Below are 115343 nucleotides of genomic sequence, written 5' to 3'. Positions count from 1 at the left end.
CGGATTTTATTCGCCCGCGGAATTACCCACCCTACCATGTAAAACGTAAACAAAGCCAACATCGCCGAACCAATAAAATAAGGAACCAACATCCGAAGAAAACTCACGCCACTACTAAAAATGGCAATGATTTCGGTGCGAGCCGCCATCCGAGCCGTAAAGAAAACGGTGGCAATAAATACCAACAACGGACTGAGGTAGTTGGCATAATAGGGAATCAGGTTGGCGTAATAGTCAAACAGAATCTCGCTCGCGGGTGGGTTGAACTTACGGAAGTTGTCGATTTTTTCGGTGAAGTCAATCACGCAGATAATAAGCAACGTGATGAGAACCGTAAAAACGTAAGTAATCAGAAAGTTTTTAAGAATATAGCGATCTAATAGTTTCATGCAATCGAAGCTTACGAAGTTGGGCGATGAATAAATAGGCATCAACACCAAATTCTCATCAATTTAAGGCTTACTTAGGCAAAGGTCTCGCTTTTTTAGGATTTTTAACAAAAAACAACTTCCTAAGTGCTACTTGGGAAGTTGTTTTGAGGGTACAAATACTTATTTTGAAGCTTAACGCTTAAACTTCGAAAGTCCAGAATCGAGAAATTGCACAAATTCTTCGGTGCTTGCGTAGCCAATAGGCTTGGTGAGTAGCTCGCCGTCGGGGCTAATGACGCAGTAAAAAGGCTGAGCGTTGTTGTTAAACTTCGTGATTTGCAAATCTGCGTTCTTGTCGCCGATAGTTGTTTTTTCGCGTTTATCGTAAGTTGATACAAACTGTTGTTCTTTAGGAAGTTCGGTTTTGTCATCCACGTAAAGCGAAGCAATCACAAATTCTTTCTTGAGGCGATCTAGCACTTCGGGTTGTGGCCAAACGTTGGCTTCCATTTTGCGGCAGTTGGCGCAGTTGAAACCTGTAAAATCAACAAATACAGGTTTGCCTGCGGCTTTGGCTTGGGCTAAGGCTTGTTCGTAATCAAAAAAGCCTTCAAGGCCATGTGGCAAGTGAGGTTTGCTGCGGTCGAGTTTGGCCGTACTTCCCGTACCTGTTCCACCAACGGCGTTGGTCAAGAAAAAGTCCTGGGTTTGCTCTGGAGGCAACCAGCCCGACAATGCCCGAAGAGGCGCTCCAAACATCCCTGGAAGCATATAAACCACAAAAGCGAAAGTCGAAGATGAAATCAGCAAGCGCGGAATCGTTACTCCTTTCACGGGAGAGTCTTTGTCCATGCGAAGTTTACCAAGTATATAAAAACCAATGATGGTAAATAGCACAATCCAAATCGCGAGGAAAATTTCGCGGTCAAGCACATTCCAGCGGTAAGCTAAGTCGATGTTGCTCAAAAACTTGAGTGCCAATGCAAACTCCAACAGTCCAAATACAACCTTAAATTCGTTGAGCCATCCACCTGATTTAGGAAGGCTTTTCAAGAATTTCGGGAACATGGCTAAGCCCGTAAACACCACGGCGAAAGGCATTGAGAAAGCAATCATCCCAAGCACGGGACGCATCACTTCGTTGCCTTTGGAGGCCAAAATAAGGAGCGAACCTGCAATGGGTGCCGTACACGAAAACGAAACCACCACAAGCGTAAGGGCCATGAAGAAAATTCCGATAAGGCCGCCTTTATCGGCTTGTTTATCGACATTATTCACAAATGAACTTGGCAAAACGATTTCGAACAACCCCAAAAACGACAACCCAAATAAGATAAATACCACAAAGAAAATGGCGTTGGGTACCCAGTGGGTACTGATAAAGTTGGCAGCTTGTGCTCCTCCAATGCGTGATACTAAGAAACCTAGCAAGGTAAAAATAGAAACGATGGAAAGGCCATACAACAAAGCCTTGCTAGTGCCGTGCTCTTGTTTGGTAAAATAACTCACCGTCATGGGCATGATGGGATAAATACACGGCATAAAAATAGACGCCAAACCGCCTAAGAAACAAGCCAATAAGAAGCTCCACAACGACTCCTCTTCGGCGGGCTCTGGGGTAGCGATGGTTTCTGAAGATTCAGCAACCGCCTCCGACGTTGCTTCAGCAGCGGTAGTTGGTGTTGCGGCAACAGTATTGCTGTCTTTGGTTGGGGTTGCTGTAATTTGCTCGGTTGGCTGGCCCGCCGTAGGCTGAATCGTCGCAGCTGCGTCGGCCGCTACTTTAATATCGGTAATCTTAAAATCAGCACTTCCCATGGTGCAGAGCCCATCGTTTTGGCAGGTTTGATAATCAACTGCTACTTCGATTTGCGGGTTGGCCTTGAGAATCTTTACTTTTTGTACAAAAGAACCTGTGCCTTCTGCCACGCTCGTATTTCCTCCCCAAACCTCTTCGTAAAAGTTGTGAAATCCAACAGGCTTGATTTTACCCACCAATTGATACGTATCGTTGGGCTTGAATTTAAACTCGGTTGGATTGGGGCCATCTTTTACCTCAAATTCGGTCGAGTACAAATGCCAAGTGGGGTCGATAGCCGCAATGAACTTAATCTCGACAATGTCTCCTACTTTCACCTCTTTTTTGGGGGAATCGACATTCCATTTTGCGTGATTTTGCACTTGCCCAAAGGTGGTGAGGGTCAAGAGTACTAAAAGAGCACTGATTACACTTTTCATAAAGTACGTTATAGATAACGGTTAGTTTTACTTGATTTTTTGCAACGACTTGGCATTTACTTTTCGTATGACTTCGCTTCGTTTAAACTTTACGCGCCAAACGGCCAAATGTGTGGCATCTTCCCCAAAACATTTGTGACAAATGCTACTTTGCAGCGAAACGGGTGCATTATACACCAGTGCAGAGTCGCCTAATTTTTGGATATTAGGGATTTGAGAGAGTTTATTTTCGGCATTATATACGTAAGCATCGAGGATTTCTTGCTCTTTGGCCGACAATGTGGGGTTTTTGAGGTCTTTTGTGCCTAAGAGGTTGATTTCTGCGGTATATAACTTTTCCAACGAATCTATTTGTGGCAACTTTTGCAATTGGCAAAAAGCCGCAGCATCTGAAGGCGACTTCGCTAGGGCGTTTTCGAGGTTTGCTTGTGCTTGTTTTACAATTCTCTGGCCCCAGTCATCCACAATAGTCACGACTTGTTGGGTCGTAACGCGTTTGATTTGCATACTTTTTACCTTCTCAACGGCTTCTTTGGAGCCATTGACACGCCTTTCCATATTGCAGCCAACAAATAATAGACCAATGAACGCTACGAGCGTAAACGACGAAAAATAATTCACAAACAGATGGATTTAGAATACAAAATTATCTTTATTCTGATGTAAAGCCAAAACGCCTCAGCAGCTGGTTTGGTTCAGAAAAAAGCGTTGCGAAAGCCGTATTTGTTGATGATATATGTATAAAGTACAATTTTTTTTGACCATTACTCCTGCACTACAAACAAGTGTTTGGTAGCTGCTTGATAGTTAAAATTACAACTATTTCTTCAAAACCTACTATTTTGGTAACGTTCCCGATAACGATTGCATAAAAAAATACGTAAAAAGCAGTCAAAAATTTAATAATAACTTCCTACATTTCAATTACCAAGTCAACTACCCAAAAAATACGTCTGTTGGTATTTCTCAAAAAAAGACAATTGTAAATAGGAAATAAGATGAACAGTGCTCTAATTTCAATTAATCCCTTTGATAAAGTGCCGAAGTACAAGCAAATTGTTCAATCGGTAATGCGGGATATTGAAAGAGGAGTTTTGAAAAAAGGAGATCAGTTGCCTTCGATTAGCGAACTGAGCATTGAGTATTTGCTGGCTCGCGACACGGTAGAAAAAGCGTACCGCGAGCTGCGGGCGAAAGGGCACATTGTATCGGTACAAGGGAAAGGGTATTATGTGCAGTCGGATAGTGATAAGAAGATTAAAATATTGCTGATTTTCAATAAATTAAGTTCTTACAAAAAGATAATCTATTACTCGTTCTTAAAAGCACTTGGCGATACTGCGATTGTGGATTTGCAGGTACACCATTACAGTGCAAGTCGTTTTCAAGAAATTATCGAGCAAAATCTGGGGGCTTACAACTATTATGTGGTCATGCCGCATTTTACCCAAGACCTCGATAAAGCCGATTATCTGGATACGTTGAAAAGCATTCCAAAGAATGAGTTGGTGTTGTTAGACCGTGACATTCCTGAACTGACTTCTAACCCACTGAGCATTTATCAGCGTTTTGATAAGGATATTTTTGAAGCATTGGAAAGTGCCAATGATTTACTTTTGAAATACTCAAAAATAGCTCTGGTTTTTCCATCGGATGGAAATTATCCCGTAGAAATTGTGCAGGGCGTGCGAAATTTCTGCATCAATTACCATAAAAAGTTTGAAATAAAGGATTCCATTAACGACGAAATACTGGAGACAAAAACGGCCTACATCGTCGTAGAAGAAAACGACTTGGCGGAATTGGCCAAAAAAGTAAAACAGGCAGGATATACGCTCGGCAAAGAAATTGGCTTGATTTCGTTTAATGAAACAACACTCAAGGAATTGCTAGGAATCACAGTCGTTAGTACCGATTTTGAGACCATGGGACGTACGGCGGCTTCGCTTTTGTTGAACAAACAACGAATAAAAGTAAAGAACCCATTTTACATGATTCGGAGAGGATCTTTGTAACGTGGAGAGGCTTGCTCACAACCCGATGATTTCTTAGAGTGTCGAGTGCAGAAGTTAGAATGTCGAATATTGTGGAGAGGGTTGCTCACAACCCGCCTGATAAGAGAATAAGAATTTTTACTGAGAGGAACAGATGGTTTTTAAACAGCCCGTAAAATTTTACGGGCTGTTTTTTTATCTCCAATGGTAGCGTACCCAAAACAACGTCTGTTGATGAAGTAGTTGGTTTTTAGCTGGTTGATGGCTGCGCTACAATAATGTTATAAAGCTTTTGAAAACAGCTGCAAGACGTACAGCATCGAAAATGCGCTGCTCAGATGCTCCGTGAGCTTTCACAGAGGTTTCGTGCGAGGTAACGCACATTTCACAGCCATTGACGGCCGAAATGACGAGGCTCAGTAGTTCAAAAAACTCTTTTCCCAACACAGGATTCATCATGATTGACATCCGAATACCTGCTTGCATGTTGTTATAGCTTTCCTTGTTCATAAAATGACGGAAACGATAAAACACGTTGTTGGCATTCATCAACGATACGCAGGCTGCTACTTCGTTAAGCTCTTTTTCGGTGGCACCGCGCTGTTGTGCAAGCGCCTCAAGGGCGTTAATCAAGTCGGTGGCTTTTTCGTTGATAGCCACACCTAAAGCCAACAAAACCGCGTCTTTTTCGCCCAAAGATGGTGCTTTAAGCGCATTGGCGACGTTGATTTTCAGGTCTTTGATGTAACGATGGTCGGCATCGTTTAGGCGGTCGAGAAAAAGACTATCGTACTCGGCTGGTAGGTTTACCTCTGCCAGCAAGCTTTTTTTAGTTTCACTAATTGTTCCAAACATCGTAGAGATAGGTTTTACCAATCATTATGCAGTAAGGGTAGCCTCGCCTTGTTTCCAGTTGCATGGGCAAAGTTCGTCGGTTTGGAGGGCATCCAACACGCGCAAAACCTCGTCCACATTACGTCCTACCGACAAGTCGTTTGCACATACCCAGCGAACAATTCCTTGTGGGTCAACGATGTACGTAACACGGTAAGCTACTTTCTCGTTGGCTTCCAAAATTCCAAGCTCTTCCGCCAATGATTTCGACGTATCGGCCAACATGGGGAATTTAAGTCCTGTCAAATCTTCGTGATTTTTGCGCCATGCCAAGTGAACAAACTCAGAGTCAGTAGAAGCACCGATAAGGATTGTGTCACGGTCAGCGAAGTCTTCTACGCGTTGGTTGAAAGCGGCGATTTCGGTAGGGCAAACAAACGTAAAATCTTTTGGCCACCAGAACATCACCATCCATTTATCCGCGTTTTTGTGGTCTTCTGAAGTGATGTCATAAAACTCGTTGCCTTTTTCTAAAGACACGACAGATGTTTTTTTGAACGAAGGGAATTGTGCTCCCAAACCTAACATTTTGCTGGACATAGTCGTAAGGTATTTTAAAATTAAAAATTGTTATAATACAATTTATTGTTCTTAATTTTTGAAATTAAAAGCTTTTGTACTTGAAAAGTATAATTTTAATCTCAGCGCAAAACTCCGCCAAATGTATATACGTATCAAATTGATATTTTCTATATATGTATAGATTTTATCAATAACTTGGCCTAATGTATTGAGGGTAAAGGCGTTATTTTAGAAGAAATAAGGCATAAAAAATCCCAATTCCTGACGAGAATCAGCAATTGGGAAAACGGTTTTAAGCGGAAGGTAGGTATTATAATTTCACAACTTCGGTGCCTGCCAAGAGAAAGCAGCCGAGGCCAAAGTCTTCATAGTCGGGTTGTTTGTCGTAGCTGAGGGGTTGGCCATCTTTGGGCTCTTTTCCCGTGCCTTGCACCCAGCCTAAAAAGCCGTTGGGGTGTACACATTCTTTCAGCATGGCATTCATGGCCTTGGCAACGATGGGCTGGTACGTTTTCTTATCCAAAAGACCATTACGCATTCCCCAAGCCATTCCATACACAAAAAGCGCCGTACCAGTAAGTTCTTTTCCTCCAAAATCCGTTTCGTCGGTTAGGCTTACGTTCCAGTAGCCATCGGGGCGCTGGAGGGCAGGCAGGGCTTTCATCATTTCGAGGTACGTCTTTTGGTATTCTTCGCGGTGAGGGGCGTTTTTGGGCATAATGTCGAGTACCCGTACCAAAGCTGCTACTACCCAGCCATTCCCCCGCGACCAATAGCAGTTTTTACCTGCGGGGGTTTTGTACGGTGGGTCAAAGTCCTTATCGCGCCACCAAAGCCCTTCGGCAGGATTGTAAAGCCCTTTATCGCCGTGTTGGTTTTTGGTGAACAAATACATGTCGTACATTTTTTCGTAGTAGCGATTGTCGTCATAAATTACCCCCAACTTGGCAAAAACGGGCATCGCCATTTGCAGGGCATCCACCCACGACCAGTCATCTTTCTTTTCGCTGTTGACTAGGTTGTCCATGCAGGCTTTGATGTCGCGGATACGTTCCTCTTTTTTATCCATGAGGTAAAGGTCAATGTACGTTTGCCCGCAGCACTGGTCGTCGCCGTTGCGGGTGGTAATGCCATTGCGAAGTCCCCATTTATGGGCTTCTCCCCACGAAATAGCATAGTCGAGGTATTGTTTTTGAGGGTCAATTTGGTAAAGCGCCATTAGTCCTTCGTAGTAAACGCCACGGGTCCAGATATTACTGGGGCGTGTGCGGTCTTTTCCCACAATAGGTTTTCCCACATCCGACCATTTGTTCATAAAATACGCATTGGCCGAGGTCATGGCTTTTAAGACGTCTTTCTTTTTGGGTAATTTTTGGGAAAAAACAGCGGTTGTTACCCATAAACTACAGCAAATGATAGTTATATATTTCACGTTAATGGTTTGATTTTCATTGTATTGGAAAAAGACTGCTACTTCTTCTGTAACAACTGTACTGAGCTGTCGTTAATCTCAAACTGTTTGTTTTTCAGTAGATTGATAACCTCTGCTCCAGCCAAAATCACGGGGCCATAGCCATGTGCCGCAAATGGACTGATGGGGCGGTGATAATAAAATGCGGGATCAAAGCCCATGCCCGTTCCTACACAAGTACCTTCTACTTGACCCTTTTCGTTGACTTTGGTCGCAACGGCGTTCCAGCCTAGTAAGGCCATGGGAGCATACGCAAGGCCGTCAATCCAGCCTTTGTTGATGGCGTGCGCGATGGCATACGTGTAAATAGCGGTCGCTGAAGTTTCTAAGTAAGAATCTTCACGGTCGAGCAATTGATGCCAAAACCCAGAACCTGATTGGTACGATGCCAAGCCTTTGACGTGCGCTTTTAACAAAGCGATGATTTCTGAGCGAGCAGGATGGTTTTCAGGAAGAACGTCGAGCACTTCTACTTTGGTCAGCAGCCCCCAGCCGTTGGCACGGGCCCAGTGGAATTGTGGATGCTCGGTCATGCCTTCGACCCAACCGTGCATATACACGCCTTTTTCTTTGTTGAACATCCGTTTCGCAAACTGCAAAATCTGCTTGGCGGCTTCGTCGTAGTATTTTTTATCGCCCGTGAGTTTTCCCATTTGAGCCAAGGCAGGAACTCCCATAAACAAATCGTCGAGCCAAAGCGTGTTAGGTTGAGGGCGATTCCGAGCGAGCGTGCCGTCGCTGAGGCGGTGTTCTTTGGTTAAAATATAATTGATGTGATTGTCGATAAGTGGGCGTAGGTTAGACGTATTTCCACCGCGCGTGGCTTTAATCATGGCCGCACACATGGCGCCGCAATCGTCGAGGGCATGTGGCGTTAATAAACCGCGCAACGGCCCTTTGGTGCCCCAATCGGCGTGTTCTTCGGTCGTTTTTTTGAAGTAAGGAGCGGCATTGGCGATAAACTCTAGGCGTTTGTCCACGTACTCTTTGTAGCGGCCATCACCCGTGATTTGACTAGCCAAAAGCATGGCACCGTAAGTGACCCCCCACTCGTAGCTGACCAAACGAAAATCTCCTTTTTGGAGGGCGGTATTTTCATCAATTTTTGACAAATCACTGACGGTTTCGCCCGTTTTGGAGTTGACAAATGCAGTAGGGGTGACGTTATTCAAATATCCATGAATACGGTCTAACGTCCCCTTGATGTCGTTGGCTTTTGAGATTCCGTAGGGGACAGGGTAGTCGGGTTGGAGCAAATGCAAAGGCGTGTTGGAGTCGTTGGCGTTGGTTACGTTTCGTTGGGCCGATGCAGTTATCGAAAAACAAGCCGCAACGAGCGTAGAAGCGGCAAGCGAGCGGAAGATAGCAGGTTTCATAAGTAATAGGTTTGGTACAAAATTGATAAGGTTTGGGTTTACAACATTCCCGTACCCACCTGTGAAAGAAAAAGATACAAGAAATAGCACGCCCAATGTGTAGCTGTACTTGGTGAAAACTTTATTTTTGCAAATCTACTGTAACTCTTGGTATGCTCACTGCCCTACTCATAGACGATGAACAAAACAGCACTGATGTGTTGGTATATGACTTACAGCACTATTGTCCTGAGGTTTCGGTAGTAGGTACGTTTGAAAACCCTGCGGACGCTATCGGGTTTTTGAAAGAACATTCCGTAGATGTAGTGTTTTTGGATATTTCGATGCCCGAAATGAGTGGTTTCGACTTTCTGGAGGCGCTTCCATCGGTCGATTTTGAGATTGTGTTTGTGACGGCTTACGAAGAGTTTGCCCTGGCGGCCTTTGATTTTTATGCCCTCGATTATTTGGTAAAACCCGTGGCTCCCGAAAAACTAACTCGGGCGGTGGAGCGGTTGTTGACAAAGAAAAAAGAGAATCAAAAAGTCGATTATGTTAATATTCAGGCGCTTTTGGGTAATTTGACCCTAATGCAGCAAGACTCGACCTCGATGGCCATTCCAACTCAAGAAGGCTACGAAATCCTCAAAACGGGCGATGTGGTTTTGTTGGAAGCCGACGGAAGTTATACCAACGTTGTGCTCAAAACGGGAGATGCGGTGTTGGTTTCTCGAAATTTGAAGGATTTTGAGCGAATGTTACCCCTTCGAAAATTCGCCCGTATTCACCATTCGTACATTATTAACATCGACTACATCAAAAAATACCAAAAAGGCGACGGTGGGGTTGTGACCATGACCAACGGAAAGGCACTGTCGGTGTCGCGCGCCAACAAAGCTAAGTTGTTGACGCTCATTCGGGGTGATTTCTAACCGACCGCTCGTGAACAATTGTAGTTTTTGGTAGGATTTTACTGCATTATTCTAAAACTTCGTGGCCTACAGTTTGTAACCTATGGGGCATTGGCGAAATTGGTGGATGGCCGTTTGGGCCTTTTGGCTACCGTTGTACGCAGCGGGGCAAAACACCGTGCGCCTTGATTCCTCACTTGCGTTGCCCTTTGATCTTACTTCGGCAGTTTGGGTTTGGATTGATTCAACGGGGGAGGTCGCCGACGAACAGGCCATGACTCAGGGGAAGTTTACCCCGCTGAGTACCACAACGATTCCTCGGCTGTTGCAAAAAGAAGTCCATTACAGTTATTGGGTGCGGTTGACTCTCCAAAATGCAACGTCGGTACCGCAAGAGTTGCTTTTGACGTTGGGCAATTTTTACGAAACTACGCTCTACGAACGCAGTCCAACTGCACAAACCCTCTATCAACGATATACCTCTCAGCGCTTACTCCCCTCAGAACGATTGTACCGATACGACCATCGGTATTTTCCCCTTTATTTTGCTCCTTATCAGTCGCGCTATCTATACGCCAAAATTCGTGCTTTGACGGGAAAGCCGTTTGAGATAAGGCCGTTTTTGTACAGCTACGACGCCGAGGCCAAAGAACGCGTGAAGGGCCTGTACGACGATTATTTTCCGATGGCAGTCAATCATGAATTGATGGCAGTTTTGGCGTTTTTAACCGTTTTTTTTCTGTTCCAATGGGTCTTAAATCGCCAAAGGTATTTGCTGTTTTACTCCTTTTACCTCATGTCGATGTGGGGGTTTGCGGCCTACGGAGCTTCTTATTCGTCGTACGTGGTGGACTATATCAGCTATGTACCTTTTCTGCGTTTTACGTTACAACAAAACTTCTACATCCTGCTGACGCTGTTTACACACACCTTCTTTTTGTTTGAAATTTTGGGGATGAAAAACTGGCCGTCGAGTTGGACCAAGCGCTATTTTGAACGTTTGTTTTACGTAGTAGGAGGTCTGCTGGCGATTGAGCTAGTGCTTACGGTGGTGTATCGCCGCCTCGACCTTGAGACCAATTTTCATCAATTGTGCCAATTTGTATTACCTGTCCTTAATGTGACGAGCCTGGTGTTGCTTTGGGCCACCAAAGAGCGCGTGTCTTGGTTCATCAAGTTGGGGGCGTTGGTCATGGTGATCGGAACCACCATTGGCTTTGCATCGGTCGCGTTGGGATGGGCGCCCATGAGTTCGATGCTGCTCACGCACTACCCCAACGTCTATTTCAATTACGGCGTACTGATTGATATTTTGTTTTTCTCGTTGGCAACGGGGGAAAAAATGGTGCAAGTTCAGCGCGAACGAAATCGGTTGCTGCAAAATTATGCCCTCTCGGAACTGACGACGTTGCGCACGCAAATCAACCCGCATTTTTTGTTCAATAGCCTCAATTCCATCAAAAGTTACATCATTAAAAATAAAACGCAGGAAGCCGCTGCTTACCTTACCGATTTTTCGGTGTTGATGCGCGAGATTTTGGACAAAAGCCGTGAACAGTTTTTGCCATTGGGACAAGAATTGGAAATCATTCGACAATACTTGTTGTTGGAGCAACGTCGTTTTAGTCAGCCTTTTCAAATCGACCTACAAATCGACGACGCCATCGACCTCGACGCTGTTCAAGTACCTGCCTTTTTGTTACAACCTTTTGTAGAAAATGCCATCAAACACGGTTTTAAGCGGCTGGAACGAGAGGGCTGTGTTTGGGTGAAAGTCAGTAGTTTAGAAGATGGCATCGCAATAGTCATCGAAGACAACGGCATTGGTCGAGACAAAGCAGCAAAACTTCGTTTGGCATCGGTCAAGCACCGTTCAATGGGTCTCTCGTTGGTTGAAAACCGTTTGCGATTGTTGCGCGAAATCTACCATTGGAACATCGACCTAACAATAGAAGACGTTGCGCCTTCAACGGGTACGCGCGTAACCTTACGTATTCCCTTTTTTGATTAAAGCGTAAGCTGGGAGTTACAAACCCAAAGCTGCGAGCTATGGTCGTAACTACGTCAGTGGTGAACTAGGGGTTGAAATGAGTTTTGTTTTTCTGTCTTTTTAGAAAAACAAAACAGCTTTTACTTCTCCCTTTATGAAAACATCGTTTACACTTCTTGTGATGGCATGGGTTATTGTGGTAAGTAACGGGTTGGCCTACGCCCAAAGTACCGAACTCCGCCCTGGGGTGATTTTGCCACAGATGACCACCGCCCAACGCACTGTGTTATCGGCCACCAACGGAATGTTAGTTTTTGACACCAACACCCAAAGTTATTGGTTGCGAAGCAATAACACTTGGACAGAACTACCCAAAACAGCCTCCAGTACCAGCTACTGGGAGCAATCAGGGGCAGCAGGCAATGAAATAAGAAATACCAACTCAGGAGGGTTCTGGTCGGCAAATCCGACAGCAGTAACCACATCAAATCCACCTAATGCTCCCGTCAGTGGGGCAGGAACACGCCTGATGTGGATACCTTCACGGTCGGCTTTTCGGGTAGGTACAGTAGATGGAGCACAGTGGGATGCAAATAATATAGGTATGCATTCTATTGCTATGGGCTCTAATACAACTGCCAGCGGAGCCAATTCAACGTCCACGGGATTCAATACTACTGCCAGTGGGCTCTTTTCAACGTCTATGGGGTCTAACACTGCTGCCAGTGGCGACGCTTCAACGTCCATGGGATTCAATACTACTGCCAGTGGTGGTAGCTCAACTGCTATGGGAGTTAGCACAAGAGCCAGTGGAAATTCTTCAACGGCTATGGGAATAAATACGATAGCCAGTAGTAGTAGTTCTACTGCTATGGGATTTGCAAACGTAGATGACCCTAATGGCATATTGATGGTAGGGAATGGGATTAATAATGTTCAAAGAAAAACAATTTTGGTTGTCAGAAATGACAATAGCATGGGATTGGGAGATTTTGGGGCCGCTACCAATACGTTGGCTACTTTACACGTCAATACGTATAAAAATGTCACTACGGGTCGTGTTACGGTGTTGTATCCTACCATTGCTACGCCCTCCAACTTTCCCACCTCGACGGCAGAGCTTTCTATTTATGCCGCTCAGGGGATTTTTTCGGCAACCTACATTGGTTCAGCCCAAAATGTGGTGCTGTCGGATGCCCGCATCAAAGAAGTAGAAGGTACCTCAGACAATGCCCAGGATTTGGCGACCTTGCGTCGGTTGCGCATCACGGATTACCGCATGAAAGACCGCTACGTATGGGGCGACCGTGCGTTTAAAAAAGTGATTGCGCAGCAAGTAGAGGAAGTATATCCGCAGGCGGTACGTCGTCAGACTTCGTTTATTCCTGATATTTATCAAGCAGCACCGTTGGAAAATGGTTTTGTGAAACTTGCAGGTCACACGCTCAAAGCAGGCGAACGGGTGAAGTTGATGGTGGATAACCGCGAAGAAATAACGGAAGTACTGGAAACCAACGAAACAGGATTTAGGGTTGGGGGTTCGGTACCATCCACGACGGTGTTTGTCTATGGCCGTGAGGTGTCCGATTTTCGCACGGTGGACTACGAAGCCCTCTCGATGCTGGGAATCAGCGCGATACAGCAATTAGCCAAAGAAAACGAAATACTCAAAAGCCGCCTCAGCCGCTTAGAAGCGCTTGTTGAAAACTTGGCTACTGCCGATGCCACTACTAAAACGGGTAAATAATCCACCACTCACATGAAAAACTATTCTTCCATTTTTACGCTCGCTTTCTGGGGTTGGTGCGTGGCACTTACTTCGGCCGTTGGACAAGTAACCACTTTGCCAAATTCTATCGGAATTGGCCCAAGTACCAACCCCGCCATTCCGCTGCACATCAACAAATCGGGCGAAGCTATGCGCATTGACGGGGCTTCTAATCCTTTTGCGGCCTATTACAACAATGGCCTTTTGAAAGGGTACGTACAAACCACCCCGACCACGCTTACCATAGGGACGTCTAATACTACCTCCGACTTGGAATTTCGCACCAATACCCTTTCGCGGATGCTTATCAGCGGCAGTACTGGCGACATTACGATGAGTAGCAGGCTCAATGCAGGTTCGGGACTTCGCCTCACGGGGCCGTTGGTGGTGTCGGGGTCGTCGGGAGCGGTAGGCCAAGTGTTGATGACGTTAGGAAATACCTCGCCGATGTGGGTTGATGTTGTTCAAAACCCTCAAGTGGGCTTTGAAGCTACCTATGCGTCGTCGATTACCCTTGCTCATAATACAGAAAACGTACTTTCAGGTTTTACCGAAAACTGGGACGATGGGTCTATGTTGAATCCTTTGGCGGGAGAAATAACCATACCGTCCTCGGGATTGTATCGTTTTGAATGCAAACTGTCATTAGGTCGGGTGGGAAACAACCCTGCCATCGAACAAGGCAAACTCCGTTTTGCTCTCTATCAAAACGGGACGCTCATTCGCCAAATGCACTTTGATTACAAAATCAACGGACTGGGATTGGCTGTGGCACATCAGAATTTTGTAGAGTCGGTAAAGTTGAGTCAAGGGGATAGAATAGTTTTTAGCATTGTACAAAGCAACGAAAGTAACACGCCAATCCTTTTGTACGTAAACGGTACGGGCGGAGATACTCAATTTAGGGGCTATAAAATATATTAAACCATGTCTCTTTTTCCACTCACCGACCGCACCCAATTGTTGTTGGAAGACATCCTGTACTTTGAGGGTGAAGGCAATTATACCTTTGTCTATTACCGAAATCGGCCTGCTGTGTTGCTTTCTAAAAGCATTGGTTTCTTAATGGAGCGACTACCCGAAGGGATGTTTATACGCATCAGCCGCAAATACGCTATTCACAAAAATGCCGCCAATAGCTTGCAATTCGAGCAAGGAGAACGAGAAGTAACGTTTTTTGAGAGTATCACTTTGACGGTTTCTCGGCGACGGTGGCGTGAGTTTAAAAAAACGGTGGGTACCAAACCCATTCGTCTCAGAAAATAGCCGTAAAAATGAAAAAGCCATTCTCTCCGTAGTGGAAAGAATGGCTTTGTATAAAATAGAACTTCTTACGCTTCTACCATGCAAGCCCCTACGGTTACGTTAGAGGTTTCGTCAATCAAAATGGCCGCACCGTTGGCGCGGTTGGTTTGATAGGCGTCGTAAGCGATAGGCTTGGCTGTGCGGAGAACAATCTTAGCGACATCGTTAAGCTTGAGGCTTTCGATGTCTTCCAATTGGTCGTAATTGCTAATATCCACGCGGTATTCGATGCCTTTTACCGAACAACGAACCCGAGTCGTACCGTGTTGAAGGGTGTATTTATTGCCAACTTTTAGCTCTTTGCGGTCGTCCATCCAACAAATCGTTGCTTCTACGTCTTGACTAAGGACGGGGGAGTTACCTGTGCCACTGATTAAGTCTCCGCGGCTAATGTCAACGTCGGTTTCGAGTAATATTGTCGCTGATTGAGGCGCCGAAACTTCCTCAGCTTCTTGCCCATACACTTCAATTTTAGCGATTTTCGACGTTTGTTCAGACGGGAAAACGGTAATGGTATCGCCTTTGCGGAATACGCCACTCTGTACACGTCCTGCATAGCCACGGTAATCGTGTAGCTCCTCGGTTTGAGGGCGAATTACGTACTGTACCGAGAAACGAGCGTCGTTGAGGTTCAAATCGTGCTGCACATCTACATTTTCCAAGAAATGAAGCATGGTTTCGCCCGTGTACCAAGGCATCGCCTCCGACTTATCCACAATGTTATCCCCTGCCAAGGCACTTACAGGAATGATTTTGAGGTCTTTGATGGCCAATTTGTCGGCGAGTTTTTGGTATTCTTGCGCAATTTGCAAGAACGTATCTTCCGAATACCCCACCAAGTCCATTTTATTGACGGCCACCACGATGTGCGGAATACCCAACATCGACGCAATCAGCGAGTGGCGGCGCGTTTGTTCAACGACTCCTTGGCGGGCATCAATCAAGATAATGGCCAAGTCAGCATTGGAAGCACCCGTCACCATGTTGCGCGTGTACTGAATATGCCCTGGGGCATCAATGCTGATAAACTTACGGTTAGGCGTTTGGAAGTACTTGTAGGCCACGTCGATGGTAATGCCTTGCTCGCGTTCCGAGCGCAAGCCGTCGGTCAACAGCGCAAGATCGATTTCGCCATCTCCGCGTGTTTTGCTGGCTTTTTCGACGGCTTCCAGTTGGTCAGCCAAAATACTTTTTGTATCGTAAAGCAAGCGTCCGATGAGGGTACTTTTCCCGTCATCAACACTACCTGCGGTTATAAATCTTAGAATGTCCATTAGTTCAAATTTTTAATGTCGAGCATAAAGTGTCGAGTTCAGAGTGCAGAATGTCGAATATGGTTTTTCATTCGTCATTCTGCACTCAAAAATTCGACATTCTAAAAATATCCTCCCTTTTTGCGGTCTTCCATGGCCGCTTCGGTTTGCTGGTCGTCGATACGCGTTTCGCCGCGTTCGCTGATGCGTGTCGCCTTGATTTCGGCCACTACTTGTTCAATGGTACTGGCTTCTGATTCAACGGCAGCCGTACAAGTCATGTCACCTACGGTACGGAAACGGACGGTTTTGGTAACAATCACGTCGGAATCATCTTTGTAGATAAAATCGGCGTTGGCAAGCAAGTTTCCGTCGCGCAAAATCATTTCGCGTTGGTGCGAGAAATAAATGCTTGGTAACGGAATTTTTTCGCGCTCAATGTACGCCCACACGTCCAATTCGGTCCAGTTAGAGATAGGGAAACAACGTACGTTTTCGCCTTTGCTAATTTTTCCGTTGAACAAATTCCAAAGTTCAGGACGTTGGCGTTTAGGATCCCACTGACCAAACTCATCACGGAAGGAGAAAATACGCTCTTTGGCGCGGGCTTTCTCTTCGTCGCGGCGAGCACCACCGATACAAGCGTCGAATTCAAATTCTTCGATGGTATCGAGCAACGTAAAGGTTTGAAGCCAGTTGCGGCTGGCGTTTTTACCCGTTGGTTCTTTTAAGCCTTTGGCTTTGATGGTATCTTCTACTTGGCGTACAATCAACTTCGCTCCCACTTCATTGGCCATCCAATCGCGGTATTGAGTTGCTTCGGGGAAGTTGTGGCCTGTATCGATATGAACCAAGGGGAAAGGAATTCTGCCTGGTGCAAATGCCTTTTGGGCAAGGCGTACCAGTGTAATAGAATCTTTACCGCCCGAAAACAACAATGCTGGACGCTCAAATTGACCCGCTACTTCGCGCATGATGTAGATGGCTTCCGATTCGAGTTGGTCGAGGTAATCCTGACGTTGGGCTTCGGAGGATAAACTTTGAATATTTGACATGATGTATCGTGTCTGAATTGGATAATTTACGTTTAAATCGAAGAGCGTTTGGTTATCTGGCGTGCAACCCACACTCTTTTTTACTTTCGTCTTCCCACCACCAACGGCCAGCACGGAAGTCTTCTCCTTCGAGAATAGCACGGGTACAAGGAGCACAGCCGATGCTCACAAACCCTTTGTCGTGCAGCGGGTTATAGGGGACATTGTGGGCTTTTACGTATTGCTTTACTTCGTCAAAACTCCAAGCAAGCAAAGGGTTGTATTTGAATAACTCATGCCCTCCATCCCACTCGATGGCTTGCATTCCTGTGCGGTTGTTTGACTGCTCGGCACGGATACCCGTTACCCACACTTTTACGCCTTTGAGCGCACGGTTAAGGGGTTCAACTTTACGAATAAAACAACACTCTTTGCGGTTTTCGACGGATTCGTAGAAGCTAAGTGGCCCTTTTTCAGTGAGTAATTTCTCAACACCTGCGCTCTGAGGAAAAAATACCTCTAGTTTGGTGTCGTAGCGATTGTTGGTTTTTTGCAGGGTCGTGTAGCTTTCTGGAAACATCCGCCCCGTATCAAGGGTAAAAATGCGAATGTCGATGCCGTTGGCCAAAATCATGTCGGTGATGACTTGGTCTTCGTAGCCCAAGCTACTCGAAAACGCCACTTGTCCAGGAAAAAGCTCAGACAAAAGGCGAAGAATTTCGACTTCCGTTTTGCCTTCAATTTGGTCTAGCAACGATTCGGTACTATGTGTTTCGGTGGATGTCATGAGACTTAATACAATAAATAGTTCATTTAGTGTAATTTATCAAAATGAGTTTTTATGTTCTTCAATCCAATCAGAGATAGTATTTAAAACAAAGCTCATATTTTGTTTAATGTCTTTATCGTCAAATCGTAGGAACCGAATCCCTAAATTTTCAATTTGGCGTTGCCTAATTTCGTCATTCACTGCTACGTCTTCCCAAGTATGACTAATGCCGTCAATTTCAATCGCAAGCATTAGCTCATGGCAAAAAAAGTCAACAATGTAATTATCAATTGGCTTTTGGCGATGAAAATCGAACCCGCTCATCTTTTTCCCTTTTAACTCTAACCATAACAAAACTTCTGATAAAGTACTGTTATTTCGAAGTTGCCTGGCCAGTTCTTTGAGTTTTGGGTTATACGGAATAATCGGACGACGTTTCATAATTGCTGATTTCACACACCCCGCCCTTCGGGCACCCCTCTCAAGAGGGGATTAGTGCAAATTCCCCTCTTGAGAGGGGTGCGGCTTTAGCCGCGGGGTGTGTTTATTAGTTGTTTTACACATTTGTAACAATCACTTCTGCACTTACTACCGCCGCCTGCGTGAAATCTTCAATTAAATCTTCTATCGACTCCAACCCCACAGAAATACGAATCAACCCTTCGGTAATTCCCAAGGCTGCTTTTTCGTCGGGTTTCAATTTAGAGTGAGTGGTCGTAAATGGATTGGTAATGATGGTACGGGTGTCTCCTAGGTTTGACGACAAGGTCGGAATTTGGAGGGCTTTCATAAAAGCACTTACTCGTTCAAAACCACCTTCCAATTCTATCGTGACAATGGCGCCGCCTGCGTTCATTTGCGCTTTGGCAAGCTCATATTGGGCATGACTTGGCAAAAACGGATAGTTGACCTTTTTCACTTCTGGTAATGCTTCTAGTGCTTGGGCCAATTGCAACGCATTTTGGCTGTGTTTCTCCATGCGCAATTCCAACGTTTCGAGGCTTTTGCTCAATGTCCACGCATTAAACGGCGACATCGACGGCCCCGTGTGGCGGCAGAAGAAACGAATAGGAGCGATGTATTCGGCTTTACCAACCACTACCCCACCCAATACACGACCTTGTCCGTCCATGAATTTGGTAGCAGAGTGAACCACCAAATCGGCGCCAAAATCAATCGGTGTTTGGATGATAGGAGTCGCAAAACAGTTGTCAACGTTGAATATCAACTTGTGTTTTTTGCACAAACGGCCAATCATTGCTAAATCCACCAATTCCAACCCAGGGTTGGAAGGGGTTTCTAGGTAAACCATGCGGCTGTTGGGTTGTACGGCGGCTTCCCACTGTTCTTCGGTAGCATCGGCGTCCAAATAGGTATAGGTAATGCCCCATTTGGCAAAAATTTGGGTAATAATTTGGTGTGCTGACCCAAATAAGGCCCGACAAGCAATGATGTGATCGCCAGACTTCAGAATGCCCGCCATACTTGCGAAAACGGCTGCCATACCCGTAGCAGTGGCAAGGCCGTCTTCCGCTCCTTCGAGCATACACACTTTGTCCACAAATTCTTGCACGCTAGGATTAGAGAAGCGGCTGTAGATATTGCCTTCTTCTGTTTCGTCAAACAATGCCTTACCTTGCTCTGCCGACTCAAATGAGAAACTTGAGGTAAGAAAAAGGGGCGTTGAATGTTCGCGGTACTGCGTTTTTTTCGTTTGCGTACGAATCGCTTTCGTCTGACGTTTCATGATTTTCTTTAAAATTAGGTCGCAAAATTACACATTATACTACAATATCGCTTTTAAAACTACGCGTAAGCCCAAGAAAATAACCAAACAACCTACAATGACCATCAACGGTTTACGATTGACTTTGTTGACCAAATAGGCCCCAAAAGGCGCAGCTAAAACCCCTCCTAACACTAAACCTAACACTACTTGCCAGCTGTTGATTCCTTCAAAAAGTAAGAAAGTAATGCCACTTGCGAAGGCAACGGCAAATTCGGCCGCATTGACCGACCCAATGGTGTAGCGAGGGTCACGTCCGCGACCGATAAGTGTAGAGGTAACGATAGGCCCCCAACCCCCACCGCCAACAGCGTCCATAAATCCACCAAAAAGTGCCAATACTCCCAAACGCTTGGTTGGTTTTTTAACGGTGGTTTTTTTCAACCCTTTGCTGACGATGATACAGCCAAGCACGACCATGTAGGCGGAGATATACGGCTTAATGACGTTTCCGTCGATGACGTCTGATAATAAATAAGCACCTGTTATTGAGCCAATTACGCCAGGAATCAAAAGCGTACGAAAGAGCTTTTTATTGATGTTTTTAAACTTAAAATGTGAAATGGCTGACGCACCCGTGGTAAACATTTCTGACAAGTGAACACTGGTACTGCTCACGGCAGGAGGTACGCCCAAAGTAAGCAAGAAGGAAGTAGCGCTCGCGCCGTAACCCATGCCTAGTGCTCCATCCACGAGCTGGGCGAAAATCCCTACGAGAAGAAAAAAAGCAAAGTCAGAATTAAATCCCTCCTTAAAATTCTCGATGGAAAAGTCAGACCCGTGTTTGATGAGAAGATACCCAAAGGTGAGGGTCAGCAAGGTCACAGGAATTCCAATCCACATCCACTTTTCGGTGTCGAATTGGGGCTTTTTGGCTGAAATAGGGGCCGTTTTTGTGGCTGGGTTCATTAGGATTTTATGTTAATTCGGTGGTATATCGTAAGTCTTGTAATATTTCGATCAAAGAACTGATACCCACTACTGCGCTGCTGGTACCAGTGTAAATAGCCTAGTTCGACGGCTAGCTTTTTTCCAAGGTTTTGTTCAAGTCCGAGGTAAATTCGGTTTTGGTCAAATGGGTTGAGGGTAATGTTCTTTCCTGCATTGACCATCAATTCGTTGGCTATTTTAAGATAGGTAGTATGCTCGGTACTTTGCTTCGACAATAACACAATGGCTTGCGCCCGTAGTCGTATCCTAAAATTGAAATCGTAGCCTTCTAACAATTGCTTTCCGTTATTTCTATGAATAAACCGCTCGTCAACTCTTAGTCGCTGGGCCAATACCAGCCGTTTTCCAAAGGGCATTGTTAGGTTTATTTCCTGAAAAGGCCGAAGCTCAGGGACAACCAAATGCACTGTTGCGTCAGGACTTTGGGGACTTTGCCGCGAATACGTAAAACCTGCTGCAATGTCAACGTTAGGTAAAACTTTATAATGAAGATGACTGTGTATAATCAAGTGATGTTGGGTGTTGGCCTGTAAAAACCGACGATTGTCGATTTCGTTGTGCCAAGTCCATCTTGGATGAAAATTCAACTGATTATAGTAGCGCGTCCAGTACAAAGTTTGACGAGTTACTTCTTTTTGTTGTGCTATCGTTTTATAAACCACAGCTTGAAGGATTATAAAAACAATAATCCTAATTTCAGATATGGTATATAATCTATATAGACTTTTTTGCATAAATTAAATGCCGCCCTTTCGGAACGGCATGACAAAAGTAGGTGCTCTATTTGAATAGTCCAAAAATGGGCGTGAAAATCTGATTAAATTCTTACAAAAATCCGATTTTTATACATCCAGTACAAAATTGACCACTCTACAAAAAGAATAAGCCCGCCACGTACAAGCGATTCGTAGGTCGTCCCAAAGGCTTGGTCGTAGGTTTTTGAGATATGAATTTGAATAGAGTGATGAATAAACTCTACGATGGTGTGGGAGATTACGTAGGCCGCAATGGAGTTCATGCCAATCACAATCAACCAAAAGAAAGCCTTTCGATACCCCTGAATATCGACCAGCCAAAAGAAAGCGGCCAATAAAATAAAGCACCAGCCACCACTGAACAACACCCAGGTGGGTGTCCAGATGCGTTTTACATTGGGGCAAATGCCTAACCAGTTGAAAGTTAAGGCAATGATTAATAAACTGACGCCCATGGCCACAAATTTCATGGCTTTTTCTTTAGGGGCGGTATCGTCTTTGAGCCATTGTCCTGCCAAGAGCCCTAGCATCATCGTACCGAGGGTGGGGATAAAACTTAGCGTAGAATACCCTCCACCGTTACGAATAAAGGGTTTTTCACGCGGGAAAAGGTTCATAAACCATTGGTCAAATGCCCATGCAGCATTGGTATTTTTGTTCCAATGAGCCGCCAATCCTTTCAAATTGTGTTCCCAATCGGGCGTAACACCTACGGCCGCGTAGTCAAAATTGGCGTCGGGTAGTGGATACAGGAAAAAAAAGAGCCAATAGCCTACTAAAATAGTAGCCAATGCAGTCAGCTGGGTACGAACCGACTTGAAGCCAAACCAAAACAAAAATGGGTAGCCCATCCCGATTTGAGAAAGGGTATCTTCAAAGGTAAAGTTGGTTTGCTCGCGGTGCATGGAGCGCAAAAACACACCTAAGAAAATGAGAATAAGCGACCGCTGAAGGGTATGGCCAAACATATCGCGGAAGACTTGCCCTTTGGCCACCCGACTTGCGACGGAGTAGGGCAACGCCACGCCCACCAAAAATGAAAACGAGGGCTGGATCAGGTCGTGCAACGAACAGCCTACCCACTCGACGTGGTCTTGGTTAAAGGCTAAAAAAGCCCAAAAGGAGCTTTCGGGAAGGGCTTTGGAAATGTGGCCAAATTCGAGGACTTCGGCCATCATCAGAAACATCACAAAGCCACGGTACGCGTCAACAGAAGAAATGCGGTTAGGTATAGTTTGTGTCATGAGAGAGAAAAGGGTTTGGTGCAAAAAGGTAATGCAAAGAGTTTTATAACCTTGGCGAACTATGAACTTATCAAGGGTGTTTCTGATACTACTAATTCTTTGTGCTTTGATACCTTTTCTTCGGTCAAAAAAAATGCTAGTTACCTTGGTGGTTGTAGCTTCCTTGGGGAGCGTATTTTATTTTTTTATGTACGAAAAATTTGACTGGAAGGTCGAAAGCTTTCGTTCAAATCCAAACTTGAAAACCGTTCGAGCTGATTGGAAAGGGAACCCTGTCAATCCGCAAGGGCGCTTTTTGAATGATCCCGTTACGCCTCTACCCGCTTTTGGCGAATTGTGGCGTTGGCAAACGGAAACAAACCCACAAAAGCAAGAAAAGAAAACCGAGACATTTCGCCTGACTGTTACCAAAAATTCGGACTTTCTACACTCAAACGAAGATTGTGTGGTATGGCTAGGGCACGCTACGTTTTTTATCCGACTCAACGGGGTCACTTTTTTGACCGACCCCGTGCTCGATAGTCCTTCGTTTTTGATGAAACGTTTTAGTGAACTTCCCGTGGCTATTTCAGACCTCAAAAGTTTGGATTACATCATTGTCTCGCACGACCACCGCGACCACTGCGACGAACAAAGCCTAAAAGCGCTGGCTCCTCAAAACCCCAATGCGGTTTATTTGACGGGTTTGGGAGTAGATACGGTCTTTGGAGATTGGGTAAAAAGTACAAAAATTCAGTCGGCGGGTTGGTTTCAGGCGTATCAGACCAATACCACAAAAATTGAAGTCATTTATTTGCCTGCTCGTCACTGGGGGCGGCGCTATCTCAACGATACCAACAAAAACCTGTGGGGTTCATACTTGATTCGGGCCAATGGAAAAAGTGTGTATTTTGGGTCAGATTCGGGCTATGGGGCGCATTACCAGGAGTTAGGTCAACTATTGGGCGGGGTGGACGTGGCGTTGCTGGGCGTAGGTGCGTACAAACCCGAATGGTTTATGTCAGCCAGCCACATGGGGCCGAAAGATGCCGTCAAGTCAGCCCATGAACTCAACGCAAAACGCTTTATTCCGATGCACTACGGAACGTTTGATTTGTCGGATGAACCACTGGGTGATCCTTATCGGGCATTGCAAGAATTACAGAAAAAGCCCGAAAATCAGGGGTTTATTCAATTAGCAGGCGTAGGAGAAGTGGTGAGGCTTTGATAAAAAATTACGAATGACGAATTAGGGAATGACGAATTATCTAATAACAACAGCGGCGAAGGATTCCCTTCGCCGCTGTTGCTTTTAAGTGCCCAGGTCGTGGTGGTCACGGTTAACAATTAACTGTGCTCTAGCTAACTCTTGTTTTGTGCGCTCTTTTGGCGGCCAAGTCGTGGGCGGTGTCGTAGTACGAACGGAGGTTGTTCCAATCGAATACTTCGGCAATGTTTTCCACTTTATTCCGCTGTTGAATACGCTCGCGGAGGTTCATTTTCACAAATTTGAACAAAATGTTGGCGAGCTGATCTGCGGCTTGGTCAAAATCCTGTGTATTGCGGTTGATGACATAAATACCACGGTTTTCAAAATCGCGCATGATTTGCATGATAAAGTCCCCAAAACCAGACAAATCGCTCGTTACGGTCGGAATCCCGCGCACTACGCACTCAAGCGGCGTATAGCCCCACGGTTCGTAGTAACTTGGGAAAATACCTAAGTGGCATCCCCGCACAAATTGCCCATAATCTAAACCAAAGAGAGGATTGGTAGAGGCAATAAAGTCGGGGTGATAGACAATCTTCACGCGGTCTTGTTCGTGGTTTTTGAGCCCCGAACGCTCGCAGAATTCGGTGATCGAATCAGGCGTTTTTAAGTCGTGCGTCACGTACGGCGGAAGGCGTTTTGTTTTCCACGTCTGAATTGTACGACGCAAACGCAAGCGCCAGTATTCGTCCACAAACTGGTTTAAATCAGGTAAATTGTGGTCGCTCGATGCGGCCGAAGCCATGTACAATTTCTCGCCTAATTGTTTTTCGATGGCGCTACACGTATCCTGAATTTCCCCTAGAACGGCTCGTGATTGGAGTACATCAGGATTAATAGAATGATATGGCTGTTTGGTTACGATAAACATCACCACCGTCATGTCCATTTTGGCTTGCACCATTTTCCAGTTGAGTCGGGCAAGGGCTTCGAGGGTAATGTCGTAGCCTTTGTTGACAAACTCATACCGCCCCGACGTGAAGAAATAGAGCGTTTTATCAAGATTGAAGGAATAGCTCTGGAAGAAATGCCCCATCACGAAATCGTGGATATTCTCCTTGTATTTCATGTGAAGGTTTTGGAACTCGTGGACAGCCGCAAATCGCTGAATATTAAGGCCGTTGGGGAGGACAAGGTCAGGCGTTTTTCCCAGAAATACCTCGCACTCACGGGCTGTTACGTCGCTGACCGTCGTGCTGACGTGGGCATTCAAGTACGCCAATCGCTCAACCGTCGCTTGCGCTTCAATACCGTAATGCCGAGCTTCGTGTTTCCAGTCGAAATAAGGGAGTTTGTGGTAAAAATCACGCTCATTGGAAGCGATATAACGCCCTAGCATGGTGGCGTGGGTAGTAAACACCGTCGCGACCCGCACGTCGTCGCGGCGCAAATCAGGCAAGCCCGAGCTCGCCATCCACTCGTGGAAGTGGGCGGTAATATCAAATTTTCGAGCGTAATCTTGGGCGTAGTACGTTAAGAACTTTCGCACCATTTCGCCAAAGCAAAGGGTTTGGTTGACGAGGTCTTCAACATTGACCGTCGAGATTTGATGGCGCTCCCACAAGCCGTATTTAATGGCATCTAAGCGCGGCATCATGCTACGAATATCAAACAAAACCACACGAGGTTTGCCTGTAATGAGCCAATATCCATACTCTACCGCCAAGCCTTCTTCGCGCATTTTTTGAACAACTTGGTAAAGGCCCGAGCCGTCGTCCGAAGTGATGGGTTCGTATTCGGTGAGTGCGCGCTGGGGAAAATAAGGGCCAAGGCACACATATTCGTCGCCCCATTGGTCAACCATGGCAGGGACCTTGCTTCTAATCACTGTATAAATCCCTCCCACTTGGTTGCAAACTTCCCAAGCGATTTCAAAAAGGAGGTTTTTTTTTGGTTTTTTTTCCACGGTTAAGTACGGGTTAATGTACAATTCAAAGTAAAAAATGAACTATTTCAAGATAGTGTTTTGCAATAATAATGGATATTTAGCCTTCCACCAAAAAATGAATCTCCTAAGTAGCTTTACGAAAATTAAACACTATTTGGCAGAAATAGACCTGCCTCAGCGCGTCTAACTATTGTCCTACAAATACCCTGATTTTTGGGTGTAATGGCTTGAAATAACCCAAAAACAGGTTTTTTGAAAAAGAGTATTTAGAGTTTCACTAACAATTGTGGCGAGTTTGCTACTTCCCAAAAAGTAGTTTCTCCTCCAACAATACTAAAGAAAAAAAGAATAAAAAACTACGAAGGCATTGAAGGATGGTAATAATTTGTTGACAAATCGTGTGGTTAAGCTTTGAAAAGATAACCAACTCCTTTGAGGGTAATGATTTCGAGGGTGGCGTCGTCGCGGAAGTAGTCACGGAGGCGGGTGATATAGACGTCGAGGTTGCGCGAATTAAAGAAGGAATCGTCGCCCCAAACGCGCAAAAGAATGTCGCGACGCTGTACGGTGAAGTTGAGATTTTCGGTCAAAATAGAAAGCAGCTCGGTTTCGCGGTGGGAGAGCTTCCGAACGTTTCCTGCTTGGTGGAGTTCGTAGCGGTGGGGTAAAAATTGGTACTGACCGAGCGCGATGGCTTGGTTGGGGGAAATGGCGGCGGTTGTCGCGGTTTTTTGTTGGGTAAGGTGCAGCAAATTCTGAATCCGAACAATGAGTTCCTCCATGCTAAAGGGTTTTCGGATAAAATCATTGCCGCCTACTTGAAAGCCTTTCAAAACGTCTTCGGTTTGGGTTTTGGCCGTCAAAAAAATGATGGGCATGTCGGGTTGTAACTGTCGGATGTCTTGGGCCAATGCGTATCCGTCGCGATACGGAAGCATGATGTCAAGCACACAAACGACGGGCTGAAAGGACTTAAATTGGGCAATAACCTCTCTTCCATCGGCAACCATACAGACCTCAAACCCGCGACTTTCGAGGCTTTCTTTGACAATTTTTCCTAAAAATGGTTCGTCTTCGACGTAGAGAATTTTGGTTGACATGGTTTACGCTTTGGGTATTGTAATGGTAAATGTACTGCCTTTTCCCGCTTCGCTTTCCACGGAAATCGTTCCCTGATGCTGCTGTACCACCGAAGCGACGTAGTTGAGTCCCAAGCCGTAGCCTTTGACGTTGTGGGTGTCGCCCGTGGGTACGCGGAAAAATTTATCGAAAACGCGCGTTTGGTATTCGGCAGGAATGCCAATGCCCTGATCGCGGACGGTGAGGGTAAGCTGGGTCGGTGTTTCGGATAATTTCAAGGCAATCTCTGGCGTACTTTCGCTGTATTTCAGGGCGTTGTCTAACAAATTATAAATAACGTTGGTCAAATGAACGCGGTCGGCTGTAAGTAAAAAATCGCTGCCTTGGGTCGTAAACTGCACGTTGGCCCGAAACTTCTCAAATTGAATCTTCATGGATTGCAGCACTTGCTCGACCAGTTGTGCGGTATCCAATTCCTCTTGGTTTAGCTGCAAACCTTGTTGCTCAAAGGTGGCCATTTTTAGTACTTTATCCACCAAAAGCGTCAACCGACTAAGCTCATTTTTAGAAATTTCGAGGTATTCTTGGGTCAGTTTTGGGTTTTGAGCGGCTCCAAAATTTTGCAATGCTTCGATGGCGACACTCACCGTAGCAATGGGAGTTTTTAGCTCGTGGGTCATGTTGCTGATAAAATCATTTTTCAGCTCGGTCAATCGGCGTTGCTGCTGTAAGTTTCGGTAAATAGCCCCAAAAGCCAAGCCCGTGATGGCTAGTAGAAGGAACGAAAATAGACTTTGTGGGATGATTTTTTTTAACAAATATCCCTGATAATCAGCAAAAACGGCGCGATAGGTGCTTCCCATTGGCAGGGCTGTTTTTACGGCCGACGTAGCGAGGGAGGCCAGCGAGTCGGACGTGGTGGTGGTATCGGTTGTTTTTTTACGAATGACCTTAAACGGCAAAGGAAGGCGCGCTTGCCGAATTTGACGGCCATAGACTTTCTTGATGTCTTTGAGTTGGAGAGAATCTTCGTCGAGGCGAATGACGAACTGCTTTTCTGAAGTAGCGGTACTTTTTGCCGTAGAAAGCCCCAATTCTTGTTCCTTGCTTTCCGTTTCTGTTTTACGAATGGAGATTTTGATATTACCGATTTGTTTAAAATCAGTTGGCTGACGAATACTATCTTTGGGAACATTGAGCCGAATAAATGCCCGCGCGACTTTCCCTACCATATCTTGTAGGGTATCTGTTTTGGGCAAAGAACGCACAAACATAATATCCGACTTCCCTGCCGCAGAAGTATCTTGAATAGTCATGGTCGTAATCGTAATATTTCCAACCTGATTAACTCGAATGGCGCGTATGTCCTTCGGTTTGGTATTCATCAACACTTCGTGAAACTTATCTTTTGTAAAAATACTGCTATCTTTTAGTTGAGGAGCGTTAAAGTGGGAGGTGTAACGGTAAGCAGAAGCGTTCGTATCTTTAGGCGCTTTGTTAGATTTAATGATAGTGTAAGCAGGAAGAATCGGCGATGTAATGTCTTCTAGTGTAGGCGAGTATCTTATGATTGCCTTGGGAGTAGCCTTTTTTTTGAAAGTGGTTTTTGGAGTTAGGGTTTTGATAGAGTCAATGGGCGCAGAAATTTTTCGCTGAATGACCGAATCTTCCATGCTTTGAATGGTGGTTCGGAAGAGAATATCGGTTTCTTTTTGTAGGATACTTTTTTGTTCTTGGTATTCTTTATGCAGCCAAAATACCAGAAAGGCCGCTAGTAATAGCATACTAGCGACCATAAGCAGTCCTCCTGTACGGGTAGCATACGCCCCCGACGATAACGTATTTTGCGTTTTTTTGCTCATTTTTCTCCCCTTTTATCGGGTTGGAATTTTTAATTCCGAATAATCCGAAAACCTCCTCCCGAAGCGCCCATTTCTTTCATGTACTCGTCGCGCTTCTTAGTAAACTCGGCATTGGTGATTTTCTTGCCTCCCGATGGTGCTTTCAAATCGTTGCCTGTGAGGCTTTTGAAATCAATTTTGGTGGTTAGATAGACCATGTCACCGTCATTGACATCGACTTCCAAAATTAAGCCAGGAAGTCCACCAAAACTAGCGGGGCCGCTTGGAACGGGTATCGCTTCCGTAAACCATGCCACAATCGGTTGATTGTTGGTTTTGTTCACCATCGTGGCTTTCATGCAGTCGTAGTTTTGGATTTTCTTGGTTTCGCCTGTCAATTTCCACGGCATTCGTTTGAGGGTATCTTCTACCAAAAACTTTTGTCCTGCTAACTCACGAATTTCGATGTTTTTTTGCAAATCATAATTGCGATAGGTCTCATTTTGAGGAACCCGAACCACCATCCGAACAGTCGCGCCGTTACCATCGGTACTTTCCGACTCTTCGTTGGCTTGTTGTTCGGCGGCTTTATAGAGGGATTCGCTGCCTTTAAAACTAAGCTGCATTTTGTTGGTACGAAACTCAGGAATCATGGCTTTCATCGACTCGTCTTGGAGGCGTTTGTGCATGTTGATTTTTTGGTCGTACGACACCATTCCTTCGTTTTGCTGGGCCACGACGGTCACAAACGGACTTACCGCCAAAAGAAATACTAAGAGTTGTTTTTTCATTGGGTTTGATGTTAATTATTGGTTTGAAATTCAAGTTTTAATGTCGAATTCGGGATGTGAGCATCCCTCAGCACGGATGCGACGCTTAGAAAACTCGGGTTGTGAGCAACCCTCGGCACGGATTCTGCACTCGATACTCAGAAAACTCGGGTTGTGAGCATCCCTCAGCACGGAAATTCGACACTCTGCACTCTACATTCGACACTCTCCCTATCCTCGTTGAATCACGCGAATGCCACCCGAAGGCGCGCCGCCTAGCAGGTTTTTGAGGCTGTAGGTGAAACTGAGCAAGTAGTAGCGCCCGAGCGAACGAATACGCTCGTCTTGAACGAAGTTCGCTTGCGCCGTTCGGTTGATGCTCACGTTGCGATTGAGCATATCTACGACTGAGAATTTGAGTTCTCCCCGTTTGTTTTTCAAGAAAAACTGCGAGATGGAAGCGTTCCAAATGGGCACTTTTTGGTTGAACGACGAACCCGCAAAGTTGTAAATGCTGTAGTCGAGCGACGAGCTTAGGTTGAGCGACTTGGTGAGTTTAAAGTTCCCCTCTACGTCGTAGCGCTGGTTGACAAACGATTGATTTAACGCACTGTTGAGCGAATAGGCCGTTTGATTGTACGTGACACTTCCGCTGCTCGAAATGTCAAAAAACTCTTTAAAGCGGTAGTCCAAACGGAGGGTGTTGCGGCTTTCGAGGCGGCGCGTGCGATTATCGACATCGTTGACGGGAGTGATGCCACGATTGAGGAGCAAATTGCTACTAAAATTCACCCGCGTGTTGAGTGCCTTAATGCGGAAGCCTTTCGACAAGTTGGCGTTGAAGGTATAGTCATCTTTGACGTTGACGGGGCGGTAGGTTCGCACCAAGTTTGCGTCAATTTGCTGGGCGTTGGTAATGCGGTTGGCCGTGTAGGTAAAATTGGCAAACGCAAAGAAATTGCTAAAGTTCAACTGGTTGAAATTGAAAAAGTTGAGGTTCATTCGATGATTGTATTCGGGACGCAAGTTGGGATTTCCCAAGACAATGTTGAGCGGGTCGCTGTTGTCAACAATCGGTGAAAGTTGTTGAATACTCGGCTCACGCACGTCGGCATCGTAGGTAAGGCTGAGATTACGGCTGGTTGAGAAATTATATTGGTAACGGAGGTTTGGCAAAAGGTTCGTAAACGAGCGTTTGATTTGGGTATTTTGTAAAATCAATTCCCCGTCTAAGGTCGATTGCTGCACGCTTAACCCCGTCGAAAAGTTGTATTTTTTGCCGTTGAAACGCAGGTTAAAACCACCTCGTTGATAGATAAAATCATTACGGAATTGGTTGCTCAACAACGCATTGAACCGAGGCGAGTGGCCGTCGCCATTGACGTCAAAAACTTGGCGATTGACGTCGTTTTGGGTCAAATTGAGGGCATAATTTACTTCCAAAAAGCGACGTTTTCCCAAGGGCTCCGTGTAAGACGCCGTAAGGCCATAACTTTGGCGGTCGTTGGTTTGGGTGTTGGTTTGGCGCAGGGTATCCACGCGGTTTTTCGCTCCCGACGGCGCATAGAACGAATTGACGGCTTGCAGGTTGCCGTTGCGGTCACTTTGTTCTATTCCAAGGGTGAGGTTGGTAGAAAGTGTACGTCCTTTTTTGGCAAACTTATGACGCCACAACAACTCTGAGTTCAAACGAAAGGTGTTTCCTTTGGAAAAAGACTGGCGCGTCCCCTCGTTTTCCAATGCTCCATTGGCGTTGGTCGTGCTGGCGCTGCTGCCCGTGTTGGCACTGTTTTGGGCGTAGTTGGCGTTATTTGTCCATTTGAGGGAGTTCAGTGAGTCAATTTTATGGTCTATCGTCCAACTAGCACGGTGGGTATTATTGGTAGTAGTTTGGGCGGTATTTTGTTTTGATACAAAACTACCCGTGGGAAGAAATGACTCTCGATTGGTTTCTCTGTCAATGAGTTGGTCGAGTTGGTTGTAAAAATAACTGCTTTGGAGTTCCGTTTTTTTGCTGAGTTGGTCGTTGTAATTAACCCCTACCCCACCCGATTTGACAAAGCCGTTGTTACGACCGTTAAAATTGAGGGGAATGATGGCGTCATCGTCGGAGTTAAATTGTAGGCGTATTCCGCCACCAGCCATCATTCTTTGGGCGGCCCCCGTAAAATTCATGTAGTCGTCGATGGAAAAACCTTGCTGATTGATGTTGTTGGCCATTCCCAAAAATGAGAATTGACGTTTTTTACTAAATCGATTGAGGTTGGCCTTCACCGAATAGCGGCTGTCGGGGCCTAAACCCGCCGTAGCCATCCCAAACATTCCTTTTTTCTTCTCTTCTTTGAGCGTCAGGTTGATGGTTTTTTCGCGTTGGCCGTCGTCGATGCCCGTAAACTGCGATTGGTCCGACTTACGGTCAAACACCTGCACCTTATCCACCGCGTCGGCGGGGAGGTTTTTGGTCGCCATTTTGGGGTCGCGGCCAAAAAACTCTTTGCCATCCACCATCACGCGGCGTACTTGCTGTCCTTGGGCTTTTACCGTTCCGTCGCGCTCGACTTCAACCCCAGGAAGGCGTTTGAGCAAATCTTCCACAACGGCATTGGGTTGTACTTTAAACGACCCCGCATTGTATTCAATCGTATCTTGCTTGATTTTGACGGGGTCACGTTCTCCCTTGACAACCACCTCGTTGAGGTCTTTGGGAATGGGTAACATTTTAATAAAACCAAGGTCAATGACTTCGCTTTTTTGGGGGGCAATGTTTTGCTGAACGGGCTGTAGGCCAACGTACGTTATTTTGAGAAAATAGGCTTCATTGGTCAGGTTTTTAAACTCGAATGCTCCCGTACTTTGAGAGCGAGCAAAAGAAACCAACGACGTGTCTTTTCCGTCGAGGAGCATCACGGTGGCACCGTCCAATGGTCGGTTGGCTGAGTCGCGCAGGGCGCCTTTGATACTGATTTTTTGGGCAAAAGCAGCACTTGAAATCAGGACAAGTACTAAAGCATGTACATAGTTTTTCATATAAAATAGCTGCTCAAGTGTCGAGGGTTGCTCACAACCCGAGTACGCTAGTCGGTACCCAGGTTGTGAGCGACTCTCAGCACGGATTATAAAAAATAGCTGTTGGGTGAATGATAATTGAAAAAATTCATGGCTGTAAAGATTTTGATGGGACAAAACTAGGGCAGTGGGCGGAGGAAGTAGGTTAAAGGCCGTTGAAAGAATGTTAATTAAGGTTAAAGCCAAATTCCTATCTTTGTGAATCCTCATCTTATCCTCTCAAAACCATGCATTGTTACTTCAACGGCGCTATCATGCCTGTCGAGCAGGCTTCTGTCAACATCAACGATTTGGGACTGTTGCGCGGCTACGGCCTTTTTGATTATTTCCGTACCTACAACGGCGTTCCTTTTCAGTGGGACGGATACTGGGCGCGTTTTGTCCGCTCGGCTGAGGTATTGCACTTGCGCGTACCATTGACCCAAGCCCAAACGGCTGAAATTTTGACAGAACTCCATCGCTTATCGGGACAACCCGACGTTGCGTTTCGTTTTGTGCTAACGGGCGGGTATTCGCCTGATAGCGTGAGTGTTGTCGAGCCTAACTGGTTGATTATTGCCGAAAATTTACCCAAAGACAATCCCGAAGGCCGCGTGCGGGGTATCAAGGTACTTCCCTTTGAGTTTGTGCGTGATTTGCCCGAGCTTAAAAGCACGAATTATCTGCACATGATTCGCTTGGCGGCTGAGATGAAGTCACAAGGAGCGGCGGATTTGCTTTATTACAAAGACGGCGAAGTAAGTGAGTTGACGCGCAGTAACTTCTTTATTTTCAAAGGAGATACGTTGGTGACGGCTGATAAAAATATCCTGCACGGCATCACGCGCAAGGTGGTACTGGAGCTTGCTGAAAAAGAGTTTAAGGTAGAAGTTCGCCCGATGTTGGTGTCAGAATTGGAAGAGGCCGACGAAGCCTTCACGACGAGTACGACCAAATGGGTCATGCCTGTGGTACAAATTGGGCGTCAGATAGTGGGCGACGGCAAACCTGGGCCACGTACGCTCAAACTACTAGCTCAGTTTGAAGCATTGGTCAACGGCTACGGGAAATAGCTGTTCTTAACCCAAGTCAATCATTTTCTTGTTGGTAGCTTCGACCTTTGTGGTTGAAAAAACGAACAAGAAAATGAATAAGAAAGATGTATTATCAACGATTTGGGTATTTGTTACTATCAATTACCTCTACTGCGACCTCATTGGCCTCATGGACGCCTCGCTTTTGAAGCAATACTTGACGGGGCAGGTCGAAGGGATGACCATTTCTAGGGAATTTTTGTTGTATGCGGGTATTTTGATGGAAATTCCGATTTCGATGATTCTCTTGTCAAAAATCCTACCCGACAAAGCTAATGCTTGGGCAAACATCAGCGCGTCGTTGGTGAAAACCCTTGTCATGGTGGCGACGCTATTTATGGGAACGCCTACAATTTATTACCTCTTTTTTGCGGTGATTGAGATTTCGACCACGATTTTTGTTTTTGTCTATGCCCTGCAATGGCTCAAAACACTCAGGGTTTCTTCGCCAATCGCCGCCTAATCCTGCTCAACGACTCAGGCTTGACGCCGATGTAACTGGCAAGCTGGTATTGCGGAATGCGCTGGATAAGGCTAGGCCGTGTTTCGAGCAGGCGCAGGTAGCGTTGTTCGGGGGTATCGGTAAGGTAGGTAGTGACGGTCGCTTGAAATTCGGCGAAGGTATTTTCGACAATTTTTCGCGCAATAAATTCAAGACGAGGGTGTATCCTAAACAACGATTGCGCGGCTGCATCGTTGCCAATGAGCAAGACACAAGCTTCGTCGCATACCCAATAATGAGGGGAAGGTTTGGGCGTGTCAAAACTACTGAGTGAAATAATCCATTGGCCTTCTGTGAAAAAAGCGGTCGTTTTTTCTTCGCCGTCCACGAGGCTGTATTGGCGTACAAGTCCTTGAAATACAAAAAAAGTAGAAGTGGCCGTTTGCCCCTCTTGGAGCAAAAACGTCCCTTTTTCAAACGTTTTGATGATTGCGCTGTCCGCAATGGCCGAGGCTTCTTCGGGCGAAAGAGGCGAAATCTTGGAAAAATACTCAACCAGTTGGTTTTTCATGATTTTATTGACGTTGTCATAACTTTCTTTTAGGCTCTCCTGCTACTTCTTCGCCAGCCGCCGCCTAATTCTGCTCAATGATTCTGGGGTGATACCCAAATAACTCGCAATTTGATGCTGAGGAACGCGTTGGAGTAAGTCGGGCCGATTGGTTTGTAAGTTGAGGTACCGTTCTTCGGGCGAAGAGGTAATAAACGTCGCAAAGTCTTCTTGGGTTTTACCAAAACCTTGCTCCACCATCATTCGGGTGAGCGATTCTAGCTTTGGGAATTTCTGGTACATTTCCTTTTCCTCGCTTGGATTCCCCACAATCGCAGTCACGTCTTCAACGCACATGAAATAATGCCTCGATGGTTTTTGCTGAAGGTAAGTGTCAAACGAGACAACCGCTTGATTTTCTGTGTAAAAGGCCGTCGTTTTTTCAATGCCATCGTCCAGTAAATACTGCCTGACACATCCCTTGAGGATGAAAAAGCACTTGGAAGAAATTTCACCTTCCCGCAAAATGTGCGTGCCTTTGGGAAAGGTTTGAATGTCCAATAAAGCCACAATCGCCTCCATTTCTTGCCGAGGCAATGGCGCGTCTCCGAATAATTGTTGTAGAAGGTCGCTGTTCATTATTTTTTCTTAGGTGTAAATTAAATTTTTCACCTCCCATTTTTCCCCAAGTTAGACGCATTAAAAAAATAACCTCGGAGAGGCGAAACCTTTGTAGAGAAAAGGCAAACCGCCAAAAGTATAGCGCGAATTTGGTAGTTTTATGCCAATTTTTCTAATACAAACCTACATCAATGAAACCAGCGAATTATTGGGTTGAAAAATACAACATGTTGTCGCATCCTGAAGGTGGATTTTTTGCCGAAACGTATCGCTCGGCAGAAGTGATTCCGCAAAGCGCGTTGCCTGCCCGTTTTGGAGGCGACCGAAGTTTCAGTACAGGCATTTATTTTTTGCTCGAAAACCACCATTTTTCGACATTACACCGCATTCAGGCCGACGAAATGTGGCATTTTTACGCAGGAGGCCCGCTGGATGTGTACGTCATTTATCCCGACGGACGCTTGGAAATCATCCAACTAGGCGATAACCCCGACGCGGGCGAAGTGTTTCAGGCGGTAGTACCTGCAGGAACGTGGTTTGGCTCTAAACCCAAGGCCGAAAGTGCGTATTCGCTGGTGGGATGTACGGTGGCGCCTGGTTTCGACTTTGCTGATTTTGAGTTGGGCGAAAGGGCGCAATTGTTGGCGCTTTTTCCCCAACACCAAGACGTGATTCACTTACTGACGCATTAGTGCCGAACGATGCGCCCGTCCGACATTTCGATGATGCGGTCGCTGCCGTTGGCAAAGTCAGGGTCGTGGGTGACGGTGATGATGGTTTGGCCGTTTTCGTGGGAAATTTGGCGAAAAATGTCAAAAACCAACCCCGAATTGGCTTTGTCGAGGTTGCCAGTCGGTTCGTCGCCCATGATGATGGCGGGGTCATTGATGAGCGCCCGCGCAATGGCCACCCGCTGCTGCTGCCCTCCCGAAAGTTTGGAAGACTGTTTGCGGGCGTGTTCGGTCATGTTGACAAGGCGTAGTTTTTCGTAAGCCCTTTCTTCAATTTCTTTGTTGGAATATTTTCCCAACTTCAACGCAGGAAGCATCACGTTTTGCAAAACCGTAAACTCGGGTAGCAAAAAGTGAAATTGAAAAACAAAGCCCAAATGTTCGTTGCGAAAAGCGGCCAGCGTGTCTTGGGGTAATCCCGTAAGGCGTTGGCCGTTTACTTCGAGCAATCCTTCGTAGTCAGTATCCATGGTCGAAAGGATGTACAAAAGGGTGGATTTTCCACAGCCTGACTTGCCGATAATGGATAAAAATTCGCCTTTTTTTACCTCAAAATTCACGTCTTGCAACACCTGAAATTTTTCAGGCTCAAAGAAGTATTTGTTGATATGGGATGCACTGAGGACGTTCATAGTGGTAGGGGTTGAAGAACTTTTTAGCCTCGCAATATCGCCACGGGGTCGATTTTGGCGGCTTTGCGCGAAGGGAAATAACCTGCTAAAATGGTGGTAATGACGCCAAACGCCAGCCCCATGAGGTAATACTGAGTCTCAAAAAGGACGGGAAAGGTTTTAAGGCTAATCATGTCGCCCGTCTCGAAAGGGGTAATCGACAGGGCATAACTGATACCAAAACCAATGAGTAGCCCTAAGAGGCCACCTAAAATTCCGATGATAATGGCTTGGAGCAAAAACACGGCGACGACGTCTTTGCTTCCAAAGCCTGTGGCTTTCAGAATCGCAATGTCTTTGAGTTTGTTGATGACGTTCATGTTCATGATGTTATAAATTCCAAATCCTGCCACCACCAGCAAAGTCATTGAAATGACAAAGGTCATCACGTTACGAATCTTCTTCCCCGCCAAAATCGCTTGGTTGGCCGTGCCCCAGTCTTCGGTGTGGATGTCAAACTGTTTTTGGAGGGTTTGGGCAAAATCAAGGGCTAAAAGTGGGTCGGTCATTTTGATGTGAATGTCGGTGATGTAGCTGGCATCTTTTCCCAAAATCTCCTGCACGGTACTGATGCTGGTGTAGCAGCGGATGTTGTCAATAGTGCCAATCCCGAACCCAAAAATCCCCACTACCCGAAGAGTAAGATTACCACCTGTTGGTGTCGTAACGCTGACCTTGTCGCCGACGTTGACGTTGAGTTTTTTGGCTAAATTGGCACCTACGACAATGCCCTTGGGATTGGTCAACAGCGCTTGAAAACTCCCCGATTTGATGCGGCTATCTAGGTTGTACAGACGGTTTTCGCGCGGATAATCGATTCCTGCCATACTTCCTGAAATCTGAATGGGGCCGTTGTTGAAAAAAGCTTGTGAGCTTACTTCGGGCGAGACGCCCAGAACGCCTTTCATTTTTTCGATGAGTCGCACCATTTGTAGGCCATTTTTGATGCGGGGAAGTTGCTGCTTGGGTTTTTGGTGATAAACGACATTGACGCTGCTATCGGAGGTGCGATTTTGGTCTAAAATACTGGGTCGCTGGGTGTTGACTTCGTTGTAAATCCGAACGTGCGGGCTGGCGTCAAGCGCCGAATCTTCCAAAAACTGGTTGACGCCCTGCATGAAACTAATCATGACGATAAACATCGCAATCCCAAACGTCACGCCGAGCATGGCCACGAGGGTTTGGCGTTTTTTGGCCAAAAGGTGGGTTTTGGCTATTTGGAAAGAGAGTTTGAGGTTCATGGTTTTAGGAGAACGCTTTGGACGGTGAGGCCATTTTTGATTTCTACGAGTTCAAAATTCTCTGCGCCTTTGGTGATTTTGATTTTTTGCTTGTCTTTGTCGGCACGTACCCACACGCTGTCTTGGCCCACTAAATAGGCTTTGGGAATCGTCAGGGCCTTGGGATTGTGCGAAATGACAATGTTGGCTTCGACCGTTAGGCCATAGTAGGCTTGCGGAACTTCCCCAATAAAATCGGCATCGACCCGAAACGATTGGTCCACCTTGTTAAGTTTGGGGTAAATCTTCGTGATTTGGGCGTTGAACACTTTGTCGCCGTAGGCATCCATTTTTACCACAATGGCTTGCCCGACGCGGAGTTTTGAAAAATCGGTTTCGTCCACTGCCAATTGAAGATAAACGTCTTGCGGGTTTCCCAACAAAGCTACGGCTTCTCCTCGGCGCACCAGTTCTCCCACTTTTTTATACACTTCATACACCCGAGCCGCTTCGATGCTCTTGATGCGGTAGTTATCGCCTTCGCGGGCGTTGACCCGAAAATTGGAGCGGGAGTTTTGGAGGTCAACGTACAATTGATTTTTGGTACGCTGCCACGTTTTTTGACGGGCCGCTACGTCGTTTTTGGACGTGCGATAGGCCAATTCTGCCCGTTCTACCTCGACTTTGGCCGTGGCGTTTTGGTCATAGAGGGCTTTGAACCGAAAATAATTGACCGAGTCATTTTCCAGTTTGGTACGGGCATTGCGAAGGGCAACTTCCAACTCAGCCAACACGGGCGAGCTGTCCGAAAAATTGGCTTCGGATTGGCGGTAAATATTAGCAGCGGCTTCGGCGCGGGCGTCTTGCGACAGGCTTTCCAGCGAAAACAACAGTTGGCCGCCTTTTACCACATCGCCTTCCGTGACCAGTTGTTGTTGGAGGTAGCCGTCGGCATTGGCCACAACCTTGTATTCATTTTTAGGAAAAACGTTGCCCGAGGCATACACGGCTTCGGTGAGGTCTTTGTAGGCGGGAGAGGTGGTTTCGGATTTGGAAGAACAGGCCGCGATAAACAGCAAAAGGCTCAAAGCGACCGAAGAAAGGATATAGCGTTTCATGGTAAATTCGGTGTTAATGGGGCAATGGTTAGTTTCTCAACTCTAGTAATTTTCCGTTAATCATCACATCGGCCAACGTGCGCAAGTACTTGTTTTGGGCGTTTAAGGCTTCGTTAAATACGTTGAGGTACTGGTCGTAGCTCAAAATTCCGCCTCGGTATTTGATAAGCACCAATTGCAAATTCTCTTGGCTCAATTGATACGCTTCTTCGTTGGTTTTCAGTGAACTAACTGCTTGACGGTAGTTGAGTAAAAGTTCCTCGGTTTCGTTCTGAAACTTTCGTTGTTCGTTGTCAAGCTGAAGCTGGGCGATGTCTGCATTCACCTGCGCGCGTCCGATGGCGCTTTCGCGGAGGCGAGCCGTGTAGATGGGCACTTCAAAGCGGAGCCCTGTAACGCCGATACCGTACCATTTTTCGTTGAAATTCAGAAAGTTGAAGGTAGAACGTTGTGCTTGTTCTTGGTAGCGAGCAAAGGCCGACAAGGTGGGCAAGCGGAGCAATTTCTCTTTTTTGAGTTGCGCTTGCGCCACTACGAGTTGCTGGGCACGGAGCTGCAATTTGGGGTGACTTTCTCCTACGCTTTCTTTGACTGTCGCTAACGAAGCAGGAACAACATACGGAGCCAACGTCAGGTCTTGGGCATGGAGTAGCAACCGCAGTTGGTTGAGATTTTTGGCGTACGCCAATTCATTTTGCTTCAACACATCTTCCACGCTGAGGCGGGTGGCTCGGCTGCGGTTGTATTCGAGTTGGTCGATGAGTCCTTTGTCTTTTCGTTCTCGCGCAATCGCCACAATGCTGTCGGCGTTGGCTAAGTTCCGTTGGAGGAGGGCGAGATACTGTTGGGTAAACACCGTAGCAAAGTACAAACGAGCGACTTGTGTGCTGAGGTCGTCGGCGAGGACAAGCGTTTGTAAATCAGTTAGTTTTTGATTTTGTTGGGCAAGTCGAATATCTTGTTTTAATCCTGCATTCCAAAGCGGAGCGCTGGCTTCGAGCCCAGCGGTGAGGTTGAACGGCACCCCAAATTGTACGCCGCGAAACTCTCCTTCTTTTCCTCCAAAAAACTGCGCAGGAATCAGCTGAGTGGGCAACACAAAATTGTAATCCAAGGCCGTTGTGAATTTAAGTTGCGGAATGCGCGTACTTTGGGCAGCGGTGACGTTCCACGACTGGATGCGGGCATTTTGTTGGGAAATCTGGAGGTCGGCGTTTTGTTTTTTGGCCAACTCAAGGGCTTCATTGACCGTTGAAATAACCGTTTGGCCGATGACATGAGGAGACCCTAACAACAACGCAATACAGGCAAGAATGAGCTTTTTCATACGGCTCTAAGTTTCAGTATCTGAGGTGTAGTGATTACATTTGGTAAAAATCACGGAACAAAGCAAAAGTATCCATGACGAATGTCACCTACGAAGGTGAATGAAGCGGAAAAAAAGCTGCTGAAAACGGAAAATTTGAAAGCAAACCCTTTAACTCGTAATGAATTCTCTCTACATCTTGACGATGCTCTGTGCCAATGTGGTATTGGCCGAATGGCTGACCAAATTTCCCTATTTGCGCTCGATGGGAGCGGCGTTGTTGGTGATTATCACCACGGCCATCACCGCCAATCTGGGCCTGATTCCGTCGTCGAGTGAGCAAGTGCCCGTGTATGATGGCATTTTTTCGTACCTAGCGCCGCTATCTATTTTCTTTTTGATGCTCAAAGCCAACTTGCGCAGCCTTCGAAAAGCGGGAGGTGTCATGCTTTCGTTGTTTTTATTGGGGTCAATCGGGACAATTTTGGGAGTTATTGTAAGCCTACAACTTTTTGATGCTCCCCGCTCCTTGGGCGAGCTTCATTATGCCATTGCGGGAATGTTTACGGGGACGTACATCGGAGGAAGTGTCAATTTCAACGCCGTTGCGCTGCATTATGGAGTTTCCAAAGCGGGAACGTTGTACGCGGCGACTACGGCGGCCGATAATATCATTACGGCTATTTGGATGGTGGGAACGCTGGCCATCCCCCAATTTTTGAATCGCTTGTATCCTCGCCCAAAGCGCCAAGAATCGGTCTCGCTGGTGGAATTGGAAGCAGAATTGAGTGAAAACGAAACCGTAGGCCCCCAAAATGTAGCGTTGTTGGTGGGGTTAGGGATTCTGAGCATTTACCTGTCGCAGCAAATCGCCCAGTGGATTCCTTCTATCCCCGTGGTGTTGATTCAAACGACTTTAGCATTAGGTTTGGCTCAAATTCCCGCTATTCATCAGTTGGCTGGCTCTCGCATGTTGGGGTTGTTGTGCGTCTATTTATTTTTGGCGGTCATCGGTGCTTATTGCGACATTCCTGCCTTGATTCACGACGGAAAATTGGCGTTTACTTTGTTGGGCATTATTACCGTTTTGGTGTTGATTCACGGAAGCATTGTTTTTGGCATAGGTGCGTTGCTAAAACAAGATTGGGACATGTTAGGCATTGCTTCTCAGGCCAATATCGGGGGCGCAAGTTCGGCGTTAGCCTTGGCCAAAAGCCTGCATCGCCCCGATTTACAGCTCCCTGCGGTACTCATTGGGGTGCTAGGAAATGCCATTGGGACGTATTTCGGGATTTGGATTGCCGAATGGATGAAGTAAAACAAAATGTAACAGTGAAGACATTCGTAAAGCACGTATTTACCAAACAGTACGGAAAAAAAATCTTAATCTGGGCAGGTATCTGTGTGGCATTCTGTGTATTGGTTATTATTAGCCCTGAGCTTGTTCCCATTTTAGTATTATGCGGAATTGCATCCTTTTTTACCGTTCCTCTGGGAATCCTTCTGTTATTAATCGTACCCGTTTGGTACTTACTGGCTCCCAATAGGCATCTAGTCACGGCATTACAACTTGCGCTCCTAATGATAGGACTACCCGCCGTATCTTGGACGACCTACTTGGTGGGCGATGAAAAGGCATTAGATATTCGAGCAGAATGGCGTTACCAAGCCGCCGAGGAATTGATTGCTGAATTAGAAGAATACAAACGCAAGCATCAAACCTATCCAGTATCGACGGGAGGAGTTCCTTTTGAATTCAAATCAAGAGAAGAGTGTCGGAAGAATAACATTCGCTATACCAGTCAAGGACAGTTTTTTAGGGTTTATTTTGACTTGTATTCTCATTCGTTTATCGTTTACAACTATACCTATTGCTCTGATTGGTCGAAAGTACCTCAAGAATCAATCGTAGGCCAACCGACTGAGCGAGCAAACTGGCGACTAATCAGTAGAGCCGATTAATTCTGGGGAGATTAAATGAATGAATGGGCAAAACAGCGGCGATAAATCGTAAATTTGACCCAAAAATTAGACCGAAAGAATGCACGTTACGGGTTTTACCTTTATTCGCAATGCCGTCAAGTTCGACTTCCCGATTGTGGAAGCCATCACCTCTATCCTACCCATTTGTGATGAGTTTGTGGTGGCCGTAGGAAAAGGCGAAGATGAAACACTGGAACTCGTGCGGCAGATTGACCCCCAGAAAATCCGTATCATCGAAACCGTATGGGACGAATCGCTGAAAGACGGGGGCGTGGTGTATGCCAAAGAAACGGATAAAGCTTTTGAAGCCATTTCGGCTCAAAGCGACTGGGCATTTTACATTCAGGGCGATGAGGTGGTACATGAAAATGATTTGCCCAAAATCAAGGCCGCCATGGAACGCTGGAAGGACGACAAAAACGTGGACGGGCTGTTGTTTCACTATACCCATTTTTACGGCTCGTACGACTACATTGGCGATTCGCCCACGTGGTACCGCCACGAAATCAGGGTGGTGCGCAACGACAAACGCATTTATTCGTACCGTGATGCCCAAGGATTTCGGAAAAACAACAACGAGAAGCTACGAGTGAAGCTAGTAGATGCCCGTATTTACCACTACGGTTGGGTCAAAGACCCGCGCGTGATGCAAGAAAAATACGTGCATATTCACCAATACTGGCACGGAGGAGACGTAGAAGGCCACGTGAATGTATCGGCTGAAGGCTTTGATTATTCACAAATTGACTCGTTGGCCAAGTTTACGGGAAGACATCCGCGCGTGATGTTGCCCCGCATTCAGCGCCAAAATTGGCAGTTTAGCCACGATATTTCACACAAAAACCTCCGTTTTAAGTACCGCCTCAAAATGTGGGTAGCACGCCTAACGGGTTGGTACATTGGCGAATACAAAAATTACAAATTGCTTTAAAAGGAAATCCATTCGACATTCTTCCTTCCTAAACTCGACACTCAAAAATGGTTGAATATGCCGATGCCGATGATTTTTTGGCCAGTCAAACCCCCGAAATTCGGCAGTTGCTGTCGTACGTTCGGCAGTTGGTGATGGTAGCACACCCCAAAATGAAAGAGCGGTTTATGTACAACAATACCCTCTTTTTTATGTGCCTAGATTACGTTTGTTATTTTGGCAAAATTCAAAAAACCAAGGGCGTGGAGATTGCGTTTGTAAAAGGGTTTTTACTGAAAGACGAAGCGGGAGTGTTGGAGTCGAAAGGCCGAAAAATCATTCGTGGCATGACGTTTCAGAACCTCAAAGACTTTCAGGCGCGGGAGGAAGCATTTTTAGAGGTGTTGCAAGAAGCCATTTTACTGAACGAAACCCAACCTCAAAAAACCTTCGCGAAGATTATGTTTGAGCGTCGCAAAAAATAAGGGCTGCCCCAAAGCTTTTGCTTTCAGACAGCCCCAAAAAGAGAAGGACTCCGTTGTTATTTTTTCTCAGGAAGCAACACTACCTTGATAAAGTTGGCGTCGTTGAGGTACTTGTTGGCAGCAGCTTTGGTACTTTCTACGGTTACTTTATTCAATTGTTTTTCCCAACCCAAAATATCTACTGGATTTTCGCCAATGCTATACGCTCCAATCAATTGGTTTTGCCAGAATCCATTTTCTTTCATCTGAACTTCCATTGAGCGGCGGGTTTCGGCTTTGAACTTGTCAATATCCACTTGGGTTGCGCCGTTTTTCTTGATTTCGTCCAAAACAGCCAACGTTTTAGTCGCCAATTCTTCTACGCGCTCAGGGCCTGTGCCGTATCCGATACGAACCGTGTAGCGAGGCGCGGGAGTTTTGCTGTAAGAAGCGCGCGCACCGATACCATATACACCGCTTTCTTTCTCACGAATCACCTCGATAAGCTTGATGTTCAAGATTTCTTCGAGGGCATCGAGTTGCCAGTTGTTGTCTTCGTTGTAAACATAGTCACCACTGAAAATCAACGAAGCTTGGCTTTTTTGCTCAATTCCTTTATACACTTTCTTGTCAAGACGTCCCGACGGAGTACGGATACCTAAGTCGCGGAAGCTTTCTTTTTTATTTTGTGACGGAAGCGCGCCCAAGTATTTTTCCAACAAAGGCTTCACTTCGTCCACTTTGAAACTTCCTGTGAAGAAGAACGTAAAATCAGACGCATCGGCAAAGCGCTCTTTGTAGATTTGGTACGCGCGGTCGGGATTAATCATGTCCCAACGTTCTACCGAAATAGGCTGACGGCGGAAGTTGTTATTCCCCAAAATACGACTCAACGAATCTTGGAACACCACTTCAGGGGAAGGAGAAGCGTTGCGGTTTTGAATGGCAGAGCGCTGCGACGTCAAGAAACCTTTGATGATGTCGTCGTCTTTGCGAGGTTTGGTAAAGTATCCATACACCAATTGCAAAGCTGTTTCGAGGTCTTTAGGGCTACAGTTTCCGCTGAACCCTTCTTCGTTTTCACCAACAAACGGGCTGACGTTGGCTACTTTACCCGTAAGGTATTTTTTCAACGCAGGCGTATTGAACTCGCCAATCCCACTTTCTTCTACCACGGCATCGGCCATGCCTGCGCTCATAAAGTCTTTTTCGTCGTAAAGTGACGTACCGCCTTGGCTGCGAGCGCCAATCAAGATTTCGTCATTTTTGAAGTCAGTAGGTTTCAATACTACTTTTACGCCGTTGCTTAGTGTCAACTCTGTCACGCCAATTTCTGGGATTTGCTTCGTAGAAACCGTGCGACCAGCAGCAGGAAGGTTCTCGATAAGTGGTTTGTTCACTACTTTATCCACGTATGCAGTAACGTCTTTACCCGCGCCGTTGATCCATTCCAAAATAGTGGCTTCGGTTGGTAATTTTGCTTTGTCTTTTTCAGACGCAAGCACCAATACCGTACGGTTATCAGCAACCAAGTACTTGTTGGCAAGGGCGTTGATTTCCGCAATAGTGATGCCGTCTAGCTGTCCTTGCACAAACTCAAATTGAAATTCTATACCTGGAATAGGTGATTCTTCAAGGAAGTTACCCATGTATTCGTTGACGTAAGAAGCTGACTTGGTTTTGTCTTTTTCCTTGAAACGTTTTTCGGTAGCAGTGAGCAATTGCTTTTTCGTACGGTCTAATTCCGTATCGGTAAAACCAAATTTTTTCACGCGAGCACCCTCGTCCAACACCGCCTTAACGGCGCGTTCTAGGTTGCCATCTTTTGCCACGGCAATGTTGATAAACGAATCATAATCACCAATGAAGCCGCCGTAACCCGCACCCCCAAACAAGAAAGGAGGGTTGGCTTGTTGCGTTTGTTCTTGCAAACGTGCTTGGAGCATTTGGTTAAACAAGTTGCGCTTGATGCTTTCGCGAGAATCACCGAGCGTTTTTTCTTCTGCTTTTGGTAACTTCGTAATCACCTGCGCAAGCATATAAGGTTGCTCTGGGTCAGTTACGATGGCTACGCGCGTACCTTTAAAATCGGCTACGGGGAATTTGCCCAACGGACGAGGTTTAACGGCCTTTGGAATCGATCCGAAGCGCTCTTTAATCATTTTTTCTACTTGGTCGATGTCAAAATCTCCCACGGCTGCAATCGCTTGCAAGTCGGGGCGGTACCATGTTTTGTAGAAATTACGGATGGTCTCGTGGCTGAAGGTTTTCAAAACTTCTTCGGTACCAATAACATTGCGTTTCCCGTATTTTGAATCGCCTACGAGGATAGGCATCCACTTGTCGCGCATCCGTTGTTGGGCGCCTTTTCCACCACGGAGTTCTTCCAAAATAACGCCGCGTTCTTTGTCGATTTCGGCACCTTCAAACGTAATGTTATGTGCCCAGTCTTCTAGTACGACAAACGCCTTATTGAAAATATCGGCAGAGTCGGTAGGGACTGGCAACTGATACACCGTTTGGTCTTGTCCTGTGAAGGCGTTGAGGTCGTCACCAAATTTCACCCCTGCGCGCTGGAGGTAGCTCACTAGCTCGTTTTTGGGGAAGTTTTTGGTGCCGTTAAACGCCATGTGCTCGGTAAAGTGGGCGAGTCCGTTTTCTTTGTCTTCTTCCTGAATTGCCCCTACTTTGTTGATGAGGTACAATTCAGCGCGCTTTTTGGGTTCTTCGTTTTTACGGATGTAATAAGTCATACCGTTGGGAAGTTTGCCGTAGCGAACTTTGGGATCCATCGGAATGGGTTTCTTGAGATCGGTTTGGGCATTGGCTGCGGTTGCCCAGCCGAAAGCTACAGCAAGAAAGAGTAGTTTGGCTTGTTTCATAGATGTTTGAAGTCTATTGGAGAGATTGATTTGGAGGTAAAACAACTTATTTACGGAAGTGTTCATAAATTATTGTGATAAACGGTCTGAAACGAGGTTTAGCTAATCAAAACCTTGTAGGTTTGTTTAACCTGTAAGGTTTGTAATCATGATTGTACTACTTTTGACTATTTTAACAAGAACGATTGTGTTCGTTATTTTCTAAAAAGAAATATTCCTAAAATGTTATTTGACGATAGTTATAAAACCATTGATGCCCCGTCGGAAGGTTTTTTTCGCGACCGAGGTAGCAAATTTTTGGCCTACGCATACCCCATCAAGACCGAAGACGACGCCAAAGGTCACCTAAATGAGCTGTACGAACTGCATCCCAAGGCAGTTCATCATTGCTACGCCTACCGATTGGGGCTGGACCGTACCCAATTCCGCGCCAACGACGACGGCGAGCCTTCGGGGTCGGCGGGAAAACCGATTTTGAACACCATTTATGCCCACGATCTCACCAACGTATTGGTCGTAGTGGTGCGGTATTTTGGGGGAACCCTGCTGGGCGTCCCTGGTCTTATCAATGCCTACAAAGTCGCCACCGACGAAGCCCTAAAAATAGCAAGGGTGGTGACATTGCACGTCCGTGATGTTTATACCTTGGTTTATCCTTATGAGCAAATGAACGATGTCATGAAAGTCATCAAGGCGTTTGACCTAGTGCCCCAACACCAGCAATTTGACAACGAATGTAGCCTCCAACTCGAAATCCGAAAAACGATGCTGAACCAAGTGCTTGGCAAACTAGAAAAAATCGACTCGTTACGCTTGGAGTTTGAAAGGACTATTTAGAAAACCATTTTTGGGGCGCTATAGCATAAAAAACAGCACCCATTTCAATAAATATTCCCATACTCAGCAGAACCCTGCCAAGTATATCGGCTGTGCCTGAGATGAAGAAATAACAACCCGCTAAAACAAGCATTATACCGATTAAAAGCAATTTGAATGTAGTAGGCATTTTTCTGTTTGTTTAAAAAGTACAATTAGAGGTTAGAGACAATCAACCACATTGGTATGATGAATTTCAATAGAAAATCACGTAAAAACCAAATTGCAACCTTAGTTTTTTGGCAAAAAACCGTGAAACCTACTTTTTTGCCCGTGAAATCTACACAGAATTGCATTTTATCAAATGTTTCACGGAGAGGTAAAAATGAAGAGAAGTACTATTTATATACTATTGGTATAGTGTATAAGTATATTTGATAAAATAAGGAGAAGAAGGGGTTGTTGGAAAAATACAACTATAGGAGGTGGGGATTAAAACACAATTGGCCGATAATGCGTAGGTATTAGCTTGCATTATCGGCCAATTGTGTTTTTACAAATTCTTCAATACCCAATCGGTCATCATTTGGTAGCGGTGAATGAGGGTATTTCCGCCGCCTATGCCGTGGTTGCGGTTGGGATAATAAAACGAATCAAACTGCTTTCCTGCTTTGATGAGGGCGTTGACAAAATCAACGGAGTTCTGGAAATGCACGTTGTCGTCGCCTGTGCCGTGAATGAGGAAAAACTTACCCTTGAGCTTATCCGCGTGCTGAATTGGCGAGTTGTCGTCGTAGCCAGCAGCGTTGTCTTGGGGGCGTTTGAGGTAGCGTTCGGTATAGATGGTATCGTAGTAGCGCCAAGTCGTGACGGGTGCGCCCGCAATTCCCGCTTTGAAATAATTGGCCCCAATGGTCATGCAGAGCGAGGTCATGTAGCCACCGTAGCTGTGGCCGTGAATCCCGATGCGGCTCGCGTCCACATACGGGAGGGTCGCCAGGTATTTCGCCCCTTCGATTTGGTCTTCCGTTTCTAGTTTTCCAAGTTGGGCGTACGTGCACGTACGGAAGGCGTTCCCGCGTGCGCCCGTTCCGCGCCCGTCCACCGACACAATTAGGTAGCCTTTGGTCGCCAGTACTTTAAACCAGCCGATGAGGGCATTAGTCCACGTATCGGTGACTGTCTGCGAGCCTGGTCCGCCATATACGTACATCAGCACGGGGTATTTTTTAGCAGCATCGAAGTTCAACGGCTTAATCATCCAACCATTTAGCTCAGTACCTTGGGTGGTGGTAAACTTGAAAAAGTTTTGGGTGGGAAGGTCGTACTCAGCCAAACGTTCGCGGAGTTTTTGGTTATTTTCGAGTACTCGCACGGCTTGGGTGGCGGTGCTTTGGTGTAAACTCACCGTCAGAGGCTCTTGTGCCGATTGATTATATACCAAGTAGTAGCTACAATCAGGACTCATGTTGATGGCGTTATTGCCCGCTTTTTCGGTGAGTTTGACGGGCTGGGGCGCAACCACTGGCGCGGCTTTCTTTGATTTTTTGGCCACAGGCGTCGCAAAACTCAAACTGTACAAATGGCGCTCCATGGGCGACACCATCGACGAAGTAAAATAAATCACTTGTTTTTTCTCGTCAATTCCCACAACGTCAGTTACTTCCCAGTTGCCCGAAGTCAATTGTTTGACCAGCGTGCCATTGATGTCGTACAAATACAAGTGCTTGTACCCGCTACGCTCCGAAGTTTGAATAAACGATTTGCCGTCGGCCAAATAGGTGAGGTCGTCAGTAAATTCCAAGTCCACGTAGGTTTTGCTTTCTTCACTCCACACAGTTTGCGACTGCCCCGTGGTGGCATCGGCGTGCAAAATATCCAAGCGGTTTTGAAGGCGATTCATGCGCTTGAGCGACAACACATTGGCGTTTTGTGTCCACTTGATGCGGGCAATGTACTGGTCGGCTTCGGGGCCAACGTCGATTTTGGCTTTTTGGTTAGTAGCCAAATGATGTACCCAAATTTGCACCACAGAATTTGCCTCTCCCGCCTTTGGATATTTATAGCGGTAATCTTTGGGGTACAAATCACCCCAAATTTGCATGTTGTATTCAGGAACGCGGCTTTCATCGAAACGATAGTAAGCAAGCTTAGTACCATCGGGCGACCATTCGAAGGCTTTGGCAAAGCTAAATTCTTCTTCATAGACCCAATCGCAGGCCCCATTGATGATTTCGTTGCGGCGGCCATCGGTCGTAATGGCGCGCTCGTTCATGGTGGCTAGGTCGGTGATGAATAGGTTATTGTCGCGCACAAACGCTACTTTAGAGCCATCAGGCGACAGCGTAGCAAGCATTTGCTTGCCGTTTTTTGAAAGCTGAACCAGTTTTTTGGTTTGCAGGTCATAGACGTAAAAATCGGCCTTGAATGAGCGGCGATAGATACGCTCAATGCCCGTGGTAAGCACCAGTTTTTGTTCGTTGGCGCTCAACTCATAGCTATCAAACTGGATACTTTGGTTCGTACCTTCGACTTTAACAGCCGTTTGGTCAAACAACGTTTCGACGGCTTCGCCCGTGGCAATGCTGTATTTGACCACTTTGCCCGCTTGTTGAGCGGTATAGAATCCTCCTGCTTGCATCCAATTGACACCCGTGACCGTGCGAGGGGTAAAAACAGAGCCTTGTGGGCCGTAAATGTCGTTGAGGGCGAGGGTTTTCTTTTGTGCCTGCGATGGGCTTGCTAGGGTGGCGAGTAAAAAAGCCAATGAAACACCCCAGTTTTTAAGGGAAATAGTGGTTTTTCTCATGTACGATTGATGAATAGGTAAACGGATAAAACTCGACAAAGATAGCCAAATCTTATCCATCAACGACATCACCCATATTGAGGGAAAAAAGTATCTTTGGGGACTGTTTTGGAAACATACAAACACCAACGGATAACCGTGCGACAGCACTTGTATATGTTAAAAAAAGAACGTTACCGCCAGTTAATTGCGCATTTCTCTCAAAAATTCCCACAAGCCGAAACCGAATTGCACTACACCAATCCGTACGAATTGCTGGTGGCGGTTATTATGTCGGCACAGTGTACCGACAAGCGGGTGAACATGGTGACGCCAGCCTTGTTTGAGCGTTATCCTGACCCGCAAGCATTGGCCGACAGCACCTCTGATGAGGTTTTCCAATATATTCGGAGCATTTCGTATCCCAACAACAAAGCCAAGCATTTGGTAGGAATGGCGCGAATGCTGTTAGATAAGTTTGGCGGGGAAGTGCCAAGTTCCATCGAAGAACTTCAGCAAATGCCAGGGGTAGGCCGAAAAACGGCCAATGTGATTGCTTCCGTTATTTATAACCAACCAGCCATGGCCGTTGATACGCACGTTTTTCGGGTATCGCATCGACTGGGCTTGGTTCCTAAAACAGCGACAACTCCGCTGGCTGTTGAGAAAGAACTCATCAAATACATTCCTGATTCGGTGATTCCTGTGGCGCACCATTGGCTCATTTTGCACGGACGCTACGTGTGTCTTGCCCGAACTCCGCAGTGCGACAAATGCGATTTGACGCATTTGTGCAAGTATTTTGAAAGCCAACAGAAGAAAAATAGTCCGAAGTAGTCAGCAATTTAGCGTATTTTTGTGGCCTACTTTCATTTTGACCACCTACTTACCGATGAAACAAGTGTATTTTACGGCAGGACCCGCAGAGATGTATCCTACCTTCGAGCAACATTTACGTACGGCTGTCGAAAACCAACTTGGCTCCATTTCGCACCGAAGCCAGAAATTCAGAGACATTTACAAGTTCACGGTCGAGCAACTTCGTACATTGATGAACATTCCCGAATCGCATGCGATTTTTTTTACGGGCTCGGCGTCGGAAGTATGGGAGCGGATATTGCTTAATTGCGTAGAGCACGAAAGTTTTCACTTGGTCAATGGCTCGTTTTCCAAGAAATTCTACGAGTATGGAGTTTCCTTGCGCAAATTTGCTCACAAACAAGAAAAACCGTTTGGTGAGGGGTTTGACTACGGCGAAGTAGAAGTTCCTGAGTATGCAGAAGTTATTTGTGTAACTCAAAACGAAACCAGTTCGGGTGTTCAGATGCGCGAACCAGACATTCATAAATTGAAGCGGAGCAATTCTAAGAAATTGATTGCGGTTGACATGGTTTCGTCGGCGCCTTATCCCGAATTAGACTTTGGAGTGATTGATACAGCCTTCTTCTCGGTACAAAAAGCCTTTGGCTTGCCTGCGGGGCTAGGGGTATGGATTGCCAACGACAAATGTCTTACCAAGTCGGAGCGGTTGAATAAGTACGATGACATCACGATTGGAGCACACCATAACCTGCCTTCGCTTTGGAAAAATTTTAAAACCTACGAAACCCCTGCTACGCCCAACGTATTAGGCATTTATCTGTTGGGTAAAATCGCCGAAGACCTCAATGCCATCGGAGCGGATGTTGTTCGTAAGCAGACCGAAGAAAAATACAAAGTTCTTACTAAATACGTAGAGACAAGCAATGTGTTTAGCCCAGCGGTAGCTGAGGAAAGACACCGTTCTCGGACGGTTGTGGTGGCCAATACCAGCAAGTTATCGGCGGAGGTAATTGCGGAGGTGAAAAAAGCTAATATGGTGGTTGGAAGTGGCTACGGGCCTTTCAAAGATAGCCAAATTCGCATTGCCAACTTCCCAGCGGTGTCGCTTGAGCAAGTGGAATTGCTGATTGAAGAATTGAAAAAACTAGAGAATTAACCCGCCGAACCCGCCGTCAGACGACAGTCAGACGGCGGCAGTAGTCGATAGTCAGACGGCGGCAATAGTCGGTAGTCAGACGGCAGAGGTAGGCGATCCTCAGAGGGAAGTAGTCTGACTATCGTCTGACTACCGTTTTATCGTCTGACTCTTGTTTTGTAACAACAAAAAAACGCCCTGCAAATGCGATAAAGCTTCGTTGTTCGTTTTTGGTGTATCTTTGGCCGAAAATTGGGACGTATGAAGTCGAACCTTGCACGCATTGCTCTTTTTATTGGGATTTTAGTCGGAATAAATGCCATCGCAGCATTTGTTTTTTTTCGTTGGGATTTGACCCAAGAAAAACGCTACACTATCTCGGACGCTACTAAAAAACTTCTCCAAAACTTGGATCACCAAGTGGTGATTAAGGTCTATCTGACGGGCGACTTTCCAGCGGGTTTTGAACGTTTGGAACGCGCCATTCAAGAAACCCTAGAATCATTTGCTGATTATGGCGGAGGCAATGTGGCCTATCGCTTTATTGAACCTACTGACCCCAAACTTCAGGAAGAACTCATTGGTAAAGGATTGATTCCGACCAATTTGTTTGCCAACGAAGAAGGAAAACGTACCGAACGCCTGGTGTTTCCAGGGGCTGTTTTGGTATATGAAGGCAAGGAATATCCCGTCCAACTGTTAAAAGGAAACAAGTCGGCTACGTCGGAAGAACAACTCAATCAATCGTACGAAGGCGTAGAGTTTGAGTTGGCGTCGGCGATACGTCGATTGGCGCAAAAAGACCGCAAGCGAATCGGGGTTTTGGTAGGTCATACCAAGGTTCCCCCTCCGCGTTTTTCGGATTTTTTGGCCAATCTTCAACAGAATTATGACCTTTATTTTGACGTTCAAAACCCTGACAATTGGGATAAAGGTGACTTATTGGTAATTCCCAAACCTGATAGCCCTTTTAGCGAAGATGAAAAATACCGCCTCGACCAGTTTGTCATGCGCGGAGGAAAACTACTGATGTTTGCCGACGGTGCGCGCGTTGATAGCGTAAGTTTGGAGGGGACATTTGCGCAGCCTTTGGATGTCAATCTCGATGATTTGTTGTTCAAATACGGGTGCCGAATCAACCAGAATTTAATCAAAGATTTGAGTTGTGCCATGATTCCCCTCAACGTGGGTAACATGGGCGACAAACCGCAGATTCAATCCATGCCGTGGCGCTTTTTCCCTTTAATCAATAATTTTGGAAAACACCCGATTGTCCGTAATCTGGATGCCCTTTATACCCGTTTTCCCAGTAGTATTGACACCATTCAGGTGGATGGTATCAAGAAAACACCATTGCTTCTGACCTCGCGCTATACACAGCTACGTAAAGCGCCAGTGTTGGTAGGTTATAACGAAGCGCGTCAGCAACCCGACCCGCGTGAGTACAACGCAGGCGAAAAACCCATTGCGGTGTTGTTGGAAGGCTCGTTTTCGTCGTTGTACAATAACCGTTTGTTGCCTAACGACCCACGTACAAAATCGTTTTTGGGAAAAAGCAAGCCGACCCAAATCATTGTAGTATCTGATGGTGATTTGATTGTGAATGATATTGATTACAAGCGCAATGCCCCTTTGCCGTTAGGCTACGACCGACTTTCTGGCAATACGTTTGCCAACCGTGATTTTGCGTTGTACGCCGTAGATTACTTGGCTGATTCGGAAGGATTAATTACGGCAAGAAACAAACAAGTAACGCTGCGACCGTTGGATAAACTGCGTCTTAAAGAAGAGCGTACGCAGTGGCAACTGCTGAACTTGTTAGGCCCGTTGGTATTGATTGGTGTCGTGGGCTTAGTGTGGCAATGGAATCGTAAACGCCAATACGGAAGCTAAAATAAAAGTTCCCTGCGTACCGTGTTTGCAACGGTGCGCAGGGAATAATACGTTAAGCTGCGAGGTTGGGGTCTTCAACCACGTCTTTTTCGACCCGCAAGTTATCAATGATAAACCGTTGACGTTCGGGGGTATTTTTGCCCATGTAATACGTCAACAATTTGGGAATAGTTGTTTCTTTTTCCAAAATCACGGGTTCGAGGCGAATGTTTTCACCAATAAACTTTCCAAACTCCTCGGGAGAGATTTCCCCAAGCCCTTTGAATCGCGTGATTTCTACTTTTTTGTTACCTCCTAGTTTTTTGAGTGCCTTTTGGCGTTCTTCGTCGCTGTAACAATAAATCGTCTCTTTGTGATTTCGGGGATTTCGGACGCGGAAAAGCGGCGTTTGTAAAATGTACAAATGCCCGTTTCGGACCAAATCAGGGAAAAACTGCAAGAAAAACGTCAGCATCAACAAACGAATGTGCATCCCGTCCACGTCGGCATCGGTCGCAATCACAATGCGATTGAAACGTAAATTTTCCAGCCCTTCTTCAATATCTAAAGCGTGTTGGAGGAGGTTAAACTCTTCGTTTTCATACACCACTTTTTTGGTTAAACCAAAGCAATTCAGTGGTTTACCTCGTAAGCTAAACACTCCTTGGGTTTGTACGTTACGAGACTTCGTAATCGAACCACTCGCCGAGTCTCCTTCGGTAATAAACAAGGTTGTTTCGTAACGGTCGTCCGATTTTACGTCTGGCAGGTGAATGCGGCAATCACGTAGTTTTTTGTTGTGCAAACTTGCCTTTTTTGCTCGTTCGTTCGCCAATTTTTTGATACCCGCCAATTCCTTCCGCTCGCGTTCTGATTGCTCAATCCGTTTTTTCAACGCTTCCTTAACCGCTGGATTCATGTGAAGGAAATTGTCGAGCTTTGCTTTGAGAAAGTCGTTGACAAATGTCCGTACGGTAGGGCTGTTGGGATCGGGAGAGATATTGCTTGAGCCTAGTTTAGTTTTGGTTTGGGATTCAAAAACAGGTTCTTGTACCCGAACACTAACGGCGGCTATGATAGATGCCCGAATGTCTTCTACGGCATAGTCTTTGCCGAAGTGATCGCGAACGGTATCGACGAGCGATTGCCTAAATGCCATCAAGTGAGTACCGCCTTGGGTGGTGTATTGGCCGTTTACGAACGAGTAATATTCTTCCCCGTATTGGTTGCCGTGCGTCATCGCAATCTCAATGTCCGAGCCTTTGAGGTGGATAATAGGGTAGCGAATCGAATCTTCGTCGGTTTTATTACGGAGTAAGTCGAGCAAACCGTTTTGAGAAACAAATTTTTGTCCGTTATAATTGATGGTAAGGCCAGCGTTGAGATAACAATAATTCCAAATCATGTTATCCAAAAACTGCGGGATGTAGTGGTAATTTTTGAAAATGGTATTGTCAGGCTCAAAAATCATCAAGGTTCCGTTGCGTTGATTCGTATCTTCTTCGCCCGATTCTGTCACGATTTCACCTTTGCGAAATTCGACCCATTTGGTTTTTCCTTCGCGAAAAGACTGCACTTTAAAGTAAGAAGAAAGGGCATTGACAGCCTTTGTCCCGACTCCGTTGAGCCCTACCGATTTTTGAAAAGCGCCCGAATCATACTTTCCACCCGTATTGATTTTAGAAACGCAATCCACCACTTTCCCAAGCGGAATTCCCCGTCCGTAGTCACGAACTTCGACGCGGTGTTCTGAAATTTTTATATCAATCGTCTTTCCAAAACCCATGGTATGTTCGTCAATGGAGTTATCAGCAATCTCCTTGACCAATACGTAGATACCATCATCGGCAGCTGAGCCATCGCCGAGCTTGCCAATGTACATTCCAGGACGTAATCGGATGTGTTCTTTCCAATCGAGCGAACGAATACTGCTTTCGTCGTACTTTACTTGTTCTGCCATTAATAGTTCAAAGATTATTTGTAGCAGGCTTGTAGATAGCCTTTGGTATGATTTTACAAACTTACAATTTTAAGTCTTGAAGCACAAGTGCAGCCTTATCACAAAATATTTCTGACCAAACACTTGTCATATTCAGGGGTAAAGTATTTACTTTGTAAAACAAAGTTCTTTTTTATTGATTTTATTTAAAGCTCTATAGAAAAAACAAAGTAGTAACAAAACCATGAAAATATCGGAAAAATCATACAATAAGCCCAGAAAATGGCCGTAAAAAAGAAAAAAGTTTAAAAAACTAAAAAAGTTACGTTACTTTGTCGGCCAATTTGATTCTGTATAAATATTGGCTTGTCTATCGTGTTAATTTATTGTTAATCAGAATCTACCTTTTTTCTCTGAAACACATTTCATGAAGAAGTTTTTTAAAGATTTTAGCGCAGGACGCGCAGTCTTACACCTATTTTCGATTAGTTTATTAACAGCCACTTTAGTAAACGCCCAAACTCCTGCTGGAACAGGAAGTAGTAGCTCAAGTTCAAGTTCGGCGCCTGCGCAGGGTCAAGCCCCTGCTTCTACAACGCCAGGCTCAACGGCTCCTACCACGACAACGTCGCCTACCACTACTACGGCCGACAAAGGAACAGATGCAAAGAAAAGCGCTGATCCTAAGGCTCTTAATCAGGTAGAAAAAGCAAAGGACAAAGAAACGACAGCTGCTGATGCTCAGTCAAACGAAGATACAGAAGAGGCGTATCGTCAGGCAGAGTTGAATAAGATGCGTCGTAAGATTTTTGGATACCAGCTTTTTAATAATCCAAATGTTTCATTTGCACCTTCTGATAACATCGCTACCCCCCGTGACTATACCATTGGGCCAGGTGATGAGTTGATGGCGTACATCTACGGTTATTCACAGTCGATGTTAGAACTGCCCGTCAACTCAGATGGATTTGCCTTTGTGAAAGCGGTTGGCCCAGTGCAATTAAGCGGTCGGTCGATTGAGCAGGCACAAAAAGAATTAATTACTCGTCTTTCGCCCTACTACAATAATCTTGGGGCGCCAGGAAGTAGTGCAAGTACCTATCTTCAATTGCGTTTGGGACGGATTCGTACCATTCGGGTGACGGTATTGGGTGAAGTTACGACGCCAGGTACTTACAATGTTTCGTCGCTTTCAACGGCGTTGAATGCGCTTTATCTTACAGGAGGCCCTAATGAATTAGGGTCATTCCGTCAGATTCAGGTGGTGCGTAAAAACAAAACCGTAGCAACCCTCGATTTGTACGAACTGTTGATGAACGGAACCTTGAACTCAGACATTCGTTTGCAAGACAATGACATCATTCAAGTGGGTGTTTACAAAAAACGGGTAGAGATAAAAGGAAATGTAAAACGCCCAGGCTTGTATGAGCTTCTTGACAATGAAACAATGAGTAATGTCCTAAACTACGCAGGTGGTTTTACGGACAATGCTTATACGGATCGGTTGAAACTCTTGGGGCTTACGGCCAAAGAGCGCCGTATTGTGGACGTGCGTTCGACAGACTATGGCACATATATTCCTAAAAATGGAGACGAAATTACGGCTGATATGTTGTTGGCGCGTTTTGAAAACATGGTCGTTATTTCTGGGCCTGTGTTTCGTCCAGGACAATATTCGTTGGATCAAAATAAAACGTTGCTTCAGCTAATTAAAAGTGCCGAAGGTCTGACAGGCGAAGCTTTTACAGGGCGTGTGAATGTGATTCGTACGCGGGAAGACTTGTCGGTAGAAAATATTTCGTTGAATCTAGCGGATATGCTCAACGGCAAAACCCAAGATTTAATCCTTCAACGCGAAGACCAAGTGATTATCCCTTCTAAATTTGAACTTCGTGAAGGGACTTTCATTAAAGTGATTGGAGAAGTAAACCAAGGCCCAGAAGTTAATCTTCCTTACAGTGCCAACTTTACGTTAGAAGATGCAATCATTCGTTCGGGTGGTTTTAAAGAATCCGCATCTACGGCTCAAATCGAAGTGGTGCGCCGCAAGCGTGATGTGAACGTACAGTCTGCCACTGCACAAGTAGCCGATATATTCTTGTTTGACGTTAATCGTGATCTTACACTCGACGGAAATGACAGCCGTTTCATATTGGAGCCATACGATGAAGTGTTAGTACGTCCATCGTCAAACTATCAGCCGCAAACATTCGTGACTTTCAAAGGCGAAATCGTAAGTCCAGGGATATATGGTATCAAAACCAAGGATGAGAAATTGTCGGACCTACTCAAGCGTGCAGGAGGATTGACAGCACAAGCGTATGTAAATGGAGCGACTTTGTTGCGTAAGATTACACTTTCCGACGAAGAAATCGCACAACGCAACCGTGCAGTATCTGAAATCTCGGATGATGCTAAAAAAGGCCGTTTTGACGACGAGGGCGTTGTAAAAGATAAGCAAGAAGCCATTGGCATTGATTTGGGCCGTATTCTTCGTAACCCAGGAGGCCGCGAGGATATCATTATCCAAGATGGTGACGTGATTGATATTCCTAAGCGTCTCGAAACGGTACGTTTGCAAGGAGAGCTTCTTTTCCCAACCACCGTAAAATACCGTAATGGTAATTCGTTTATGGATTATGTTTCGCAAGGAGGCGGCTTTACGCGGATGTCACTCAAACGTAAATCGTACGTGATTTATCCCAATGGTTCAATTGACCGTACGCGCAAGTTCTTGTTCTTCAATGTGTATCCAAAAGTAGAACCAGGTTCTGAAATCCATGTGCCACAACGTACCCAATCAGACCTTGCAGAAGCGCAAAGAGCGATGCAGTCAGTGATTGGTATATCATCAACCTTGATGACATTGATTACTACGGTGTTGGCTTTCAGAGTATTAGGTGCAAAATAAAAAGAATTAACTAAGAAGCTTTTATGGAACAACAAGAGCAAGTAACCCTCACGCCCAAGCTGATTTTTCAAAAGATAATCGCTACCAAGAACCTAGTTCTAAAAAACTGGTGGATTATTTTATTAATTACGGCGATTGGTACGGGAATAGGATACTACATAGATGCGGAAAAAAATAAACGTCTTCAATACTTAGCTAAAATCGTTTTTAGCATCAGTGGCGCGTCTGGCGGACAGGACATGGGAGGTTTTGGAAGCTTGTTAGGAATGTCAGGTGGTGGACAAGGTGGTGACGCAGGATTGTTTAGAGGAGAAAACCTGTTTTATGTCATCAAAACGCGCCCCGTGTTGGAAAGAGCGTTGCTATCAACGGTGACTTTGAGTAATGGAAAAAAAGAAAAGTTTGTCAATTACTACCTCGATTCGACCTACTTGCGTCAAGACGAATGGGCGAGTTTTTTGCCCGAATGGATGAATGTGCGCATTACGCATAATCGCCGCGACTCCATGACTAAAGTAGAACGTCAAGTGTTTGATGGGGTACTTTATCGGGTAAAAGACCGAGAAATCAAAATTTTGCAACCTGACATCAAGACAGCTTTTTATGACCTAACGGTGTCGATGGAAAATGAGCAGGTATCAAAAACATTTGCGGAATTGTTGTTGACAACCATCGAACGAGTTTACCAAGAAACCCAAACCCGTAAGTCGCGCGAGATGATGGGCATCATGCAGCGTCGGGTCGATTCGTTAGGGCGCGTGCTGAACCGTACAGAGAGCAGTTTAGCGCGGACTGTCGTCATCAATACCGACGCCGTCGCTCCTACCGCCAAAGTGGAAGAGGGGCGCCTGACTCGAAGTAATACGTTTGTTTCTTCGCTCTATTTGGAGGCTTCGCGCAGTTTGGAAAACTTACGGATGTCGATTGTCAAAGAAGCTCCGTTATTTACCATCATCGAACCCGCAGTATTACCACTCGAAACTCGTCTTTTCACGCGTGAGAACACTAAGTTTGGAGCGATGTTAGGACTCATTGTGGCTATTATCTTTGTGCTCGCCAAACAAACGTACGGTGAAGCATTGAGAGACATGAAAAAGAACTAAACATAAGACAAGAAAATGAAGCTTTGGGTGGGAGAAATCCTGTTCAAAGCTTTATTTTTGGCATAAAGTAATTGTGCCAGTATAAAGCTATTTCTATTTTAACCCCACGCCTTTAGGCTGGGGTCTAAGGGGTTACTTAGCATCAATACTGTTAACAGTTAACAAATAACGATTAACCGTGCGAAAGCACTTAAATCTGAACGTAAAAAACAATGGCGCATTCGGAAGAAGTAATCATTGAAGCTGGCCACGGAGCAAAAAACTACTGGCGTGACTTGTGGAAAAATCGTGAATTGTTGTTGATTCTTTCCCGTCGCGATTTATCAGTTCGCTACAAACAAACGGTAGTTGGGGCTGGCTGGGCTGTCATTCGGCCTTTTGCAACCATGCTCGTCATGGTTTTTGTGTTTGATAAAGTAGCCAAATTCAAAGGAGACGAAGGAATTCCTTATCCGTTGATGGTATTGGCGGGAATCACCATTTGGAACTTCTTCTCGACAACCTTTACCCAAATTAGCCACAGTATTTTGCTGAATTCTAACTTGGTGACCAAAACCTATTTCCCGCGTTTAATCATGCCATTGAGTTCGGTGGTTGTGGGGTTTGTAGATTTCATTATTTCGATTGTTCTATATGTACTCATCGCCATCTGGTACCAACATTTTCCAAGTTGGCAACTTTTGCTTTTTCCCGCTTTTGTACTTTTGACATTGGCGGCTTCGCTGGCTTTTGGACTATTTTTTGCCGTGATGAATGTGCGATTTAGGGACATTGCGCAGTTGATTCCTTTTATTGTTCAAATCGGATTTTACGCTTGCCCTATCGCCTACAGTAGCAGTATGGTCGAAGCCAACCAAGGAGCTTGGTGGTATGACTTGTATTATCTCAACCCGATGGTAAGTATTATTGATGGGTTTAAGTGGTGTCTTTTAGGCGACGGCGCCTTCTTTAAAGTGAGTAGTTTGTACAGCACAATAGGTTTCACAGTGGCCGTATTGGGTATTTCGATTTACTATTTTCGTAAAGAAGAAAATTCGTTTGTTGACTACATTTGATTACTTTTGAAACTAGAACAATACCTATACGACCAATGGAGGTTATCGTTGCGGAAGATATTAGCAAAAAATATATCATAGATCACCAAAAAAAGGCTCGTAAGAATTATACACTACGAGATACTTTTTCGGAGAAGTTTAAGCATTTTTTTGGCAAGGGAGAAGAGGACGAAGTCGAGCACGAGGAGTTTTGGGCCTTGCGTGATGTGAATTTTAGCGTGAACCAAGGCGACCGCGTTGGTATCATTGGTCACAACGGTGCAGGCAAATCGACTTTGCTGAAAATTTTGAGTAAAATCACGGAGCCTACCAACGGTCGAGTGACCATCAAAGGACGAGTCGCTAGTTTGCTTGAAGTAGGAACTGGGTTCCATCCCGAACTCACTGGGCGCGAGAATATCTTCTTAAACGGGGCTATTTTGGGCATGAAACGCCACGAAATCAAGGCTGCGTTTGATAGCATTGTTGATTTTGCGGGAGTTGATAAGTTTTTGGATACGCCCGTAAAACGTTATTCTTCTGGTATGTACGTTCGTTTGGGCTTTGCCATTTCAGCGCACTTGAGCCCTGAGATTCTTATCATCGACGAAGTACTGGCCGTAGGAGACGCTGATTTTCAGAAAAAATGCCTCGGTAAAATGCGGGATGTCTCGGAAAGTGGTCGTACCATTTTATTTGTGAGTCATAACCTTGCCGCCGTGCAGTCGTTGTGTAACCGCGCTTTCTATTTTGAACACGGTCGTCTCAAATTACAAGGAGATACGACCCACGTAGTTAATAACTACTTGAGCCACGTTGCCAAAACTACCCTAGAGCACACTTGGGAAACTCCCGAAGAAGGCCCAGGAACCGATGAGGTGCGTTTCCGTAGTATTCGGGTGAAGCCTACGTATGCCAGCGGAAAATTGTACATCGACGTAACGACCCCCATAAAAGTACACATTGAGTTTTGGAACATGGCCGAGCGCGCCGACCTTAACTTGAGCCTGCACCTTTATGCCTTTACTGGTGAGTGTATTTTTAACGTTGGGACAACCTCTCAGTCTTTTGACAAAGGTTTGGTGTCGGCAACGCTTGATATTCCTGGAAACTTCCTTAATGATGGTTCGTACGTCATATCGGTGATGGTTGTCAAAGATACCTCTACCGTTTTATACCAATTGTCTGAAGCGGTTTCGTTTGAAGTAGAAGACCACCGTGAAGGTGTGACGTGGTATGGCAAATGGCCTGGTTATGTACGCCCTCAGTTTAATTTTCAAATTAGCCAATCAGAAGTATTGGTTTAAACGGCTGGATTGTCCAAGCGAATGATTAACGTTACCAAAACATACCTTCCCGATTTTGATGAATATGTTTCTTATTTAAAACAAATCTGGGACAATTCACAGCTGACCAACAATGGCCCCTTGGCCCAGCAGTTGGAAAAAGGACTTAAAGAATATCTTGGAGTCGAGTATTTGTCTTTTTGTGGAAACGGCACCATCGTGCTCCAAATGGCATTGAAGCTACTCGAACCCGCTGGGGAGATTATTACGACGCCTTTTTCGTACGTAGCGACTACCAACGTTATTTTGTGGGAAAACCTCAAACCCGTTTTTGTCGATATCGACCCTGCGACCTATTGCATCAATCCCAATTTGATTGAAGCATCTATCACCGAAAATACACGGGCGATTTTGGCTACCCACGTCTATGGCAATGCTTGTGATGTGGAAGCCATCGAGAAAATAGCCCAAAAATATAACCTCGTTGTCATTTATGACGGGGCTCATGCCTTTGGGGCTAATTATTTGGGGAAATCGCTGCTCTCTTACGGTGATTTTGCCACGTGTAGTTTCCACGCCACCAAATTGTTCCATACCGTAGAAGGGGGAGCAATTGTGACCAATACTCCTGAACGTCACGAGAAAATGCACTTGATGCGGGCATTTGGGCACCGTGGAGATGACTATTTCTTTATGGGGGTCAACGGGAAAAACTCGGAAGTACATGCCGCAATGGGGCTTTGTAACTTGCCAATGGTTCCTCAACTAATTCAGGCGCGAAAAGCTGTTTGTGATGTATATACAGAGCTTCTCGATTGGAGTCGTTTGTCGGCACCTCAGTGGGCCGATGGACTAGAGCGTAACTACTCCTACTATCCACTTGTGTTTGAGTCGGAAGAAAAACTACTTCAGGTGAGGGACGTTTTGGCACAACACGAGATTGTGCCACGTCGTTATTTTTATCCTTCACTCAATCAGCTTCCGTTTTTAAAGGAAGCCGAAGCTTGTCCCGTGTCTGAAGATATTTCGTTGCGGGTGGTATGTTTGCCACTTCATGCCGAACTACCTCACGAAGATGCTAGACGAATAGCTACGTTGATAAACCAACATCTGTAACTATGGCATTGCTTAGTTTAGTATGTTTCGGGGTATTCGTTGGATACATCGGACGGACAGCCGCTCAAATTTGTCGCCCGTCGCTTATCGACTGGCTCTTAACATCGTTTCTCCTTTTTGCGAGTAGTATTATTCTCACGGGATTTTGTCTATCCCCTTTACACCTTACCAGTGCTACGTGGGCTTGGGCGTTGGGGGTATTTGTACCTCCTACGTTGATTTGGGGTGTTTTTTCAAAAATAGCTCCCCAAAAAACGCCTTTTGCGCCGCTGACAATGCTGGTACATCGGTGGCACGCCGCACAACGCTGGTACGTGAGCGGTGGGGCTTACCTTCGTTTCTTATTTGGAATAATGATCCTGACCCTAGCGGTCATTGGCATCACCAACTTAATCCTTGTCTTGTTTACCGTTCCCAACGAATGGGATAGCATGACAGGCCACCTCAATCGGGCTGTGCAATACATCCAACGGGGTACGATGGCGCATTTTGGTGGAACCAACTGGAACATGGATACCTACCCTAAAAGTGTGACCACCATTCAAATTTATTCCTATTTGATGACGGGGGGCTTTGAAAACGCTTTTAAACTCATCCACCATTTATCGTACTGGATGACCATCGTGGCCGTGTTTGGCATTGCTCAACGCGTTGGGAAAAATCGCTTGAATGCGAGTTTCTTTGCGGCGTTTGCTTTTGCCATGTTTTTGGATTTTTTAATGCAAGCCATCACCACCGAAACGGACATCGTTCTGACGGCTTACTTTAGTACGCTTTTGTATTTTTTGTTCACTTACCGCATCACGCGCGAAGACCGTTATTTATACTTGGCGGCACTAGCGCTTGGGGTAGTGTATGGCCATAAAGTAACGTTTACCCTGTTGCTACCTTCGGTATTTGTGGTGATGATTTATACCGTATTTTTACAAAATGCGTGGGGAGAAAAAAAGGGGCTTAAAAAAGGCTTTTTTAATTGGGCAGCCATAGGAAAGTTGGCAGTTGCGATTCCGCTTTGTTTTTGCATTTGGACATTGCCAACGGGCTATTTAAAAAACATTGAAGTATTTGGCCACCCCATTGGCCCACCTACTTCTCTCAAACACCAGTCCATCGAGCGAGCGACTTCCAACGGAGGCTTTCGGAATTTATTTGAACAAGGTTCACGCAATGCGGTGCGCTATGCGTACGATTTTGTCAATTTAGACGGTATTCGCAATGTGGAAATAGGCCAAAAAGCCAACCGCGTTATGCGTAAGCCACTTGTTTATTTGGAAGATAAACTGAAGATGCGTTTGGATGAAACGACGGAGTTTTCAATTGTTCCATTTACGTTTGAACGCCGTTTTGAGTTTATTAATGGAAACCCTTATTGGGGCATTTTCGGTTTCGCGTTGGTGTTTCCTTTGCTATTTTTGGTGATGATTGGCCTAGTGCGCTCGCCTGCGCATTGGTTTCTGGGTATTGCGTTGCTGTTGCACTTTGCGGCCTTATCCTATTCTGCCCCTTACGACCCTTGGAAAGGACGCTATTTTCAGGAAACAGGGGTACTGGGCGTGCTGTTTTTGACGCTGTTGTTTAGCCACAAATATAGCCTCGAAAAATCGGGCTACTCGTGGGCGCTTAAAACCTACGTAGGCATCGTGACAGTACTGGGCTGTATTTCAGCCTTGTTAGCGGTGTTTTTGAACGTGCGTTGTTTGCCTTTTGACGCACTTGGGCATAAGTCGGCGTTTAAGACCGAACGGATTGAATTGATGACGTTTGCCCGTCCTGATATTACCAAAGCCTACCAAAAATTTGACCAAATGGTGCCCGACTCCGCCACGGTGGCCTTGGGTACTATCAACGATGACTTTGAATATCCGCTGTACGGTAAACACCTTTCGCGGCGCCTAATTACTATTAATCCTTTTGAAAAAGGTGTTCAGCCCATTCCTAAGGAGGCTGATTATCTGTTTTTCTCGAAAAATGTCATTCCTCCTCTTCCGACCGATATTCGTTTGGGGACAGACACCACCATGAAAGACCTGATTGTGCCAGGGGAAGATTACTACCTAAGAAAATTGAAATAAACCAACTTCTCGAAAATTCAAAACTTTCGAGAAGTTCGCTCTCTACACCTGCGTACCTCTTTTATTCATCATTCTAAAAACGATTAATCTATGCGTCTTGCCATTATGCAACCTTATTTTATGCCGTACATCGGGTACTTACAACTGATGAATGCCGTAGATAAGTTTGTGCTGTACGATGACGTCAATTATATTAATAAAGGCTGGATCAATCGGAATCGTATCTTGGTCAACGGGCAAGAGTATTTGTTCACGATTCCGCTTAAAGAGGCCAGCCAAAATAAGCTTATCAATGAGATTTATCTTTCAAACGACCCAAAATGGAAAGGTAAATTGTTGAAAACTATCGAACAAGGTTACAAAAAAGCGCCATTTTATTTAACGGCCTTTGAGGTAACGGAAAAAATTATCAATTTCGATGCCGAGAAATTGAGCGACTGGATTGCGGCGGGTTTTGGGGTTTTGGCCGAGCACTTGTCGATTAAAACGGAAATTGTACCTAGTTCGGCGATTTACCAAAATACGCACCTGAAAGCGCAAGAACGAATCTTGGATATTTGTTTGCAAGAAAAAGCGCAGCATTACATCAATCCGATTGGTGGCACGGAGCTTTACGACAAAACGGTGTTTGAAGAAAAAGGAATTCGGCTCAATTTTATAAAATCGAAACCCGTGGGGTATGCTCAATTTAAAAATGAGTTTGTCCCTTGGTTATCAATCATTGATATTCTAATGTTCAATGAAGTAGTTGACATTCAGCAGTTTTTAAACGAATACGAACTGGTATAATCTTATGGCAAAAGTGGTCATCTTTGGTGTTCTTGACACCGCAGAACTAGCTCATTTTTATTTAACGCACGATTCCGACCACGAAGTGGTGGCATTTACGGTCAATCAAGAATACCTGAAAGAAACCGAATTTAAGGGGTTACCTATTGTGCCATTTGAGGAGGTAGAAACGTTTTACTCGCCGTTGGAGTTTAAGTTTTTTGCGCCTATGACGGGCCGAAAAATGAATAAAAATCGCGAAAAAGTCTATCTCGAAGCCAAAGCCAAAGGATATGAATTTATTACCTACATCAGCTCAAAAGCGACGTGGTTTGGCAACGAAATCGGCGAAAATTGCTTTATCCTTGAAGATAATACCATTCAGCCTTTTACCAAAATAGGCAATAATTGTGTGCTTTGGAGTGGCAACCACATTGGTCACCACGGAATTATCAAAGACCACGTATTTTTCACTTCGCACGTCGTGCTTTCGGGGCACTGTGTGGTAGAATCGTACTCGTTTTTCGGAGTAAACGCGACCATTCGTGATTATACGACCATTGCCGAAGGCACACTGGTTGCTATGTCAGCGTCTATCACCAAAAATACCGAGGCTTGGGGCGTTTACATGGGCAGTCCCGCCGAAAAAAGACCTATTCCAAGCTTTAAAGTATATTAAAAGAGCAGTCAGCGGTTAGCAGACAGTAGCTGGCAGTCAGAAATACTGACCGCTGCCTGCTAACTGCTAATGGCTGATTACTGACCGCTGAACATGGACGTTTCGATAATCATTATTCATTATAAAACGCTCAAACTAACCACCGACTGCATTCGGTCGATTTATACGCATACAAAGGGGGTTAGTTTTGAAGTGATTGTGGTTGATAACGACTCCCAAGACGGGGCCGATGCCATCATTACCAAAGAATTTCCTGGTGTTCAGTGGCTGCAAATGGGCTACAATGCAGGTTTTTCAAGGGCGAATAATAAAGGCATAAGAGCTTCTAAAGGTCGTTATTATTTACTTCTGAACTCCGATACTGAGTTTTTGGATGATATTCTGACCAAGTGTGTCACGCGTCTCGACAGCCAGCCCGAAACGGCTGCTTGCGGGGGCGTACAGCTATTCTCAGATGGTACGCCACGCCCTTTTTACCGCAGTCTCGCTATATTCAAACGGACTTTATACGTGATGCCGCCTGGGCGTATTTTTCAACGTGTTCTCGAAAAACTCATCCCCGAAACGCATTACGACGACCCCGACCAAGTGGATTGGGTACCTGCGGCTTTTTTGTTGGTAAAACGCGAGGTAGTCGCCAAGGCGGGTTTGTTGGATGAGGACTTCTTTTTATACGGCGAGGATGTCGAATGGAATTGCCGCTTGGGGCGGGTCGGGAAGCTGAAAGTGTTTGAAGACTGTGGGTATATTCACCACGAATGGGGGAGCAACCCCAAACGGAAAGAGGTATTGATTACGATTATCAATCGTTTTTATCCCCAAATCCAGCTTTCCAACTTGGTGTGGATACGTAAAGAGTTTGGAATTGGTCGTTTTTTGGGACTAATGCTCAATTATTACTTGATGATTCCCATTTATTTTGGTTGGAAAATAGCCCTCAACGTCTCTAAGTTTCGCAATCCGTTTGGAGAATTGGAGCAACAAAAAGACTTTACCCGTAAAGTGTGGTTGTTTTCTACCTATTTTTGGAAAATCATTCGTAACAAACCCTATTTCTACAAGCTCGACCCAAAGAGCCACGTCTAAGGCATGAAGATTTTATTTTTTACACCGACAGGAGCGCGGACGGGTTCAGAGATGGTTCTTTGGTACATGATTAAACACCTTTCGGGGAGTGACATCAAAACCGCTGTTTACTCGCGCCAAGCGGGGGAATTGTTTGCCAAACACTCCCCTGCCGATGCTACCTATCTCCATAAATTTCACCGTGGGCTACCGTATTATTCTGTAGAGGCTGTCTATCACAAAATCGTCGGACTTACGCCCGAGGAGAGTTATATCAAACGGATTCATAACGAATTTAAGCCTGATTTGTGGTATTTTAACACCATGACCATGCCGCAGTTTGCCAAACTTGCGCGCAAGCTTAACGTACCTTATGTAGTGCACGTACACGAGTTGTGGGAAACGTACGACATGGTGCGCGCTGATTCGTTTTCGGAGATGCTTACCCATGCCAAAGCGTCGATTGGGTGCTCTAGCGTAGTAGCAGAGCAATTGGAACGAATGGGTACGCCCAACGTAAAATTGCTACACTCGTTTATTGATACCGAAAAAATCACCCTCAAAAAAGACCCTGCCGTACTGAGAAAAGAACTTGGTTTGCCAAGCGATGCTTTTGTGTGGTTGATGTCAGGAACGATGTGTATGCGCAAGGGCTACGACATGATTCCTGATATTTTGGCACAATTGCCCAAAAACGCGTACATCGTGTGGTTGGGAAGCAAGAGTGACTACGGCATTTCGTACTACCTCGAACAGCGCGTACAGCGTGAAGGTTTAAATTTTCTGGCCTTAGGCTCAAAAGGAGGACAGGATTATTACGATTACCTCAATATCTGCGATGGCTTTGTGCTTACTTCCCGCGAAGACCCTTTTCCGTTGGTGATGATAGAGTCGGCGTACCTGCAAAAACCCGTCGTTGGGTTTAACTCGGGAGGAATCAGCGAGTTTGTCCAAAAAGGAATGGGTGAAGTAGCACCCGCTTTTGACATTCCGAAATTAGCTCAAATCATGCAAGATGTGATGAATGGCCAACTGTCTATCAACAAAGAAACTTTACGCAATCGGGCGATGGAGTTTGATATTCATAACCAGCTCAATCATTGGAAACAGTTTTTTGCGACACTTTAAACGATATGTTTTTTGCCTTCCTTTACCTTCCCGAAAGTTTTGAACTTTCGGGAAGGTAAAAACTTTCGGGAAGGTATTAGTTAGCTTTAACCGATGAAAAAAAATCTCTTTATAAGCCACGATGCAAACCGAGCAGGGGGGCAGATTGTCTTGTTGCAGTTGCTACGACAATTGAAGCAACAGGGACTTCCTATGCACTTATTGCTTTGTAGCGACGGCCCATTGGAAGAGGAGTTTCGGGAAGTCGTGCCCACTACGCGCGTGCCTCGTTTGGGGGATGTGCATTTTTCGCCTTTAATAACCAAAGTATTACGCTTGGTTGGTTGGGAAGAACGTATTAAACACCGAGTATTAGCCAAGCGTTGGGCGCAGTTTCGGGCCGAGATGGAAGCCCAGGATTTCGGATTGATTTTTGCCAATACCATTGCGGCGGCCGCTGCTTATCGGCACCTGAGTTTTTTATCTGCGCCTACTGTCTTGTTTGCGCACGAATTGGAAATGTCCATCAAAAAATACAGCCATCCCGACGATATGGCGCATTTGATGACGAACGCCAATCACCTGATTGTTGTGTCGAAAGCCGTTGCTAATTATTTCAAAGCTACCTATCAATACCCCGATGCTCAGATTAGCACGTTTCAAATTATAGACATTCCATTAATTCTTCAACGAATAGAAGAAGGCCGAAAAACGGACATTCGGAAAGTATTGGGAGTTCCTGCCAACGCGGTACTTATAGGCGGGTGTGGCCATGCCGAATGGCGAAAAGGCAATGACGTCTTTATGATGGTAGCCCAGCAAGTGATTCAGCATTTGGGTGAGCGTCCTGTGTATTTTGTGTGGGTAGGGATGCGCGAAGATTCGGAATGGTACGAAGTGCAGCGCTTTGACGCCGAACGCATGGGGTTGTCGGAACGCATCGTTCACGTTGGGCTCACGTCGGAAGTATTCCAGTATTTGAGCCAATTCGACGTATTTACGCTAACCTCCCGCGAAGACCCGTACCCGTTAGTGGTATTGGAAACGGCTTTAGCCGAACGCCCCATTGTGTGTTTTGAAAAAAGCGGTGGAGCCCCCGAATTGGTAGAAGAAGATGCAGGTTTTGTGGTACCTTATTTGGACGTAGCTGCGATGAGCAAAGCCGTCATTACGCTCATTGAGAACCCCGATTTACGCCGTCAGCAAGGCAAACGGGGCAAAGAAAAGGTATTGGAACGGCACGCAACCGACGCCAGCGTTGCCAAAGTAGTAGAAACCATTCGCCGCTTAAACCCCTAACATTTGTGGATTAGACCACGGAATAGTTGGCATTTACCCGTGTAGGTCAGATATTTGCACATTGATTAGCACGATAGCACCCAAACAATGACATTAGCTTTTACGCTGTGTTCGATTAACTACTTGGCTCAGGCACGTACCTTGGGCGATTCGTTAAAAAGAACCAACCCTCATATTCGTTTTATCATCGGATTGGTCGATCGCTTGGACGTAGCCCAAGTACCAGAAGATAAACTCCCTGATTTTGAGTTGTTAGAGTTGCATCGCATAGGCATCGATGGCCTAGACCAAATGTGTGAGCACTACAACATTACTGAGCTTAACACGGCTGTAAAACCTTATTTTATCCGCTATTTTTTTGAAAAGGTGCCGCAGGTGCGAAATGTGATTTATTTCGACCCCGATATTATTGTTTATCAGCCGTTAACGCAGCTCGAAAATTTGCTCGAAGCCAATGATATTGTGGTGACACCTCACCTTGCCACGCCCATCGACGACCAACTGACGCCGAACGAACTTCACCACCTTAATACGGGTGTGTATAATCTTGGTTTTATCGCTTTACACAAAAGCATTGAAGCGGTGGAGTTTGTGAAATGGTGGGAAGAAAAGCTTTTCGATGAATGTAAAATTGACCTTTGCAAGGGTCTCTTTGTGGATCAAAATTGGGTCAACTTCGCTCCCGTTTTTTGGAATAATATCCACGTCGAAAAGCACCCAGGATGGAATGCTGCCTACTGGAACATGCACGAACGGCGTTTCTCCCAGCACGAAGGCCAGCATTGGGTGAATGACAACCAGCCCGTGGTGTTTTTTCATTACAGTGGTTATGACCCTGCCAAGCCGAGTGTGGTATCAAAATACCAAGACCGTTTTGATTTTCAAAAACGTCCTGATTTGAACCCTTTGTTTGACTACTATCGGGAAGAATTACTCCGAAATCACAACGCGTATTATCGCCAGTTTCCTTGTTTTTATATCAAAAAAGAACCTGTCTATAAATACCAGCGCGTCCGTCAGTTGCTGATTAAACCGCTGGAAGCCGCTTTGCGATTGTTGAGCTAAGAAGTGACCTTCCCGAAAGTTCAAAACTTTCGGGAAGGTTCCGAAAAGGAACTGGCTACGTCTCAAAAAAGTGACCTTCTCGAAAGTTCAAAACTTTCGGGAAGGTTCTATAAAATACCTGTTGAATCAAAACCCCTCTGTTCGATTGAAAACGATTGTTTTTACTGTTTGTACTCCCGACCAATATCCTTTTGTGAAAGTATTGGCTGAAAGCCTTCCAGCTGGTGTTTCTTTTAACATTGGAACCGTCGAAGGAACGTTGGAAAAGGGAGTTTCATTCGCTGACTTGGGCCATAGCGAAGTAGCATCGATGCAGCAACGCTATGATACTACAGCACTTGCCGCAGCGAGTAAACCTTTTTTTGCCAACTATTTTTTGCAAAAAGAGCAAGCAGACGCAATTGTTTATTTTGACCCAACCATCTGGTGGTTAGGAGATTGGGCAGAGTTAGAAGCCCAGCTTCAAAACAATGAGGTAGTGTTGACACCGCGTTTGACGCGCACCTTTGGGCAATCTTCGTACGGGGATGAAAAGCTGTTTTTGAACACAGGCATGTACGATGCTGGTTTTTGGGCCATGAAAGCGACGGATAACACGCGGAAATTGTTAAAATGGTGGCAAGAACGCTTGACCGACCGCGCCTATTTCGACGTGTGCAACGGCATGAACCACGACCAACTTTGGCTTAACTACATCCCCATTTATTTTGATAACGTTACGTTAAACAAAAACCTAGGTTGGAATGTCGCTTTGCACAACCTGCATGAACGAATCGTCACTTCGACGCCCAATGGCTGGCGAGTGAACCAAGAAACGCCATTGGCATTTTTTAATTTTAGAGAAAGTCTTTCCAATAACATTGTCAACCAGTATCTGGGAGCATTGGCGTTGCAAAGAGCGTATCTCCAGCGCGTTCAATCGCACGGAGAGGTGCCAGTTTCACCTTTTTCGGTGCGGACTCAGCTTCGTCCAACGGTGCCTGGGTGGAAACAATCGCTCCGACAACGTATTCAATCCGTGATTGATTCAATCCGGTACTTTCCACTTTACCATAAAATCGACCAGTAACTCAAACTGTTAACCCTTTTTTTGTACTTTTGCGGGAAATCTCCGCAAAATGCGGTTCGTTTTTTATCGGTAATGCGTACTGCATGAAAATTTTATATGACCACCAGACTTTCACTGGCTCCCAGTATGGAGGTATTTCGCGGTATTTCTTTGAGTTGATGAACGCTTTTTGGGAACGAAAAGATGTTGATTTTGAGCTCTCTTTGAAGTTTTCTAACAATGAATACTTACGCAATGTGCCCTATGCTCACCCTTGGGGCTACGCACGTTTGGCAAATAATTTCAGGGCTAATCAAGCCTTTTCGCTGGTTAACCGTCTTTGCAGTTCTACCAAGCTAAACGCGGGCGATTTTGATATTTTTCACCCTACTTACTATCATTCCTATTTTTTGGATAAAATAGGGAAAAAGCCGCTGGTTATTACGTTTCATGATGCGCTAAGTGAAAAGTACGGAAAGCAATTTCCTGTGCTTGGCGAAGGTCTTACCGAATTAAAACAACGCTTGCTGACGCGTGCGGATGTGGTTATTTCGGTTTCGGAAGCGACCAAACGTAGTATTTTAGAGTATTTCAGCATCGACGAAGCCAAAGTTAAGGTCGTACCGTTGGGGAATTATTTTGAACGGCCCACGGCCAATCATTCGCTGGCACTGACCTTGCCCGATCGCTTTGTCCTTTTTGTAGGTAAACGCGATTTTTACAAAAACTTCGACCGTTTTTTTGAGTCGGTGGCGCCATTGTTAAAAAACGACAAGGATTTGCACCTCATTTGTGCGGGAGGAGGAGGGTTTTCTGCCGAAGAAAAACAAGCGATTGCGGAGCAGGGGTTACAAAGTCGCGTGATTTACCAACCGATTATCGACGATATGACCTTGATTCAGCTGTACGAAGAAGCGCAGGTATTTGTGTTTCCGTCGTTGATGGAAGGGTTTGGGCTTCCCATTTTGGAAGCCATGAGTTGCGGTTGCCCCGTAGCTGCTACCACTGGGACATCATTTGATGAAATTGCCCAAGATGCGGCAGTTTACTTTGAAGCTGAAAACAAGGAGTCAATTCGAGCGGCGGTAGAAAAAGTGGTCTATGATGAAACCCTCCAGCAAACCATGCGTCAGCGGGGCTATGAGCGTGTGCCATTGTTCAGGGCCGAAACCACCGCTCAAAAAACATTAGAAGTATATAAAGCATTGGTATAACGCATGATGACAATTCCCGAACGTACGCTTATTTACGACCGAGACATCAGCGGGCACCATTTGGACTATTTACAGTTTTTGGTAGAATACCTCAAAAAAATGCCCGAAACGGTTCGTAGTCAATTTGTATTTGTGCTCCACGAAGGAGCCAAAGTGCGATTTGGTAAAGACGAGAAGTACGTCCAGTTTCGTTATATTCCAGAGAAACAATTAGAGGCATTCATGGCGCTAACGAGCGTATTGCGTCGTGCTTCTGCCGAAATGAATTACCTGACGGGTTTGGTCAACGAATACAACGCCAATCGCATTATTTTTATGCACATCGACGCATTTCAGTATGAGGTAGGTCGTGGGGCAATTCGGCGATCGGGGGTTAAATTGTCAGGCTTGCTGTTTTTGCCTTTTCGTAAGTACTACGAAGATGGTTCGACCTTGAAAGCAAAAGTGCGCCGCGACTTGCGTGGGTTACGAAAAGGATTGCAAATCAATTGGATGTTGCGTAATCCGAATTTGGAGAAAATCTTTTTACTAAATGATAAACAAGGGGTAAAAGAATACAACCAACGTTTTGGGCAACGCTTCGATTTTTTGCCTGACCCCATCGAAGTGGGGAAAATGGCGGAGAAATCGGTCGAAACCCTCAAAAACGAGTACGGAGTGGAGGTTGCCCGTCGTGTGTTTTTAATTTACGGGCATTTATCAGCCCGAAAAAATGTCTCCAACATTCTTGAAGGACTAAAGCAAATTCCTGCCGAAGAGCGTCAAAAAATGTGTTTTTTGATATGCGGTGAGCCAGAAAAAGGGTATGAGAATACCTTGTTTTCGGCCATCCAAGAAGCCGAAAAAAAGTACCCCGAAATTCAATTTGTAAAGCATTTTCGGTTTTTTGACCCGCATAGTACCAATGAAGTGTTTAAAATCGTGGATGTGGTCTTGGTACCTTACATCAATTTTTATAGTTCGAGTAATATTTTAGGATTAGCAGCTAAGTACAGTAAGCCTTTGATTGCCTCCAATTTGGGGGTCATGGAAGGTTTGGTGACACACTATAAACTGGGGGTAACAGTCCCTCCGCACCGCCCCGAAGCCATAGGGGAGGCGATGCATCGTTATTTACACCTAAATCAGATTGACATAGACGGTAAGCCCTATCTGCAAGACCATTCTGCGGAGGTTTTCTGTCAGAAGTTATTATTTTAATGAAAACAAACAGGAGTGTTTTCCTTCTGGCAACGGCCTCGCTGGTGTTGCTGTGGGTTGTGTTGGAGCTGATGGGCCGCGTAGCCCTCGCCGTGGTGATGAAGTATCCTTTCTGGAAACCTACCGATAAGTTCTATCCCGAACTGGTCAAGATTCAGAAAGAAAACATTTCGCAACAAGACGATACGTTCGACTTGTTGATTTTGGGTGGCTCGGCGGTGAGTTTAGAGTTTGGACTACCGATTAATAAAACGCTGGATTCGTTGTTGAAACAGACTGCAAACGGTCGGAAAGTTCGCATTTTCAATGCCGCGACTCCAGCACATACCTCGTTGGATAACCTCAATAAGTACCGAATGTTGGGTAAACAGCGGTTCGATTTGGTGATTTACTACGAGGCCATCAACGAGACGCGTGCCAACAATATTCCGAGCCAACTTTTTTCGGACGATTATCGGCACGTGATGTGGTATTATGACTTGGCAATCATCAAACAACACCCCGAGGTCAACTGGACGGTGTTGCCGTTTATTACCCATAAAGGGTTTAACTTGTTGGTAGATAAGTTAAAAGGAAAGAAGTTTTTAGAATTAAATACGGTCAATCCAGACTTAGTTCAATACGGCAAAGAGATAAAAACGGGGAAGCCTTATCAAGCCAATATTGAACAAATTATATTGGAGGCACGTAAAAGAAGCGAAAAACTGGTGTTGATGACCTATGCTTTGTACGTGCCACCAAGCGTGATTGGGAACGGTGGATACACCGACTACCGCGATTTTGCCAAGTGTCCTTACCCATCGCCCTTGTGGCTTTGGGGCGACCCTGTCAATGTTGATACGGGAGTCAAGGCGCACAATGCCATTTTGCGGAAGTTGGCAGCCCAGTATGGTACCTATTTTGTGGATATGGACCAGCTTTTACCCCGTCAAAAGGACTATTATTGTGATTTGTGCCATTTGACTGAAAAAGGAGGAAGTGAGTTTGCGACGTTGGTAGTTCAGTATTTGTCCAAAGAGCAGTTGATTCCGATGGCGGTGAATCAATGAATTAAAAACCAAAATTTCACTTTGAAATACAAAGTGAATAATTTTACTTTGTAACACAAAGTAAAAAAGGGCGATATTGGAACCATGCATCAACGACTAGCAACACTGGATACATTTAGGGGAGTGGCAGCACTGGCAGTGGTGCTTTTTCACCTGACATTGCACCAGTACGATGCTCCTTTTCACTTGAATTGGGGCGCAACGGGCGTCGATTTGTTTTTTATTATCAGTGGTTTTGTCATTTTTTTGACCCTCAACAAAACCCAAAGTGTGCTTGATTTTGTAGTGGCTCGGTTTTCACGATTGTACCCTGTGTATTGGGCCGCAGTAACCCTCACGGCACTTTTTATGGCCATTGGGAGCTGGTTAGGGTACAGTCAAATCAGCTTGGGGGAATACATTGCCAACATGACGATGTTCCAATATTACTTCGGTATCAGGGACTTAGACGGGTCGTATTGGACATTGATTGTCGAAATGCTTTTTTATGGCGTCATGCTTTTAGGGCTTTGGCTCAATCAGCTTGGACGATTGGAGTGGTATGGATTGGGGCTAGTAATGGTTCAAATTATCCTCCACGGATGGGTGCGGGTGGCAGCTCCCAGTGTTTATGAAGCGATATTGAAAGGGTTTCCGTTACTGAACCATTTTCAGCTTTTCTGGGCGGGTATCTTGTTTTACAAAATGTTCACCCAAGGATATGACAGATGGAGGTTAGTTGGAGTAGCAATTGCCTACGGAGTTACGCTATATTTGTACGATAAAACAGGACGTAGCAACCTATTTCTGAGTTTTTGGGAATATAGTGTTACTACCACGGTTTATTTTGTACTCTTTTTCTTGTTCGTGAGTCATAAGTTAGAGTGGATTAATAACCGCGTCACGCTTTACTTAGGAACAATTTCATACAGTCTATACGTGATTCACCATTATTTTACGGTAGGGGTAATCACAGTATTAAAAGATAAATTTGGGTGGTCGTTTGTACAAGCGAGCACCGTAGCTTTGGCCGCAGCGTTCGTGTTGGCTACGGCCATTACCTATTTTATTGAAAAGCCTTCGTTGCAGTACTTACGTGTGTGGTACAAAAACAGAAAGGCATCGTATCAAACACTTTAATAGTAGTTACTTGTGAATCAAAAGCTTAGTGTCATCATTCCAGCCTACAACGAAGAAAAAACGATTCAAACGGTATTGAAGGCTGTTGCATCTGTAGAGTTGATTGGAGGTTTTGAAAAAGAAATAATTGTGGTCAATGACTGTTCAAAAGACGGTACTGAAGCCCAGATTTTGGCGTTTAAGGCCAACAATCCACAGGTAGAATTGGCCTACTTCAAACACGAGGTAAACCAAGGAAAAGGCGCGGCACTGCATACAGGAATTCGCCGAGCTACTGGAACGTACTTGGTGATTCAGGATGCGGACTTAGAGTATGACCCTCAGGAGTTCAATATTTTGCTCCAGCCCATCGTGGACGGCCACGCTGATGTGGTTTTTGGGTCGCGTTTTATGGGTGGAAAAGCGCACCGAATTTTGTTTTTCTGGCATTCCATCGGAAACAAAATTTTGACGTTTGGAAGCAATATGTTTAGCAACCTCAACCTGACCGATATGGAAACCTGCTACAAGCTGTTCCGTACCGATATGATTCAGGGGTTATCTTTAGAGGAAAAACGCTTTGGTTTTGAACCAGAAGTCACGGCCAAGATTTCGCGCATTCCCAACATCCGTATTTATGAAGTAGGAGTTTCGTATTACGGAAGAACGTATGCCGAAGGCAAAAAAATTAACTGGAAAGACGGCTTTAGGGCGATTTACTGTATTTTGAGATACGGCTTGTTTAAATAACAACAGCTATGTTAGACGATTTTAAATACTACCGTCAGGCACTAGGAGTAAACATGCTCTGGAATTCTTACCCCATCGTATTCATCCTTCGTGATGGGTTTGGGGTGGGGCCTAGTGGGAGTACCTTTACCATTTTATATTGGGGGCTAGGCTTATTGCTACTGATGCCTATCAATATCTTTCGTACTATTTATTTGCCCAATCGAATGCTTTTTGCATGTTGGTTTGGATTTATTGTATTGGGGTGGTTGTATTGGAAATACTATCCAAGTATCAATGGCGAGCCCGAAAGACTCCGCGAAACTCTGACGTACATTATCCCGCTGCTTTTTTTGTTTGCCTCCATGTACTATCCCAATAATAAAGTCCATATCATTCTGATTGTCATGGTCTTTTATTCGTTGTTGGCAAGTACGGGGCTTTTGTACAGCCTCACGCGTGACCCGCACTGGACTTTTGGAGAACGGGCCGCGATTAAGTTTGCCGCAAATACCCAAAATAGTAACCCGCACGCCTATGCCAACAATGCCCTTTGCGGGATTCTGGCGTCGTTTATCGTGGCTGCTCGTATGAGGAGTGTCTTGGTTAAAATATTCTATTATTTGGTCGCTATCTTTTCGGTGGGTGTATTGATTTTGGCCCGTACGAACACCAGTTTGATTGCCCTTGGTGTGATGGCCGTTATTTATTTGACCTTTCACGGGAAAAGCGTAATAAAATCGGTATTTCAGATGCGAACGCTGGGTCTAGTCGCAGCCGTTTACGGAATTGTGGCGTTGTTGCTATCTCAGTTTGCCTTTGCTTCCTATGCCCTAGAGGTATATTTACAGGCATTTATTACGCGTTTTGGGAAGGTGATTTATACCGTTACGGGGGTTGAAGTAGATCAAAAATCAGCAGAAATTGATTATTCGTCTGTCAACCGTGTGTATAGTTTTAGATACGTATTTGAAGAGTTTTTGGGCGAAGGCTCTATCGGCCTTATTTTATTTGGCGAGGGCTATAAATCTCAGTTTTTTGATGTGCCAGCGCTCGAAGCCCTCGTAAATCAGGGTGTTTTAGGGTTTATTCTCTTCAATAGCTTCTTCTTTGTAATGGGCATTATTGCGGTACAGCAATTCTTTAAACCTGCCAACGACCTTTCGTTGTTCATGGCCTATTTTTCCATTATCGTCCTAATCGCGTTATTTTCGGGAGCTCGCCCCATCGACTTGAGTATGTGGTTGGTTTATGTATTTTACATCCGATTCTTCGGAATTTATTCAAGCGATTCTTCCATCAAACCCCTTCAACCCCAACCTGCCTAAGGTAGCGTTTTGTTTTACATGGTTCTTTTTAACAAAATATTGGCCAGTCGATGGCTGCTTGGGGTATTGCTGATTGCATTTACGATAAGTGGTTTTTGGGTTGCATTGGTATTGGGAGAAGACCCGGGGTTTGGTTTGTCGGTATGGAACGATATGGTCAATGGTGGGCCATTGAATCAATTGGCCATTCCTTCACCTACTGACATTGTACAAAATAAAGAGTTGTTTCTAACGTGGTGGAGTCCAGGACAATACGCTGTTCCTGGCGTAATGAGTCAGTTGTTGGGCATTTCTACGGGTACGGCCAGTATTTGGGTAACGCTTTTGTTTTCGATAGCAGGATTGGTCGGCTGGTATTTTGTCTATCGGGAGTTGGGCTTCGACGAACTCGTCATTGGGCTTTGCTTGTTTTTGATGGCAACCTCTCGCTTGTTTACCATCAATTTTCTGAATTACACGGGTGGAGAGCTGCTGCTGTTTGGGAGTCAATCTTGGACCATTTGGTATTATCTTAAATACCGCTCTGCTCCGCTGAAGCTCTTTATTGGGCTGTTGTTGCTTTCGTTGGTTAGCTTTTTCTTAAAGTCAGCCTATACCATTGGCTTTGCCGCGCTGGGCGGGTGCGCAGGACTTGCTTTTGTGTCAGACCTTGCAAAAACCCGAAAATTACGTACCCCGAGTTTGGTGACTGTACTGGTCGTAGGGCTGTGCATCGTTTGTTATTTAGGAATTACGCAGTTTGGTTTTGTAGCTTTAGGCACTAGCCCGATTACGAGTACGAGCCAACCGTTTAAAATGGTTTGGGCTTCTTTTGAAACGCTTACCTATCCGCTGACCCACTGGTTTAGTATTGCCGAAATCTATCCTCAATTACTTCAGCGCACGAGTTTTCCGCTTTGGGGGCATGGGTTGTATTATGTGTTGCTATTGGTAGGTTTTGTGGCAATGATTCGAATTGCCTTGGAGACGCGCTATGTGGCAGCTAGAGCGGTATTTGTGGGGTTTTATGTCGTGTATTGCGGTGTTTTTTTATTGCTGTACAACAAAGGCGCCGATATATCTATCGAATACCGCCATACCAAAGTCGTAGCTTATCTATTTTTGCCTTTGCTTGTGGCGGCGCTCCAACAACCCATTGCTACTTCGTACCGAGTGGGTATTTTAGGGTTATTATTGATTCTGAATACGGGTTACGGCCTCAGTACGTTTGTGTTGAAGAAAATAGAAATTACGCGTGAATCGGCGACGGGAACGTCAGGGTTTGCTTTACGCCATGCCTCCGACGAAGACCTTGCTTTTATTCATTCGGTCGATAAACCAGCGAATATTCTGTATTTTACGTCGGGGTCTATGAATGTCGATGCGATTCATGCCCGCAAACTGGTAGGAAGTATTGATTACAAATTTGCGCGGGGATGTGGCTTTATTTTTGACAAATACGAAGGTAAAGCAGGCAATATCTACGCGTTTGTTCACGAAGCGTACGAACAGCTTCCCACCAACCCGTCGCTGCAAGCCCAGTTTCCTGGTTATACATTCCGTTTGGTGAAACAAACGAAACGATTTAAGATTTACGAAGGGCTATAAAAGGCTCGTTTAAATACACTACAATGAAGAAAAATTGGCGCAAGTATGGATTGATTTTGGGGGCTTTGTTGGGGCTGTCTGAGTTGATTTTGCGCTTTGGTTTTGGCTTTTGTAATGCGCCACTTTACATCGAAGACCCTGATTTTGAGTATGTTTTTGCCCCAAATCAGTACCGCTTTCGTTTCCGAAACGTGGTAAAAACAAACGAATTTTCGATGCGAAGTGAGCCAATAAACCCTACCGACACAACGGTCGTGCTGCTGATTGGCGACTCAGTTATCAATGGTGGAAACCCTACCAGCCACGAGGAATTAGCTTCAACATTGTTAGAAAAACAATTTACGGAACATTACCACCAGCCCGTTCGTGTGCTGAACGTTTCGGCGGGGTCGTGGGGACCTGACAATGCTTTTGCGTTTTTGAAAAAGAACGGATTCTTTGGCGCAGATGTCATCGGTTTGGTGACAAGTAGCCACGATGCCTACGACAACATGAGCCACCATAAGTTGGTGGGTGAAAACCCGAATTATCCCAATAAACAATATAAAGTAGCCTTGTACGAGTTTTGGCACCGCTACATTTACACGTTGTTTATTTATCATTACATCGAAGCACCGTTGAAAGAATGGTTGGCACCTGCTACCCAACACGCACCGAACGACGTAATTCATAAATTTGGAACGACCTTTAATACGGGTTATCAACAATTGGCCGATACGACCAAAGCCATGGGGATTCCATTTTTTATGTACCTGCATCCTGAACTACCCGAAATTGCTCAAAATCGTTACGATAGCCAAGGAGAAGAGATTTTGGCGTTTGCCCGAAAAAATCACATTCCTGTGATTGATGAGCTCAAACTGCATCCGCCCAAAGACCTTTTCCGTAATCCTGATTTTGACAGTATTCACTATAATGCCAAGGGACAAGCGTTTATGGCCAAACATTTGTACCCTGTTTTGAAACAATACCTCGACGCTTATTTTGCCCAACATGCGCGTTCTCATCGTCCATAATCAACTTTGGGCACACTACAAGTCCAAGTTATTCAGTGAATTACACCGTTTTGCTCCTCAATACGGGCTTGAAATTAAGGTGGTGCAAATTGCACTTTCTGAAAAAAGTCGGGCCAATATGGGCGAGGCAGAGGCTTTTCGGTACGATTACGACTACGAAATACTTTTTAAAACATCCCTCGACCAAGTGAGTCTTTGGGCGCGAACCAAAGCCCTACTGGCGAAAGTTCATGCCTACCGTCCTGATGTGCTGAACCTCACGGGCTGGTACGATCCTGCACAGTGGGTATTGCTTTTTTATGCCAAACTGCGGGGTATTAACGTGGTAATTTCCAACGAATCGAACGTGCGCGACCACGTTCGGATGGGGCTCAAAGAGCGATTTAAGCAGTTTTTGTTGAGTCAGGCCGACGTCTTTTTCTGTTTTGGGAAATCTTCGGCTGCGTACTTGGAAAAATTGGGTGTCAAATCCGCTCAAATAGTGACGCAAAGGGCCGCTATTGTCGATAATGATGTCATTTTAGAACATTACCACCGCGCGTTTGCCCAACGAGAAAGCCGTAAAAACGCCCGAAATTGGGCACCTTATAACTTCATTTTTGTAGGTCGATTGATTCCGCCCAAAAACCTGCCACTGCTGCTCCAAGCTTTTGCCGAAGTACAGAAAAATGCGCCCGACTGGGGACTAGTACTGTTGGGAGAAGGAGAACAAAAAGCGGAACTACAAACGATGGCCGCGACAATTCCGAACGTTCGATTTGAGGCGGGCGTACCTTGGTACGAAGTAGCCGAATTCCTAGCTTTAGCCGATGTGTTGGTGCTGCCAAGCGAGTCGGAGCCTTGGGGGCTAGTGGTCAACGAAGCCATGATATGCGGCCTGCCTGTATTGGTGTCGGAGCCTTCGGGCTGCGTGGACGATTTGGTACAAGTGGGTAAAAATGGCTGGGTATTTAACCCATATCTGTTGCCTGATTTTGTGAATAAGTTGCGCCTTTTTGTGGATAATGCTGAAAATTTGACTCAAATGGGAGAAAAATCAAGGCAAATAGTAGCTGATTTTGAACCGCAAAAAGTTGCCCACGAAATGCTTCGAGGAATCAAAAGTTTGGGACACTAGACCCTCCAAGTTTGGTTATCTGTGAAGTGAAAACTTGGAGGGTCTGACTTCGTTATTAGATTAGACCCTCCAAGTTTGGTTAGCTACGAAGTGAAAACTTGGAGGGTCTGACTTCGTTATTAGATTAGACCCTCCAAGTTTGGTTAGCTACGAAGTGAAAACTTGGAGGGGCTGGCTTCGTTATTGGATTAGACCCTCCAAGTTTGGTTAGCTACGAAGTAAAAACTTGGAGGGTCTGGTTATTTTAAAATACGTTGATTCCAATATACCAAGACGTTGAGCGTAGAACGCCCCGATGCAATAAGGTCTAAATCGCCGTCATTGTCGAGGTCGGCGGCTTGCAGGTCTTCGCAGGCCATCATGACACTTTCGTCCAACGTGAACTCTTCCCAATTTTCACCATTGGCATCTTTAGGAACAAACAACCGCACGCCCACTTTTTTATCGGCGTTCGGGTTGCGCCACCCTACCGCGATTTGTGAAGAACCCGTTCCCAAAAAATCCTCACAAGTCAAAGCGTGGCCTTGATTGAGGCGCGTGGTCAGCACCTTTTTTGTGTTGGTTTGAGTATCCAAGACCACAAGCTGATTGCCATGCCAAGGACTCACGGCGGCCACAAAAGGCTTTTTGTTGGGCAAATATCCGCGACGTACCTCACCCACACCCGTTCCTTCGCCTATCCATTGCTGCGTGGGCGTCCACTGTCCTTTCTGATAACTTATTACCTTACCACCTTCTTTGCTGCCAATCAGAAGGCGGGTCGCGTCTTTGTCTTCCCAAATTTCAAAATTGTGCGTAATGTGCAGCGTGGAATCAATCAGGTGATAAGGCCAAGCCTGTTTTGGATTTTTAGGAACATCGTACGCCAATAGTTTTACGCCTACTCCTTCACCATTGGAATTTCCCAATCCGTGAAGCGGCGCTACAATGAGCTGGTATTTATTTTTGTCAACTTTTGCCCAACGCATTCGGTGGGTAGTGATTTCGTGGTGAAGGCGTACGGGTTCCCAAAGCTGAGTGGGGTCTTTGGGGCGAATCAAATAAAAAACTGCTCCCGATTGGGTGATGTCTTTGGTTTCGGCGGGGTTCCACATTGCCCCTACGGCTACCTCTACACGACCGTCGCCGTCGATGTCGCGGGCGGCGATACAGACGTTGTCTTTAGTAGTAAGATTTGTTGCCATGACAAAGCGTTTCCAATCACCATTTCTATACCAAACAATCTCTTTTTGGTCGGCGAGTAAAATATCTTTTCGTTGGTCGCCATCTACATCGCCAATGGCCAATCCGTAACCAATACTGATTTGATTGTCAATGACTTGTATTTTAAAATTGGGGACAGGGGATTGGGCAAAAAGTGAGGCCGTGGATAGTTGGATAAGTGCAAAAAGTAGCTTTTTCATTGGCATAGAAATTAGAAAGTGTGACGATGAGAAACGCACGGGCGTCTAATGATTTAAAAAGCAATTAAAAAGCACAATCTTTTCTTAAATTGTGAAAAATTGCAATACATTTGACCAAACCAATAAAACCACTATTTAAACTCAATCTTACACAAAATGAAAAAGTTACTCGCCCTGTTAATCATCCTTTTGTGCTTTGGCGTAACGCTAGATAGCGTGGCACAAACCGAAACAAAACCGAAAAAGGAAAAGAAAGAAAAAGCAAAAGACAAAGCCGAGGATAAAAAAGATAAAAAGGAGGACAAGAAGGATAAGAAAGAAGATAAAAAAGACAAGAAGGAAGACAAAAAAGATAAAAAAGAGGACAAGAAAGATGCCAAAACTGACAAGGGCAAAAAAGACAAGTTAGAAGACAAGGCTGACAAAAAAGAAGATAAGAAGGATAAGAAAGAAGACAAAAAAGACAAGAAGGAGGACAAGGCTGATAAGAAAGAAGACAAAGCCGACAACGCTGATAAAAAAAGCAAGGGCACGAAGGTGAAGCCTGCAGCGAAAGAGGATGATGGCAAGGAAGCTGATGGAAACACGCGCAAGAAGGTAGCAGGTGCTGATAAAACGATGGGTAAAGACGACAAAGGTCGTACGATTTACCAAGGCCCTCGCGGTGGTCAATACTACATCAATTCAAACGGGAATAAGACATACTTGAAAGCCGACGACAAATTGTAATCGTTGGAACGAAGAATCATAAAAAGAGGCGGCTCGTTTACGGGCCGCCTCTTTTTATGAGCAAAAATTAGTTGGGAGCTTACTTTGACGCTGCTGCGTAAAGCTCGGCTACTTTGTCCCAGTTAACAACGTTCCAAAACGCATCGAGGTAGTCAGGGCGTTTGTTTTGATATTTCAAGTAGTAAGCGTGTTCCCACACGTCAATCCCTAAAATAGGTGCGCCCTGCACGTCAGCTACGGGCATGAGTGGGTTGTCTTGGTTTGGGGTAGAAGTGATGACAAGTTTTTTGTCTTTTACAATCAACCAAGCCCAACCTGAGCCAAAACGACCCGCGCCAGCAGCTTTAAATTTGTTTTTAAATTCGTCGAATGAACCAAATTCTTTGGTAATCGCTGCGGCTAATTCTCCCGAAGGCATGCCTCCTTTGCCTGGGGCCATGATGTTCCAGAAGAACGTATGGTTCCAGTGACCTCCGCCATTGTTGCGGATGGCAGGAGCCGTTTCTTTCGTAATTCCTTTTACCAAAGCATCAATGCTCAATTTTTCTTCGGGCTTTCCTGCCACGGCCGTATTGAGGTTGGTGATGTATGCTTTGTGGTGACGGCCGTAGTGAATTTCCATCGTTGCTTTGTCGATGCTAGGCTCAAGCGCTTCGGGAGCGTACGGAAGCGGGGCTTGCGTAAATTGGGCGATTGCCTGCAACGACCCTGCTGTAAGAACCACTACAAGTGCGTTTCTAAGAAAATTAGTTGTCATTGTGGTATAAAAGAATGGTTGAAACGTGAATGAGGTGCAATATTACGCAGAATAGAACGCAAGAAAAGCGAACAAAGTTGTTTTTAATCAAAAATAAAAGACCTTCTGCCCGAAGTCAGAAGGTCTTTTATAAGTATAAATGTCTGGAAGGGTTTAGGAATAACTTCTACAAAGGTACAAAATTATTTTAATAAATGAACTATTTCAAGAAAAAATTTGAAAATAGTATCTTTTTGCCCTGCCTAACCTCCTAGATTTGTTCAAAATACCGTTTACGTTCCCAATCCGTTACCGATGAATTAAATGCTGCTTGCTCGGTACGATAAAAATGGGTGTAGTGTTCTACAACGCGCTCCCCAAATGTTTCTTTGGCAAAAGGGCTATGGCTAAAAATGTCGATTGCTTCAGCCAATGTATAAGGAACACGCGGCAAGTGAGCTGCGGCATAAATGTCACCATCAAAAAGGGCAGGTGGTTCAATCTTGTTTTTGACGCCTTCCATTCCTGAAGCTAATAAGGCTGCAAAAGCCAAATAAGGGTTACAGTCGGCACCTGGAATGCGGCATTCGATCCGCAAGCTTTTTCCTTGGCCTACTACCCGATAGCCCGCTGTGCGGTTGTCATAACTCCAGGCCAGACGCGTGGGTGCCCATGAGCCGTCCACGTAGCGTTTGTAGGAGTTGATGGTAGGAGCATAAAATACCATTACATCAGGGGTGTATTTGATACATCCTCCCAAAAACCAGCGAAATACATCGGATCCTTTTACGGGGCCTAGTTGGGTATCGCCGTCAAAGGCGTTTTGACCTTCTTGCCATAAACTAATATGAATGTGACAGCTTGAGCCTGCGCGGTCGGCGGCAAATTTGGCCATGAACGTCACGCTCCAACCCATGGCTTCTGCAATTTCTTTGAGGCATTGCTTATAGACAACGTGGCGGTCGCCCATGTCCAAAATATCTGAATAACGGACGTTGAGTTCGTGCTGCCCCAATCCCCATTCTCCTTTAGAGGTTTCAACGGGCACACCCGACTGTTTCAAATAACGTCGTGCAGCGGCATTGAAAGCTTCGGTGCGTGTGCCTTGTAAAATATGATAATCTTCGATGTACCAGCCTACTGGTTTGAGGTTGTGATAGGCTTGGTTATGGGCCTCGCGGAAGGAGTTCTCGAACAAATAGTATTCTAATTCGGACGCCGCAAAAACGGTATAATCACTGGCTTTTTCGAGTTGAGCTCGAAGGATAGAACGAGGGGCAATATCGACGTATTCGTGCGTTTTCTCATTTTTGACGTCACAAATAACCATTGCCGTGCGGTCGAGCCAAGCAGCAATCCGAAGGGTGGACAAATCCGGAACTAAATGGAAATCGCCGTAACCCAATTCCCAATTGGCAAAAGAATACCCTGGAACGGGCTCCATGGCCATATCGGTTGTGAGGAGATAATTGCATCCGTGTGTTCCGCTTTCAAAAACGTCGTTGACGAAATATTCGGCATCAAACCGCTTCCCGACGAGGCGTCCGTAGTGGTCGGTAAAAGCAACAATGATGGTTTCAATGGTTTGTTGTTGGACAGCATCTCGTAGCTGTTCGATGGTTAAAAGGCCCTGAGGTTTAGACATGGTGTTATTTTTTGCCCCAAGTTAGGCAAAAACCTCAAAAGGTTATTTCCCTTTTTTCTTCATTTTCATTTGAAGAGGCAAACAATTTTGTTTGTCGCAACTACAATCGTTGTGCGTAGTTTGGATGGTGACGTCGTAGAAAAGCCCGCAACGATTAAAAATTCTAACGGTATAGTATTGGTTAACATTGGATAGCGCGCCTATAATTCCGTCAGTAGGAAGCGGTTGCGCCGTTTCGTACGTCGCTCCTCCTCGATAGGATGTTCCTAGTGAATAATCGAACCGCTCGCCGTCTTTTAGGTTTTCAATTATAATTTGCCCATCGCTCAGCACCGTATCGCCAATGCAAGTGGCAGGGCGTGTAGTCAAAGTAAAAGTAGGTTGCCCAATTTTCGCTCCAACGGCTTTGGTACGAGCGCTACTCACGCAGCCTGCTACCACGAGCGAGCGCCCTTCGGCATAAAATTCGCCAAAGAAGTTAGGCTGGTAGGTAAGTGAATTGGCTTTAAGTAAGTGGCCATCTTTGTCGTACCAATCGACGGTTATGTCTGTCCCAACGGCGCCCACTAAAACGGGGAAAGGCTCGCCTTCGCAAATCGTAAAGCTGGATGGCACTACCGAAACGGTTGCAGGATTACAGTTACAATCTACGCTTGTGATAGTGACGGTCGTATCGGTGAAGCAATTAGGTTCTCCAAAAATACGGATGGTGTAGCTTTGGGACGAAACTGGATTAGGAATATCACGAACCAAAATACTATCCCTTGGAATATCAAGAGCAGTGTCAAAGGTTCTACTACCTGTATAAGAGGTGCCTACGGAGAAATCATACTTTGTTCCATTTTTGAGACGAGTCAACGCAATTTTGCCATTGTTTTGAGCGGCCGAATTGTTACAAGTCGAGCGATTGGTCGTCACCTGAAACGACGGTAATTCATTGATAAAGGCATACGAGGGTGCGCGCGAAGTTGACTTGCAGTTGGTGAGCGTATCACGGGCTTCGGCGTAGTAGATACCAGCTTGGGTAGGTTTGAACAGAATCGAACCTCTCAACAGGAGATTTCCACCCGTTGGGGCATCGTACCAATCGACGGTCACGCCCGAATCGACAAAGCCTGTGACGGTTCTGAGGGTATCGCCTTCGCAGACTGCTTGGCTTTCAGGGACAACGAACACGGGTTTGGGACATTCGCAAATGCGTGGTTCAAAAGCGACAGTGGAGTCGGTATAGCAACCTGTGCTATCAAAGAGTCTTACGGTATAAAACTCGGTGGTAGCGGGGTTTGGCAAGTTACTGAGGAATACGCCGTTGGCAGGGATGTCGGTGGCGTTGTCGTAGGTTTTGTTACCTGTATAAGTTTTGGCTTTAGAGAAATCGTAACGTTTCGCGCGTTTGACATCGACGATGGTGATTTTGGCGTCGGGTCTTACGGTAGTTCCGTCGCAGCTACCTCGGGTAACGACGAGGTCGAACGACGGTAATTCATTGATAAAGGCATACGAGGGTGCGCGCGAGGTTGACTTGCAGTTGGTGAGCGTATCGCGGGCTTCGGCGTAGTAAATACCAGCTTGGGTAGGTTTGAACAGAATCGAACCTCTCAACAATAGATTTCCACCCGTTGGGGCATCGTACCAATCGACGGTCACGCCCGAATCGACGAAGCCAGTGACGGTTCTGAGGGTATCGCCTTCGCAGACGGCTTGGCTTTCAGGGACAACGAACACGGGTTTAGGACATTCGCAAATGCGTGGTTCAAAAGCGACGGTGGAGTCGGTATAGCAACCCGTGCTATCAAAGAGTCTTACGGTATAAAACTCGGTGGCAGCGGGGTTTGGCAAATTGCTGAGGAACACGCCGTTGGCAGGAATGTCGGTGGCGTTGTCGTAGGTTTTGTTACCTGTATAAGTTTTTGCTTTAGAGAAATCGTAACGTTTCGCACGTTTTACATCGACGATGGTGATTTTGGCGTCAGGTCTTACGGTAGTTCCGTCGCAGCTACCTCGGGTGACGACGAGGTCGAACGACGGTAATTCATTGATAAAGGCATACGAGGGTGCGCGCGAAGTTGACTTGCAGTTGGTGAGCGTATCACGGGCTTCGGCGTAGTAGATACCAGCTTGGGTAGGTTTGAACAGAATCGAACCTCTCAACAATAGATTTCCACCCGTTGGGGCATCGTACCAATCGACGGTCACGCCCGAATCGACGAAGCCAGTGACGGTTCTGAGGGTATCGCCTTCGCAGACGGCTTGGCTTTCAGGGACAACGAATACGGGTTTAGGACATTCGCAAATGCGTGGTTCAAAAGCGACGGTGGAGTCGGTATAGCAACCCGTGCTATCAAAGAGTCTTACGGTATAAAACTCGGTGGCAGCGGGGTTTGGCAAATTGCTGAGGAACACGCCGTTGGCAGGGATGTCGGTGGCGTTATCGTAGGTTTTGTTACCTGTATAAGTTTTTGCTTTAGAGAAATCGTAACGTTTTGCGCGTTTTACATCGACGATGGTGATTTTGGCGTCAGGTCTTACGGTAGTTCCGTCGCAGCTACCTCGGGTGACGACGAGGTCGAACGACGGTAATTCATTGATAAAGGCATATGAAGGTGCGCGCGAAGTTGACTTGCAGTTGGTGAGCGTATCACGGGCTTCGGCGTAGTAGATACCTGCTTGGGTAGGTTTGAACAGAATCGAACCTCTCAATAGGAGATTTCCACCCGTTGGGGCATCGTACCAATCGACGGTCACGCCCGAATCGACGAAGCCAGTGACGGTTCTGAGGGTATCGCCTTCGCAGACGGCTTGGCTTTCAGGGACAACGAACACGGGTTTAGGACATTCGCAAATGCGTGGTTCAAAAGCGACGGTGGAGTCGGTATAGCAACCTGTGCTATCAAAGAGTCTTACGGTATAAAACTCGGTGGCAGCGGGGTTTGGCAAATTGCTGAGGAACACGCCGTTGGCAGGGATGTCGGTGGCGTTGTCGTAGGTTTTGTTACCTGTATAAGTTTTTGCTTTGGAGAAATCGTAACGTTTCGCGCGTTTTACATCGACGATGGTGATTTTTGCGTCAGGTCTTACGGTAGTTCCGTCGCAGCTACCTCGGGTGACAACGAGGTCGAACGAAGGTGGATTACAACCACAATCGGTGCGAGCAATGGTAACTGTTTTGTCGGTAAAGCAATTTGGTTCACCAAAAATACGAATTGTAAAGGTTTGGGAAGTGGCAGGATTGGCAATGTTCTGAACAAGAACACTGTCGGCGGGGATGTCGAACGCATCATTGTACGTACGTTTCCCAACGTAAACAGAGCCTACTGAAAAGTCGAAACGACTGCCATTTTTGAGATTTTTGAGTACTATTTTGGCATCATTTTGGGCAACAAAGTCTGTACAAGATGCTTTCTGTGCATCAAGGTCAAATGACGGTAAATCATTGACAAAAGCATACGATGGGGCACGTACCAAACCTTTGCAGTTGGTGAGTGTATCGCGGGCTTCGGCATAATAAATACCTGACTGCGTAGGCTTGAAGAAAATCGAACCACGCAAGAGAAGGTTCCCGCCCGTTGGCGCATCGTACCAATCGACCGTCACGCCCGAATCGACAAAGCCTTGTACCGTTCGTAGCGTGTCTCCTTCACAAACAGCTTGACTTTCGGGAACGACAAACGGCGGTTTGGGGCATTCACAAATGCGCGGCTCGAAGGCCACGGTAGAGTCGGTGTAGCAGCCTGTGCTATCGAAAACGCGGAAGCTATAAAATTCGGTGGCAGGCGGATTCACTAGGTTTTTTAACGCAATTCCATCGGTAGGAATGTCCGTGGCATTATCATAAGTTTTATTTCCAGCATAAACCGTTCCTTTGGTATAATCGTAGCGTTTGCCATTTTTTACGTCAACGATGGTGATTTTGGCGTCGGGGCGTACATCGGTACCATCGCAAGTACCTCTGGTAACGACAAGGTCAAACGACGGCATTGGATTGATAAAAGCATACGAAGGAACTCGTCCCAAACTTTTGCAACCCGACAAGGTATCACGTGCTTCGGCGTAATAGATTCCTGCTTTGGTGGGTTTAAAGAAAATAGACCCTTTTTTGAGTAAATTACCTTGCTCGTCGTACCAATCAACCGTAACCCCTGGCTCTACAAAACCACGAATGGTGCGTAATGTGTCATTTTCACAAACGCTTTGGCTTTCAGGAACAACAAATGGAGGCGTAGGGCAGATACAATCGCGGCGGGCTAAAGTCGCTACTCGGTCGGCGTAACATCCCGTCGCGTCAAAAACCCGAACGGTGTAAGTGCGCGGGGTCATTGGGTTAGACAGCGTATCTGCCAAAACCCCATCCGCAGGTATCGCCTGAGCAGTAGCAAAAGTTTGAGTTCCTGTGTAGGTGCTTCCGACCGAAAAATCATAACGGAGTCCGTTGGTAATCTCCTTGATGATTAATTGTCCGTCTTTGCGAGCATCTAAGCCGTCGCATGAAGTCGAAATTGTTTGGGCCGTAAAAGAAGGGATTGGGTGAATAATCACTTCGGCCGAGGCCCTTGAGTTGCTTAAACAGCCAGATAGTTCGGCGCGAGCTTCGGCATAGACTTTCCCCGCCATAGAAGGCTTGAAGGTAAGCGTGCCAGAAGCAATTAAATTTCCTCCCGTGGGGGCATCGTACCAATCGGCTGTGACGCCCGCACTCACAAGTGCGTGAATGGTTTGAAGCGTATCTCCCTCACAAATCGTTTGGCTAATAGGTGTCACTGCAATAGCTACGGTGGGACAAGGGCAAACGGGTGATGAAACGGTAAACGTAGTGTCGCAGCTATTTTTGCTAAAGACTAACGAAGTGTTGGTTCCTACAGAAAGCTCGCTGATGGTAAAACGCCCATCGCTTACCTGTAATAACGTTCCCGAAGGACTGGCAACAGTTCCGTTTGTTTTTCCGTAAATTGTATAAACTTTCAATGATGGTGCACAAACAACCGAATCGACCGTAAAGGTAGGTTTAGGTTTAATCGTTACGGTTACGGTGTCGGTTTGTACACAGCCATCCAACGTAACCATTACTGTATATTTCCCGCTTTGTAGGGGCTGCATTCCGTTGATGGTCACTTGCGGTGACGTACCAATCGCTGCGCCATTAGGGTCTTGCCAAGCATAAGAGGCATTATTGACGGCGGTTGTGGTCAACTGTAATTGTTGCCCTTCACAGACGGGGCTATTTGAAAGGGCATTGACCGATGGGCGGGCTTTAACGGTGACTCGAATCGAGTCTGTAACGCTGCAACTGCCGAGGGTTGTTGTCATCAAATACACCCCGCTCATGTCGAGACTAGCATTGGCACGAACCACTGCCGAGTCAATCGCTAAAAATTGTTTTGGCCCCGACCAAGCAAAGGTGGTTCCTTGCGGTGCTCCCTGCACAAATAGTCGAAGGCTATCACCTTCGCAAATGGGGGAATTGCTACTGAGGGTAAAAACGGGACGTTTTTTTACCAAAACATCGATTGTATCGTAGTTGACACAGCCGTTGAGACTTACTTTGAGTAGGTACTTTCCAGCGTCAGCGAGTTGGGCAAGGGGTTGGGAAAAAGTGGCTTGGGTACTGATGACATTTCCGCCCAATTTCCGCCATTCGTAAATAGCGCCGATTCCTGCATTTTGGGCCGTAAGACGAAGGGTATCGTTTTCGCAAATAGGGCTGTTGCTGATGGCATTGGCCACAGGAAGTGGGAAAACGGTGTAGGTCAAGGTGTCGGTTTTAACACAACCGTTAACTTTCACCGTGACTTGGTACAAACCACTCAAATTAGGGCGGGCAGGGGTAATGATTGGGTTTTGTTGAAAACTCACATACTCGTTGGGGCCAGACCACTCAAAGGTTGCGCCGATTGGTGGGGCGTTGGTAAACAACTTGATGGTATCGCCGTGGCAAATGGGGCTATTGCTGCTGATGGCAAAGGTTGGCAATGGTTTGACAAGCACATCAATGGTGTCTTTGTTTTCACAACCATTCTGACTCACCGTAAGTACGTATTTGCCCGAATCGTTTGTTTGGGCATTGGGGATGTTGAATAAACGTTGGTTGCCAACAACGGTGCCAGTGGCTAATTTTTGCCATGCGTAGGTAGCACCCGAACCTGCATTTGCGGCGGATAAAAATAGCGTATCTCCTGCACAAATGGGAGCGTTAGAAAGGGCTTGGGTCAATGGTAAAGGCGTGACCGTAACCTGGGCAGTATCTTGCTGAACACAGCCGTCCAAAGTTACTTTTACTCGATACGTTCCCGTTTGGCTTAGAGATGCGTGTGTTACGGAGTACAAAGAGTCAATTGAAACCACTTGGTTGGTAGGACTAAGCCATTCGTATGTGGCGCCAAGAACCGCAGGCGTTTTTAATACAAATGGACTACTTTCACAGACAACGATGCCTGTGGTATTGACTATTGGTAAAGGCTTAACAAGGACGGTGGTGCTATCCTGAACCGTACAACCATTGGCCGTAACGGTCACGATGTAGTTGCCTGACATGCTAGGTTGGGCATTGGTACGCAATGGACTGCGGGTAGAAGCACTGAAACCGTTTGGCCCACTCCAGAGGTAAGTAGCATTGGCGTTTGCTGCCGTTGTTAGTTGTAAATCAGTGCCCTCGCAAACCGCGCTGTTGGAACTAGCCGCTACTACAGGCAAGGCTTTGATGGTTAGTTTGATGGCCGTGCGGGTGTTGCTAACACAAGTACGAACTGTAATGTCGGTACGGCGGGTTTCGGCATAAAAAGTATGCGTACCCACGGCTACTTGGGTAGGCGTGTACTGGAGTGTGCCCGTGGCTACTTTGTTGCCGCCCATCGGCGCATCGTACCAATCGACGGTTTCGTTGGCATTGACGGTGGCTTCGAGCGAAGGGTTCGTTTGTTCAAAACATATTTCTTTGTCACCAACATTGACAGGAGCAGCCAAGTCGGGGCAAAGGCAATCAGGTTTTTTGAGAATTACCTGTGTTTTGCAACCATCTACATTGGTTACGGTAATGGTTATGTTTGGCGTTCCGAACGGACTAGCGCCAATGATTTCGTAACGGCCGTTGGTAAAATTAACGGCGGTGCCTTCGGATGAGGAGACGGTTACGCCCGAAAGCTCAGTGGTTAACCATACCACAAAGTTTGATAAATCCGTGCTGCAAACGGTGGAGTCAATCACCAGTTTTGGCAGTGCTACAATGGTGAGTGATACGGGCGTACGGGTGCTGCTCACGCAATCGTGAATGAGGTTGCGGGTTTGGGCGTAATAAATGCCTGCGTTCGTTGGGGTAAAAGTTTCACTTCCCTGAACGATGGGCGTCCCGCCCGTAGAGGTTTCGTACCAATCGACAGTTTCATTGGAGCCAACGTTGGCCGAAAGTGTCGGTATCGTTTCGTTTTGGCAAATTTTCTTATTTCCTCCGCTGCTTGGAGCATTGACCACGGGGCAAGAACAATTGGGCGCTGTGACATTTTGAGAGACCGAACAACCTTTGTCGGATGTCACACTTACCGAAAGTGGGTTGACCGACGGAAGTACGTTTGAAATGGTATAGGCGTTTGCTCCCGTAGGCGTAATGGTTCCCGCCGACGAAGCTAAAATTCCACCTTCAACCGTGACATCAACTCGGTATGACTTCAAATTAGGAGCACAAGAAGTGCCTACAATCGTAAGCTTTGGTTTAGGGTAAATAACGACCACCGCAGTGTCTTCGTTGGTACACGCACCTAACGTTACTTTGAGGCGATACACCCCCGCATCGGCGACTCCAACGTTGGTCAAAGCAAACGAAGAACTGCTACTTACCACCGTACCTGCGGCATTTGTCCATTCGTACTGAGCTAGGCTTCCCGCATTGGCCGCAGTAAGCGTGATTGTTCCACCTTCACAAACAGGCAACGACGCCGACGCCACCGCAATCGGAGTTGGGTTGACGGTCACGCTGATACGGGAAGTATCACGGCAACCGTTCAAACTAGCAATGACTTCATAGATGCCCGTTGCACTTGTGGTGACGTTTTCGATTTTGGGATGTTGGTCGGGAGAAGTAAAGCTATTTGGCCCCGCCCACTCATACTTGGTCGCCGCTGGACTTGTCACCGACGTAAACTGTAGCGTTTGTCCCGAACACAGCGGGGTATTGGCTTGTACAGTTACGTTGGGCAATGGCTTTACGATTACTTCTACTGTATCGCCACTTACGCAATTATTTTTTGTGACGGTTAAAAAATACTTTCCAGCATCGGTAAGTGCTGCTTTGGCAATGCTAAATGAGGCAGAAGTACTCAGAACCGTTCCAGCTGAATTTTTCCACTGGTATTGAGCGCCCGTTCCCGCATGTTGGGCGGTAAAGTTAAGCGGGCTGTCTTCGCAAACAGGGCTGTTAGTGAGGGCATTGGCAACGGGGTTTTCGTAAATCGTCACGTCCACCGTGGTGGTGCTACTACAACCGTTACGAGTGACGGTCAAAAGGTACGTGCCGCTGTGTTGGGGTTGGGCAAGGGTGATGATTGGGTTTTGCTCGTTGGTTCGACTGAAGCCATTAGGCCCCGACCAAGCATAGGTAGCTCCTGCCCCCGCATCTGCCGCAGAGAGCATGAGGGTTTGACCAGCGCATTTTGGACTATTAGAAGTGGCTTGGGCAATGGGGCGGTCTTTGATGACTGCCTCCGTGGTAGTGGTTTGGCTACAACCGTTTACGTCGGTGACTTTGACCGTATAAATACCCGATTGCGCAAGCGTTGCGGGGTCGAAAGAAAAACTCGCCGCCGTTGAAACAACGCTATTGGCCGCATTTGTCCATTGATACGCCGTACCGCCCGAAGCGTTAAACGTAATTTTCTCACCTATACACACAGGCCCACTGTTGGCGGCTGTCGGTTGGGGTTTAGGATAAACCGTAATGAGTTGGTTTTTGACCGTTTGACAACCTTTATTGCTCGTGACCGTTACGGAATAACTGGTTGAGGTGGCAGGAGAAACGGTGATAGACGAAGTAGAAGCGCCCGTATTCCAGAGGTACGTTCCACCGCCTGAGGCAGTTAGGGTTGTCGAAGCGCCTTCGCAAAGAATAGCGTCATTGTTGGCAATGCCCGAATTGTCAGTGGTAGTGATGGCAACAACAGGGTTGGGATTGACTGCCAATACCGTGGTATTGTTAGAGGCAATGGGAAGAAAACAAGCGCCACCTACGGCACGTTGAACGCTGTCGATGCGTAGCAAGGCCCCGTTCTGGCTTAATGTCAAGGTTGCCGTTTGGAATGAGGCATTGCCTTGGGCATCGGTGGTGACGGAGGCGGTTAGGTTATTGGTAGCACCAATCGAATATTTTAAATTAAAGGTAGTATTGGGACGTAATCCAGAGAAGGCAACGGTGCTTTTTTGCCCTTCGCAAACTTCGTTGGCCGACATACAGCCAAAGACCAACGGTGTTTGATCATTGCCTACCAAAATCTCTACTTTGTTGCTTTCTGCTGAAGTTGGTTGAGTACCTGTCAGCACGATGGTTCCTGAAAGTTTGAAACCCATCCCAAAGTCCACGTTTCTGATGGTCCAACTGCTAAGACCTGCGCCACTAAAGTTGCCAACGGCGTTCCCGTTGAGCACTACGTTGGTAAAAGCTACACTTCCTGTAGGTTCATTTTGACTACCTACTACCAGCTGCATGACGTTCATGGCACAGCTATTTTGTCCCGAACGATACGTATTTATAGCCGCCGCTACGTTGGGGTACGTAAGCGTAAATGTACCGGCACTGTTGACAATGCTTGCTTTGAGTACATCGGTGGCAGGGTCATATTCAAAGGTAACGTCGTTGTTGCCCGAACGCCAGCTGGCATCCGTTTGGGCTCGGCGGGGTGGGGCGATGCCTAAATCTGGGATTCCTACGTATAACTCTTTTTCGGAGGGCAAACCAAATGAACGGTAACGTACACCTACCAAAGAAGTAAAGTTGGCAGGCGCTCCTGCCGACACGGTGGCCGTTGGTAGCGCTGCATTGATGCCTAAACTATAGGTAACAACGGGTGACTGGCAACCGTTGGCGTCGGTGACTCGGTAAGAAGTCGTAGCGACACCTGTGCCAGTTGGGGTAATGTTGGCCGTACCATTGTTATTATTGGTTAGGGTTAATAAACTAGCCCCTGATGTAATTAGCCACGTGTGTGTATAAGGAGTGGTACCTCCGTTTGGATTACCATTGAGGGTAATTGAGTTGTTGATACACAAATTACTCGGCCCAGTAATACTGGCTATCGGCGACGGATTTACCGTTAAAGAAACAGAAGCTGTATCAGAACAACCTTCGGCGGTTGTTGCAATAACGGTGTAAGTTCCTGTATTTGAGGTGGTGGCGCTGGCAATGGCTGGGTTTTGGTCAGTACTGGTAAAACCGTTTGGTCCCGTCCAAGTGTAGGTAGCGTTGGCGATGGTCGAGGTCGTTGTAAAACTAACAGGTTGTCCTGCGCAAACGGGATTGGGCGCTACTGAAGCCGAAATCTCAGGTTTGGTTTTGATGGAAATAACGACATTGCCATTCATCGTGGCAGCACAAACGGGAGAGGTTGTTGAACGCGCCTCCACGGTGTAGGTTCCTGTGGGTGTTTGTGGGCCAAAATTCAGGGCAGCACCCGTACCTGAAACCGCAGTACCTACATTTTGTCCGTTTCGTTTTAGTTGGTATAAAAAACCTGTTTCTGAACCACTCAGACCTACAGATACGCCTGGACTTCCTGCACAGTAAGCACCTCCACCAGTGACGTTATAAAGTTGGGGTTGAGGGAAAACCGTTACTGTTGTGTTTTTTTGTTCAACACAACCTTCGCGGCTATCGGTTACTTTGATGCTGTATGTTGTAGTAGTTGCAGGATTCACCGTGCGCGTGGTTGCGGTACTGCCGTTTTCCCACTCGTAGGTAAGCGTACTTGCGCCCCCCGTAGCACTAGCCGTAAGTGTGACAGGTTGTCCCGCACAAATGGGCGTTGGAGTGGCTGATAGATTAACCGTAACAGGAGGAGCAATGCGTAAATCGGCGGCGCGTTTAAGGGTACATCCTCGGCTGTCGGTGATGACCACTTCTACCAATAAATAATCGTTGGTGGTAAAAGAACGAGGATTGCCCGTTTGGCCGTCTTGCCACGTATAAGTATAACCTGTGCCGCTACCTCCTGATGCTACAGCAGTATATAACATGTATTCTCCAACGCAGACGGTATCATCGAGCGCTTGTAGTTCGCCAGAGATGGGCGGCAGTTCGTTGACCGTAATACTACCATTCATCATCACCGAACACGCTGGGTTGGTGGTTGTGCTTGCTTTTACTTGGTACGTTCCTCCAAAATAATTGCCCATTGACAAGGCCGAACCTGTCCCCATTTTCCCCTGTCCTATATTGACGGTATTGCGAACAAGCTCGTACAAAACACCCGTTTGCGAGCCGCTTAGGGTCAATGGGATGCCGTTCACTCCCGCACAAATGGTCAAATCACTTGGCGCGGTTAAGGTAAAAAGTTGAGGTTTAGGAATGACTGTTATTGTGACGGTGTCGCGGTCTGTACAGCCATTGGCATCGCTTAGGCTGACAATGTAGCTTGTGGTAGTCGTAGGGCTAACGGTTTTCGCTGCTCCTGTTCCCAAACCATTGTCCCAACTATACGTATAAGGTGTTGTTCCGCCTACCGTCGTGGCATTCAAGGTGACAGCTGTCCCTTCGCAAATAGTTTGGTCAGCACCAGCATTTACATCAGGCGTGGGATTTACTTTGACCAAAGTAGTGGTGGTATTTTGGCAATTATTGGCATTATATACGCGAAGCGTGTAGGTACCTGCCTGTGCCAATTGAACATTTGACAGGGTAAACTGCTGGGCAGTAGCCACAATAGCTCCACTGGCGTTTTTCCACTCGTAATTTACGCCTGCTCCTGCGTTTGCAGCTGACAAAATAACGCTACCGCCTACACAAGCAGGGGAGGTATTGGAAGCGGATGCGGTAAGCTGCGCTGCTTGACCCACCACAACGTCGGGGGTAGTGGTACTACAGCCGTTGGTATCGGTAACACGCACGCGGTAAGTGCCTGCGGTAAGGCCAGAGAACTGATTACTGGTTTGGGTCGCGCCAAAAGACGTACAGTTACTTCCGCTACAAAGGGCATACACCAAGCCGCCCGTTCCGCCACTGGCGGTTAGGCTAATTTTCCCATCATTTCCCCCAAAACAGGTTGCAATGGTAGGCGTAGCCGTGGCTGAAATGGCCGTAGGTTGGGTAATGGTATAACTTGCTGAAACCTTACAGTTGTCATTATCAGTGACTGTCACGGTATAGGTTCCTGCGGCAAGATTAGCAACGTCTTCTGTGGTTGCAATGATTGTTCCTCCACTGTTTTTCCATTCGTAACTTTTAATGGAGGTAATACTCGTGGCGGTGATATCCACTTTCCCATTAGCGCCTCCGTTGCAGGTGACGTGGGTGAGGTTGGCAGTAATGCTTATCTGGATGGGCTGGGTAATGGTAGCTGTGGCGGTGGTCGTACAGCCTTTACCATCGGTGACGGTGACGGTGTAATTTCCAGCGGGGCGTCCTACAATGCTACTGCCTCCCGTACTGCCATCTGACCAAGTATAAGAATAAGGCGATGTTCCGCCGTTGACATCGACGGTAATGGCACCGTCTGTCCCGTCAAAACAACTCACGTTCTTGACCGTCACAGACGCGGTCATGGGATTGGGTTGATTGACGTTGATATTTTTGGTGGTCGTACAGCCGTTCCCGTCTTTTACCGTGACATTATAGGTGCCAGCAGCAACGGCATTGAAAACGTTTTGGCTTTGAAAAGCACCATTGTTGAGTTGGTACTGTAACGGGGATGCACCCGTGGCAGTGACGGTGATGGTTCCGTTAGCTTGACCAAAACAAATGGCGTCTGTTTTGGTGAGACTAGTAATGTTCGGAAGGGCATTTACCGTTATTTTGATGTCGTCGGTGGCTGTACAGCCTTTGGTATCGGTGACTGTGACAGTATAGATAGTCGTTGAACTCGGCGAAACGGTTTGGCTGGCGCTGTTGTTCGCGCCATTGCTCCAACTGTAACTGTAATTGGGAGTTCCTCCGCTGGCTGCGGCTGTGATTGTAGCCGAGCCACCCGCGCAAATGGCTTGGTCAACCCCCAAGTTGACGGAAGGTTTGGGGTTGATAACAACCGAAAAGGTTTGTGCTTGACTTATACAGCCATTGGCCGAACCCGTAACGGTAAACGTACCCGTAATGGGGGAGTTCGTGGCATTGGTAGCCGTAAATACGGGAACTTGACCCGTACCACTGCCAGAACTCAGCCCGATGGCGGTGTTGTTGAGTTGCCAACTGAAGGTAGAGGCTGGGGTCGAAGTAAAATCTGTTAAATCAACAGAAGTGCCAGCACAGTATTGAAGCGGTGTTCCCGAAGCCGTAGGTAATGTTACTTTCGGGATAGCATATACCGTAAGCGCAACTGGGTTGGAGGCGATGCGGCAATACCCAATGCTAATATTACCTTGTTCTGCGGCTAGTAGTCGATATTTTGTTCCAGCAGGTGCCGAAGAAACGGAGGTATTGAGCGAAGTAGCTCCCGCAATATCCGTCCAAGTGCTTCCATTGTCGCTGCTTTGTTGCCACTGAAATTGTGGATTGTTATAGCCTGGTGAAATAGAGCCACTTAGGCTTACATTGCCGCCTTCACAGATACTAGGCACATTGGCCGATACAGAAATAGTGGGGCCACAAGGACGGAACGTAATGTCATCAAGAAGTAGGTCGTTTCCGCATCCACCTGCGGCATTGTTAATGATTTTTAAAACAACCTGGGTTTGGCTGGCAGGGGTTGTAAAAACAAACCCGTACTGTTTCCAGGTGAGTGAAGACGATTCTGGGATATTTCCTGTGCTATAAGAGCCGAGAAGTGTACCCGAAAGAGACTCGATGCGGAAGGTAAGATTGGGGTCTATTCCGCCACCGCTACAGGCTGATGGTCTAAGTAAGTTGGCAATCCAGCCCGCAAATTCGTAAGTAGTGTTTCCACAAAGTCCACTGATGGTTTGGCGGTAAAACTCGCCGATTGTGTAAGAAGCATTGTAAATAGCCATCCGACCGTTGACGTCACCAGGGGTGTGGTCTTCGGCTACATCAAACCAAGAATTGCTAAAACAAGAAAAAGTACTGTTCGTGACGGTGTAGTTGCCGTCATTAGGGCATGAGTTGGTTTGTTGAGTATAAGTGGTACTAGCTCCTGTGGCCGAAGTTGGCAAGGTGGTATAGCCTGTTCCTGTGCCAAACGTGATGTTTACTACTGGGTCACCAAGGCTTCCTGTGCAAGTTTGGGCAAAACTGTAGCGTATCGAGCCCAATAACAAGGCCGAAAGAACAGAAAATGCCGTTACTAACGTTTTGATTCTATGAAACATTCACACGAGTTGACTAAGCCTATCTCAGACTTAGCCAAAATCGTGCCATTTAGTAGAGTACTCTGTTATGATTCCCAAATTATACTTTCTTTGGTTTCGTACCAAGGCTCCATCATTGGGGCATAATTTTTTTCAATAACGTTTCTTTTTGTCTTCATTGTGGGAGTAAGCATATTATTATCGACCGTCCAAGTGCCCTTTATGATGACTATTTTTTGCACTCTTTCGTATGTTTTTAGGCGAGGATTGAGGTCAGAAAGGGTTGAATTTAGGCTTTGATTAATGGTGTCTTTGTCAAATTTTTGGGCCATTTCTGATAAAACAACGAGGGCAATGGGCTGCGGTAAGTTTTGTCCTACAACACAAATTTGCTCAATCATTTTGTTGTCGGCAAAGCCAAATTCTATCTGTGAAGGTGCTACATATTCTCCCTTCGACGTTTTATACATTTCTTTGACCCGACCCGTAATTTTGAGGTATCCATCTTCATCGACTTCGCCCACATCGCCCGTATGAATCCATCCTTCTGAGTCAATGGTGTCGGCCGTGAGGGACGGTTCACGGTAATAACCCAGCATATTCCAAGGCGAACGAGTTAGAATTTCGCCCGTACCTTCCGCAATGACGACCTCCATGCCTGGGTAAATTTTTCCTACACTCCCATCTTTGGGGTTATCGTGGGGCATCATGCACACCGCCCCTAAGTTTTCGGTCATCCCGTAGGCTTCCTGAATGGTAATTCCCAACCGCCTAAACCAACGAATCAAGGAAATTGGCATCGGTGCCGCACCCGTAAGCACCAACTGAGCTTCATTGAGCCCAAGCCCTTTCCTGATTTTTTTCTTGACAATACCACTCAATACTGGGATTTTGAGCAGCATATCTAGTTTTTTCTGCGGCATTTTGGCCAAAATACCCAACTGAAATTTGGTCCAAATACGGGGTACCGCCAAAAAATGGGCTGGGCTCGCCGCTGCTAAGTTTTTGGCAAAAGTATCAAGCGATTCGGCAAAATAAACCGTTCCGCCCGTACCCAAACTTGTCGCTTCTATAATGTTTCGCTCTGCAATGTGACACAAAGGTAAATAGGAAAAAAAACGAGGATTAGGTACATCGTACCGAAGAATGTCCTTAGTTCGGCCAACGGCCTCTGATACCGCTCGGTGCGTCACCATCACTCCTTTGGGGTTTCCTGTAGTCCCCGAAGTATAAATGATTGAAAACAAGTCATCAGGTTGAGGCGTGGGATTGTCGGAAATAGGGGCGTGGTTGGCCAAAATGTCATTCCACTGAATGTGTTCAGCGTCAGGATTATAAGTGGGAAACGATATACATTTAATAGCGGAAGAAACCCCTTTTTTCATTCCTGACCAATCGTCGAGCTTACCCACAAACAAAACCGAACAACCACTGTGGGTGAGCACTTGCTGAAGCTGGTCGGCGGTAAGGGTGGCATAAAAAGGGACCGAAACGTGGCCTGCCACCATAATCGCTAAATCGGCAATAATCCATTCGGCACAGTTTTTGGAAACCAGCCCGATGTTGCTTTGGGGTGGTAGGTTGAGCGAGCGCAAGTAGGCCGAAACCCGCCGTACTTGATCCCCGACTTCTTTCCATGTATAATCTCTGAAACTATCCCCAAAGGGCTGACGAAGATAGACTTGATGAGGACGTTCTTTTTCCCAATGGTATAAATTGTCAACAAAGGTAGTGATTGGCGTTGGTGAGTTGGTGGCTTTCATCGTTGGTTAGTCGATTTAGGTATAGTAACAAAAATAGAATTTTTTTGATAAAAAATTGATTTTTGTTACTATAAAATTCTTTGCCAACGAAATGAAGATTCAACACATTCTTTTAAGGCTTTATCAATACTTTTCCCCAACGCCCGTGCGCTTCGGCGTGGGTAACGGCTTTGGCCACCTCGTCCAATGAATAAGTGGCTTCAATCGGCATCTGCACTTTTCCCGTGGCAAGCAACTCAATCACTTCTCCAGCAACGCGGTGGCGAGTGGTAGCGTCGGTGCGCTTCATCCAGTCGGTCAGCCAAAAACCTTTGACCACAAGCTCGCGGAAAATCATCAGCCCAAAATTGATGCTAGGGTCTTGCAAACTCATCAACCCATATACCAGCATCACACCCCCTCGGCCCATACATTTGAGGGCTTCGCTGGCGGTATGTCCACCGACGCACTCCAATACGGCGCGTACACCTTCGTGATTGGTGATTTGCTGGACTTTTTTCGGAACGTTTTCTTCTTCAGTATTGATAATTTGGTCGAGGCCAAGGGCTTTTAGCTCTTCGTTGAGGTTATTGCGGCGTACCGTTCCGATGGTTTTGATGCCCCTCATTTTACAAATTTGAATCACCATTTTGCCCAACGCAGAAGCACAGGCCGTAATCATGAGCCATTCGCCCGCTTTTACGCCCGATTCTTCCACCATTGCAACGGCCGTGAATGGGTTGACAAAAAGTTGGGCAGCCACCTCGTCCGACATGGCCTCGGGTACGGGAATGAGGGTGCGGTAGTTGGTTAAAACGTACTCGCTCCACGCGCCAATCGCCGTAAAACTCACGCGCGTACCAGTGCTAAGTTTCACATTGGTTCCTGCTTGTTCAATCACCCCAACTCCCTCAAATCCTGCGCCTGAGGGTAACTGAGGCCGAATACCATATAGGTTTTGGACAAACATAATATCGGAAGGGTTGATGGGGCTTGCCAATACCCGAATCAGTACCTCGTCGGGGCCAGGGGTGAGTGGTTGCACTTCTTCAACGTGAAGAATGTCGGCAGGTTTTCCAAAATGTTGGAATACGACTCGTTTCATAAGAGTTTTTAGGTTAATGGGTACGGAATAAAATCTAATTTTACGGTTCAATATTCGTCAATTTATTTTTATGAAGCTACTCTATACCATTTGGTGTGTTTTCTGGCTTATGCTGATTTTCTTGTTGCTGTTTCCTTTGATGTTTATTTGTCTTCAACGGGAAGCGTGGAAACCGTACGCCCATTGGTTAAACCGATTGTGGGGTAAACTGTTTTTTCCCTTGGCGGGGATTAAAATTGAAGTAGAGTATCAATTTCGTCCCGACCCTGCGCAAGCATACGTGTTTTGCGCCAATCACTTTTCATACCTTGACATTGCGGTTATGGGGGTGATTCTTGAGAACTACTTTGCTTTCGTCGGCAAACATGGGGTTAAAAATATTCCGTTGTTTGGCTATATGTTTCAAAAACTTCATATCCAGGTCAACCGCGAAAACAGCCAAAGCCGCGTAGGGTCGTTAAGTCGGGCTCTAAAAACACTGGCCAAGGGGAGAAGCATTGTGATTTATCCTGAAGGAGGAATAAAAACAAAAAAGCCACCTCAAATGCACTCGTTTGTGGACGGGGCATTTAAGATGGCCATTCAGCAGCAAGTGCCAGTAGTACCTGTCACCTTGCTGACCAACTATAAAATCTTGCCTGATGAGACACCCATTCGGCTATCTCGTTATCCAATGAAAGCCATTGTACACGAGCCACTCGTGACAGTTGGGTTGGGGCAAGAAGACGTTATGACGCTCAAAAACAATTGCTTTGAGGTCATTGATAGAGCCTTACGTGGCGCTCACAAACTATAAAAAAAGCAATCAACCGAAGCTTTAGGCGACCGATTGATTGCTCTTATAATTTTGTGAATACGCCAGAATATTGGAAACAACGCTGTTTGAGGGCGTTCGTTCAATTTTGTTCATCAGACTTTTCATCTCAAGGGCATCGAGATAAAATTCTAATAACTCTTGATCCCCGATAAGGGCATCTTCTATGAGCACATTTTCGTCTTCGGTGGTTTCTTCGTAAACATACCGAATTACATCATCTGGGGTAAACAGTTGTATCATATATAGGAACGCGGTTGCTGAGTTGCTTTCGCAAATTAATCAGCGCGTAACGCATTCTCCCCAAAGCCGTGTTGATACTCACTCCTGTGGCATCGGCAATTTCCTGAAAACTCATGTCTTCGTAATGGCGCATAATAAGCACCTGACGCTGAGGATCGGGTAACCGTTGAATCAGTTCGCGGAGGTGTTCATGTGTTTCTTGACGAATTTGGAGCGACTCGATTGAGTCTTCCGAAAAGTCTAAGGTATTGAACACACTGCTTCCATCTTCAAACACTACTTCCGGGTAACGTTTATCACGCCGAAAATGGTCAATAGCCAAATTGTGAGCAATTCTCAATATCCACGGCAAAAACTTGCCCTCATCGTTATACTTACCAGACTTGATGGTATCCACAGCTTTAACGAAGCTATCTTGCATCAAATCCTCAGCTACGTACTGATCTTTAACAATCAAATAAATAGTGGTGTAAATCTTTGACTTGTGACGCTGAACAAGTTTTTCGAAGGCTTTCTCGCTGCCTTGGATGTACAATGAAACAAGCTCACTGTCGCTAACTTGGTACTTTTCCATTTTTTTATGTACAATTAGTTAACGTAAAGCGTTGTTTCGATAGTATGTCCCCCTTTTAATTTTAATGAAGAAATTTATTTTGCGTCTTATTCTTGTGCCAAAGATAAATGATAAAAAAAATATTGTGCAAGCGTTTGCCAAATTTTTTTTAAAGTGTAATCGTAACACCAAATTAAATTTCGACTATTCAGAAGAAGTCAGAATAAATGTCGGTATTACACTAATCAAAGAAAAAATAGGATAGGTGTTTAAATTTTAATTTTTTTAATCTTTAAACACCGTATTTCTTCTAAGTAACAGCAACTGGTTTTTAGACTAAGCTACCCAGCGTGTTAATTCAGCCAAGGTAACTCTGCCTTCATAAATTGCTTTGCCGACAATCACGCCAAAAAGATTCATTTCGGCCAAACGCTCAATGTCACCAATGTTGCTTACACCGCCGCTGGCAATGATATTCAGCTCGGGGCAATGCTCTTGAAGGTTTTTGTACAAATCAAAGGAGGGGCCTTGAAGTAACCCATCTTTGGCGACGTCGGTACTGATGGTGTACTTGGCTCCTTTTTCTACCCATTGTTGCACAAAATCATATACCCACAAACCTGTGCCTTCTTCCCAACCGCTCACGGCTACGCGTTCGTTGCGGGCATCAGCACCTAAAATCATTTTGTCGCCGCCGTGTTGGTTAAGCCACGTTTCAAATAAGTCGGGATTTTTTACGGCAATGCTACCGCCTGTTACCTGTTTTGCTCCCGAATCGAAAACAATGCGTAGGTCGTCGTCAGACTGTACGCCACCGCCGAAGTCGATGTGAAGCTGAGTTTGGGAGGCAATTCGCTCCAATACTTTCCAGTTGACGACTTTTTTTGCTTTGGCGCCGTCCAAGTCCACCAAGTGGAGGCGAGTCAAGCCCGCATCTTCAAACTCTTTGGCAACTTCGAGTGGGTTTTCGTTGTAAATGGTTTTTTGACCGTAATCGCCTTGCGTGAGGCGGACGCACTTGCCTTCAATGAGGTCAATGGCAGGAATGATATGGAACATAAAGACTTAGTCAATAAATATACCTTCGGAGGTTCAGGACGAAGGTTAGAGGTGAGTTTTTGCGGTAAAATTAAGGAGTGTAAGTGGGTTTAACAATACTGAGTACCTTTGTAGGAACTTTTCACTAGATTTTGAGCATTGAAAAGTGGTAATCGGTGCTGAACAGCATGACAAAATAGAAATGTTATACCCGCAAGATTTAGAACAAAAATTAGGTTTTGACCGTATCCGTGAGCACTTGAGAGAGCTTTGCTTGAGCCCGCTTGGGCAAGCATTTGTGCAGAAGATTCGCTTTTCGGACAATTTTGCCGTCATTGATAAACTCACTCGCCAAACCGCCGAAATGAAGGCGATTATGGAAGAAACCTCGGGAGAGTTTCCTGCCCAAAATTATTTGGACGTGACATCTGCCCTCGAAAAAATTCGCATCGAAGGCATGTTGCTCTCGTTGGAGGAGTTTTATGACCTGAAACTATCGCTTCGTACGATTCGTCAGGTGCTGAAATTTTTGGCCGACCAAGAGGATGACCGCTTTCCGTTTTTACGGGAGTTGGCAGGGAATGTGAAGGTAGAGAAATCGGTCAGTGATTCTATCGACCGCATTATTGATGACCGTGGCTTGGTACGCGACAACGCTTCGCCTGAGCTGGCGGACATTCGGCGACGGCTGATTTCTGAGGCGGCGACGGTGCGTAAAAAATTGGAATCTATCCTCAAACATGCCAAAAATAGTGGCTGGGTCAACGATGACGTGTCGTTTACGGTGCGTAACGGCCGCATGGTAATTCCGATTTCGGCCGAACACAAGCGCAAATTAAAAGGGTTTGTCCACGACGAATCAGCGACGGGGCAAACGCTCTTCATGGAGCCTGCCGAAGTACTGGATGCCAATAACGAAATCCGTGAGTTGGAATACGCCGAACGTCGCGAAGTGAATCGTATTTTGATTCAGTTGGCTAACCAAATTCGTCCGCACTTGAGCGATTTGCAGCGGGCGTATCAGTTTTTGGGGATGGTTGATTTTATCCGTGCCAAGGCTAAACTAGCGTCATTGTTGGATGCTTCGCAGCCTACGTTTGTGAATCAGCCCATGATTGATTGGCGGCAAGCGCGGCATCCGTTGTTGTATTTGTCTTTCCAACAGCAAGGTCGAAAGGTGGTGCCGTTGACCATTCAATTGTCGCAACAGCAACGGATTTTGGTCGTTTCGGGTCCCAACGCAGGTGGGAAATCGGTTTCACTCAAGACCATTGGCTTAGTACAATATATGTTTCAATGTGGGCTGTTGGTGCCCATGCGAGAAGATTCTAAAATAGGGCTTTTTCAGAACTTGTTTATTGATATTGGTGATGAGCAAAGCCTTGATAATGACTTGAGTACGTACAGTAGCCACCTCACCAACATGAAGTACTTCTTGAACTTTAGTCAGAAGAAAACTTTGTTTTTGATTGACGAATTTGGAACGGGAACCGAGCCAAGTTTGGGTGGAGCAATTGCCGAAGCGATTTTGGAAGATTTGACCAAATCGGGCGCGTACGGAGTTATTAATACTCACTATACCAACCTCAAAACCTACGCCGATAAAACGCAGGGGTTGGTCAATGGTGCGATGCGCTATGATGGGGAGCATTTGGAACCACTTTATGAACTCGAAATTGGGAAACCAGGGAGTTCGTTTGCGTTTGAAATTGCCTCAAAAATTGGATTACCCAAGGCTGTCGTGCAGCGGGCAAAAGGGAAGTTAGGTTCTCAACAGGTCAACTTTGAGAAGTTGATAAAAGAATTGGAAATTGAGAAAAAGGTCTTTTCGGAAAAAAATATTGAGGTAGGTATTAAGGAGCGAAAATTGGCCCAGCAATTGGTCGAAACGACGGCATTGCAATTGCGCTTAGACAATGACCAAAAGAAAATTCTGAACGACGCCAAGCAAAAAGCGAAACAGTTGTTGGCCGATACGAATCAGCGTATTGAGAACACCATTCGGGAAATCAAAGAGAATAAAGCCGAGCGCGAACCTACCAAGCAAGTCCGCCAAGAATTGGAGAAATTTGAGGAAAAAGAACTCGTGCTTCAGCCCGTGAATGAACCTGAAAAGGAGGAGTTTTTGCCCGAAAAAGGAGAAATTACTGTTGGTAGCTTTGTCCGAATCAAAGGCCAAACGACGGTAGGAGAGGTGTTGGTGATGAAAGGGAAAGATGCCGAAATTCGGATTGGTGACCTAAAATCAAACGTAAAATTAAACCGTTTGGAAAAGGTGTCAAAGAAGGCATTTAAGGAAGCTACGGGCGAAAAAAGCGCGGGAATCCGCCTCGGAGGAATTGACATGAACGAGAAAATGCTCAATTTTAGTTTTAACCTTGATATTCGAGGAAAACGGGGCGAAGAGGCGATGATTGAGCTTGATGAACTTATCAACAACGCCATTATGCTGGGCTACGACGAATTGCGAATTGTGCACGGCAAAGGCGATGGTATTTTGCGGCAATTGGTTCGGAATCACCTCAAAACGTTTAAGCAAGTAGGAAAAATGACCGACGAACACCCCGACCGTGGCGGAGCAGGAGTGACGATTGTTCAGATGAAATAATAGAAGATGTGGGCGGGGAGGAATCAGCATTTGACGTTAGTCATTGTGCGTCCTCCTTGCCATTAATTGCCTCAATCAGTTGAAAAACCGTTGTGGACGATTCTTCGAGGGCAGGACTTTCATGTGTATTTTGCCTGAAAATATTTTGGGCGCGGGTTATGGCGTTCACTTGGCGAGACTTGCTGTTTTTGGGGTCTATGGCCAACATTAATTCAAAGAAATCTTTACCTACCTTTTTACTTCCGTTGCCGTCATAAAAAAGTTTATGCGGTGCAAGATACTGATTGATTTTGGGCTCATAAAGCTTTCTATCCATTGCGCTGCCTTGATGGTCTTCAAAATGCAGAATTAGCCAATACTCAAAGGCTTGATTAGAGTAGGCTACTCGTCCGAAGTGATGAATAGCGAGTCGGATAGCTTCATTAAATCGTCCATTGGGAAAGCTATCTTTGTCAAACACACACCATACTTCAAAATCCGCGTATTGAGGTTCAGCGGCTAATTCTATGGCTTTTTCAACCAAAGAAATGGTGTTGTAGCCTGTTCCAATGGGGACAACCTTTATATGAGGCAACCTAAATTGCTGAAAATAAGACACCTCAGTATTTACACCTTCGGAAACAATCAAAAATTTTCTAAAAAGAGGCTTTATTGGCGCATCGCGCTCCAAGATAGGAGCTTCGTTTCGTTTGGCTCGTTTGGCAGAGCGTAACTTTTCTTTGTGCACCTGCCGTGCTTGATGCTCTTTGGATTGCTTACTCATTGTACGGCGGCGGTCAGTGCTTCTTCAAAGTCTTCTAAATACGGTACTGCTCCGTATTTACCGTTGACGTAGTTCTTTTCAAAATTATCTTCTTTGCGTACTTGATCTGTTTTGAAATCGGCCAACGAATAGACCGACGACGCTCCGTAGCGGTCTTTTTGGACAAACCAAATTTGGTCACGGCGCAAAAGTCCACTACTTAACAAGTTGATGTCATGCGTATTAAAAATCAATTGTGCATTGTGTGGATTGGTGTTGGGTGACTGGAATAGTTCTACAATTTTAGCGACTAAATTGGGATGAAGTTTGGATTCCAACTCATCTACCACGAGCGTATCTCCTGATTGTAAGGTTTCGATGATGGGACCCGAAAGGGCAAAATATTTCTGCGTCCCCGACGATTCTTCCTCCATTTCAAATTCTGCTATTCCGACTCGATTGCCGTCAGCGTCATATTTGTGGTGCAAGGTTTTCATTCCACCTAAGATATGCCCGTCGTTTTCTCTCATTTTCTGAATGAGCATTTCTTTCAGGCGGCTTGGCATAGCGTCGGGCAAATCAGATTCCTGCTCTATCTTGAGAATTTTCACATCACTTATTCCTAAATCAGCGGCATTTAAAAAGTCTAAAATGACGTTTTTTCCATCATTATTCATGACCCTTCCTATGGTAAAACCTTCGTACCCTTCTTCTTGTAAGCCTGAGATGACATTAAACTTAGACAGCCAATCAAATATTCGCAAGGCCAAAGGGTCGTTAAATTGAGCTGCTACCGAAAGAAGGAGGGCATTCTGCCGAACCATGCCATCTTTCACTAACCGTGCTCCAATCCGAAACAATTTCGAGTGCACAGCTTCAAAGTTTTGTTCATCACGAAAAAACAGCTCAATTTCTTTGGTTTTGGGGCGATGAAAAAGCCACTCTGACACTACTTTTTCTTGGGTAACTTCAAATCCATAACGAAACAACTCCCCTTGAAACAAGAAAATAATTTCAAACTCAGAAGGGCTATTTTCCGTAGTGGGGTTTAATCGAAATGGAATAATGGGGATTTTATCTTTAGACTGTGTATCTGCCGAGGAGCGTAGTATGAAATGTCGCATAAAGCCCATGGCATCCATAAGCTTACTCTTTCCTGCGGCATTCGCCCCGTAAAAGACAGCAGATTTTAATACCTTCAACTGGAATTGAGGAATTTCGACGAGGTTATTTTCGAGGTCTTTGTCATAACGAGAGGCCAGAAAGCTCAATTTAGCTTTATCCCGAAATGATTTGTAGTTTTTGACAGAAAATTGAATTACCACAACAATAAATATATTTTTTACAAAAAAAACGTAAAAAATATATTTATTGTTGCATTTTGTTGAAAATTTTGAAAAAATATGAGATCTATCATGCAAGGGCCAATTGGGGTATTTGATTCGGGGTACGGAGGGTTGACAATTTTAAAAGAATTGGTCAAGCAATTACCGCAATACGATTATTTGTATTTGGGAGATAACGCGCGTGCTCCTTATGGCACGCGCTCGTTTGATACGGTTTATCATTACACGTTGGAGTGCGTAGAAGCATTGTTTGCCAAGGGATGCCACTTGGTGGTTTTGGCCTGTAATACGGCCTCGGCCAAAGCATTACGGAACATCCAACAACTGGATTTACCACACATTGCGCCCGATAAACGCGTATTGGGCGTCATTCGCCCGACGACGGAAGTAATAGGTACGTTTACGGAGAGTCAGCACATCGGTATCTTTGCCACGGCAGGAACGGTTGCTTCGGAGTCGTATTTGGTAGAAATTGAGAAGTTTTTCCCAAAAGCAAACGTGCACCAAGAAGCTTGCCCTATGTGGGTGCCGTTGATAGAAAATGGAGAATTTGACAGTGACGGTGCCGATTATTTTGTCAAAAAACACATTGAACACTTGCTCGGCCAAGCGCCAAATATAGATGCAGTTTTGCTGGGGTGTACACATTATCCTTTGTTAATCAAAAAGATACGTCAATTCTTGCCTGCTCATATCCGCATTGTTAACCAAGCAGAAATTGTGGCAGCGAGTTTGGCTGACTACCTTCATCGCCACCCTGAAATAGAAGCAAAATGTGCTAAAAACTCGCAGCGGATCTTTTATACAACCGACTCAACGGAGGCATTTGACCGTCAATCGGCGGTGTTTTTTGGGCAAGAAGTGAAGAGCCTTCACCTTGATTTGGGGAAATAGGAAAAATTAGAAATTAGTACATTGTTAGCTAAGTTTCATTAAAATTTACCCGCAGATGCGCGCAGATTAAATCCACGCAGATGGACGCGGATCAATAACTACATACGTCGCTTCGTCAGCGGCTTTCTGCGGGTAAAAATAAAATTATTTACTTGGCTCTTCGTTCGGTACGACAAGACAAAATAACCTATTCTTCGGCCAACGTCCGCGAAAGATTGATGCTATAAATGCCGATGGAAGGAATGGCTGCGGCCAAAATTCCAATCAAAATAGCACCGCCAAACAACCAAATTTCTTCGGTGAGAAGGCTAAAATCAGAGAAAGAATAGTGGTAATCTGACTCGGCAGCGCGGCTGAACAACCACAAACCTAAGCGACTCAACAGCACGCCTGCTATGTAGCCCGCCACGCCAAGCATGATTCCTTCGAGTAAAAGCATCACAAAAAGCTTGGTGCGGGTAGCGCCCATGGAAAGCATCAAGGCCATTTCGTATTTACGTTCTTTCAACGAATTGTAAAGAGAAATAAACACACTCACGCCCGCAATCAAAATGATAATCAGGGCAATAGCGCGCAGGGTGTCGATGCCTACACCGAGCATTGAAAACAAGCGATTGATTTCAAACGCTACCGAAGCGGCCTGCATTTTGGTATTTTCGTTGATAAAACGAGGCAAGGCCACCATCCCCATTGGGTTACGGAATTTAATCAACATGCTCGTAATTTCTTGACTTGGGTCGTCGGTTTGGGTAGAGTCACCACCCATGAGCAAGTTGGTTACATTGGCACCTTGGCCTGGCGTTTCGGCATGTTCGTGAATGGCCCAAACGCTCGAAATATCAGTCAAAATCAACTGGTCAATCACCGAATTGTTGGTTTCAAAAACCCCCACAACCTTGTATTTTTTGTCGCCATGTACGTCGTCCATGTTGTCGAAACCGTGGCCTCCTGCAAATACATCTCCTACTTTGAGCCCCGTAACGCGCGCTACTTTCGCACCGATGGTTGCTTCCATCGCTTTTTCAAAAAGCCGCCCTTCCGATACATTGGCTTCAAAATGTTTAGGGTATTTGGGATTGGTTCCTACGATGCGAAACGATAGATAATTGTCGCCCATCGACAACGGAATCGCGGTTTTAACCAGCGGATTGCGCATTATTTTTTGCGCTTCGTCGAGCGAAATATTCCCCGTAGGAGAGTCGATTTGGTAAATACTTGACAAAATAAGCTGCAACGGGCTGCCTTTAGCCCCTACAACCATGTCGATACCTTTGATGTTACGGCGAAATTGCTCGTCAAGTTGTTTGTTGAGAAGTAACAACAACGAAATGATACCAATTCCGAGCGTCATGAGTAAGGCACTCAGAAAACTATTGAGCTTTTTGTCTTTGAGATTGGCCCAGCTAATCTTGAAAAGGTTCATCGGTGTATAATCGGATAGAGAAAATGAGTTACCAAAGTTACGGATAGATGCGGTGATAGACGGTATTCGTTGTCGATATTTTATTGAGGCTCGATGTTAGTTGATGTAAGTCAGTTAGTTAGCGTGATATTCATCATACTTAACATTGGAACACAAAGCTACCTTGAGGCATCAGTTCAAACCAATAAACACTTAGCACAATGAAAAAGATATTAGTCCCAACCGATTTTTCTGGTTTTGCCAATAATGCCCTCGAAGTGGCTGCCGATATAGCTTTGAAAACAAATGCCTCGATAATGCTGCTTCACGCCAATGAAAAAATGGTGACAGCTACGCCGTTGGCCGAGTACTATCTGTACGACAAAGCCATTGAGGATGAGTACCTTGATATGGTGAATGAAAGTTTGAAAAAGACCCTCGCTGAGATAGCGGACAACGATAAGTTTGCACGGGTTAAAATAGAAACGGCCGTGATTGGTGGCCCAATGGTCAGTGTAATTGAAGAAGTGGTAAAGGACCACGCCATTGACCTGATTGTGATGGGAACACGCGGTGCTTCGGGCATGGAAGAGTTTTTTATTGGCTCTAATACCGAAAAAGTAATTCGTCGTGCTCCATGTCCTGTGTTGGCTGTGCCTAAAGCGGTGACGTCGTTCAATAAAATTGTGTTCCCCACGACCTTGAAAGAAGACCAAAAAGGAGCATTCAGTGCCTTGGCCGAATTACAAGATATTTTCCACGGAGAAATTACGCTGTTGTACCTCAACAATCCCAGTCATTTGAAAGATAACGCAGCGATTGAAGCGCGTAAAAATGAGCTGTTGAAAGCAACGGCACTCGGAAAAGCAACATTGTTTGTGTCGGATGCCGACGTATTTAATGAAGAAGAAGCAATTTTGGATTTTGCGCACCAACAAAAAGCCGATTTGATTGTGATGGCTACGCACCAACGCCGCGGATTGGCGCACATGTTTATGGGAAGTATCACGGAAGATACCGTCAATCACTCTGATATTCCTGTGCTTAGCATTAGTATTCGATAGCAGAGTGTCAGTGGTTACTCATATCTGTGTCAGTGGTTACTTATAACCACGCCCGAGGTTTCTCAAAACCGAGTATCGCAAGGTTTTGAGAAACCTTTTTTTCGGGATGAGAG

The 115343-nt window shown here is 45.8% G+C and carries 87 protein-coding genes (1 of these 87 running past the window's edge); 45 read left to right on the top strand and 42 right to left on the bottom strand.

What is annotated here, in order from left to right:
- The 3 genes from FHS57_RS14995 to FHS57_RS14985 all read right to left on the bottom strand — a co-directional run.
- Nucleotides 1-389: the 5' portion of an LptF/LptG family permease gene (locus tag FHS57_RS14995; protein WP_183974956.1), read on the bottom strand. 688 nt of this gene lie to the left of the window's left edge; 389 of the gene's 1077 nt are visible here — the first part of the coding sequence; the start codon lies at nt 387-389; its stop codon lies beyond the left edge, outside the window.
- Nucleotides 390-563: 174 nt separating this feature from the next.
- Entirely contained in the window at nt 564-2609 is a 2046-nt protein-coding gene (locus FHS57_RS14990) for a protein-disulfide reductase DsbD family protein (protein WP_183974954.1), read from the bottom strand.
- 27 nt (nt 2610-2636) lie between these two features.
- Nucleotides 2637-3230 (bottom strand): hypothetical protein, encoded by a 594-nt coding sequence (locus tag FHS57_RS14985; RefSeq protein ID WP_183974952.1) that lies wholly within the window; start codon nt 3228-3230, stop codon nt 2637-2639.
- A gap of 377 nt (nt 3231-3607) precedes the next feature.
- Between FHS57_RS14985 and FHS57_RS14980 the strand changes: the two genes are divergently transcribed.
- Entirely contained in the window at nt 3608-4624 is a 1017-nt protein-coding gene (locus FHS57_RS14980) for a GntR family transcriptional regulator (RefSeq protein WP_183974950.1), read from the top strand.
- 249 nt (nt 4625-4873) lie between these two features.
- Here the strand turns inward: FHS57_RS14980 and FHS57_RS14975 are convergent, their stop codons facing one another.
- The 4 genes from FHS57_RS14975 to FHS57_RS14960 form a co-directional block, all read right to left on the bottom strand.
- Nucleotides 4874-5458 carry a carboxymuconolactone decarboxylase family protein gene (locus FHS57_RS14975; protein ID WP_183974948.1) on the bottom strand — a complete coding sequence of 195 codons (585 nt, stop codon included), beginning with the start codon at nt 5456-5458 and terminating at the stop codon, nt 4874-4876.
- A 24-nt stretch (nt 5459-5482) separates the two neighbouring features.
- Complete coding sequence (locus FHS57_RS14970; protein WP_183974946.1) at nt 5483-6037, bottom strand: peroxiredoxin; 555 nt, start codon at nt 6035-6037, stop codon at nt 5483-5485.
- Nucleotides 6038-6329: 292 nt separating this feature from the next.
- A complete protein-coding gene (locus FHS57_RS14965) occupies nt 6330-7451 on the bottom strand; it encodes a glycoside hydrolase family 88/105 protein (protein WP_183974944.1) in 1122 nt (373 codons plus the stop codon).
- A 38-nt stretch (nt 7452-7489) separates the two neighbouring features.
- Complete coding sequence (locus FHS57_RS14960; RefSeq protein ID WP_221225637.1) at nt 7490-8866, bottom strand: glycoside hydrolase family 88/105 protein; 1377 nt, start codon at nt 8864-8866, stop codon at nt 7490-7492.
- Between the two features lie 152 nt (nt 8867-9018).
- Between FHS57_RS14960 and FHS57_RS14955 the strand changes: the two genes are divergently transcribed.
- The 5 genes from FHS57_RS14955 (at nt 9019) to FHS57_RS14935 (ending at nt 14780) form a co-directional block, all read left to right on the top strand.
- Nucleotides 9019-9777 carry a LytR/AlgR family response regulator transcription factor gene (locus FHS57_RS14955; RefSeq protein WP_183974942.1) on the top strand — a complete coding sequence of 253 codons (759 nt, stop codon included), beginning with the start codon at nt 9019-9021 and terminating at the stop codon, nt 9775-9777.
- 82 nt (nt 9778-9859) lie between these two features.
- Nucleotides 9860-11767, top strand: a complete 1908-nt coding sequence (locus tag FHS57_RS14950) for a histidine kinase (RefSeq protein WP_183974940.1) — start codon at nt 9860-9862, stop codon at nt 11765-11767.
- Nucleotides 11768-11900: 133 nt separating this feature from the next.
- Nucleotides 11901-13493 carry a phage tail-like protein gene (locus FHS57_RS14945; RefSeq protein WP_183974938.1) on the top strand — a complete coding sequence of 531 codons (1593 nt, stop codon included), beginning with the start codon at nt 11901-11903 and terminating at the stop codon, nt 13491-13493.
- A gap of 12 nt (nt 13494-13505) precedes the next feature.
- Entirely contained in the window at nt 13506-14438 is a 933-nt protein-coding gene (locus FHS57_RS14940) for a hypothetical protein (protein ID WP_183974936.1), read from the top strand.
- 3 nt (nt 14439-14441) lie between these two features.
- Nucleotides 14442-14780, top strand: coding sequence for a LytR/AlgR family response regulator transcription factor (locus FHS57_RS14935; protein ID WP_122933163.1), 339 nt, complete (start codon nt 14442-14444; stop codon nt 14778-14780).
- A gap of 65 nt (nt 14781-14845) precedes the next feature.
- Here the strand turns inward: FHS57_RS14935 and FHS57_RS14930 are convergent, their stop codons facing one another.
- The 8 genes from FHS57_RS14930 to FHS57_RS14895 all read right to left on the bottom strand — a co-directional run bounded on the left by FHS57_RS14930 (nt 14846) and on the right by FHS57_RS14895 (nt 22611).
- On the bottom strand, nt 14846-16093 hold the full coding sequence (locus FHS57_RS14930; RefSeq protein WP_183974934.1) for a sulfate adenylyltransferase subunit 1: 1248 nt from the start codon (nt 16091-16093) through the stop codon (nt 14846-14848).
- A gap of 101 nt (nt 16094-16194) precedes the next feature.
- A complete protein-coding gene (cysD, locus tag FHS57_RS14925; protein WP_183974932.1) occupies nt 16195-17127 on the bottom strand; it encodes a sulfate adenylyltransferase subunit CysD in 933 nt (310 codons plus the stop codon).
- A gap of 52 nt (nt 17128-17179) precedes the next feature.
- Nucleotides 17180-17893 carry a phosphoadenylyl-sulfate reductase gene (locus FHS57_RS14920; protein WP_183974930.1) on the bottom strand — a complete coding sequence of 238 codons (714 nt, stop codon included), beginning with the start codon at nt 17891-17893 and terminating at the stop codon, nt 17180-17182.
- Between the two features lie 39 nt (nt 17894-17932).
- Nucleotides 17933-18316 carry an endonuclease domain-containing protein gene (locus FHS57_RS14915; protein ID WP_183974929.1) on the bottom strand — a complete coding sequence of 128 codons (384 nt, stop codon included), beginning with the start codon at nt 18314-18316 and terminating at the stop codon, nt 17933-17935.
- A 115-nt stretch (nt 18317-18431) separates the two neighbouring features.
- Nucleotides 18432-19622 (bottom strand): trans-sulfuration enzyme family protein, encoded by a 1191-nt coding sequence (locus FHS57_RS14910; protein ID WP_183974927.1) that lies wholly within the window; start codon nt 19620-19622, stop codon nt 18432-18434.
- Nucleotides 19623-19661: 39 nt separating this feature from the next.
- The gene (locus FHS57_RS14905; RefSeq protein WP_183974925.1) at nt 19662-20570 is read right to left on the bottom strand and encodes a sulfite exporter TauE/SafE family protein; all 909 of its coding nucleotides are present in this window, start codon (nt 20568-20570) and stop codon (nt 19662-19664) included.
- Nucleotides 20570-21274: a DUF2490 domain-containing protein gene (locus FHS57_RS14900; RefSeq protein WP_183974923.1), complete on the bottom strand. Its 705-nt coding sequence runs from the start codon at nt 21272-21274 to the stop codon at nt 20570-20572. The genes FHS57_RS14905 and FHS57_RS14900 overlap by 1 nt, the downstream gene beginning before the upstream one ends.
- Before the next feature lie 155 nt (nt 21275-21429).
- On the bottom strand, nt 21430-22611 hold the full coding sequence (locus FHS57_RS14895) for an acyltransferase family protein (RefSeq protein ID WP_183974921.1): 1182 nt from the start codon (nt 22609-22611) through the stop codon (nt 21430-21432).
- Nucleotides 22612-22744: 133 nt separating this feature from the next.
- On the opposite strand from FHS57_RS14895, the gene FHS57_RS14890 reads away from it, so the two are divergent.
- The gene (locus FHS57_RS14890) at nt 22745-23818 is read left to right on the top strand and encodes an MBL fold metallo-hydrolase (RefSeq protein ID WP_229601350.1); all 1074 of its coding nucleotides are present in this window, start codon (nt 22745-22747) and stop codon (nt 23816-23818) included.
- 130 nt (nt 23819-23948) lie between these two features.
- Here FHS57_RS14890 and FHS57_RS14885 read toward each other — a convergent pair whose 3' ends face one another.
- The 5 genes from FHS57_RS14885 to FHS57_RS14865 form a co-directional block, all read right to left on the bottom strand.
- Entirely contained in the window at nt 23949-25766 is a 1818-nt protein-coding gene (locus FHS57_RS14885) for a glycosyltransferase family protein (RefSeq protein ID WP_183974917.1), read from the bottom strand.
- A gap of 386 nt (nt 25767-26152) precedes the next feature.
- The gene (locus tag FHS57_RS14880; RefSeq protein ID WP_183974915.1) at nt 26153-26848 is read right to left on the bottom strand and encodes a response regulator transcription factor; all 696 of its coding nucleotides are present in this window, start codon (nt 26846-26848) and stop codon (nt 26153-26155) included.
- A gap of 3 nt (nt 26849-26851) precedes the next feature.
- Complete coding sequence (locus tag FHS57_RS14875; protein ID WP_183974913.1) at nt 26852-28690, bottom strand: sensor histidine kinase; 1839 nt, start codon at nt 28688-28690, stop codon at nt 26852-26854.
- A gap of 29 nt (nt 28691-28719) precedes the next feature.
- Entirely contained in the window at nt 28720-29460 is a 741-nt protein-coding gene (locus FHS57_RS14870) for a GLPGLI family protein (protein WP_183974911.1), read from the bottom strand.
- A 210-nt stretch (nt 29461-29670) separates the two neighbouring features.
- Entirely contained in the window at nt 29671-32466 is a 2796-nt protein-coding gene (locus tag FHS57_RS14865; protein WP_183974908.1) for an outer membrane beta-barrel family protein, read from the bottom strand.
- Nucleotides 32467-32732: 266 nt separating this feature from the next.
- Here FHS57_RS14865 and FHS57_RS14860 point away from each other — a divergent pair, with 266 nt between their 5' ends.
- On the top strand, nt 32733-33557 hold the full coding sequence (locus FHS57_RS14860) for an aminotransferase class IV (RefSeq protein ID WP_183974906.1): 825 nt from the start codon (nt 32733-32735) through the stop codon (nt 33555-33557).
- A 73-nt stretch (nt 33558-33630) separates the two neighbouring features.
- Complete coding sequence (locus FHS57_RS14855; protein ID WP_183974903.1) at nt 33631-34041, top strand: DUF6326 family protein; 411 nt, start codon at nt 33631-33633, stop codon at nt 34039-34041.
- Here FHS57_RS14855 and FHS57_RS14850 read toward each other — a convergent pair.
- Together FHS57_RS14850 and FHS57_RS14845 are read right to left on the bottom strand one after the other, a co-directional pair.
- On the bottom strand, nt 34013-34591 hold the full coding sequence (locus tag FHS57_RS14850) for a Crp/Fnr family transcriptional regulator (protein ID WP_183974901.1): 579 nt from the start codon (nt 34589-34591) through the stop codon (nt 34013-34015). The two genes, FHS57_RS14855 and FHS57_RS14850, sit on opposite strands and share 29 nt — an antisense overlap.
- 42 nt (nt 34592-34633) lie before the next feature.
- Nucleotides 34634-35209, bottom strand: coding sequence for a Crp/Fnr family transcriptional regulator (locus FHS57_RS14845; protein WP_183974899.1), 576 nt, complete (start codon nt 35207-35209; stop codon nt 34634-34636).
- A gap of 173 nt (nt 35210-35382) precedes the next feature.
- On the opposite strand from FHS57_RS14845, the gene FHS57_RS14840 reads away from it, so the two are divergent.
- Complete coding sequence (locus FHS57_RS14840) at nt 35383-35883, top strand: cupin domain-containing protein (protein ID WP_183974897.1); 501 nt, start codon at nt 35383-35385, stop codon at nt 35881-35883.
- On the opposite strand, the gene FHS57_RS14835 is transcribed toward FHS57_RS14840, so the two are convergent.
- From FHS57_RS14835 to FHS57_RS14820, 4 genes are read right to left on the bottom strand one after another with little or no spacing between them, the layout of a single operon-like run.
- Nucleotides 35880-36554 (bottom strand): ABC transporter ATP-binding protein, encoded by a 675-nt coding sequence (locus FHS57_RS14835; protein ID WP_183974895.1) that lies wholly within the window; start codon nt 36552-36554, stop codon nt 35880-35882. The two genes, FHS57_RS14840 and FHS57_RS14835, sit on opposite strands and share 4 nt — an antisense overlap.
- Before the next feature lie 23 nt (nt 36555-36577).
- On the bottom strand, nt 36578-37834 hold the full coding sequence (locus FHS57_RS14830; protein WP_183974893.1) for an ABC transporter permease: 1257 nt from the start codon (nt 37832-37834) through the stop codon (nt 36578-36580).
- Nucleotides 37831-38931: an efflux RND transporter periplasmic adaptor subunit gene (locus FHS57_RS14825; protein ID WP_183974891.1), complete on the bottom strand. Its 1101-nt coding sequence runs from the start codon at nt 38929-38931 to the stop codon at nt 37831-37833. The genes FHS57_RS14830 and FHS57_RS14825 overlap by 4 nt, the downstream gene beginning before the upstream one ends.
- 28 nt (nt 38932-38959) lie before the next feature.
- The gene (locus FHS57_RS14820; RefSeq protein ID WP_183974889.1) at nt 38960-40258 is read right to left on the bottom strand and encodes a TolC family protein; all 1299 of its coding nucleotides are present in this window, start codon (nt 40256-40258) and stop codon (nt 38960-38962) included.
- A 160-nt stretch (nt 40259-40418) separates the two neighbouring features.
- Here FHS57_RS14820 and FHS57_RS14815 point away from each other — a divergent pair, with 160 nt between their 5' ends.
- From FHS57_RS14815 to FHS57_RS14800, 4 genes are all read left to right on the top strand, one after another.
- Nucleotides 40419-41555, top strand: coding sequence for a DUF819 family protein (locus FHS57_RS14815; protein ID WP_183974887.1), 1137 nt, complete (start codon nt 40419-40421; stop codon nt 41553-41555).
- Nucleotides 41556-41569: 14 nt separating this feature from the next.
- Entirely contained in the window at nt 41570-42199 is a 630-nt protein-coding gene (locus FHS57_RS14810; RefSeq protein WP_183974885.1) for a hypothetical protein, read from the top strand.
- 79 nt (nt 42200-42278) lie between these two features.
- Nucleotides 42279-43151, top strand: coding sequence for a glycosyltransferase family protein (locus FHS57_RS14805; RefSeq protein WP_183974883.1), 873 nt, complete (start codon nt 42279-42281; stop codon nt 43149-43151).
- Between the two features lie 47 nt (nt 43152-43198).
- Nucleotides 43199-43615 carry a DUF1801 domain-containing protein gene (locus tag FHS57_RS14800; RefSeq protein WP_183974881.1) on the top strand — a complete coding sequence of 139 codons (417 nt, stop codon included), beginning with the start codon at nt 43199-43201 and terminating at the stop codon, nt 43613-43615.
- Between the two features lie 56 nt (nt 43616-43671).
- On the opposite strand, the gene FHS57_RS14795 is transcribed toward FHS57_RS14800, so the two are convergent.
- Nucleotides 43672-46542: a M16 family metallopeptidase gene (locus FHS57_RS14795; protein ID WP_229601349.1), complete on the bottom strand. Its 2871-nt coding sequence runs from the start codon at nt 46540-46542 to the stop codon at nt 43672-43674.
- Nucleotides 46543-46698: 156 nt separating this feature from the next.
- Between FHS57_RS14795 and FHS57_RS14790 the strand changes: the two genes are divergently transcribed.
- Complete coding sequence (locus FHS57_RS14790; RefSeq protein ID WP_183974879.1) at nt 46699-47313, top strand: IMPACT family protein; 615 nt, start codon at nt 46699-46701, stop codon at nt 47311-47313.
- Here FHS57_RS14790 and FHS57_RS14785 read toward each other — a convergent pair.
- Both FHS57_RS14785 and FHS57_RS14780 read right to left on the bottom strand, forming a co-directional pair.
- Nucleotides 47306-47482, bottom strand: coding sequence for a hypothetical protein (locus FHS57_RS14785; RefSeq protein WP_183974877.1), 177 nt, complete (start codon nt 47480-47482; stop codon nt 47306-47308). The genes FHS57_RS14790 and FHS57_RS14785 overlap by 8 nt on opposite strands.
- Nucleotides 47483-47845: 363 nt before the next feature.
- Complete coding sequence (locus FHS57_RS14780; RefSeq protein ID WP_183974876.1) at nt 47846-50101, bottom strand: S9 family peptidase; 2256 nt, start codon at nt 50099-50101, stop codon at nt 47846-47848.
- A gap of 156 nt (nt 50102-50257) precedes the next feature.
- On the opposite strand from FHS57_RS14780, the gene nth reads away from it, so the two are divergent.
- The 3 genes from nth (at nt 50258) to gldG (ending at nt 53930) form a co-directional block, all read left to right on the top strand.
- Nucleotides 50258-50917 (top strand): endonuclease III, encoded by a 660-nt coding sequence (gene nth, locus FHS57_RS14775; RefSeq protein ID WP_183974874.1) that lies wholly within the window; start codon nt 50258-50260, stop codon nt 50915-50917.
- A gap of 55 nt (nt 50918-50972) precedes the next feature.
- The gene (locus FHS57_RS14770; protein ID WP_183974872.1) at nt 50973-52058 is read left to right on the top strand and encodes an aminotransferase class V-fold PLP-dependent enzyme; all 1086 of its coding nucleotides are present in this window, start codon (nt 50973-50975) and stop codon (nt 52056-52058) included.
- A 240-nt stretch (nt 52059-52298) separates the two neighbouring features.
- Complete coding sequence (gene gldG / locus FHS57_RS14765; RefSeq protein ID WP_183974870.1) at nt 52299-53930, top strand: gliding motility-associated ABC transporter substrate-binding protein GldG; 1632 nt, start codon at nt 52299-52301, stop codon at nt 53928-53930.
- A 52-nt stretch (nt 53931-53982) separates the two neighbouring features.
- On the opposite strand, the gene FHS57_RS14760 is transcribed toward gldG, so the two are convergent.
- Nucleotides 53983-55869 carry a DNA topoisomerase IV subunit B gene (locus tag FHS57_RS14760; protein WP_183974868.1) on the bottom strand — a complete coding sequence of 629 codons (1887 nt, stop codon included), beginning with the start codon at nt 55867-55869 and terminating at the stop codon, nt 53983-53985.
- A gap of 406 nt (nt 55870-56275) precedes the next feature.
- Here FHS57_RS14760 and FHS57_RS14755 point away from each other — a divergent pair, with 406 nt between their 5' ends.
- The 22 genes from FHS57_RS14755 to FHS57_RS14650 all read left to right on the top strand — a co-directional run bounded on the left by FHS57_RS14755 (nt 56276) and on the right by FHS57_RS14650 (nt 82739).
- Entirely contained in the window at nt 56276-58759 is a 2484-nt protein-coding gene (locus FHS57_RS14755; RefSeq protein ID WP_183974866.1) for an SLBB domain-containing protein, read from the top strand.
- 23 nt (nt 58760-58782) lie between these two features.
- Entirely contained in the window at nt 58783-59862 is a 1080-nt protein-coding gene (locus FHS57_RS14750; protein WP_122933198.1) for a hypothetical protein, read from the top strand.
- Between the two features lie 212 nt (nt 59863-60074).
- Complete coding sequence (locus FHS57_RS14745; protein ID WP_183974864.1) at nt 60075-60917, top strand: ABC transporter permease; 843 nt, start codon at nt 60075-60077, stop codon at nt 60915-60917.
- A gap of 35 nt (nt 60918-60952) precedes the next feature.
- Nucleotides 60953-62203 (top strand): ABC transporter ATP-binding protein, encoded by a 1251-nt coding sequence (locus FHS57_RS14740; protein ID WP_183974862.1) that lies wholly within the window; start codon nt 60953-60955, stop codon nt 62201-62203.
- 21 nt (nt 62204-62224) lie between these two features.
- Complete coding sequence (locus tag FHS57_RS14735; protein ID WP_183974859.1) at nt 62225-63298, top strand: DegT/DnrJ/EryC1/StrS family aminotransferase; 1074 nt, start codon at nt 62225-62227, stop codon at nt 63296-63298.
- 2 nt (nt 63299-63300) lie between these two features.
- A complete protein-coding gene (locus tag FHS57_RS14730; protein ID WP_183974857.1) occupies nt 63301-65370 on the top strand; it encodes a hypothetical protein in 2070 nt (689 codons plus the stop codon).
- 90 nt (nt 65371-65460) lie between these two features.
- Nucleotides 65461-66159 carry a WbqC family protein gene (locus FHS57_RS14725; protein WP_183974855.1) on the top strand — a complete coding sequence of 233 codons (699 nt, stop codon included), beginning with the start codon at nt 65461-65463 and terminating at the stop codon, nt 66157-66159.
- A gap of 4 nt (nt 66160-66163) precedes the next feature.
- Complete coding sequence (locus FHS57_RS14720) at nt 66164-66817, top strand: acetyltransferase (RefSeq protein ID WP_183974853.1); 654 nt, start codon at nt 66164-66166, stop codon at nt 66815-66817.
- Between the two features lie 93 nt (nt 66818-66910).
- The gene (locus FHS57_RS14715; protein WP_183974851.1) at nt 66911-67903 is read left to right on the top strand and encodes a glycosyltransferase family 2 protein; all 993 of its coding nucleotides are present in this window, start codon (nt 66911-66913) and stop codon (nt 67901-67903) included.
- A 3-nt stretch (nt 67904-67906) separates the two neighbouring features.
- Nucleotides 67907-69010, top strand: coding sequence for a glycosyltransferase (locus FHS57_RS14710; protein ID WP_183974849.1), 1104 nt, complete (start codon nt 67907-67909; stop codon nt 69008-69010).
- Nucleotides 69011-69103: 93 nt separating this feature from the next.
- Nucleotides 69104-70288 carry a glycosyltransferase family 4 protein gene (locus FHS57_RS14705; protein ID WP_183974847.1) on the top strand — a complete coding sequence of 395 codons (1185 nt, stop codon included), beginning with the start codon at nt 69104-69106 and terminating at the stop codon, nt 70286-70288.
- 87 nt (nt 70289-70375) lie between these two features.
- Nucleotides 70376-71353 carry a glycosyltransferase family protein gene (locus FHS57_RS14700; protein ID WP_183974844.1) on the top strand — a complete coding sequence of 326 codons (978 nt, stop codon included), beginning with the start codon at nt 70376-70378 and terminating at the stop codon, nt 71351-71353.
- A gap of 145 nt (nt 71354-71498) precedes the next feature.
- A complete protein-coding gene (locus tag FHS57_RS14695) occupies nt 71499-72422 on the top strand; it encodes a hypothetical protein (RefSeq protein ID WP_183974843.1) in 924 nt (307 codons plus the stop codon).
- Nucleotides 72423-72505: 83 nt separating this feature from the next.
- Entirely contained in the window at nt 72506-73615 is a 1110-nt protein-coding gene (locus FHS57_RS14690) for a glycosyltransferase family 4 protein (protein WP_183974841.1), read from the top strand.
- 3 nt (nt 73616-73618) lie between these two features.
- The gene (locus FHS57_RS14685) at nt 73619-74815 is read left to right on the top strand and encodes a glycosyltransferase (protein ID WP_183974839.1); all 1197 of its coding nucleotides are present in this window, start codon (nt 73619-73621) and stop codon (nt 74813-74815) included.
- On the top strand, nt 74815-75864 hold the full coding sequence (locus FHS57_RS14680; protein ID WP_183974837.1) for an SGNH/GDSL hydrolase family protein: 1050 nt from the start codon (nt 74815-74817) through the stop codon (nt 75862-75864). The genes FHS57_RS14685 and FHS57_RS14680 overlap by 1 nt, the downstream gene beginning before the upstream one ends.
- 84 nt (nt 75865-75948) lie before the next feature.
- On the top strand, nt 75949-76983 hold the full coding sequence (locus FHS57_RS14675) for an acyltransferase family protein (RefSeq protein WP_183974835.1): 1035 nt from the start codon (nt 75949-75951) through the stop codon (nt 76981-76983).
- A 12-nt stretch (nt 76984-76995) separates the two neighbouring features.
- Nucleotides 76996-77712: a glycosyltransferase family 2 protein gene (locus FHS57_RS14670; RefSeq protein WP_028523106.1), complete on the top strand. Its 717-nt coding sequence runs from the start codon at nt 76996-76998 to the stop codon at nt 77710-77712.
- An 8-nt stretch (nt 77713-77720) separates the two neighbouring features.
- On the top strand, nt 77721-79019 hold the full coding sequence (locus tag FHS57_RS14665) for a hypothetical protein (protein WP_183974833.1): 1299 nt from the start codon (nt 77721-77723) through the stop codon (nt 79017-79019).
- 18 nt (nt 79020-79037) lie between these two features.
- On the top strand, nt 79038-80606 hold the full coding sequence (locus FHS57_RS14660; protein ID WP_183974831.1) for a hypothetical protein: 1569 nt from the start codon (nt 79038-79040) through the stop codon (nt 80604-80606).
- Nucleotides 80607-80629: 23 nt separating this feature from the next.
- Complete coding sequence (locus FHS57_RS14655) at nt 80630-81622, top strand: SGNH/GDSL hydrolase family protein (RefSeq protein WP_183974829.1); 993 nt, start codon at nt 80630-80632, stop codon at nt 81620-81622.
- A complete protein-coding gene (locus tag FHS57_RS14650; protein WP_183974827.1) occupies nt 81600-82739 on the top strand; it encodes a glycosyltransferase family 4 protein in 1140 nt (379 codons plus the stop codon). Before FHS57_RS14655 ends, FHS57_RS14650 begins: the two co-directional genes overlap by 23 nt.
- A gap of 239 nt (nt 82740-82978) precedes the next feature.
- On the opposite strand, the gene FHS57_RS14645 is transcribed toward FHS57_RS14650, so the two are convergent.
- On the bottom strand, nt 82979-84142 hold the full coding sequence (locus FHS57_RS14645; RefSeq protein WP_183974825.1) for an FG-GAP repeat domain-containing protein: 1164 nt from the start codon (nt 84140-84142) through the stop codon (nt 82979-82981).
- Between the two features lie 216 nt (nt 84143-84358).
- On the opposite strand from FHS57_RS14645, the gene FHS57_RS14640 reads away from it, so the two are divergent.
- Complete coding sequence (locus FHS57_RS14640; protein ID WP_310586995.1) at nt 84359-84871, top strand: hypothetical protein; 513 nt, start codon at nt 84359-84361, stop codon at nt 84869-84871.
- A 79-nt stretch (nt 84872-84950) separates the two neighbouring features.
- On the opposite strand, the gene FHS57_RS14635 is transcribed toward FHS57_RS14640, so the two are convergent.
- The 5 genes from FHS57_RS14635 to FHS57_RS14615 all read right to left on the bottom strand — a co-directional run bounded on the left by FHS57_RS14635 (nt 84951) and on the right by FHS57_RS14615 (nt 104526).
- Nucleotides 84951-85628, bottom strand: coding sequence for a superoxide dismutase (locus tag FHS57_RS14635; RefSeq protein WP_084332294.1), 678 nt, complete (start codon nt 85626-85628; stop codon nt 84951-84953).
- Between the two features lie 250 nt (nt 85629-85878).
- On the bottom strand, nt 85879-87252 hold the full coding sequence (locus FHS57_RS14630) for a glutamine synthetase family protein (protein WP_183974821.1): 1374 nt from the start codon (nt 87250-87252) through the stop codon (nt 85879-85881).
- 42 nt (nt 87253-87294) lie between these two features.
- Nucleotides 87295-101700: an Ig-like domain-containing protein gene (locus tag FHS57_RS14625; RefSeq protein WP_183974819.1), complete on the bottom strand. Its 14406-nt coding sequence runs from the start codon at nt 101698-101700 to the stop codon at nt 87295-87297.
- Between the two features lie 65 nt (nt 101701-101765).
- Nucleotides 101766-103442: an AMP-binding protein gene (locus FHS57_RS14620; RefSeq protein ID WP_183974817.1), complete on the bottom strand. Its 1677-nt coding sequence runs from the start codon at nt 103440-103442 to the stop codon at nt 101766-101768.
- Nucleotides 103443-103554: 112 nt separating this feature from the next.
- Nucleotides 103555-104526 (bottom strand): zinc-dependent alcohol dehydrogenase family protein, encoded by a 972-nt coding sequence (locus FHS57_RS14615; RefSeq protein WP_183974815.1) that lies wholly within the window; start codon nt 104524-104526, stop codon nt 103555-103557.
- A 70-nt stretch (nt 104527-104596) separates the two neighbouring features.
- Between FHS57_RS14615 and FHS57_RS14610 the strand changes: the two genes are divergently transcribed.
- Nucleotides 104597-105322 carry a lysophospholipid acyltransferase family protein gene (locus tag FHS57_RS14610; RefSeq protein WP_183974813.1) on the top strand — a complete coding sequence of 242 codons (726 nt, stop codon included), beginning with the start codon at nt 104597-104599 and terminating at the stop codon, nt 105320-105322.
- A 21-nt stretch (nt 105323-105343) separates the two neighbouring features.
- On the opposite strand, the gene FHS57_RS14605 is transcribed toward FHS57_RS14610, so the two are convergent.
- From FHS57_RS14605 to hisA, 3 genes are all read right to left on the bottom strand, one after another.
- Nucleotides 105344-105583, bottom strand: a complete 240-nt coding sequence (locus FHS57_RS14605) for a hypothetical protein (RefSeq protein ID WP_028525763.1) — start codon at nt 105581-105583, stop codon at nt 105344-105346.
- Entirely contained in the window at nt 105558-106157 is a 600-nt protein-coding gene (locus tag FHS57_RS14600; protein ID WP_028525764.1) for an RNA polymerase sigma factor, read from the bottom strand. The genes FHS57_RS14605 and FHS57_RS14600 overlap by 26 nt, the downstream gene beginning before the upstream one ends.
- 315 nt (nt 106158-106472) lie before the next feature.
- Nucleotides 106473-107195: a 1-(5-phosphoribosyl)-5-[(5-phosphoribosylamino)methylideneamino]imidazole-4-carboxamide isomerase gene (hisA, locus tag FHS57_RS14595; protein WP_183974811.1), complete on the bottom strand. Its 723-nt coding sequence runs from the start codon at nt 107193-107195 to the stop codon at nt 106473-106475.
- Nucleotides 107196-107376: 181 nt separating this feature from the next.
- Between hisA and FHS57_RS14590 the strand changes: the two genes are divergently transcribed.
- The gene (locus tag FHS57_RS14590) at nt 107377-109782 is read left to right on the top strand and encodes an endonuclease MutS2 (RefSeq protein ID WP_183974809.1); all 2406 of its coding nucleotides are present in this window, start codon (nt 107377-107379) and stop codon (nt 109780-109782) included.
- A 40-nt stretch (nt 109783-109822) separates the two neighbouring features.
- Here FHS57_RS14590 and FHS57_RS14585 read toward each other — a convergent pair whose 3' ends face one another.
- On the bottom strand, nt 109823-110545 hold the full coding sequence (locus tag FHS57_RS14585; RefSeq protein WP_183974807.1) for an RloB family protein: 723 nt from the start codon (nt 110543-110545) through the stop codon (nt 109823-109825).
- On the bottom strand, nt 110542-111849 hold the full coding sequence (locus tag FHS57_RS14580; RefSeq protein WP_183974805.1) for an AAA family ATPase: 1308 nt from the start codon (nt 111847-111849) through the stop codon (nt 110542-110544). Before FHS57_RS14580 ends, FHS57_RS14585 begins: the two co-directional genes overlap by 4 nt.
- 78 nt (nt 111850-111927) lie before the next feature.
- Between FHS57_RS14580 and murI the strand changes: the two genes are divergently transcribed.
- Nucleotides 111928-112764, top strand: coding sequence for a glutamate racemase (murI, locus tag FHS57_RS14575; RefSeq protein ID WP_229601348.1), 837 nt, complete (start codon nt 111928-111930; stop codon nt 112762-112764).
- Nucleotides 112765-112951: 187 nt separating this feature from the next.
- Here the strand turns inward: murI and FHS57_RS14570 are convergent, their stop codons facing one another.
- Nucleotides 112952-114187: an ABC transporter permease gene (locus FHS57_RS14570; protein ID WP_183974803.1), complete on the bottom strand. Its 1236-nt coding sequence runs from the start codon at nt 114185-114187 to the stop codon at nt 112952-112954.
- A 200-nt stretch (nt 114188-114387) separates the two neighbouring features.
- On the opposite strand from FHS57_RS14570, the gene FHS57_RS14565 reads away from it, so the two are divergent.
- Nucleotides 114388-115230, top strand: coding sequence for a universal stress protein (locus FHS57_RS14565; RefSeq protein ID WP_183974801.1), 843 nt, complete (start codon nt 114388-114390; stop codon nt 115228-115230).
- Nucleotides 115231-115343: the final 113 nt, after the last annotated feature.

Origin of the sequence: Runella defluvii (genome assembly GCF_014195535.1) — a bacterium.
Classification (GTDB): domain Bacteria; phylum Bacteroidota; class Bacteroidia; order Cytophagales; family Spirosomataceae; genus Runella; species Runella defluvii.
Note: the sequence above shows the minus strand (reverse complement) of the source record. Positions and strands in the feature narration are given on the sequence as shown.

Excerpts from the sequence above, each read along its gene's own strand:
- FHS57_RS14735 (WP_183974859.1), top strand. The coding sequence starts at position 62,225 with ATGATTAACGTTACCAAAACATACCTTCCCGATTTTGATGAATATGTT.
- FHS57_RS14685 (WP_183974839.1), top strand. The coding sequence starts at position 73,619 with ATGATGACAATTCCCGAACGTACGCTTATTTACGACCGAGACATCAGC.
- FHS57_RS14850 (WP_183974901.1), bottom strand. The coding sequence starts at position 34,591 with ATGAAAAACCAACTGGTTGAGTATTTTTCCAAGATTTCGCCTCTTTCG.
- cysD (WP_183974932.1), bottom strand. The coding sequence starts at position 17,127 with ATGTCAAATATTCAAAGTTTATCCTCCGAAGCCCAACGTCAGGATTAC.
- FHS57_RS14820 (WP_183974889.1), bottom strand. The coding sequence starts at position 40,258 with ATGAAAAAGCTCATTCTTGCCTGTATTGCGTTGTTGTTAGGGTCTCCT.
- FHS57_RS14745 (WP_183974864.1), top strand. The coding sequence starts at position 60,075 with ATGGCGCATTCGGAAGAAGTAATCATTGAAGCTGGCCACGGAGCAAAA.
- FHS57_RS14565 (WP_183974801.1), top strand. The coding sequence starts at position 114,388 with ATGAAAAAGATATTAGTCCCAACCGATTTTTCTGGTTTTGCCAATAAT.
- FHS57_RS14655 (WP_183974829.1), top strand. The coding sequence starts at position 80,630 with ATGAAGAAAAATTGGCGCAAGTATGGATTGATTTTGGGGGCTTTGTTG.
- gldG (WP_183974870.1), top strand. The coding sequence starts at position 52,299 with ATGAAGTCGAACCTTGCACGCATTGCTCTTTTTATTGGGATTTTAGTC.
- hisA (WP_183974811.1), bottom strand. The coding sequence starts at position 107,195 with ATGTTCCATATCATTCCTGCCATTGACCTCATTGAAGGCAAGTGCGTC.
- FHS57_RS14675 (WP_183974835.1), top strand. The coding sequence starts at position 75,949 with ATGCATCAACGACTAGCAACACTGGATACATTTAGGGGAGTGGCAGCA.
- FHS57_RS14785 (WP_183974877.1), bottom strand. The coding sequence starts at position 47,482 with ATGCCTACTACATTCAAATTGCTTTTAATCGGTATAATGCTTGTTTTA.
- FHS57_RS14790 (WP_183974879.1), top strand. The coding sequence starts at position 46,699 with ATGTTATTTGACGATAGTTATAAAACCATTGATGCCCCGTCGGAAGGT.
- FHS57_RS14795 (WP_229601349.1), bottom strand. The coding sequence starts at position 46,542 with ATGAACACTTCCGTAAATAAGTTGTTTTACCTCCAAATCAATCTCTCC.
- FHS57_RS14930 (WP_183974934.1), bottom strand. The coding sequence starts at position 16,093 with ATGGACATTCTAAGATTTATAACCGCAGGTAGTGTTGATGACGGGAAA.
- FHS57_RS14875 (WP_183974913.1), bottom strand. The coding sequence starts at position 28,690 with ATGAGCAAAAAAACGCAAAATACGTTATCGTCGGGGGCGTATGCTACC.
- FHS57_RS14725 (WP_183974855.1), top strand. The coding sequence starts at position 65,461 with ATGCGTCTTGCCATTATGCAACCTTATTTTATGCCGTACATCGGGTAC.
- FHS57_RS14620 (WP_183974817.1), bottom strand. The coding sequence starts at position 103,442 with ATGAAAGCCACCAACTCACCAACGCCAATCACTACCTTTGTTGACAAT.
- FHS57_RS14630 (WP_183974821.1), bottom strand. The coding sequence starts at position 87,252 with ATGTCTAAACCTCAGGGCCTTTTAACCATCGAACAGCTACGAGATGCT.
- FHS57_RS14705 (WP_183974847.1), top strand. The coding sequence starts at position 69,104 with ATGAAAAAAAATCTCTTTATAAGCCACGATGCAAACCGAGCAGGGGGG.
- FHS57_RS14715 (WP_183974851.1), top strand. The coding sequence starts at position 66,911 with ATGGACGTTTCGATAATCATTATTCATTATAAAACGCTCAAACTAACC.
- FHS57_RS14600 (WP_028525764.1), bottom strand. The coding sequence starts at position 106,157 with ATGGAAAAGTACCAAGTTAGCGACAGTGAGCTTGTTTCATTGTACATC.
- FHS57_RS14700 (WP_183974844.1), top strand. The coding sequence starts at position 70,376 with ATGACATTAGCTTTTACGCTGTGTTCGATTAACTACTTGGCTCAGGCA.
- FHS57_RS14760 (WP_183974868.1), bottom strand. The coding sequence starts at position 55,869 with ATGGCAGAACAAGTAAAGTACGACGAAAGCAGTATTCGTTCGCTCGAT.
- FHS57_RS14680 (WP_183974837.1), top strand. The coding sequence starts at position 74,815 with ATGAAAACAAACAGGAGTGTTTTCCTTCTGGCAACGGCCTCGCTGGTG.
- FHS57_RS14990 (WP_183974954.1), bottom strand. The coding sequence starts at position 2,609 with ATGAAAAGTGTAATCAGTGCTCTTTTAGTACTCTTGACCCTCACCACC.
- FHS57_RS14755 (WP_183974866.1), top strand. The coding sequence starts at position 56,276 with ATGAAGAAGTTTTTTAAAGATTTTAGCGCAGGACGCGCAGTCTTACAC.
- FHS57_RS14780 (WP_183974876.1), bottom strand. The coding sequence starts at position 50,101 with ATGAGAAAAACCACTATTTCCCTTAAAAACTGGGGTGTTTCATTGGCT.
- FHS57_RS14905 (WP_183974925.1), bottom strand. The coding sequence starts at position 20,570 with ATGAACCCAGCCACAAAAACGGCCCCTATTTCAGCCAAAAAGCCCCAA.
- FHS57_RS14660 (WP_183974831.1), top strand. The coding sequence starts at position 79,038 with ATGGTTCTTTTTAACAAAATATTGGCCAGTCGATGGCTGCTTGGGGTA.
- FHS57_RS14605 (WP_028525763.1), bottom strand. The coding sequence starts at position 105,583 with ATGATACAACTGTTTACCCCAGATGATGTAATTCGGTATGTTTACGAA.
- FHS57_RS14610 (WP_183974813.1), top strand. The coding sequence starts at position 104,597 with ATGAAGCTACTCTATACCATTTGGTGTGTTTTCTGGCTTATGCTGATT.
- FHS57_RS14590 (WP_183974809.1), top strand. The coding sequence starts at position 107,377 with ATGTTATACCCGCAAGATTTAGAACAAAAATTAGGTTTTGACCGTATC.
- FHS57_RS14975 (WP_183974948.1), bottom strand. The coding sequence starts at position 5,458 with ATGTTTGGAACAATTAGTGAAACTAAAAAAAGCTTGCTGGCAGAGGTA.
- murI (WP_229601348.1), top strand. The coding sequence starts at position 111,928 with ATGAGATCTATCATGCAAGGGCCAATTGGGGTATTTGATTCGGGGTAC.
- FHS57_RS14980 (WP_183974950.1), top strand. The coding sequence starts at position 3,608 with ATGAACAGTGCTCTAATTTCAATTAATCCCTTTGATAAAGTGCCGAAG.
- FHS57_RS14650 (WP_183974827.1), top strand. The coding sequence starts at position 81,600 with ATGCGCGTTCTCATCGTCCATAATCAACTTTGGGCACACTACAAGTCC.
- nth (WP_183974874.1), top strand. The coding sequence starts at position 50,258 with ATGTTAAAAAAAGAACGTTACCGCCAGTTAATTGCGCATTTCTCTCAA.
- FHS57_RS14585 (WP_183974807.1), bottom strand. The coding sequence starts at position 110,545 with ATGAGTAAGCAATCCAAAGAGCATCAAGCACGGCAGGTGCACAAAGAA.
- FHS57_RS14920 (WP_183974930.1), bottom strand. The coding sequence starts at position 17,893 with ATGACATCCACCGAAACACATAGTACCGAATCGTTGCTAGACCAAATT.
- FHS57_RS14895 (WP_183974921.1), bottom strand. The coding sequence starts at position 22,611 with ATGACACAAACTATACCTAACCGCATTTCTTCTGTTGACGCGTACCGT.
- FHS57_RS14910 (WP_183974927.1), bottom strand. The coding sequence starts at position 19,622 with ATGAAACGTCAGACGAAAGCGATTCGTACGCAAACGAAAAAAACGCAG.
- FHS57_RS14645 (WP_183974825.1), bottom strand. The coding sequence starts at position 84,142 with ATGAAAAAGCTACTTTTTGCACTTATCCAACTATCCACGGCCTCACTT.
- FHS57_RS14825 (WP_183974891.1), bottom strand. The coding sequence starts at position 38,931 with ATGAAACGCTATATCCTTTCTTCGGTCGCTTTGAGCCTTTTGCTGTTT.
- FHS57_RS14835 (WP_183974895.1), bottom strand. The coding sequence starts at position 36,554 with ATGAACGTCCTCAGTGCATCCCATATCAACAAATACTTCTTTGAGCCT.
- FHS57_RS14805 (WP_183974883.1), top strand. The coding sequence starts at position 42,279 with ATGCACGTTACGGGTTTTACCTTTATTCGCAATGCCGTCAAGTTCGAC.
- FHS57_RS14970 (WP_183974946.1), bottom strand. The coding sequence starts at position 6,037 with ATGTCCAGCAAAATGTTAGGTTTGGGAGCACAATTCCCTTCGTTCAAA.
- FHS57_RS14720 (WP_183974853.1), top strand. The coding sequence starts at position 66,164 with ATGGCAAAAGTGGTCATCTTTGGTGTTCTTGACACCGCAGAACTAGCT.
- FHS57_RS14710 (WP_183974849.1), top strand. The coding sequence starts at position 67,907 with ATGAAGATTTTATTTTTTACACCGACAGGAGCGCGGACGGGTTCAGAG.
- FHS57_RS14750 (WP_122933198.1), top strand. The coding sequence starts at position 58,783 with ATGGAACAACAAGAGCAAGTAACCCTCACGCCCAAGCTGATTTTTCAA.
- FHS57_RS14800 (WP_183974881.1), top strand. The coding sequence starts at position 43,199 with ATGGTTGAATATGCCGATGCCGATGATTTTTTGGCCAGTCAAACCCCC.
- FHS57_RS14770 (WP_183974872.1), top strand. The coding sequence starts at position 50,973 with ATGAAACAAGTGTATTTTACGGCAGGACCCGCAGAGATGTATCCTACC.
- FHS57_RS14845 (WP_183974899.1), bottom strand. The coding sequence starts at position 35,209 with ATGAACAGCGACCTTCTACAACAATTATTCGGAGACGCGCCATTGCCT.
- FHS57_RS14960 (WP_221225637.1), bottom strand. The coding sequence starts at position 8,866 with ATGAAACCTGCTATCTTCCGCTCGCTTGCCGCTTCTACGCTCGTTGCG.
- FHS57_RS14955 (WP_183974942.1), top strand. The coding sequence starts at position 9,019 with ATGCTCACTGCCCTACTCATAGACGATGAACAAAACAGCACTGATGTG.
- FHS57_RS14860 (WP_183974906.1), top strand. The coding sequence starts at position 32,733 with ATGCATTGTTACTTCAACGGCGCTATCATGCCTGTCGAGCAGGCTTCT.
- FHS57_RS14950 (WP_183974940.1), top strand. The coding sequence starts at position 9,860 with ATGGGGCATTGGCGAAATTGGTGGATGGCCGTTTGGGCCTTTTGGCTA.
- FHS57_RS14880 (WP_183974915.1), bottom strand. The coding sequence starts at position 26,848 with ATGTCAACCAAAATTCTCTACGTCGAAGACGAACCATTTTTAGGAAAA.
- FHS57_RS14855 (WP_183974903.1), top strand. The coding sequence starts at position 33,631 with ATGAATAAGAAAGATGTATTATCAACGATTTGGGTATTTGTTACTATC.
- FHS57_RS14635 (WP_084332294.1), bottom strand. The coding sequence starts at position 85,628 with ATGACAACTAATTTTCTTAGAAACGCACTTGTAGTGGTTCTTACAGCA.
- FHS57_RS14840 (WP_183974897.1), top strand. The coding sequence starts at position 35,383 with ATGAAACCAGCGAATTATTGGGTTGAAAAATACAACATGTTGTCGCAT.
- FHS57_RS14830 (WP_183974893.1), bottom strand. The coding sequence starts at position 37,834 with ATGAACCTCAAACTCTCTTTCCAAATAGCCAAAACCCACCTTTTGGCC.
- FHS57_RS14935 (WP_122933163.1), top strand. The coding sequence starts at position 14,442 with ATGTCTCTTTTTCCACTCACCGACCGCACCCAATTGTTGTTGGAAGAC.
- FHS57_RS14665 (WP_183974833.1), top strand. The coding sequence starts at position 77,721 with ATGTTAGACGATTTTAAATACTACCGTCAGGCACTAGGAGTAAACATG.
- FHS57_RS14690 (WP_183974841.1), top strand. The coding sequence starts at position 72,506 with ATGAAAATTTTATATGACCACCAGACTTTCACTGGCTCCCAGTATGGA.
- FHS57_RS14730 (WP_183974857.1), top strand. The coding sequence starts at position 63,301 with ATGGCATTGCTTAGTTTAGTATGTTTCGGGGTATTCGTTGGATACATC.
- FHS57_RS14740 (WP_183974862.1), top strand. The coding sequence starts at position 60,953 with ATGGAGGTTATCGTTGCGGAAGATATTAGCAAAAAATATATCATAGAT.
- FHS57_RS14615 (WP_183974815.1), bottom strand. The coding sequence starts at position 104,526 with ATGAAACGAGTCGTATTCCAACATTTTGGAAAACCTGCCGACATTCTT.
- FHS57_RS14890 (WP_229601350.1), top strand. The coding sequence starts at position 22,745 with ATGCTAGTTACCTTGGTGGTTGTAGCTTCCTTGGGGAGCGTATTTTAT.
- FHS57_RS14815 (WP_183974887.1), top strand. The coding sequence starts at position 40,419 with ATGAATTCTCTCTACATCTTGACGATGCTCTGTGCCAATGTGGTATTG.
- FHS57_RS14945 (WP_183974938.1), top strand. The coding sequence starts at position 11,901 with ATGAAAACATCGTTTACACTTCTTGTGATGGCATGGGTTATTGTGGTA.
- FHS57_RS14870 (WP_183974911.1), bottom strand. The coding sequence starts at position 29,460 with ATGAAAAAACAACTCTTAGTATTTCTTTTGGCGGTAAGTCCGTTTGTG.
- FHS57_RS14940 (WP_183974936.1), top strand. The coding sequence starts at position 13,506 with ATGAAAAACTATTCTTCCATTTTTACGCTCGCTTTCTGGGGTTGGTGC.
- FHS57_RS14625 (WP_183974819.1), bottom strand. The coding sequence starts at position 101,700 with ATGTTTCATAGAATCAAAACGTTAGTAACGGCATTTTCTGTTCTTTCG.
- FHS57_RS14915 (WP_183974929.1), bottom strand. The coding sequence starts at position 18,316 with ATGAAACGTCGTCCGATTATTCCGTATAACCCAAAACTCAAAGAACTG.
- FHS57_RS14865 (WP_183974908.1), bottom strand. The coding sequence starts at position 32,466 with ATGAAAAACTATGTACATGCTTTAGTACTTGTCCTGATTTCAAGTGCT.
- FHS57_RS14570 (WP_183974803.1), bottom strand. The coding sequence starts at position 114,187 with ATGAACCTTTTCAAGATTAGCTGGGCCAATCTCAAAGACAAAAAGCTC.